The organism is Bradyrhizobium sp. USDA 4502, from assembly GCF_054063355.1.
In genome coordinates this window covers 5897389-6011971 of record NZ_JBSSGF010000001.1, presented here as the reverse complement: position 1 = coordinate 6011971, position 114583 = coordinate 5897389, and the positions used below count along the sequence as shown (strand labels likewise).

The 114583-nt window shown below is 64.0% G+C and carries 101 protein-coding genes and 1 pseudogene (2 of these 102 running past the window's edge); 53 read left to right on the top strand and 49 right to left on the bottom strand.

Annotated features, from left to right (window positions below):
• The 5 genes from ACVW1B_RS28000 to ACVW1B_RS27980 form a co-directional block, all read left to right on the top strand.
• Positions 1 to 618 carry the end of an O-antigen ligase family protein gene (locus ACVW1B_RS28000; RefSeq protein WP_253606961.1) on the top strand. The gene continues 759 nt to the left of window position 1, outside the view, so 618 of the gene's 1377 nt are visible here — the last part of the coding sequence; the start codon falls outside the window, past its left edge; its stop codon occupies positions 616 to 618.
• A 143-nt stretch (positions 619 to 761) separates the two neighbouring features.
• The gene (locus tag ACVW1B_RS27995; RefSeq protein WP_253606962.1) at positions 762 to 2627 is read left to right on the top strand and encodes a hypothetical protein; all 1866 of its coding nucleotides are present in this window, start codon (positions 762 to 764) and stop codon (positions 2625 to 2627) included.
• A gap of 247 nt (positions 2628 to 2874) precedes the next feature.
• A complete protein-coding gene (locus ACVW1B_RS27990) occupies positions 2875 to 3858 on the top strand; it encodes a GNAT family N-acetyltransferase (protein WP_225158756.1) in 984 nt (327 codons plus the stop codon).
• A gap of 120 nt (positions 3859 to 3978) precedes the next feature.
• Complete coding sequence (locus ACVW1B_RS27985; RefSeq protein ID WP_253606963.1) at positions 3979 to 5049, top strand: NAD-dependent epimerase/dehydratase family protein; 1071 nt, start codon at positions 3979 to 3981, stop codon at positions 5047 to 5049.
• 17 nt (positions 5050 to 5066) lie between these two features.
• Complete coding sequence (locus ACVW1B_RS27980) at positions 5067 to 6386, top strand: DUF4910 domain-containing protein (RefSeq protein ID WP_253606964.1); 1320 nt, start codon at positions 5067 to 5069, stop codon at positions 6384 to 6386.
• A 4-nt stretch (positions 6387 to 6390) separates the two neighbouring features.
• Here the strand turns inward: ACVW1B_RS27980 and rfbC are convergent, their stop codons facing one another.
• Positions 6391 to 6921 (bottom strand): dTDP-4-dehydrorhamnose 3,5-epimerase, encoded by a 531-nt coding sequence (gene rfbC / locus ACVW1B_RS27975; protein WP_092081503.1) that lies wholly within the window; start codon positions 6919 to 6921, stop codon positions 6391 to 6393.
• A 208-nt stretch (positions 6922 to 7129) separates the two neighbouring features.
• Here rfbC and ACVW1B_RS27970 point away from each other — a divergent pair, with 208 nt between their 5' ends.
• From ACVW1B_RS27970 to ACVW1B_RS27945, 6 genes are all read left to right on the top strand, one after another.
• A complete protein-coding gene (locus ACVW1B_RS27970) occupies positions 7130 to 8419 on the top strand; it encodes a class I SAM-dependent methyltransferase (RefSeq protein ID WP_253606965.1) in 1290 nt (429 codons plus the stop codon).
• Positions 8416 to 9210 (top strand): glucose-1-phosphate cytidylyltransferase, encoded by a 795-nt coding sequence (locus tag ACVW1B_RS27965; RefSeq protein WP_253606966.1) that lies wholly within the window; start codon positions 8416 to 8418, stop codon positions 9208 to 9210. Before ACVW1B_RS27970 ends, ACVW1B_RS27965 begins: the two co-directional genes overlap by 4 nt.
• A gap of 5 nt (positions 9211 to 9215) precedes the next feature.
• Positions 9216 to 9869, top strand: a complete 654-nt coding sequence (locus ACVW1B_RS27960) for a PIG-L deacetylase family protein (protein ID WP_253606967.1) — start codon at positions 9216 to 9218, stop codon at positions 9867 to 9869.
• Positions 9870 to 9938: 69 nt separating this feature from the next.
• On the top strand, positions 9939 to 10991 hold the full coding sequence (locus tag ACVW1B_RS27955) for a hypothetical protein (protein ID WP_253606968.1): 1053 nt from the start codon (positions 9939 to 9941) through the stop codon (positions 10989 to 10991).
• Between the two features lie 13 nt (positions 10992 to 11004).
• Entirely contained in the window at positions 11005 to 12525 is a 1521-nt protein-coding gene (locus ACVW1B_RS27950; protein WP_253606969.1) for a lipopolysaccharide biosynthesis protein, read from the top strand.
• Positions 12526 to 12540: 15 nt separating this feature from the next.
• Positions 12541 to 13029, top strand: coding sequence for a hypothetical protein (locus ACVW1B_RS27945; protein ID WP_253606970.1), 489 nt, complete (start codon positions 12541 to 12543; stop codon positions 13027 to 13029).
• 17 nt (positions 13030 to 13046) lie between these two features.
• Here ACVW1B_RS27945 and ACVW1B_RS27940 read toward each other — a convergent pair whose 3' ends face one another.
• Positions 13047 to 14561 (bottom strand): hypothetical protein, encoded by a 1515-nt coding sequence (locus ACVW1B_RS27940; protein ID WP_253606971.1) that lies wholly within the window; start codon positions 14559 to 14561, stop codon positions 13047 to 13049.
• Between the two features lie 139 nt (positions 14562 to 14700).
• On the bottom strand, positions 14701 to 15834 hold the full coding sequence (locus ACVW1B_RS27935) for a glycosyltransferase family protein (protein WP_253606972.1): 1134 nt from the start codon (positions 15832 to 15834) through the stop codon (positions 14701 to 14703).
• 593 nt (positions 15835 to 16427) lie between these two features.
• On the opposite strand from ACVW1B_RS27935, the gene wecB reads away from it, so the two are divergent.
• From wecB to ACVW1B_RS27910, 5 genes are all read left to right on the top strand, one after another.
• On the top strand, positions 16428 to 17645 hold the full coding sequence (wecB, locus tag ACVW1B_RS27930) for a non-hydrolyzing UDP-N-acetylglucosamine 2-epimerase (protein ID WP_253606973.1): 1218 nt from the start codon (positions 16428 to 16430) through the stop codon (positions 17643 to 17645).
• A gap of 12 nt (positions 17646 to 17657) precedes the next feature.
• On the top strand, positions 17658 to 19865 hold the full coding sequence (locus tag ACVW1B_RS27925; RefSeq protein ID WP_253606974.1) for a GumC family protein: 2208 nt from the start codon (positions 17658 to 17660) through the stop codon (positions 19863 to 19865).
• A 4-nt stretch (positions 19866 to 19869) separates the two neighbouring features.
• Positions 19870 to 20859 (top strand): glycosyltransferase family 2 protein, encoded by a 990-nt coding sequence (locus ACVW1B_RS27920; RefSeq protein ID WP_253606975.1) that lies wholly within the window; start codon positions 19870 to 19872, stop codon positions 20857 to 20859.
• Between the two features lie 4 nt (positions 20860 to 20863).
• Complete coding sequence (locus tag ACVW1B_RS27915; protein WP_253606976.1) at positions 20864 to 21844, top strand: WecB/TagA/CpsF family glycosyltransferase; 981 nt, start codon at positions 20864 to 20866, stop codon at positions 21842 to 21844.
• Positions 21845 to 21928: 84 nt separating this feature from the next.
• On the top strand, positions 21929 to 22369 hold the full coding sequence (locus ACVW1B_RS27910) for a hypothetical protein (protein ID WP_253606977.1): 441 nt from the start codon (positions 21929 to 21931) through the stop codon (positions 22367 to 22369).
• 230 nt (positions 22370 to 22599) lie between these two features.
• Here the strand turns inward: ACVW1B_RS27910 and ACVW1B_RS27905 are convergent, their stop codons facing one another.
• Positions 22600 to 24165, bottom strand: coding sequence for a winged helix-turn-helix domain-containing tetratricopeptide repeat protein (locus ACVW1B_RS27905; RefSeq protein WP_253606978.1), 1566 nt, complete (start codon positions 24163 to 24165; stop codon positions 22600 to 22602).
• A 238-nt stretch (positions 24166 to 24403) separates the two neighbouring features.
• Between ACVW1B_RS27905 and ACVW1B_RS27900 the strand changes: the two genes are divergently transcribed.
• Positions 24404 to 25996, top strand: a complete 1593-nt coding sequence (locus ACVW1B_RS27900) for a gamma-glutamyltransferase family protein (protein ID WP_253606979.1) — start codon at positions 24404 to 24406, stop codon at positions 25994 to 25996.
• A 52-nt stretch (positions 25997 to 26048) separates the two neighbouring features.
• Here the strand turns inward: ACVW1B_RS27900 and ACVW1B_RS27895 are convergent, their stop codons facing one another.
• From ACVW1B_RS27895 to ACVW1B_RS27885, 3 genes are all read right to left on the bottom strand, one after another.
• Positions 26049 to 26825: a TetR family transcriptional regulator gene (locus tag ACVW1B_RS27895; RefSeq protein WP_253606980.1), complete on the bottom strand. Its 777-nt coding sequence runs from the start codon at positions 26823 to 26825 to the stop codon at positions 26049 to 26051.
• Positions 26826 to 26951: 126 nt separating this feature from the next.
• Positions 26952 to 28157: an amidohydrolase family protein gene (locus ACVW1B_RS27890; RefSeq protein WP_253606981.1), complete on the bottom strand. Its 1206-nt coding sequence runs from the start codon at positions 28155 to 28157 to the stop codon at positions 26952 to 26954.
• 55 nt (positions 28158 to 28212) lie between these two features.
• A complete protein-coding gene (locus tag ACVW1B_RS27885) occupies positions 28213 to 29340 on the bottom strand; it encodes a polysaccharide deacetylase family protein (protein WP_168855413.1) in 1128 nt (375 codons plus the stop codon).
• A gap of 19 nt (positions 29341 to 29359) precedes the next feature.
• Between ACVW1B_RS27885 and ACVW1B_RS27880 the strand changes: the two genes are divergently transcribed.
• From ACVW1B_RS27880 to ACVW1B_RS27840, 9 genes are all read left to right on the top strand, one after another.
• Positions 29360 to 30568, top strand: a complete 1209-nt coding sequence (locus ACVW1B_RS27880; RefSeq protein ID WP_456792903.1) for an ABC transporter substrate-binding protein — start codon at positions 29360 to 29362, stop codon at positions 30566 to 30568.
• Between the two features lie 40 nt (positions 30569 to 30608).
• Positions 30609 to 31484 (top strand): branched-chain amino acid ABC transporter permease, encoded by an 876-nt coding sequence (locus tag ACVW1B_RS27875; protein WP_076826929.1) that lies wholly within the window; start codon positions 30609 to 30611, stop codon positions 31482 to 31484.
• Positions 31481 to 34015 carry a branched-chain amino acid ABC transporter ATP-binding protein/permease gene (locus ACVW1B_RS27870; RefSeq protein WP_253606982.1) on the top strand — a complete coding sequence of 845 codons (2535 nt, stop codon included), beginning with the start codon at positions 31481 to 31483 and terminating at the stop codon, positions 34013 to 34015. The genes ACVW1B_RS27875 and ACVW1B_RS27870 overlap by 4 nt, the downstream gene beginning before the upstream one ends.
• A gap of 73 nt (positions 34016 to 34088) precedes the next feature.
• Positions 34089 to 35048 carry a DUF2877 domain-containing protein gene (locus ACVW1B_RS27865; RefSeq protein WP_253606983.1) on the top strand — a complete coding sequence of 320 codons (960 nt, stop codon included), beginning with the start codon at positions 34089 to 34091 and terminating at the stop codon, positions 35046 to 35048.
• A 104-nt stretch (positions 35049 to 35152) separates the two neighbouring features.
• A complete protein-coding gene (locus ACVW1B_RS27860) occupies positions 35153 to 35344 on the top strand; it encodes a hypothetical protein (RefSeq protein ID WP_028333377.1) in 192 nt (63 codons plus the stop codon).
• Positions 35345 to 35354: 10 nt separating this feature from the next.
• Entirely contained in the window at positions 35355 to 35576 is a 222-nt protein-coding gene (locus ACVW1B_RS27855) for a hypothetical protein (protein WP_456822527.1), read from the top strand.
• Positions 35533 to 36606: a DUF1116 domain-containing protein gene (locus ACVW1B_RS27850; RefSeq protein ID WP_456822526.1), complete on the top strand. Its 1074-nt coding sequence runs from the start codon at positions 35533 to 35535 to the stop codon at positions 36604 to 36606. The genes ACVW1B_RS27855 and ACVW1B_RS27850 overlap by 44 nt, the downstream gene beginning before the upstream one ends.
• On the top strand, positions 36603 to 38144 hold the full coding sequence (gene fdrA, locus ACVW1B_RS27845; RefSeq protein WP_456822525.1) for an acyl-CoA synthetase FdrA: 1542 nt from the start codon (positions 36603 to 36605) through the stop codon (positions 38142 to 38144). The genes ACVW1B_RS27850 and fdrA overlap by 4 nt, the downstream gene beginning before the upstream one ends.
• Positions 38128 to 39087: a carbamate kinase gene (locus ACVW1B_RS27840; RefSeq protein ID WP_456822524.1), complete on the top strand. Its 960-nt coding sequence runs from the start codon at positions 38128 to 38130 to the stop codon at positions 39085 to 39087. Before fdrA ends, ACVW1B_RS27840 begins: the two co-directional genes overlap by 17 nt.
• Before the next feature lie 127 nt (positions 39088 to 39214).
• Here the strand turns inward: ACVW1B_RS27840 and ACVW1B_RS27835 are convergent, their stop codons facing one another.
• The 7 genes from ACVW1B_RS27835 to ACVW1B_RS27805 form a co-directional block, all read right to left on the bottom strand.
• Positions 39215 to 40147: a sugar-binding protein gene (locus ACVW1B_RS27835; protein WP_456822523.1), complete on the bottom strand. Its 933-nt coding sequence runs from the start codon at positions 40145 to 40147 to the stop codon at positions 39215 to 39217.
• A 96-nt stretch (positions 40148 to 40243) separates the two neighbouring features.
• Positions 40244 to 41326 carry an ABC transporter permease gene (locus ACVW1B_RS27830; protein WP_456822522.1) on the bottom strand — a complete coding sequence of 361 codons (1083 nt, stop codon included), beginning with the start codon at positions 41324 to 41326 and terminating at the stop codon, positions 40244 to 40246.
• Complete coding sequence (locus ACVW1B_RS27825; RefSeq protein WP_092081449.1) at positions 41326 to 42090, bottom strand: ATP-binding cassette domain-containing protein; 765 nt, start codon at positions 42088 to 42090, stop codon at positions 41326 to 41328. The genes ACVW1B_RS27830 and ACVW1B_RS27825 overlap by 1 nt, the downstream gene beginning before the upstream one ends.
• 35 nt (positions 42091 to 42125) lie before the next feature.
• On the bottom strand, positions 42126 to 43478 hold the full coding sequence (locus ACVW1B_RS27820) for a carbohydrate porin (protein WP_310881569.1): 1353 nt from the start codon (positions 43476 to 43478) through the stop codon (positions 42126 to 42128).
• 306 nt (positions 43479 to 43784) lie between these two features.
• A complete protein-coding gene (locus tag ACVW1B_RS27815; RefSeq protein WP_456822521.1) occupies positions 43785 to 44846 on the bottom strand; it encodes an ABC transporter permease in 1062 nt (353 codons plus the stop codon).
• On the bottom strand, positions 44843 to 46369 hold the full coding sequence (locus ACVW1B_RS27810) for a sugar ABC transporter ATP-binding protein (protein ID WP_456822520.1): 1527 nt from the start codon (positions 46367 to 46369) through the stop codon (positions 44843 to 44845). The genes ACVW1B_RS27815 and ACVW1B_RS27810 overlap by 4 nt, the downstream gene beginning before the upstream one ends.
• A 64-nt stretch (positions 46370 to 46433) precedes the next feature.
• Complete coding sequence (locus tag ACVW1B_RS27805; protein ID WP_225158724.1) at positions 46434 to 47399, bottom strand: sugar-binding protein; 966 nt, start codon at positions 47397 to 47399, stop codon at positions 46434 to 46436.
• A gap of 241 nt (positions 47400 to 47640) precedes the next feature.
• On the opposite strand from ACVW1B_RS27805, the gene ACVW1B_RS27800 reads away from it, so the two are divergent.
• Both ACVW1B_RS27800 and ACVW1B_RS27795 read left to right on the top strand, forming a co-directional pair.
• Positions 47641 to 48906, top strand: a complete 1266-nt coding sequence (locus ACVW1B_RS27800; protein ID WP_168855345.1) for an ROK family protein — start codon at positions 47641 to 47643, stop codon at positions 48904 to 48906.
• A gap of 80 nt (positions 48907 to 48986) precedes the next feature.
• Positions 48987 to 49745, top strand: coding sequence for an SDR family NAD(P)-dependent oxidoreductase (locus tag ACVW1B_RS27795; RefSeq protein WP_057017428.1), 759 nt, complete (start codon positions 48987 to 48989; stop codon positions 49743 to 49745).
• On the opposite strand, the gene ACVW1B_RS27790 is transcribed toward ACVW1B_RS27795, so the two are convergent.
• From ACVW1B_RS27790 to ACVW1B_RS27780, 3 genes are all read right to left on the bottom strand, one after another.
• Complete coding sequence (locus ACVW1B_RS27790; protein ID WP_253606991.1) at positions 49742 to 50563, bottom strand: MetQ/NlpA family ABC transporter substrate-binding protein; 822 nt, start codon at positions 50561 to 50563, stop codon at positions 49742 to 49744. The genes ACVW1B_RS27795 and ACVW1B_RS27790 overlap by 4 nt on opposite strands.
• A gap of 71 nt (positions 50564 to 50634) precedes the next feature.
• The gene (locus ACVW1B_RS27785) at positions 50635 to 51975 is read right to left on the bottom strand and encodes an LLM class flavin-dependent oxidoreductase (RefSeq protein WP_253606992.1); all 1341 of its coding nucleotides are present in this window, start codon (positions 51973 to 51975) and stop codon (positions 50635 to 50637) included.
• Positions 51976 to 52002: 27 nt separating this feature from the next.
• Positions 52003 to 52680 carry a class I SAM-dependent methyltransferase gene (locus ACVW1B_RS27780; protein WP_253609888.1) on the bottom strand — a complete coding sequence of 226 codons (678 nt, stop codon included), beginning with the start codon at positions 52678 to 52680 and terminating at the stop codon, positions 52003 to 52005.
• Here ACVW1B_RS27780 and ACVW1B_RS27775 point away from each other — a divergent pair.
• The 6 genes from ACVW1B_RS27775 (at position 52564) to ACVW1B_RS27750 (ending at position 58485) form a co-directional block, all read left to right on the top strand.
• A complete protein-coding gene (locus ACVW1B_RS27775; RefSeq protein ID WP_253610083.1) occupies positions 52564 to 52911 on the top strand; it encodes a hypothetical protein in 348 nt (115 codons plus the stop codon). The two genes, ACVW1B_RS27780 and ACVW1B_RS27775, sit on opposite strands and share 117 nt — an antisense overlap.
• 304 nt (positions 52912 to 53215) lie before the next feature.
• Positions 53216 to 54652 (top strand): FAD-dependent oxidoreductase, encoded by a 1437-nt coding sequence (locus ACVW1B_RS27770; protein WP_253606993.1) that lies wholly within the window; start codon positions 53216 to 53218, stop codon positions 54650 to 54652.
• A gap of 97 nt (positions 54653 to 54749) precedes the next feature.
• Positions 54750 to 55679, top strand: a complete 930-nt coding sequence (locus ACVW1B_RS27765; protein ID WP_253606994.1) for a TauD/TfdA dioxygenase family protein — start codon at positions 54750 to 54752, stop codon at positions 55677 to 55679.
• A 25-nt stretch (positions 55680 to 55704) separates the two neighbouring features.
• Positions 55705 to 56760 carry an ABC transporter substrate-binding protein gene (locus tag ACVW1B_RS27760; RefSeq protein ID WP_253606995.1) on the top strand — a complete coding sequence of 352 codons (1056 nt, stop codon included), beginning with the start codon at positions 55705 to 55707 and terminating at the stop codon, positions 56758 to 56760.
• Positions 56757 to 57623, top strand: coding sequence for an ABC transporter ATP-binding protein (locus tag ACVW1B_RS27755; RefSeq protein ID WP_253606996.1), 867 nt, complete (start codon positions 56757 to 56759; stop codon positions 57621 to 57623). Before ACVW1B_RS27760 ends, ACVW1B_RS27755 begins: the two co-directional genes overlap by 4 nt.
• The gene (locus ACVW1B_RS27750) at positions 57616 to 58485 is read left to right on the top strand and encodes an ABC transporter permease (protein WP_253606997.1); all 870 of its coding nucleotides are present in this window, start codon (positions 57616 to 57618) and stop codon (positions 58483 to 58485) included. The genes ACVW1B_RS27755 and ACVW1B_RS27750 overlap by 8 nt, the downstream gene beginning before the upstream one ends.
• 12 nt (positions 58486 to 58497) lie before the next feature.
• Here the strand turns inward: ACVW1B_RS27750 and epsC are convergent, their stop codons facing one another.
• The 6 genes from epsC to ACVW1B_RS27720 all read right to left on the bottom strand — a co-directional run bounded on the left by epsC (position 58498) and on the right by ACVW1B_RS27720 (position 63946).
• The gene (gene epsC / locus ACVW1B_RS27745; RefSeq protein WP_253606998.1) at positions 58498 to 59451 is read right to left on the bottom strand and encodes a serine O-acetyltransferase EpsC; all 954 of its coding nucleotides are present in this window, start codon (positions 59449 to 59451) and stop codon (positions 58498 to 58500) included.
• Positions 59452 to 59470: 19 nt separating this feature from the next.
• On the bottom strand, positions 59471 to 60043 hold the full coding sequence (locus ACVW1B_RS27740; protein ID WP_057017437.1) for a flavin reductase family protein: 573 nt from the start codon (positions 60041 to 60043) through the stop codon (positions 59471 to 59473).
• Between the two features lie 138 nt (positions 60044 to 60181).
• On the bottom strand, positions 60182 to 61411 hold the full coding sequence (locus tag ACVW1B_RS27735) for an acyl-CoA dehydrogenase family protein (RefSeq protein WP_310881578.1): 1230 nt from the start codon (positions 61409 to 61411) through the stop codon (positions 60182 to 60184).
• Between the two features lie 42 nt (positions 61412 to 61453).
• A complete protein-coding gene (locus ACVW1B_RS27730) occupies positions 61454 to 62458 on the bottom strand; it encodes an NrtA/SsuA/CpmA family ABC transporter substrate-binding protein (protein ID WP_456822519.1) in 1005 nt (334 codons plus the stop codon).
• Positions 62459 to 62468: 10 nt separating this feature from the next.
• On the bottom strand, positions 62469 to 63194 hold the full coding sequence (locus ACVW1B_RS27725) for an ABC transporter ATP-binding protein (RefSeq protein WP_253607000.1): 726 nt from the start codon (positions 63192 to 63194) through the stop codon (positions 62469 to 62471).
• On the bottom strand, positions 63191 to 63946 hold the full coding sequence (locus ACVW1B_RS27720) for an ABC transporter permease subunit (RefSeq protein WP_085970476.1): 756 nt from the start codon (positions 63944 to 63946) through the stop codon (positions 63191 to 63193). The genes ACVW1B_RS27725 and ACVW1B_RS27720 overlap by 4 nt, the downstream gene beginning before the upstream one ends.
• 419 nt (positions 63947 to 64365) lie before the next feature.
• Here ACVW1B_RS27720 and ACVW1B_RS27715 point away from each other — a divergent pair, with 419 nt between their 5' ends.
• Entirely contained in the window at positions 64366 to 65457 is a 1092-nt protein-coding gene (locus ACVW1B_RS27715; protein WP_253607002.1) for an LLM class flavin-dependent oxidoreductase, read from the top strand.
• Positions 65458 to 65462: 5 nt separating this feature from the next.
• Here the strand turns inward: ACVW1B_RS27715 and ACVW1B_RS27710 are convergent, their stop codons facing one another.
• Positions 65463 to 66803 carry an LLM class flavin-dependent oxidoreductase gene (locus ACVW1B_RS27710; protein ID WP_456822518.1) on the bottom strand — a complete coding sequence of 447 codons (1341 nt, stop codon included), beginning with the start codon at positions 66801 to 66803 and terminating at the stop codon, positions 65463 to 65465.
• A 313-nt stretch (positions 66804 to 67116) separates the two neighbouring features.
• On the opposite strand from ACVW1B_RS27710, the gene ACVW1B_RS27705 reads away from it, so the two are divergent.
• Genes ACVW1B_RS27705 through ACVW1B_RS27690 form a run of 4 tightly spaced genes read left to right on the top strand, consistent with a single transcriptional unit; the run spans position 67117 to position 70892 of the window.
• Positions 67117 to 68745: an FAD-dependent oxidoreductase gene (locus ACVW1B_RS27705; RefSeq protein ID WP_253607003.1), complete on the top strand. Its 1629-nt coding sequence runs from the start codon at positions 67117 to 67119 to the stop codon at positions 68743 to 68745.
• Positions 68742 to 69062 (top strand): 4Fe-4S dicluster domain-containing protein, encoded by a 321-nt coding sequence (locus tag ACVW1B_RS27700; protein WP_253607004.1) that lies wholly within the window; start codon positions 68742 to 68744, stop codon positions 69060 to 69062. The genes ACVW1B_RS27705 and ACVW1B_RS27700 overlap by 4 nt, the downstream gene beginning before the upstream one ends.
• A gap of 50 nt (positions 69063 to 69112) precedes the next feature.
• Positions 69113 to 70237, top strand: coding sequence for a methionine ABC transporter ATP-binding protein (locus tag ACVW1B_RS27695; RefSeq protein WP_456822517.1), 1125 nt, complete (start codon positions 69113 to 69115; stop codon positions 70235 to 70237).
• On the top strand, positions 70227 to 70892 hold the full coding sequence (locus ACVW1B_RS27690) for a methionine ABC transporter permease (RefSeq protein WP_253607006.1): 666 nt from the start codon (positions 70227 to 70229) through the stop codon (positions 70890 to 70892). Before ACVW1B_RS27695 ends, ACVW1B_RS27690 begins: the two co-directional genes overlap by 11 nt.
• Positions 70893 to 70905: 13 nt before the next feature.
• On the opposite strand, the gene ACVW1B_RS27685 is transcribed toward ACVW1B_RS27690, so the two are convergent.
• The gene (locus ACVW1B_RS27685) at positions 70906 to 71913 is read right to left on the bottom strand and encodes an aliphatic sulfonate ABC transporter substrate-binding protein (protein WP_253607007.1); all 1008 of its coding nucleotides are present in this window, start codon (positions 71911 to 71913) and stop codon (positions 70906 to 70908) included.
• A gap of 314 nt (positions 71914 to 72227) precedes the next feature.
• Between ACVW1B_RS27685 and ACVW1B_RS27680 the strand changes: the two genes are divergently transcribed.
• Both ACVW1B_RS27680 and ACVW1B_RS27675 read left to right on the top strand, forming a co-directional pair.
• The gene (locus ACVW1B_RS27680; RefSeq protein ID WP_057017483.1) at positions 72228 to 73022 is read left to right on the top strand and encodes a MetQ/NlpA family ABC transporter substrate-binding protein; all 795 of its coding nucleotides are present in this window, start codon (positions 72228 to 72230) and stop codon (positions 73020 to 73022) included.
• 28 nt (positions 73023 to 73050) lie between these two features.
• Positions 73051 to 73827 (top strand): MetQ/NlpA family ABC transporter substrate-binding protein, encoded by a 777-nt coding sequence (locus ACVW1B_RS27675; RefSeq protein ID WP_310881583.1) that lies wholly within the window; start codon positions 73051 to 73053, stop codon positions 73825 to 73827.
• A 41-nt stretch (positions 73828 to 73868) separates the two neighbouring features.
• Here the strand turns inward: ACVW1B_RS27675 and ACVW1B_RS27670 are convergent, their stop codons facing one another.
• Positions 73869 to 75269, bottom strand: a complete 1401-nt coding sequence (locus tag ACVW1B_RS27670) for an LLM class flavin-dependent oxidoreductase (protein ID WP_456822516.1) — start codon at positions 75267 to 75269, stop codon at positions 73869 to 73871.
• Between the two features lie 417 nt (positions 75270 to 75686).
• Between ACVW1B_RS27670 and ACVW1B_RS27665 the strand changes: the two genes are divergently transcribed.
• From ACVW1B_RS27665 to ACVW1B_RS27655, 3 genes are all read left to right on the top strand, one after another.
• Positions 75687 to 77012 (top strand): O-acetylhomoserine aminocarboxypropyltransferase/cysteine synthase family protein, encoded by a 1326-nt coding sequence (locus ACVW1B_RS27665; protein ID WP_253607009.1) that lies wholly within the window; start codon positions 75687 to 75689, stop codon positions 77010 to 77012.
• Positions 77013 to 77045: 33 nt separating this feature from the next.
• Entirely contained in the window at positions 77046 to 77843 is a 798-nt protein-coding gene (locus tag ACVW1B_RS27660; protein WP_253589216.1) for a MetQ/NlpA family ABC transporter substrate-binding protein, read from the top strand.
• Positions 77844 to 78588: 745 nt separating this feature from the next.
• Positions 78589 to 79248: a TetR/AcrR family transcriptional regulator gene (locus ACVW1B_RS27655; RefSeq protein WP_225158698.1), complete on the top strand. Its 660-nt coding sequence runs from the start codon at positions 78589 to 78591 to the stop codon at positions 79246 to 79248.
• A gap of 9 nt (positions 79249 to 79257) precedes the next feature.
• Here the strand turns inward: ACVW1B_RS27655 and paaZ are convergent, their stop codons facing one another.
• Complete coding sequence (gene paaZ, locus ACVW1B_RS27650) at positions 79258 to 81285, bottom strand: phenylacetic acid degradation bifunctional protein PaaZ (protein WP_456823072.1); 2028 nt, start codon at positions 81283 to 81285, stop codon at positions 79258 to 79260.
• Positions 81286 to 81401: 116 nt separating this feature from the next.
• Entirely contained in the window at positions 81402 to 81593 is a 192-nt protein-coding gene (locus ACVW1B_RS27645; RefSeq protein WP_253607011.1) for a hypothetical protein, read from the bottom strand.
• Between the two features lie 236 nt (positions 81594 to 81829).
• Here ACVW1B_RS27645 and ACVW1B_RS27640 point away from each other — a divergent pair, with 236 nt between their 5' ends.
• Both ACVW1B_RS27640 and ACVW1B_RS27635 read left to right on the top strand, forming a co-directional pair.
• Positions 81830 to 82606, top strand: a complete 777-nt coding sequence (locus ACVW1B_RS27640; protein WP_253607012.1) for an AraC-like ligand-binding domain-containing protein — start codon at positions 81830 to 81832, stop codon at positions 82604 to 82606.
• Positions 82513 to 83812 (top strand): annotated as a pseudogene (locus tag ACVW1B_RS27635) (branched-chain amino acid ABC transporter substrate-binding protein). Before ACVW1B_RS27640 ends, ACVW1B_RS27635 begins: the two are co-directional and overlap by 94 nt.
• Before the next feature lie 154 nt (positions 83813 to 83966).
• Here ACVW1B_RS27635 and ACVW1B_RS27630 read toward each other — a convergent pair.
• Both ACVW1B_RS27630 and ACVW1B_RS27625 read right to left on the bottom strand, forming a co-directional pair.
• Entirely contained in the window at positions 83967 to 84434 is a 468-nt protein-coding gene (locus tag ACVW1B_RS27630) for a GFA family protein (RefSeq protein WP_456822515.1), read from the bottom strand.
• Positions 84421 to 84999, bottom strand: coding sequence for a TetR/AcrR family transcriptional regulator (locus tag ACVW1B_RS27625; RefSeq protein WP_456822514.1), 579 nt, complete (start codon positions 84997 to 84999; stop codon positions 84421 to 84423). Before ACVW1B_RS27625 ends, ACVW1B_RS27630 begins: the two co-directional genes overlap by 14 nt.
• An 80-nt stretch (positions 85000 to 85079) precedes the next feature.
• Between ACVW1B_RS27625 and ACVW1B_RS27620 the strand changes: the two genes are divergently transcribed.
• A complete protein-coding gene (locus tag ACVW1B_RS27620) occupies positions 85080 to 85394 on the top strand; it encodes a monooxygenase (protein ID WP_456822513.1) in 315 nt (104 codons plus the stop codon).
• Between the two features lie 27 nt (positions 85395 to 85421).
• On the opposite strand, the gene ACVW1B_RS27615 is transcribed toward ACVW1B_RS27620, so the two are convergent.
• The gene (locus tag ACVW1B_RS27615; protein ID WP_456822512.1) at positions 85422 to 86552 is read right to left on the bottom strand and encodes a hypothetical protein; all 1131 of its coding nucleotides are present in this window, start codon (positions 86550 to 86552) and stop codon (positions 85422 to 85424) included.
• A gap of 351 nt (positions 86553 to 86903) precedes the next feature.
• Here ACVW1B_RS27615 and ACVW1B_RS27610 point away from each other — a divergent pair, with 351 nt between their 5' ends.
• The 3 genes from ACVW1B_RS27610 to ACVW1B_RS27600 all read left to right on the top strand — a co-directional run bounded on the left by ACVW1B_RS27610 (position 86904) and on the right by ACVW1B_RS27600 (position 91262).
• The gene (locus ACVW1B_RS27610; RefSeq protein WP_456822511.1) at positions 86904 to 87950 is read left to right on the top strand and encodes an aldo/keto reductase; all 1047 of its coding nucleotides are present in this window, start codon (positions 86904 to 86906) and stop codon (positions 87948 to 87950) included.
• On the top strand, positions 87947 to 88801 hold the full coding sequence (locus ACVW1B_RS27605; RefSeq protein ID WP_456822510.1) for an amidohydrolase family protein: 855 nt from the start codon (positions 87947 to 87949) through the stop codon (positions 88799 to 88801). The genes ACVW1B_RS27610 and ACVW1B_RS27605 overlap by 4 nt, the downstream gene beginning before the upstream one ends.
• 121 nt (positions 88802 to 88922) lie before the next feature.
• Positions 88923 to 91262 carry a Tex family protein gene (locus ACVW1B_RS27600; RefSeq protein ID WP_456822509.1) on the top strand — a complete coding sequence of 780 codons (2340 nt, stop codon included), beginning with the start codon at positions 88923 to 88925 and terminating at the stop codon, positions 91260 to 91262.
• Between the two features lie 213 nt (positions 91263 to 91475).
• On the opposite strand, the gene ACVW1B_RS27595 is transcribed toward ACVW1B_RS27600, so the two are convergent.
• On the bottom strand, positions 91476 to 92939 hold the full coding sequence (locus ACVW1B_RS27595) for a catalase (RefSeq protein WP_456822508.1): 1464 nt from the start codon (positions 92937 to 92939) through the stop codon (positions 91476 to 91478).
• Between the two features lie 434 nt (positions 92940 to 93373).
• On the opposite strand from ACVW1B_RS27595, the gene ACVW1B_RS27590 reads away from it, so the two are divergent.
• From ACVW1B_RS27590 to ACVW1B_RS27580, 3 genes are all read left to right on the top strand, one after another.
• Positions 93374 to 93886, top strand: coding sequence for a hypothetical protein (locus tag ACVW1B_RS27590; protein ID WP_283068511.1), 513 nt, complete (start codon positions 93374 to 93376; stop codon positions 93884 to 93886).
• Between the two features lie 150 nt (positions 93887 to 94036).
• On the top strand, positions 94037 to 94729 hold the full coding sequence (locus tag ACVW1B_RS27585) for a response regulator transcription factor (RefSeq protein ID WP_028333329.1): 693 nt from the start codon (positions 94037 to 94039) through the stop codon (positions 94727 to 94729).
• Positions 94716 to 96089 (top strand): sensor histidine kinase, encoded by a 1374-nt coding sequence (locus ACVW1B_RS27580; protein WP_456822507.1) that lies wholly within the window; start codon positions 94716 to 94718, stop codon positions 96087 to 96089. Before ACVW1B_RS27585 ends, ACVW1B_RS27580 begins: the two co-directional genes overlap by 14 nt.
• Before the next feature lie 49 nt (positions 96090 to 96138).
• Here the strand turns inward: ACVW1B_RS27580 and ACVW1B_RS27575 are convergent, their stop codons facing one another.
• The 17 genes from ACVW1B_RS27575 to ACVW1B_RS27495 form a co-directional block, all read right to left on the bottom strand.
• The gene (locus ACVW1B_RS27575; protein WP_456822506.1) at positions 96139 to 97170 is read right to left on the bottom strand and encodes an IS30 family transposase; all 1032 of its coding nucleotides are present in this window, start codon (positions 97168 to 97170) and stop codon (positions 96139 to 96141) included.
• 166 nt (positions 97171 to 97336) lie between these two features.
• Positions 97337 to 97963 carry an FMN-dependent NADH-azoreductase gene (locus ACVW1B_RS27570; RefSeq protein WP_456822505.1) on the bottom strand — a complete coding sequence of 209 codons (627 nt, stop codon included), beginning with the start codon at positions 97961 to 97963 and terminating at the stop codon, positions 97337 to 97339.
• A 9-nt stretch (positions 97964 to 97972) separates the two neighbouring features.
• Complete coding sequence (locus tag ACVW1B_RS27565; RefSeq protein WP_456822504.1) at positions 97973 to 99544, bottom strand: isochorismatase family protein; 1572 nt, start codon at positions 99542 to 99544, stop codon at positions 97973 to 97975.
• A 12-nt stretch (positions 99545 to 99556) separates the two neighbouring features.
• Positions 99557 to 100405 (bottom strand): MBL fold metallo-hydrolase, encoded by an 849-nt coding sequence (locus ACVW1B_RS27560; RefSeq protein ID WP_026193286.1) that lies wholly within the window; start codon positions 100403 to 100405, stop codon positions 99557 to 99559.
• 51 nt (positions 100406 to 100456) lie between these two features.
• Complete coding sequence (locus ACVW1B_RS27555) at positions 100457 to 101347, bottom strand: amidohydrolase family protein (RefSeq protein ID WP_456822503.1); 891 nt, start codon at positions 101345 to 101347, stop codon at positions 100457 to 100459.
• Positions 101344 to 102462 carry a vWA domain-containing protein gene (locus tag ACVW1B_RS27550; RefSeq protein ID WP_456822502.1) on the bottom strand — a complete coding sequence of 373 codons (1119 nt, stop codon included), beginning with the start codon at positions 102460 to 102462 and terminating at the stop codon, positions 101344 to 101346. The genes ACVW1B_RS27555 and ACVW1B_RS27550 overlap by 4 nt, the downstream gene beginning before the upstream one ends.
• Positions 102459 to 103340 (bottom strand): AAA family ATPase, encoded by an 882-nt coding sequence (locus ACVW1B_RS27545; protein WP_456822501.1) that lies wholly within the window; start codon positions 103338 to 103340, stop codon positions 102459 to 102461. The genes ACVW1B_RS27550 and ACVW1B_RS27545 overlap by 4 nt, the downstream gene beginning before the upstream one ends.
• A 9-nt stretch (positions 103341 to 103349) precedes the next feature.
• Positions 103350 to 104372, bottom strand: coding sequence for a xanthine dehydrogenase family protein molybdopterin-binding subunit (locus ACVW1B_RS27540; RefSeq protein ID WP_028333322.1), 1023 nt, complete (start codon positions 104370 to 104372; stop codon positions 103350 to 103352).
• A 2-nt stretch (positions 104373 to 104374) separates the two neighbouring features.
• Positions 104375 to 105967, bottom strand: coding sequence for a xanthine dehydrogenase family protein molybdopterin-binding subunit (locus ACVW1B_RS27535; protein WP_456822500.1), 1593 nt, complete (start codon positions 105965 to 105967; stop codon positions 104375 to 104377).
• Positions 105968 to 105979: 12 nt separating this feature from the next.
• On the bottom strand, positions 105980 to 106459 hold the full coding sequence (locus ACVW1B_RS27530; RefSeq protein WP_141343042.1) for a (2Fe-2S)-binding protein: 480 nt from the start codon (positions 106457 to 106459) through the stop codon (positions 105980 to 105982).
• Positions 106460 to 106465: 6 nt separating this feature from the next.
• The gene (locus ACVW1B_RS27525; protein ID WP_253607026.1) at positions 106466 to 107284 is read right to left on the bottom strand and encodes an FAD binding domain-containing protein; all 819 of its coding nucleotides are present in this window, start codon (positions 107282 to 107284) and stop codon (positions 106466 to 106468) included.
• A gap of 15 nt (positions 107285 to 107299) precedes the next feature.
• The gene (locus ACVW1B_RS27520) at positions 107300 to 107743 is read right to left on the bottom strand and encodes an SRPBCC family protein (RefSeq protein WP_253607027.1); all 444 of its coding nucleotides are present in this window, start codon (positions 107741 to 107743) and stop codon (positions 107300 to 107302) included.
• Positions 107744 to 107746: 3 nt separating this feature from the next.
• Positions 107747 to 108184 carry an SRPBCC family protein gene (locus ACVW1B_RS27515; RefSeq protein WP_016847814.1) on the bottom strand — a complete coding sequence of 146 codons (438 nt, stop codon included), beginning with the start codon at positions 108182 to 108184 and terminating at the stop codon, positions 107747 to 107749.
• 9 nt (positions 108185 to 108193) lie between these two features.
• Positions 108194 to 111088 (bottom strand): flotillin family protein, encoded by a 2895-nt coding sequence (locus ACVW1B_RS27510; RefSeq protein ID WP_253607029.1) that lies wholly within the window; start codon positions 111086 to 111088, stop codon positions 108194 to 108196.
• Positions 111089 to 111112: 24 nt separating this feature from the next.
• Positions 111113 to 111946 carry a phosphoenolpyruvate hydrolase family protein gene (locus tag ACVW1B_RS27505; protein ID WP_253607030.1) on the bottom strand — a complete coding sequence of 278 codons (834 nt, stop codon included), beginning with the start codon at positions 111944 to 111946 and terminating at the stop codon, positions 111113 to 111115.
• Between the two features lie 3 nt (positions 111947 to 111949).
• Positions 111950 to 114160, bottom strand: a complete 2211-nt coding sequence (locus tag ACVW1B_RS27500; RefSeq protein ID WP_253607031.1) for an ABC transporter permease — start codon at positions 114158 to 114160, stop codon at positions 111950 to 111952.
• Positions 114153 to 114583, bottom strand: the 3' portion of a protein-coding gene (locus ACVW1B_RS27495; protein ID WP_253607032.1) for an ABC transporter ATP-binding protein. The gene runs 352 nt beyond the window's last position; the window shows 431 of its 783 coding nt (coding positions 353-783); its start codon lies beyond the right edge, outside the window; it ends in the stop codon at positions 114153 to 114155. Before ACVW1B_RS27495 ends, ACVW1B_RS27500 begins: the two co-directional genes overlap by 8 nt.

Genomic DNA, 114583 nt, shown 5'->3' with positions numbered 1-114583 from the left:
GTGATTGTCGTATCGATACCGATTTGCTGGATGGTCTTTTCGTTCGTTACCGGCTTCAGCATGAATCGCGTGTCGTACATGCTGTACGGCGATTCGACTTTCACGGGCCGTACCATCATTTGGGATTTTGCAAATATGCAAATCGCAAAGAAGCCGCTGCTGGGCTGGGGTTATCAGTCGTTCTGGCTGGTTGGACCCGACGCGCCGAGCATCGTGGAAGCGCCGGGCTGGGTCAAGGAGATGCCCAACGCCCACAATGGGTATGAAGACACGTTGCTCGAACTTGGCTATGCGGGATTTTTCCTGCTTGTCGCGTTCATCCTTGCGACGATACACGGCATTGGTCGCCTGGCGCGTTTTGATCTTTCGCGGGCACGGATCCTGCTGTCGATCGTTCTCTACGTTGCCATCACAAACGGTCTCGAGAGCACATGGATGCGCGGCTTCGAAATGCTGTGGGTCGTGTTCGTCATAGCCGCGGTTGAAGCTGCCAGATATTGGGGGCAGGCGTATCCCGCGGCCAGCTTGCGAATAGCCAGGCGTCCAGCAATGCGGCGCATCCACGGACCGCGGCTCAGGCCGCCGTCCACTCCCATCAACGTCGTGAGGTCACGCTAGCAGGCGCGAAGCCAGCGGGTTCTGCGCCGCAAGTCAGAGGATGTATGTTCAACCGGAAAGTCATCGCGACGCGGCGCAACCCTGGTCACGAGACGCTGCGAGCGGCCCCGCGGCGGCGGCCTTGGCGATGTTTGGCTGCAACGATGATCTTCGTTGCATGCTCAAGCCATTCGTCCGCATTTGCTCTCGACTCGATGGAGATACTGCCCTCAGATCGCGCGACCACCTGGCAACCCGGCCTGACGGCCGAGGGTGGTATACCCTCTCGAAAAACCATCTGCGCGACGCTGTCGCCTCGTGGCGGCACACTCGATGACGCTGCGGTAATCCAGGGCGCAATCAACGCATGTCCGGTAGGGCAGGTCGTGCAACTGTCCGCGGGACGGTTTCTGATCAATGGCGGCAATTTCCTGCTGCTCAACAAGGCAATTACCCTGCGCGGCTCCGGTCCGGGCCGGACGATGCTCGAAAAGCAAGATGGCGCGAAACCTTTCAACGACGCGGTCGGTGCCCGGCCATCTCCGCTGGTCGTGGTGGGACCGTCGCTTTTCTCCAGCACGAGCGATACGGTCAATGCCGTGCGGTCGGCGAACCTTCGGAATGATGCAATAAAGGGCGAAAGAACGGTCGAGGTCGACGACGCTGCGGGCTTTGTGCCTGGACAGATCGTGCTGCTCGACGAGGCGTCGGCCGCTGATTGGCGTGTCGACCCGCAGGGGCGAGGGGAGATCTGGGCGTCGGAAGATTTCAGGGTTGTCTGGCAAAAGCACAAGCCCGCAATTCAGTTTGTCGATGACTTTGCACCCGATGGGTTTCCGTCGACGCCGCAAAGCGCCGGATCGTGGTTCGGGAGACCTGATCGGCCCGTCGCCGAGATCAAGGAGATCAGCGCCGTCTCCGGTTCCAGGATCACCTTCACGACTCCAATTCACATCAGCTATCGGAAAGCAAACGCAGCTCAACTGTCGCGATTCGCGCAGCCGCATGTGAAGCACGCGGGCGTCGAAGATCTGGCGCTCAAGGGAGGCGACGCGGGCAATCTTCGCTTCAATTGGGCTGCTTCTTCGTGGGCGAAGAACGTCGACAATTCGGTTTGGCACGGCGAAGGCTTTGCAATTCACAGCTCCTTCCGCGTCGAACTGCGCGAGTTCTACGTGCACGACGCGGCCTGGGCTCAACCCGGCGGAGGCGGATATGCGATTAGCCTTTCCGCCGGATCGTCGGAAGTTCTGATCGAGAATGGAATTGCCGTGAGGGCCAACAAGCTGGTGGTGGCGCGTTCCGCCGGGGCGGGCTCCGTGGTCGGCTATAATTACATGGACATGGGCTACATCAATACGAATGGAGCCTGGATCGAGACCGGGCTCAACGCCAGCCACATGGTGGGCGCCCATCACGTCTTGTTCGAGGGCAACTACGCTCAGAACGCCGACAGCGACGACACTCACGGCAACAGCATCTATCACACGTTTTTCCGCAACTATCTGCGCGGCGTCCGGGCAGCGTTCGACAATCAGGCTGGCGGGACGATCGATGATGTGTCGCAGCCCCGCAATGGGCCGCGTCGCGCCGCCGGTCTGATGGCGTATTCCTACTGGATGTCTTTCATAGGAAACGTGCTCGGGGTTCCCGGTCAGATGGACGGCTGGTCGTATGAAACCCGTTTTACCGACGCAAAGCCCGGCGTCTGGATGCTCGGCTGGGACGCCGTGAAGCCATATCCGACGGACGCAAAGGTTGCGACGTCCACGATTCGATATGGCAATTTTGATTACCTCACCAACAAAACGCACTGGGATTCCGGAAGCGAGGATCGCGCCTTGCCTGCTTCCATGTACCTCACAAGCCGCCCCCCGTTCTTCGACGCCGGGCGCGGATACGAGTGGCCTTGGGTGGACCCGGTCGGAGAGACGAAGCTTCATGTGCTTCCGGCCAAAGCACGCTATGACGCCGGCACGCCGTTCGTGCAGCCGAATTTGGATGGATCGGCACGCAAAAGTTCGCAGTGAGCACACGCCTCGTGGGCAATGATTAAATATATTTTGAACAGGCGCGGTATTGCGTCAATGCGTCACCTGACCGACGCCGAGCTCAGAGGCTAACTAGGCGAGCGCCCCGATTTAAATGCTGCAGACGTCGTTAACTACAATAGAAGCTAAGGCCTTCTGATCCGCGCGGACCTTGGGCATTTCTGCACGTTTTGGTTTAATCAGATTGCCGATTCGCTATCCGGTTAGTCTCCGGAAGAGGAATTTGATGCGCAAATCGGTCTTTCACGAGGATTGGTGGCTGGATGCGCTGGCTCCCGGTGGCTGGCGCGAAGTCACTTGTTCGCGTGGCGGGCGCGTCGTGGGTTCTCTCCGGTTCGTCACGCGTACTGAAGGCGGGATGAACATATGTGAGATGCCTCAAATCACGCGCTTTCTCGGGCCGACGGTCACGCTGCAGTCCGGCAAGACGGAAGCGCGCATGCGGTTGGCGCATGCGGTCATCACTGACCTGCTCAAACAGGTCGCGGATTTCGATCACGTCGAGATGACGCTCGATACCGGGTTTAGCGATGTGGCCGCGTTCCTCGCGTGCGGCTACGAGGTGCGCGCGCATCCGACTTTCATGCTGAAATGCACGATCCCCCGAGACGAGCTCTGGTCGGGATTGCGCGACAAGACAAAGAACGTGATACGACGCGCGCGGGAACGGCTCGCCATTCGCGAAGTCACGTCCCCAAAATACTTCGTGAAGTATTACCAGGCCAACCTGGAGGGCGCGAAATCGTATTTCGACCTCTCTCGATTGGAAGCTGTCTATGCCGCCGCGAGCGAGCGACAGCAATGCAAGATCCTCGCGGCGGTGGACTCGAACAACAACGTCCACGCCCAGGTCTTCTTCGTCTGGGACCACAAGTTCGTGCACTATTTCCTGTCATCGCGGGACAGGAGCATTGCGCATCCAGGCGCAGTAAGTCTGCTCCTCTGGAGTGGCATCGAGCTGGCGCACGAGCGGGGCCTTCATTTCGATTTCGATGGCGGAATCGAAAACGAGGCGCGATACAAATTCGTTGTGGCGTTCGGCGGAGAACTGGCCAATCGCTTCGACGTCAGCCGCTCCACCACACGTTACCGGCTTCACCGGCAACTACGCAGAGTTCCCCAAGCGCTGCTGCGGCGTCTCTCGCCTGGCGCCGCTACCGGCGACGTCAACGATCATGGGGTACGGCTCAACCATTTTCCGTCGTCCTGAGCGGATCGTTCCCGCAATTTCAGGCGCGCCATTAACTAAGGTTTTACAAACACGTGCATCAGCGGGCGATTTTGAAATAAGTAGGCGAGATAGAAACAGAATAAATTTGGAGGCGTTTAGATGCGCGTTCTCGTGAGCGGACATCTCGGCTACATCGGAACAGTGCTCACCCCGATGCTACGGCGTGCCGGGCACGAAGTCGTGGGCCTCGACAGCGATCTGTACTCTCGCTGCACATTTGCAGAAGGCGGGTCGATCGTGGATGTGCCGGCCCTTTGCAAGGACACGCGAGACATCGAACTTGCGGACCTGAAGGCTTTTGATGCGGTCCTGCATCTTGCCGCGCTGTCGAACGATCCGCTCGGCAATCTGAGACCCGGCCTTACCGACCAGATCAATCATGTAGCCAGCGTGCGCCTCGCGCAACTGGCCAAGCAAGCCGGTGTGCGACGGTTCGTGTTCGCGTCCTCCTGCAGCAACTACGGCAAGGCGGGCGAGGGCATGATCGACGAAACCGGAGCGCTCAACCCGGTGACTGCCTATGGCGAATCCAAGGTGCAGTCGGAGCGCGATATTGCCGGCCTCGCCGGTGACGGATTTTGCCCGGTCTACCTGCGACCCGCAACGGCTTACGGCGTATCTCCCCGGCTCCGATTCGATGTCGTGCTGAACAATCTCGTTGCCTGGGCGGTGACAACGCGGAAGATCCTCTTGAAGTCGGACGGCACGCCCTGGCGGCCCATCGTTCACATCGAGGACATCTCCCGCGCCTTTATCGCGGCGATGGAGGCTCCCGAGGCGGCGGTGTTCAATGAAGCTTTCAACGTCGGCCAGACGGCGCACAACTACCAGATCCGCGATCTCGCGAAGATCGTCGCCGATGTTGTCCCCGGTTGTCAGATCGAATTTGCCGATGGCGCCGGTCCCGACACGCGGTCCTATCGCGTGAGCTTCGAAAAGATTCGAACCAGGCTGCCGGAGTTCAAGCCGCAATGGGATGCGAAGATGGGCGCGGAGCAGCTCTATAAGGCCTACCGGGTCTCGGGCATCACGCTCGAAGAGTTCGAAGGTCCCCGGTATCAGCGCATCAGCCACGTCAACAAGTTGCTGGCGGACGGCGTGCTCGATGCGGATCTCCGCCATGTAAAGTCGAGGCAGAGCGTCGGGCAATCGGCTCTCGCCGCGAACTAATACACGCGCCGATCGATTTGACACACCAGGAGGACGGCGTGTCGGCGGCAGACGATGTCACAAGTTCAGGCGCAAAGATCTTTGCGCTTGCCCAAAAGATCTACCCGATCTGCCGCAGCATTACCGGTAACGGTGTGCGGCAGACCCTTCGGGAGATCGGTGCGCACATCTCCCTTGATGTCCACGAGGTGCCGACCGGTACACCCGTTCTCGACTGGGTCGTGCCGCGCGAGTGGAACATCCGGGACGCGTACATCAAGGACCCGCGGGGCCGGAAGGTCGTGGATTTCAGCGAATCGAACCTGCACGTCATGAGCTACAGCGTGCCGGTGCGCCGCACCATGTCGCTGGACGAGCTTAAGTCCCACATCTTCACATTACCCGATCAGCCGGACCTGGTCCCCTACCGAACGTCTTACTACCAGGAAAACTGGGCTTTCTGCATGGCCCACCGACAGCTGGAGCAACTGCGGGACGATAGCTACGAGGTCGTGATCGACTCGACCCTCGCCGACGGGCATTTGAGCTATGGTGAGTATTTTCACCGGGGAGAGTCAGACGACGAGGTGCTTCTGTCGGCGCATGTTTGCCATCCCTCGCTTGCCAATGACAATTGTTCCGGTCTGGCCCTGCTTGCGGAGCTCGCAAGCCGCATCTCCCAGATGCGAACGCGATACAGCTATCGGTTTCTCTTTGCGCCGGGAACGATTGGCGCGATCACCTGGCTCGCCCGCAATGAGCATCGTGTGTCTCATATCAAGCACGGCCTCGTGGTATCAATGGTCGGAGACGGCGCCGGTCCGACATACAAGAAGAGCAGGCAGGGCGATGCCGAGATCGACCGTGCAATGATACACACGCTGCAGCATTCCAAACTGACGCCGACGATTTTGGAGTTTTCGCCCTACGGCTATGATGAGCGGCAATACTGCTCGCCCGGGTTCAACCTGCCGGTGGGATTGTTTCAGCGCAGCCGTTTCGGTGCCATCCCTCAGTATCATACCTCGGCCGACGACCTGAGCTTCATTCGGCCGGAGCACCTCGGGGAATCCTTCCGCATCATTTCCGAAGTCATCGACCTGCTCGAAGGCAACCGCAGCTACTACAACACGTCGCCGAAAGGCGAACCGCAGCTGGGTAGACGCGGACTCTATGGTGCGATCGGCGGCGACAAGGACGCCGCTGCAGCCAACATGGCGATGCTGTGGATTCTAAATCTGTCCGACGGACATCATTCTCTGCTTGATATCGCCAGGCGTGCCGACCTGCCATTCCCGGTCATTCTGAAGACAGCAAAAGTGCTCGAGCGCCACGGACTTCTCGCGCCTGTGCGGTAAGCGCTCAGGTACCGTGAAGCGGCCAGTTCAAGTCTTTATCGGAGATCGTGCTGACGGCCAGAGGCCAGCTGATGCCGAACATCGGGTCGTCGTATCGGACGCCGTTAGCAGCCGAAGGCTCGTAGAACTCCGAAATCAGGTAATTGACCTGAACGTTGTCGCTCAAGGTTTGAAAGCCGTGTGCGAACCCCTTGGGGATGTAGAGCTGCGAACCGTTCTCCGCTGAAAGCTCGAAGCCGCGCCATTGACGAAAGGTCGGCGAGCTCGCACGCAGATCGATGATGACGTCCCAAATCGATCCGTTCAAGCAGCGCACGAGCTTAACCTCGCCGTGCGGCTCATTCTGAAAGTGCATTCCGCGCAATGTTGCCTTGCGCGAGGAGCTCGAGATGCTGTGCTGGGGAAATCTGGTCACGAGCCCGTGTGCACGAAACTCGTCTTCGCAAAACGTGCGCGCGAAAAAGCCGCGCTCATCGTGTGCAGGCTCGACTTTGACGAGCCACGCTCCGTCAAGTCCTGTTGCTTCAAAGCGCATGGGACGTATCCACTCCCGGCCGAGAGGCCAATTGTCGACGACCAGTTCTATACAATTTTACTAAAATTTTCAGCAACTGCGTGGTTTACCTTGTTGTTCGATATCGCTTCATATTGTTCGCTTTCATACGATAAAATTCAATCTAACGAGCCCGATTTAAGCGCCGGCAATCTCATACTCGGCAATCCTATATTCATGGTACGGCCCAATGAACGCTCACTCGAGATTCAAATCAATTCGGTCGAAATCCTCTCACGGTAACTGCCGTCTGTGCGGCGCGACGTTGAAATCGACGTTTGTCGACCTGGGGATGTCGCCTCTCTGCGAAAGTTTTCTCACAGCCGACCAGACCGACGCCATGGAGCCGTACTACCCGCTGCACACCGTGGTTTGCGGGTCCTGCTTCCTGGTGCAACTCCAGGAATACGTCAAACCGGAGCATATCTTCACCGAGTATGCCTACTTCTCGTCTTACTCGACGTCGTGGGTGGAACATGCGCGGCGCTACTGTGAGATGATCAAGGCCAGGCTGAGCCTTGGTGCCGAGAGCCGCGTCTACGAGATCGCGAGCAACGACGGCTACCTGTTGCAGCACTTCCTGCCGCTCGGGGTGCCGGTCACGGGAATCGAGCCGGCGGCCAACGTGGCCGAAGTTGCTAGGCAGAAGAACGTCCCGACAATGGTCGAGTTCTTCGGCCTGGAGCTGGCGCAGAAGCTGGTGTCAGATGGCAAGCGCGCCGATCTGATTATCGGCAACAACGTGCTGGCACAGGTTCCCGATCTAAACGATTTCACCGCCGGAATGGCGTGCCTGCTCGCGCCGCAAGGCGTGATTACGCTCGAATTCCCGCATCTTGAGCGGCTCATCGACGAAAATCAGTTCGATACCATCTACCACGAGCATTTCTCCTATTTCTCGTTGGTAACGATCGACCGTCTCGCGCGGCGGCATGATCTGAAGGTTTTCGATGTCGAGCAGATCCCAACGCATGGCGGCTCGCTTCGCGTCTATCTCTGCCGCGCCGACGCGATCCACGCCGTCTCGACCGCGGTGACCGCACTGCTGGCCCATGAGCGTCGGATCGGCCTGGAAGACATAGGTCAGTACGAGCAATTTACATCGCGTGTTCATCGCACCAAGCGCGAATTGCTGTCGTTCTTCATTGAGAGCAAGAACAAGGGGGCGCGGATCTGCGGCTATGGCGCTCCCGGCAAGGGCAACACGCTGCTTAACTACTGCGGCATCGGAACCGACTTTCTCGACTTCACCGTGGACCGCAACCCCTACAAGCACGGCCGCTATACGCCGGGAATGCACATTCCGATCCTCCCAGTCGAAGCCATTGACGAGGCTCGTCCCGACTACCTGTTCATCCTTCCCTGGAATTTGAAGAGGGAAATCGTCGCGCAAATGCGGCATGTCGCGGACTGGGGCTGCAAGTTCATCGTTCCGATTCCTAACGTCGAAATCATTGATCCGCGTGAGGTTGCGCCATGAAGGTTGTCCTTTTTTGCGGCGGTCTCGGTACGCGGATCCGCGAGTATTCGGAGAGTATACCAAAGCCGATGGTCCCGATCGGCCATCAGCCGATCCTCTGGCATGTGATGCAGTACTACAGCCAGTACAATCACAATGATTTCATCTTGTGCCTTGGCTACAAGGCGAACGTGATCAAGGATTACTTCCTGAATTATCGCGCGACTGCGAACAGCGACTGCGTGATTTCAGAGTACGGCAAAAAGGTCGAGCTGATCGGCGAACATCAGCCGGACTGGCGGGTTTCGCTGGTGGATACGGGGACATGGCGCAACATCGGGCAGCGCTTGCTGGCCGTCCGCCATCTCGTCAAGGACGAGGAGATGTTTCTTGCAAACTACAGCGACGGGCTGACCGACGCGCCGCTGCCTGACATGATCCAGAAGTTCAAGGAAAGCGGAAAGATCGGTTGCTTCGTGGCGATCCATCCACCGATCAGCTTCCACCTTGCCGAGTTTGATGCCCAGGGGTCGGTGCAGCGGATTCGCTCGAGCCAGGAGTCCGAGATCTGGATCAACGGCGGCTACTTCATCTTCCGCAACGAAATCTTCGACTACATCAAGGAGGGAGAAGAACTCGTCCAGGAACCGTTCAACCGTTTGATCGAGGGCGGTCACCTCATGGCCTATCGCTATGAGGGTTTTTGGCGCGCCATGGATACCCTGCGCGATAGACAAGTGTTGGAGGACATGGTGGAGCGCGGCGACACGCCGTGGCGGCTGAATCACTCGTCGGTAGCCAGCGCGGCGTAACCGGAATGAGAGCATTGCAGCTTGCCAGGCCCGGAGACCATCTGTCGATCTTGTGCCTTGGCGCCCATTCGGATGATATTGAAATCGGCGCGGGAGCGACGCTGCTGGAGCTGATCGAGCGCGGTATCAAGCTGGACGTGCATTGGTGCGTTCTAAGCGGTGGCGCCATACGGGAGGCTGAGGCGAGAGCGTCGGCGGCCGACTTCTTGCGCGAGGCTGCGTCCGCGAAGGTCGAGGTGCTGTCGTTTTCCGACGGATTTTTCCCGGAAAGGGGAGAAGCCATCAAGGAATGGTTTGAATCGCTGAAGCGGCGGGTCGAGCCCGACGTCATTCTGACGCATCGCAGGGATGATGCTCATCAGGACCATCGCCAGGTCTGCCGCCTGACCTGGAACACGTTTCGTGATCATCAGATTCTGGAATATGAGATCCCGAAGTGGGATGGCGACTTCGGTCAACCCAACGTTTACATGCCGGTGTCGGCGGCGGCGCTCGATCGTAAGATTGAACTCCTGCTCAAGCATTTCGGAACGCAGCGATCCAAGCAGTGGTTCGATGCAGACACCTTTCGTGGCCTCGCACGGATTCGGGGCATGGAGTGCAGGGCTACGGAACGCTTCGCCGAGGCATTTTTCGGGCGAAAGTTGACACTGATCTGACGATGGTTGCGCGGACGTCACGCAGCCGGTGCAAGTTCTGATTGCAGGATTTATCTCAAGGCGCACGATATGAGCACGTTATTCTCAAGTATCTTTCGCGCTGGTGACCTGGTGGAGGTCAGAAGCAAGGAGGAGATCCTCGCGACGTTGGATGCCAACGGCCGCTTGGAGGAAATGCCCTTCATGCCCGAGATGCTGAAGCATTGCGGCAAGACGCTTCGCGTCGGCAAGCGAGCTCACAAGACCTGCGATCCCGCGCTAGGTATCGGCGGTCGCAAGATGCTGAACACGGTGCATCTCGAGAACATTCGCTGCAATGGCGCGGCTCATGACGGCTGCGAGGCGGCCTGTCTGATATTCTGGAAGGACGCCTGGTTGAAGCCGGCGGGCGAGAAAGGGCCGTCGCCAAATGGCGCGGGCAAGCCTTTCGGGTCTGGCGGCTGCAGCGAGGAAACGCTGTGGAGCACGATCAAGCATCCGCCGAAGGTGGGCGAAACCGAGCCGACCTACGTTTGCCAGAACACACAGGTAAAATTCGCCACGCAACCCCTGAAGTGGTGGGATCCGCGTCAGTATGTCGAGGACTACACTTCGGGTAACGTTCGGCTGCAGGATCTCGTCGCCGGATTGACGTTCTCGGTCTGGCGTACGGTCACCGAAGCGGGGCTGGGCATCGGCACCGCGATGCGCTGGATCTACGACACGTTCCAGCGCATGAGAGGTGGCGTGCCTTATCCGATCAGGCCCTTCGGTGTGCCAGAGGGTAGCAAGGCCCCGCAGTCCCGGCTTGATCTGCAGGTGGGCGACGTCGTGCGAGTCAAGCCGTACAAGGACATCCTCGAGACGCTGGACTGCAATTACCGCAACCGCGGCCTGTATTTTGATCCGGAGATGGTACCGTTCACGGAACGCGAGTACGAGGTCGAGAGGCGTCAAAAGCAGATCATCGACGAAGCTTCGTGCAAGATGGTCCGTTTCAAGACGGACGCGATCATCCTGAAGGATGTCGTGTGTGAGGCGCGCTATGCGATCTGCCGCCGCTTCTGCCCGCGCGCCATCTATCCCTATTGGCGAGAAATCTGGCTTGAGCGGGTACCTCAAAGCCAGAATCCGGCGAATTGAGCGGGAACGACGCGTGCATCGGAACGAACGCACCGATCAGTATTTTGCGGACAACAAGCCATATTCTGGCCTTGGCCGCAGGTCGCTGCACAGCGGCGTGGCGTTCATCGCTGCGCGCGGACTGAATATCTTCGTTCAGTTGGCCTCCACGATCGTACTGGCGCGACTGCTCGGACCGCATGATTTCGGGTTGGTGGCCATGATGCTGGCCCTGATCGGCTTTGCTCCCCTTTTCGTCGATCTCGGGATGAGCGAGGCCTCCGCCCAGCGGAGCAGCATCTCACGCGCCGAGGTCAGCACGTTGTTCTGGCTGAATGTTCTGATCGGCGTCGTGCTGGCTGTCGTGCTGGCTGCGTCCGGTCGGTGGATAGCGCGTGCCTTCGCCGAGCCATCGCTCGCGGGCATGGCGGTGGCATTGTCGGTGACCTTCCTGATGATGGCTTTGTCGACGCAGCACTATGCGTTGATGCGTCGGGCAATGCAGTTTCGCCGCATCGCGATGATCGACATATCGGCGAACATCATCGGAAGCGCGGCAGCCGTCGGAATGGCGCTTTCGGGCTGGGGCTACTGGGCGCTGATCGCCAAGCCGATCATAACGTCGGCTTTGACCGTCGTGGGAGCCTGGACCGCCTGTCGATGGATACCGGGCAGGCCCAGACTTACGCCAATGGTCAAGGAACTGCTGAGGTTCGGGCTGGGAGTGACCGGCTTCACCATGACGGATTACTTCGCTCGTTCGGCGGACAGAATCGCGATGGGCTATTTCCTCGGTGCAGGGCCGCTTGGCTATTTTCAGAACGCCTTCACGATCTACAACAACCTGCTGTCGATTCTCAGTGAGCCGCTGCACAACATCGCGGTGTCGGGACTGAGCAAGCTCCAGCACAGTGCGGCTGAACTGAAGCGCTCCTGGGAAGGCGCGTTGTCACTGCTTTGCTACTTTTCGGGGCCCGCCTTCGCCGCCCTGGCCGTGAGCGCTCATGACATCGTGATCGTGCTTCTCGGAGAGAAATGGTCTCCCGCGGGCCCCCTGCTCTGTATCCTCGCCATTCGCGGCATTGCCGACTGCATCGAGCGAACTCTCGGTTGGGTCCATGTCGCGGTCGGGCGTCCCGATCGGTGGATGCGATGGGGCATCTTCAGTGCAATCTGCCAATTGGTTGCGCTTGCAGCTGGACTGCCGTTCGGCGTGATCGGAGTGACGATCGCCTACACGGTCACCATGTTCGTGCTGTTCGTTCCTGCGCTCGTCTACGCCGGCAAGCCGGTCGGGATCAGCATCGGGGACGTCCTGCGCGCGACAGCGCCGCAGACCATTGCTGCGCTGGTCGCCGTAGCGGTCGCCTTCTCGATACAGGAGGCATTCCTGCAGGAATTGCCGCGGTTGCTACGAATCCCGGTCGCGAGCGTGATCTGTGTGACGGCCTACCTGACCGTCGTGGTCGGGGTCTTCAGGATCACACGGCCGTTGCAACTCGCGTGGTCCTTGCTACGCGACTTCGGCATTGTACGACTGCAAGTCAACTCCTGATCCTGGATTACGCCCATGACCTCCGTTGAGCGCTTCCTGATTAACTTGGACACGTGGCCCGCCGGGGCATTCCTGAGGATCGGCCTCGGCCTTTGCATTCTGCCGGTGTTCCGACTGCTGTCCGGCGGCGACGATCGTATCGTCGTCGCGTTGACGATGTTTCTCGCCCTGCTGCTCGCGCTTCGCCTTGTGCCGGCCGTGTGCCGGCGTGTTCTTCCGTTTTCGCGCGAAGCGAAAGATCTGTGGTTCAAGCGTCGCAATCTTGGCAAGAGGTACGATTCCTACCAGTGGCAAAAGCTGTTCTGGATGGGGCTGGGCATGCTGCCCTACGCACTGATCTCTGGTGGATTGGGGCGCGGGGAAATCGTGCTGCTTGTGATCTGTACGATCGGCGGCGGAGCAGGGCTGCTGCTTTGGCGTAGGACCGGTCAGCTCAGCGTCGGTCCCGCCACTGCGAAAGCGACGAAGTTACCGCCGGCCGCGGTCGCGTCGACGCCGCCCTAGGACCGGGCCGCCCTACATTACGGGAGCCTGCGGCACTCGGTAAACCTGTCGCCGTCCGGCGTTTCCGCCTTCTCGAGGCAATGAGCCTTATCGGTAGCCTTGCCGGCTACGACAAAGTCGTAGGCCTGGTTTTTGAAGACCAGCACGTAACGGCCGGGTGAGAGGACGAGATCGGGGTTCACTGGCTGCAGCTCGACCATCTCGCGGCTTTCAGGGACCGGCGCTACGGTCAGGTCGACGGAAACGGACCGGATCGCCCAGGCATCGTTGGCCGTAGCGACTGCCGGTGACGACGGTGTTCGTGCCACCTGGGCGAGAATGCGCAATTGTGCGTTGTCGGGCGCGCTTGTCATAAGCTCGCGCTGATACGCGACAAACGAAAGCGGGCCGTGCGGCACCACAACCGTGCCCGGCTTCGTGGTCAATACCGACACGGCGATCCGGCTGTCGGGAAGGCGGATGTTCATCGGCTCGAGCCGGATCATCCGCCCGTTGCTTGACGCAAAAATCCCATATGTCGTCGGCAGTGAACGTGCGGGTGGTGCGGGCGCGGCTGCATCGATCGGAGCACGATGTACGAACGTGGCAACTGCCGGTTTCAACTTGCGTCTGCTTTGCGGCGGCGACTGAACGGGCGTCGCGTTCGAATGGCTGGCAACCTGGGATGCTGTGCTGAACAGGGATGCAACATTGCCCCGCATGAGCATTCCGGTCCCAATCGCCAGCAGAACCGTTGTCGGAGCAAGGAACCAGACAAAGTTGCGCACCTTCCATTCGCTGGTGACGGAACGTCGGTCCCGCGGCGAGCTCTGAAGTTCTTCCGCGATCAGCTTGTCGATCAGTATGATCCGCTGTTCCTGCACCGCGACGCTCGCCTCGGCAGTGCTGGTGTGCACGGGCGGTTGCACTGCTGGACGGATTGACGCCGGCGGTACCGAGTTCGGACCTGGGTCCGCGGCCGGACTGAATCCCTCTCCTTCATCTGCTTCAGGCGTGTACGAGGCAACGGCCGAGCCGGCATGCGAGTCCGGTGGCGCTGGCTGCGTGTCGTTGTCGGATTCCTCCGCTGAAGCATCGTTTGGATCGGCCGCAGAGGAGACGGACCCGTCGTCTGGTCCGGCATCAGGCGGAGCCACATTTGTCCAGCGGCCGATGTTCTCCGCGGCCTCATTCAGGCGCAGACTGACCTCATCCTGCGGGAGCACGATCGGCTGCAGGTGTTCCAAGTCGGGGACCGGGTGGGCTTCATTCGTCGGCCCACCGCCTGGCAAGCTCGGATTGTCGCCGAGGATCGTCGGTTGCTTGTCGGTCGGACTGTCTGGCGGCGGCTCGGCGGGATTTCGTTCCGGATTTACGGGCTCGCGCAGGCGGGCTTCGACGAATTGCGTCCAGGCGCCACGCCGTCGCAGAGGTGCAGCAAGCCTGTCTGCCTGACGTGGCAAGGGCGGCGCATTGAGGATGGCCGCCTGAGCCGAGGGGAGCTGACTGGACCGTTTCATGCCTGGATACGCAGCTTGACGTTTGTCCGCCATTGCGGACGTTCGCGACACCCTGGCGATCATATGAAAAGGATCGCCTACCTGCCGGGATGTAGCAGCCGCCGCTTAACAGGCCGTTAACCATAAACCGGCGGAAACGCCGCATTGCTCCGCACTGCGCGAGGTGACGATTTCAGGCGGCCGCTGGCAGCTCAAAGGATCCGGCGATCTGGCGCAGACGGTTGGCTCGTGCGCGCATCTGATCGGTATGAGCAATACCGAGGATGTCGAATACCGTCTGTATGCGGTAGAGCCAATCGTGCCTCAGCGCGGCTTCCCGGACGTTTGCGTTCTGAACCGCTCGCAGTCGCGCCGGGTCTGCGTCCAACGCTTCGAGGATCTGGCAAATGTCGGGCGAATCGAAGGGTACATGAATGACGGCGTCGGGCCAGTCGAACTGCCGTGCAAACTCTTCGGTGCGCGGCGCTTCTCCAACCATCACCGCCCCGGCTGCAGCGCCTTCATAGTAGCGAGCGGAAATCTCATCACGGCCGGCCGTGAATTCCGGGTTGTTGACGTGACTGCGATTGGCAATGAAATAGCGGCTGCGCTGCAGGATATTCGCAATCATGATGCGGTGTTCTTCCGGATTGTCGACCCGGAACGTCCTTTCTTTTCGGTTCGAACCGCTCGCCGCCACAGTGTCGTAGTAGTAGAAGAAGCGCTCTCTCTCGGCGCCGGCCAGCAACGCGGCGTGGGTCGTCGCCGAACGACGCCCGATGTTGCACACGGCGATCGATCGCTGCTGCTCGGGCCTCGGCGCGAACCGCTCCACGTCGACCGCCAGCGGCAGATAGCTGCACGGTCGACCTGCTATTCGCGCAATCTGCGGTGCGCAGTGATGCAGGCCGACGAATATATGATCAAATCCGGATAGGAGCTCGACCAGATACTCCGGGATGTCGTCTGCCCAGACTTCAGTGATGAAGCATGCGGCCTTGCGACACCGTTTGCGCCAGTCGGGAATCGCGGCGAGCGAGTGAAGTTGATACGCATTGCTGAAGATCGGGAAGAACAGTTCGTAATCACGTTGCAGCCGCAGTTGCGGCGGGGAGGGTGCCAGCACACCTGCCAGTTTGGTCGATCCTGATGCAAGGCGCGTCCACTTGTAGACCCGTCGCGAGAACTCCAGCGCAGCGCGATTTTGAACATCGAACCGATCGGCGCGCGTCATCGCCGCCAAATTGTCTTCGAACTCATAGCTGAGGCAAAATGCAACAAGATCGGAAATCCGACGCTGCGAGAGGAGTAAAACCTTGCCTTCCACGAGGCGCTGCCTCCGACCTATCAAATGCCGGAAAGTGCCGGCCACACGACTTCCGGAATCTCTCGACCAGGAGCGAGTTGCGCGTTGATCGTCGTCACGATGCGCGCAATGGCGCCAATCAACGCTAGTCCAGATACGCTATTTAATCTTGTTTTGTACAAGTTTTCCCGAAATTGGATAATGCGAGCCTGTGGAGTTCATTGCACGCGCATTGGCATTCCCGCCGTGCCGTTGCGAATGCAAGCACGAGGATGCATCGGCGAAGATTTGCGAATGGTACAGCGAATCCGCGTTAACCTGGAGAAGTTAAATCTGGAACTCGCTGGCAGTAGCGAAGAACGTCAGCGGACAATGACTGAGTGCGCGTTAACCCGAAAAGGTTAAATCTGGAACCGCCTGACAACAGCCGGCTTCGATGATGCGCAACGCGCTCTGCGGCAACTCCGAGAATTAGCTATAAATTTCATTTAACATGTGCCGAGCCAACGTTGGCGATGAACGCGTCGGGAAAATCCGGTAGCGTGCCGCATCATTTCGAAACGACAAAAATATTCAACACGGCAAATCATTGAACACAGGCGGCGTCGGGGTTCATGCGTATTCTTAGCGTATTTGGTACTCGTCCAGAGGCGATCAAAATGGCACCGCTTGTGCTTGCGCTGGGCGAAGCAGAAGGAATTGATACGCGCGTCTGCGTGACGGGCCAGCATCGTCAGATGCTCGATGATGTGATGTCGGCCTTCTCGTTGAAGGCTGACTACGACCTGAACATCATGCGACCGAACCAGTCGTTGAGTGAAGTGTTCAGCGCGGTCATGACCGGAATCGATCCGGTCATCGCCGATTACAATCCGGACTACGTTCTTGTACAGGGCGACACTGCAACCAGTACGGCGGCTGCACTTGCCGCGTTCTTCCGGTCGGTCAGTGTCGGGCATGTCGAGGCGGGATTGCGAACCGGCAATCTCATGAGTCCATGGCCGGAGGAAGCCAATCGGCGGGTCACTGCTGTCGTTACGACGAGGCATTATGCACCGACGTTGCGTGCGCGTTCTGCCCTGCTGAAGGAGGGGTATCCGCCAGACGCTGTCATTGTCACCGGCAATACCGTGATCGACGGACTGCTTCGTATGGCTTCAAATATCTCTCAACCGGGCGAGCTTCGTCGGTCGCTTGAAGCGAAATACTCATGGCTCGATACGTCGAAGCGACTTGTGCTCGTGACCGGACATCGGCGCGAGAGCTTTGGATCCGGGTTCCGGCAAATCTGCGAGGCATTGAAGACGATCAGTCGGCGGGACGATATTCAGATCGTGTATCCCGTCCATTTGAATCCGAACGTGCGCGGGCCGGTGTTCGACCATCTGCGCGATGCGTCGAACATCTTCCTGATCGAACCCCTGAACTATCCCGAGTTCGTCTACCTCATGACGCGCTCGTATCTCATCCTCACCGATTCCGGTGGAATTCAGGAGGAGGCACCGGCGCTTCGGAAGCCCGTGCTCGTCATGCGAGATACCAGCGAGCGGATGGAGGCCGTTGACGCCGGCGTAGCTCGCCTGGTCACCACCGACCCGGCTCGCATCGTTGCAGGCGTCGAGCGCCTGCTTGATGTACCAGCGGAGCACGAAGCCATGGCTCTCGGTGCAAATCCATTCGGTGACGGGCGAGCCAGCAAACTCATCGTGCGGGATCTTCTGAACGTCCGTCGGCCGCAACGTCCAACTGATCACATCACGAGCGTCAATGGTTTTCCGAATGCCGAGATGCATTCGCGGCCGACGCCACCGCTCTCCCAACCGGCGCACTGATCAAACGAAGCCATGGACACCAGAACCAATCAATTGGCTATTCAGGAATATGGCCAGCCGCTTGCGGAAGACTACGGTCCGCCTGCGGCGGGCCGTCCCGCTTTCGGCTTGTGGGACATCATCGACGTTCTGCGCCGCGAATGGCGGTTGCCCGTTATCGGACTGTTGATTGGGCTGGCGGTTGCCGTGGCTTCCGTTGTGGTCATGAAGGCGCCCTACAAGAGCAGTGCGCGCATCCTCATCGATCGAAGTCTGAATCGTTATCTGCAGACGAACAAGATCGTAGATCAGCCGACGATGGATGAAGTGGAGGTCGGCAGTCAGCTCTACGTACTGTCATCAGACAGGGTCCTGCTTCCGGTTATTCGCTCGCTGGGTCTGGCCAGTGATGGCGAGTTTGCCGGGCGATCTGCACTTGGCAGCGCCACAGACGGGAACTCCAGCACGGCGGAAGCCACTGCAGCCGCTGAACGAGCGGCGCTCGAATCTCTGCTGAAGCGGGTGACTGTTGCACGTGAGGATGTCGCGAACGTTATCAACGTAACGGTCGAGTCGCAGAGCGCGGAGAAGGCCGCGAAGATCGCCAACGGAATCGTGGATAGCTATCTCGCGTCCCTGCAGGACGCAAAGCTGAAATCAACGCAGAAGGTGAGCAAGTGGCTGCAGGAGCGGCTGATCGAGCTGAAGAAGCAGGTGGCCGATGCTGACAAGGCGCTGCAGGACTTCAAGACGGCAAACAATCTCAGCAGCACTGGCGCTCAGGATACCGAGCTCCTGGCAAGTCTGAATACCCAGCTGATGAATGCCAAGTTCGCGGCAGTCGAAGCAAAGGAGCGTCTCGACCGGATCAAGCGGACAGAGGCAAACGGGATTCCGTCGGCCGTGTCGACGGACGCGCTATTCAACGACAAGCGAGCGGCGGTCATCAACTTCGCGCTCAACAACAGCGAACTTGCACGTCTCCGCACGCAAAAGCGCGATCTTGCGTCTCGGCTTGCGGAGATGGAAGCTCGCGTCGGTCGCAAGCACGCGGCTGTCGTCAAGCTTCGTGCGCAGCTCAACAGCGTTGACGCCGCCATTCGGTCCGACGAGGGGCGCATTACCGATTCCTACGCCAGCGAATACGAAGTCGCTAGGGCACGACAGACTGAACTCGAAGACACCGCCGCGAAGCTTTCCGCGGAAACCGGAAGCCAGCTGCGCGAACTCGAGAGCGCCGCAGAGGCGCTGCGCAATCTCTATAGCGGATTTCTGCAAAAGCATAAGGAGATCGAGGCGGCGCAGGCGGAGACGCTTCCGGCCCAAAGTGCGCAGATCATCACGAGAGCAGTGCCGCCGCTGACAAAGAGTTCCAAGAAAACCCTCGTCGTGGCGGCAGGCAGCATTTTTCTCGGTCTGTTTCTCGGCATAGGCTCTGCCTTCGGACGTGAATGGATGGCGGATGTGTTCCGTACGCCCAAGGCCGTCGAGCAGGTGACCGAGACGCGGTGCATCGGACTGCCCTTCGTCTATGCTGGTCAATTGCCAATCGAGGAGCATGTCCTTGCTGCCCCCTTCTCGCGCTTCGCGGAAGGTCTTCGCAATGTGAAGGCGATGCTCGATCGTTCGTCCGCCTCGACCGGGGGCAAAGTCATCGGCGTCGTGTCGGCGGTTTCGAAAGAGGGAAAGACTGTCGTTGCCGCCAATCTTGCCGCGCTCATATTGTCGTCCTCTGGATCGCGCACGCTGTTGATCGATGCCGACCTTCATCTCCGGAACCTCACGACTGCACTGTCCCCCGATGCGAAGGTAGGGCTTTTCGAAGCGCTGGAAGATCCTTCCCGTCTTGGCGAGTTTATTTGCAAGCGACCGCATTCGGGGCTGGATGTCCTGCCGAATGCCTGCGCGCTTCGGATTCCCAACGCTGCTGAACTCCTGGGCTCGCGGGAAATGGAAAACCTGCTCGCCGTGGCACGGAAGTCCTATGACTACATTGTGGTAGAGGTGGCGCCGATCATGTCGGTCGTCGATGCAAGGCTGATCGAGCGCTTCATCGACGAGTTCGTCTTCGTTGTGGAATGCGGTCAGACCAAGCGTACGAGCGTGCTCGAAGCGTTGTCGGTAACGCAGCTCATCCGTGAGCGCGTGTCGACCATTGTGCTCAACCAGATCGATCCCGTCGAGCTTAGAACCATCGAGGCAAGAAATGGCGTCAGGTCCGAAGGATATTACCGGGAGTAGACCTGTGGACGAGCTTGACAGTCGCGCTTCAGGTGTTCCGCACAGCGCCACGCCGCGCAGGTATGTGTTGATTTCGCCCTGCCGCGATGAGGGAGCCTATCTCCGCCGCACGCTGGACAGCGTGGCTGCACAGTCGGTGCCGCCAGCGCTGTGGATCGTCGTTGACGATGGATCCACCGACGATACGCCACGGATTCTGGAAGAGTATGTGGCGCGGTTGCCTTATCTGCGCGTCGTGCGCCGCCAGGACCGAGGCCATCGGCGGGTAGGGCCCGGCGTGATTGAGGCGTTTTATGATGGTCTCGATCAAGTGTCGCTCGGCGACTTCGGCTATTTGTGCAAGCTTGATATGGATCTCGACCTGCCGCCTCGCTACTTCGAACTGCTGATGCAGCGAATGGAGGATAATCCACGTATCGGGACGACCTCAGGCAAACCCTGGTTCGTCCATCCCCAAACTGGCGATCTCGTGCCCGAGGTCTGCGGCGACGAAATGTCGGTTGGAATGACGAAATTCTATCGGGTTGAGTGCTTCGGGCAGATCGGGGGATTCGTGCGACAAGTCATGTGGGATGGCATCGATTGCCACCGCGCCAGAATGCTGGGCTGGATCGCGGAGAGCGTCGATTCAGAGCCAATTCGATTCGTCCACCTTCGTCCGCAAGGGGCCAGCCAGAAGAGCATCTGGGCAGGCAGAATTCGTGCTGGCTTCGGTCAGTATTTCATGGGCACTTCGCCGTTTTACTATCTGGCGGTGGCGGCTTCCCGTCTTCGCGCGCACCCAATGTTCATCGGAAGCATCGCGATGCTTTGGGGTTATTTCAGCAGCTGGGCAAAGGGGTTGCCGCGCTATAACGACCCCGAGTTCAGACGTTTTCTTCGTACGTATCAGCACGCGTGCCTGAGACTGGGTAAACGAGCTGCCACGGCTCGCCTGGACGCCGAGCAAGTGGCTCGGTGGCAAGCCAGCCGGCAATCGCCGCAGGGGAGTTGAGCAGATGAAGCAACACGCGAGCCTATTGGGCGTCGAATTTGATGCGGTTACGCTCGATCAGGCGGCGCAGCGCTGTGTCGATATCTGTCGCCGCTCGAACAGTTCTCACGTCGTGATGACGATCAATGCGTCGCATCTCTGCATGATGCGGCGAGACGTGGAGTTGGCGCACGCATGTTCCGCGGCCGATATGACGGTGGCGGACGGTATGCCGGTGGTTTGGGCAATACGAGCGTCAGGTCAACACATGCCGGAACGCGTGGCCGGCATCGATCTGATGGAAGGACTTTTAAGGGGGGCCGCGTCCAACGGACTTTGTGTCTATTTTCTAGGGGCGCACCAGCAAGTCGTCGAAAAGCTCGTGTGCGTCTGCGAGGCGCGCTTTCCGCAGCTGAAGATCGCTGGTTTTCGGAACGGCTACTTCGGTCCGGACGAGCACGAAATTATCGTCGATGAGATACGAGCCAGCGGCGCCCACATTCTCTTTATCGGCTTGCCGTCCCCGTTCAAGGAGGTATGGAGCGAACGCTATCGGGATCGGCTGCAAGTTCCCGTCATCCTGGGGGTCGGCGGCAGCTTCGACGTCTTGGCCGGCTTTATCAGGCGCGCTCCTCGGCTATTCCAATCGCTCGGTCTCGAGTGGTTCTGGCGCCTGATGATGGAGCCGCGCAAATTATGGCGGCGATATCTTTCCACCAACAGCGAGTTCATCTGGCTGGCGCTCCGCGAAGTGGTGGCGCGCAGGGCTTACGCCGCCCGTCCGGGAAGAGCGATCGCCGGATCGGCAAGCGTGGTGCGGAGAGACGACCGAAAAGTGGGTACGGAACGCAGGGTAGCTGATCGGCGAATTCTTGTCAGGCGAAGGAGCAACGTGCGGGATTCGCAGCTTCCGATGCCCGATCGCCGGCGCGGCATAGAGCGACGTATCTCAGAGCGTCGGGCACGGTCGGCTAATGCCCTCAAGGGTATCGAGGTGAGCGCCTGATGTATCGGCTGACCAACCAGGATCACTGACCCAAGCAGGCAGCTCAGCGATTAGCCTCATGGCGCAAGCGCGGGAAGCATCAAAGTGATTAAACCGCCAAGCAGTACCGATTCCTTCGGGTACGATAACGCAGACCAACCCATCGTCGTTAAGCTAAAGCCTGATGTGTACGTATTTGGGTATGAGTTCTGCCACGTTCTGCAAACGCTGATCAAACACGGCTGCGTGCCCGCCGAGCTTATCTATGAAGACGGAGGGGCGCTCATCCTTATTTTTGATCCCAATGAGAAGAAAGCGGAACTATGGTCAGGATGGTGGAGGTGCGACAAACCCGACATTTACTCCATCATTGAACCAGAGCATCGCGGGCTCGTGAATCAAATATTCGAAACCGCAGACGCCTTCATGGAGTTTTCCAATGCTCGATCTCCTCAGATTGAGCTGATCCCAGGCCAGATCCAAAAGATTCAAAGATCGGAGGCTGCGGTTTTCCGCGGGGACGCCCTTCGTCCTCGACCTCTATAAAGAGCTGCTTCCGCACAGCGCGCATTGGAGGCGTTTTTCTGAGTGTTGGGAATGGCGGCAGCGCTCCCCCGCTACCACGGGCTACGAATTTCGCCACGCCAAGCGTCGATCCTCCACCATTGCACAATCCGGACAGCAGCGGCGGCTCAGAAATTTGAGGTTGAAGCAAGCCGAGGCGGAGCACCGCTGTCGGTCAATTTCGAACAGCCTGTTGTGATCCTCGTTACGGCTCAGCCCGATAGGCCGGCTTTGCGCAAGCCGTCGAGGAAGTGCTCGCGTTCGGCAGAAATTCTGTACCTTTCGGCCCGTGCTCGAACGAGATCGAGGGTGTTCGCTGGCGGCGTTGCGCCGTTCGCGCTCATTTCTCGACAACGTTCCGTGACGAACGCTTCGGCTTCGGATCGCGCTTCGCTGAGCCGACCCATCTGCGCATAACAGGCGGCAAGCAGACTGTGCGACCAGCGGTCGGGGGATCGTGCCTCCATCAGCGTCTTGACTGCTTCATCGTACTGGCGCCCCGAATAGAGCGCGAGCGCGTGGTACCAGTGGTACAGATTGGGCGGGAAGGGATTCAGTCGTTTGGCCGCACCGATCCATGTGAGGGCCTCTCGCCACCGTCCCCAGTAGACCAGAATGTTCGCGAAAACGGCGGCGACGTCGGCGTCGTTTGGATTGAGCGCGAGAGCCCGGCTGAAATGGATTTCGGCCTTGGCGTCCTCGCGACGCAGGAACAGCAATTGCGCGAAGACGCCATGGGCCCAGGCGTCGCCGCCGTCGATGTCGAGCGCGGTCTCGATCTCGCTCAACGCGTCGTCGAGCTTCGCCGTGCCGGGCGATTCGAGAAACACGTCGCAGACGATCGTCCAGGCTATGTTGACGTGAGCGCGGGCATATTGCGGATCGAGCGCGACGGCGTCCCGGAAAAACTGCCTGGCTTCCGCCATGCCCTTCACCGTCAATTGACGCCACCGCTCGTTGCCCAGCAGAACCAGGTCATAGGCGGTGATGCTCGGGGTCGGCTTGCGTCTGGCGATCTCGCGGCCGGCGTCCTCGAGCCGGCCCGGAAGGGCTGCGACGATTGCGCGGACGATCTCGTCCTGCAGGGCGAAGACGTCCTCGAGTTCGCGGTCGTAGCGCTCGGTCCAGAGATTGTAACCGCTGGCGCCATCGAGAAGCTGGACGGTCACCCGCATCCGGCTGCCGATCTTGCGCACGCTTCCTTCGGCCACGTACCTGACGCCGAGTTCGCGGCCGACCTGCTTGATCTCGGGCGTCTTGCCCTTGTAGGCGAAGCTGGAGTGGCGGGCGACAACGAACAGCGAGCGGAAGCGCGACAGTTCGGCGATGATGTCTGCCGTGATTCCGTCGGAAAAATATTCCTGCGCGGCATCGCCGCTAAGATTCGAGAACGGCAGCACCGCAAGCGACGGCCCATCCGGCACCGTCGGTGCCGGCGAGGTGGGCAGGCCGGCGCCGGATTCGGCAGCGACCAGTGGCCCGACGTAACGGTAGCCGCGGCGCGGCAGGGTCTCGATCCAGGTCGCACCGCCCTCGACGTCGGCAAATACCCGCCGCAGAGCAGCGATCTGCACCGTCAGGTTGCTCTCCTCGATCGCAAGCCCCGGCCACGCCGCCTGCATCAATGTGTCCTTGGAAACCGGCGTTCCGGCCTGCTCGACAAGCAGGCGAAGCAGCGTCACCGCGCGCCGCCCGAGCGCGACCGGTTCGGACTCTCGAAACAACATCACGGCTTCCGCGTCGAGGCGGTAGGGGCCGAATTCGTGGATCGTCGCCATGGTTCGGGAGACTACATTTTTTGCATCTTTTTCGGAACAGATTCAGGGCCTCCGGGAATTCGGCGACCCGCCCCGCTGCCGCTGACGCGCAGCTTTGCGCGACCGATTTCCGCTTTCGCCTTGATCCACCTCGCGCGGCACCTCCGCCAGCCGTTCGCGCCGCCGCGGCGAGGCGACGGTCGCTTGACAATGTAAGTAAGAATATTATTACAAGCTGCTGCTTTCGGAGAACGCGTTGATGCTGCAGACCAAGCGAAGCTATAGCGGAATGGTGACCGCGCCGCATCACCTTGCGGCGCAGGCCGGGCTCGCCGTCCTCTCCGAAGGCGGCAATGCGGTCGAGGCGATGATTGCGTCCGCCGCCACGATCGCGGTGGTCTATCCCCATATGAACGGCCTCGGCGGCGACAGCTTCTGGCTGGTCGGCCGGGCGGGCTCTGCACCTGTCGGAATCCAGGCGTGCGGACGGTCGGCGAAGGCCGCCAGCCGCGCCTGGTATCGCGAGCATGGCTGCAGCACCATCCCAAGCCGCGGACCGCTCGCGGCACTCACCGCCGCCGGGACCGTCGATGGCTGGCAGAAGGCCTATGAGCTCAGCCGCGATCGCCATGGGGGGCGCATGCCGCTGGCGCGGCTGCTCGAACCTGCGATCGGCTATGCCGCCGATGGCGTCGCCGTGACCCAGACCCTGCACGACAACACCACGAAGAAGCGCGCTGAACTGCAGGATGTGCCTGGCTTTGCCGAGGTCTATCTGCCGCAGGGCAATCCGCTTGCAGTCGGCGCACGGTTGCGGCAGCCGCGCGTCGCGGCCACGTTGCGGCAGCTGGCGCAAGCCGGCCTTTCCGATTTCTATCGCGGCGACCTGGCGCGTTCGATGGCCGCTGATCTCGAACGGCTCGGCAGCCCGCTCCACCTATCCGATCTGGAGCAGCATCAAGCCGCGCTGGTGACACCGCTGTCGGTCGATGTGGCCGGGCACAAGGTGTTCAATATGCCGCCGCCGACGCAGGGCCTGGCCTCGCTGTTGATTCTTGCGCTCTATGCCCGGCGCATGGCGAAGGAGGCGGACGGGGTCGATCATCTGCACCGGCTGGTCGAGAGCACGAAGGCGTCGTTCCGCATCCGCAATCGCTACGTGACCGATCCCGACTACATGGCGCGGTCGGCGGCCGAGTTTCTCACCGACGAGTCCATTGCGGCGCTCGAAAAGACCGTCGCCGTCGATCATGCAGCGCGCTGGCCTGACCCGCCGGCCCAGGGCGATACGGTCTGGCTCGCTGCGACCGACCGGAACGGCCTTAGCGTCAGCTTCATTCAGAGCATCTATTGGGAGTTCGGCTCGGGCATCATCCTGCCCCAAAGCGGGGTCACCTGGCAGAACCGTGGGACGAGCTTCGGTCTCGCCGAGGCCGACATCAACCGCCTGGAACCTGGGCGGCTGCCGTTCCACACCATTCAGCCCGCAATGGCTGAACTCAGCGATGGCCGGCTGTTGTCCTACGGCACGATGGGCGGCGAAGGGCAGCCGCAAACCCAGGCGGCGATCTTCACACGCTACGCATTGCACGGTCAGGACCTTCAGTCGACAGTGACCGCGCCGCGCTGGCTGCTCGGTCGCACATGGGGCGAGGAGAACAACAATCTCAAGATCGAATCGCGTTTCGATCCTGCCGTCATCGACGCGCTGCGGGCGCTCGGCCACGACATCCAGATGGTCGGGGCGTTCGAGGAATTCATGGGCCACGCCGGCGCAATCGTCTGGCACCCGGATGGACTGCTCGAGGGTGCCAGCGATCCCCGCAGCGACGGCGTTGTCGCCGCCCGGTGAAGCGAGCACCTAGCGCTCACCCGCAGGCTGTTCGGAATTTGCCGCGCGTGAGCTAGCGTGCGGCGCCCGCCGGTGTTCTGGCTGCGGACGGTTTCCGTTTTCCCTCGCTTGCGGCCGCCGTCGCCGTCAACCAGGTCATGATCACGTCAAGCGCGTGATGGCGACGCTTCTCCAGCCAGTCGGGCTCTCCCAGATCCTTGTCGAACATCGCCGACAGCGTGTAGCGGTTGGAGACATGAAAATAGCTCATGGCCGTGATCGTGACGTAGAGCTGAACCGGATCGACGTCGCTGCGGAACAGCCCGACCGCAAGGCCCCGGCGAAGGATATTTTCGATGCTCGCGACCAAGGGCAGCGTGAGGTCGGCGATCTTGCGCGATTTGCGCAGGTTACGCCCACGCTGCAGGTTCTCATTGTTGATCAGGGCAATATAGTTCTGGTGCGCTCCGAAAAAGGTGAACGTGAAGTTGATCAGCTCGCGCATGGCCGCGACCGGATCGAGGTCGTCGAGCTTGAGTTGCTGTTCGGCCGCGCGGATCTCGGTGTAGACGTGTTCGAGCACGGCGAGATAAAGGCCGTTCTTGTCGCCGAAATAGGCGTACAGCAACCGCATGTTGGCTTTGGCGCGCTTCGCGATGGCTTCAACCCGAGCTCCGCCAATGCCGTTGCGGCAGAATTCGAACGTCGCCGCCTGCAGGATCGCTTCCTTGGTCAACGCGGAATCGCGTGCCCGTCTGCCGCGTGTGGCGCTGCGGGCCGGGTTGGTCGATGCTGTCGTTTCAGTCACGGGACAAGCTTTTCTCAGGTTGTACGAGCCCAGCGCGGACAATATGCCCCCGCCCATCATGTTCAACGGGATGCGGGGCCCTGCCGTGCAGGCTCGCGGGATTGAGATCGCTATTGCGGTGGCTCGTCAAGGGGTAACCTTCCCGATGTTCCGGTCTCCACATCCACATCAACGCGCCGACGTCACGACCGTGCCGCCATGCGCGACGAGGCGCCCATTCTTGTAGACGTCGCGCGGCCTGGGCCGGGCCACCACGGCCTCTTGCACGTGCTGGGCGTCGATCACGACGAAGTCCGCCGCCGCGCCCTCGGCCACCCCATAGTCCGGGAGGCCGAGTGCCTGCGCGGCGTTGGTGGTCACCATGTTGAAGGCCGCCGCCAGGTCGGCATCGGTGCTGAAGCCGGAGCGGTAGCCGACGATCATGGCGCGCTCCAGGAGGTCGCCGTCGCCGTAGGGCCACCAGGAATCGCGGATGTTGTCATTGCCAGCGAACACATTGACGCCGGCATCGCGCAGCAGCAACACCGGCGGAAACGCATGCGCTCCGGGCGCGTTGGTCAAAATCGCGACCCCGGCCTCGGCGAGCAGCTGCGCGGTGCGCTGAACGACGTCACGCGGCACCTCGCCGAGCGCATAGGCATGGCTGATCGTGACCTTGCCGCCGAGCCCGAGGGCCTTCGTCCGGCGTGCAATGTTCTCGATCTCGAAGATACCGAGCAAGCCGCCGTCATGCAGGTGAATGTCGATGCCGACCCCGCGCCGGTCGGCAATGCCGAAGATGACGTCGAGATGCCCGTCGATGTCTGCATCGTAACCCGCCGGATCGAGGCCGCCGACCAGGTCCGCGCCGGCGCGAACCGCCTCGTCGAGCAATCCGGCCACGCCCGGCGACGTCACGATGCCGCTTTGCGGAAAGGCGACGATCTGGACCGACACCTTGTCGCGGTGCGCGTCACGCGCCGCCATGACCTGCTCGAGATTGCGCAACCCGACCTGAAGGTCGATATCGACGTGGCTGCGCATCCGGGTCGTGCCGTGCGCGACGCAGAGGTCGATCAGCGCGGCCGCCCGCACCGCAATCGGCCTCGCGCCGGCAAGCGCCTCCTTCTCGAACTTGACGCGCTCGCGCACGCTGAAACCGGCGGTGCAGGGGCGGTGGGACTTCCAATCGTCGCCGACGAAGCCCTTGTCGAGGTGGATATGACCATCGACCAGCCCCGGCAACACCAGGCGTCCGGCCAGATCAAGGGTTTCGCCGGCCGCGACCGGCGATTGCGACGCGATCGAGGTGATGCGGCCATCGCGCACGGCGATATCGACGGTGCGCCCATCGACCAATCGGGCGTTTCGAAACAGCGTGTCGGCAGTGCTCACTGGTCGTCTCCGGTTCGTCGCAACGGCGAAGCGATCGGGGCCCGATTTGTTTTCATCATGTTGGGACGATGCCATCGGGCAGCGCGCGCGAGAATGCGGCTATACCTCCGGCGGTGGTGATCCAGATCTCGTCACGCCGCGCCAGGATTGTCTGCAGGGCGCGCCGCAGCGGACGCAGGCGGTGCGGCTGGCCGACCAGATAGGGGTGCAACGCAATTCCCATGACGAGCGATTGCCTTTTCGACTGTGCCAGCATCTCCTCGAACGTCTCGGTGATCATGGCGGCGAACTGCTCGCCGGAGTCCTTGCGACCGACGATCGAAGGGATATCGTTCAACTCCTGCGGATAAGGCACTGAAAGGATGCGGCCGCCGTTCCGCGTCGAGAACCACACCGGCTGATCGTCCATGCACCAGTCGAGCAGGTACTCGTAGCCTGCTTCGGCCAGCAGATCGGGCGTGACCTGTGATTGCGAAATCCAGGGCCCCAGCCAGCCGCGCGGCGGCCGCCCTTCGGCTCGCGCGATGACATCGGTCGCTTCCGCGATCAATTGCCGCTCCTCGTCGGGCGCAAGCACACCCTGGCGCTCGGAATTGGTGCGGCCGTGACCGACAATTTCGTCGCCGCGGGCGCGAAATGCCTCCATGACTTCAGGGCAGTAGTGATAGATGCTGCTGTTTGCGAGCACCGACAGCGGCAGCTTCAGCTCGTCGAACAGCTCGATCAGGCGCCACACGCCGACACGGTTGCCATAGTCGCGCCAGGCATAGTTGAGGACGTCCGGATGCGGACCGCCGGGGCAGAGCTCGGCACCGAGCCCGTCGCCGAATGCGAAATGCTCGAGGTTGAGACCGACGTAGACGGCAAGCCGCCGCCCTTGCGGCCAATTGAAATCCGGGCGTTGCCCGATCGCGCTGTAGCGATAGCGTCCGTGAGCGGCGAGGACCGGTCCGACAGAATCCGAGCGCAGCACGGCTTCCCTGCGCGACAGGCGGTCGCCATCTTCCGCGATCGAGATCAACACGTCGCCGGCCTCGACATTCCTTGGGTCCATCGGAATTTTCCCCGCGCGGTTGATCGCTCGCTTGACATCGGAATATTTTTGAAGAAAGTTTTTACTTCCGTCAAGTCCGCGCATAAGCGGCAGCGGAGGAACTGGCGGCTTCGATGCCGAGGCCGCCATCAGCGGAGGAACACCGAACATGAACTTCAGGAGCATAGTCTCGTCCGGACCTGCGCGTCGTTGGCCGGCTTGGCGCGCCGCAGCGACGATCCTGCTGGCCGCGTTGCCGTTCGCGTCCGGCGCGCGCGCGGCCGAACCGATCAAGATCGGCCTGGTGACCGCCCTGTCGGGACAGTCGGCGCGCGCCGGCGAGGCGCTCACCCGCGGAGCGACGATCGCCATCGAGGAAATCAATGCAAAGGGCGGCGTGCTTGGACGTCCGCTCGAGCTCGTCCGCCGCGACGACGAGAGCAATCCGGCCAAAGGGCTGATCGCCGCACGCGAGCTGATTCAGCGCGAGAAGGTCGCGGTCCTGGTCGGCGGCCTCGACACGCCGGTCGAGCTTGCCATCGTGCCGTTCGTCAACAACGTCAAGGTGCCGTTCGTGGTGCCGTGGGCCGCCGGGACCAACATCACGCGGAACGGCGCGCCGTCCAACTACGTGTTCCGCGTCTCGGCCATGGACGATGAGGTCGACAAGGCGATCGTCCAGTTTTCGCGCAAGACCTACAATGCGAAGAAGCCCGGGCTCATCCTGGTCAACAATCCCTGGGGCGAGTCGAACGAGCATGGCCTGAAGGCGGCATTGAAGGCCGCAGGAATCGAGCCTGCCGGCGTCGAGAAGTTCGAAGGCAACGACGTCGATGTCGTTTCCCAACTGTCGCGCCTGAAGCAGGCAGGCGCCGATACGCTCTACCTGGTCGGCAATGTCGGACCGTCCTCCCAGGTGGTGAAATCGCTCGACCGCATGGGCTGGGCGCCGCCGATCGTCTCGCATTGGGGGCCGGCCGGCGGCCGCTTCACCGAGCTCGCCGGGCCGAGCGCGGAGAACGTGATCTTCGTCCAGACCTACAGCTTCTTCGGCAACCTGTCGCCGGTCGGCAAGCGGGTGATGTCGGCCCTGCAGGCGAAGTATTCGGACATCAAGGGGCCTGCGGACGTGACGCCGGCGGTTGGCGTCGCCAACGCCTACGACTCCATCCTGGTCATTGCGCGAGCGATCGAAAAGGCCGGTGACACCGAACCGACCGCCGTCCGTGACGGCTTCTACGCCATCGATCGCGTGGATGGCTTGATCAAGACTTACGAGAAGCCGTTCGCGCAGGACAAGCACGATGCGCTGACGGCGGGCGACTACATCTGGGCGCGGTTCGAGGACAACCACATCATGCCGTTCGCGCGGAACTGACCGCGCGAGATCGTCCGACAAACAAGCAGGGTAGTCATCGATGTCATTTCTTCCCGCGGTGATAACAGGACTGGCGCTCGGGAGCATGTACGGGCTGCTTGCGCTTGGCTTCCACGTCACCTATGCCGTCTCCGGCACGGTCAATTTCTCCCAGGGCAGCTCGATGACCCTGGGAGCCGTTGCCGGCTACTTCTTCCTCGTGCTGTGGGGCTGGCCGGCCGCGGCCGGCATTCCCGCCGTTCTGCTCGTCTGCGCGGTCTACGGCCTGCTGATTGAGCGCTTTGCCGTTCGGCCGTTCGTGCAGCGTGGCTCCGACAACTGGCTGATGGCGACCGTTGCGGTCGGCATCATCGTCGACAACGTGATGATGTTCGTCTTCGGCAAGGAGCCGCGCAGCTTTCCGTCCGTCCTGGCGGCCAAGCCGATCCAGATCGTCGAGGGCGCGGGGGTCTATCCGTTGCAGCTCCTGATTCCCGTGGTCGGATTGCTGCTGGCGCTGGCACTTCATCTACTCAGTCGCCGAACGCGTCACGGCGTCGCCATGCTCGCGGTGGTCCAGAACCCGAACGCAGCGCGGCTGATGGGCATCAACGTCAGCGGCGCCATCGCGGCAAGCTACGCGGTCTCGGCGATGCTGGCCGGGGTTGCGGCGCTGCTGATCGCGCCCCTGTTCAACGTGTCCTCCGAAATGGGCACGCTGTTCGGCATCAAGGCCTTCGCTGCGGCGATCATCGGCGGCCTCGGCAGCGCCTGGGGCGTGATGCTGGCCGGGCTCTGTCTCGGCCTGATCGAGGTGTTCGCGACCAACTATCTGGGATCGGTCTACACCCAGATCATCACGTTCGCCTCGGTGATCGCGATTCTTGTCGTCCTCCCCCACGGGCTGCTCGGCCGAGCCGGAGTGAAAAAGGTATGACCTCTCGCGTCTCCATTCTCGCCGCCGTCGCGGCACTCGCGGCCGCCATCCTCTATGCCGCCGTTGCCGATAGCTACGGCGTGTTCCTGGTCGCGACCATCTCGCTGACGGCGATCGCCTGCATCGGCCTTAACGTGCTGCTCGGTCTCGCAGGGCAGATCTCGCTCGGCCACATCGGTTTCATGGCGATCGGGGCCTATACGACCGTGCTCCTGATGGAGAAGGCAGGGTGGCCCTATCTTGCGGCGACGGCTGCAGCGATTGCTCTTGTCAGCGTCGTCGGTGGCCTGCTCGCCATGCCGGCCTTGCGTGTGCGAGGTCCATATCTCGCGATGGTGACAATCGCCTTCGGCTTCATCGTCGAGCACGGCACGATCGAGTGGCGCGACCTCACGGGCGGCGGCAACGGCCTGATCCTGACCGCGCCGCCGCAGGTGTTCGGCTTTCCGCTGTCGGAGCGGCATTTGGCGATCGCGGGCATCGTGCTGGTGTTCGCCGGCCTCATCCTGTTCGAGTGCTTGAAGCGCAGCGGCTGGGGCTACGCCATGCGTGCCGCCCGCGACACCGAGGTTGCGACGCGCTCGATCGGCATTGATCTCGTGCGGGTCCGCACCGTGGCGTTCATCATCTCGGCCGCAGCGATGGCACTGGCGGGGGCGTTATTTGCGCCCCTCCAGGGCTATATCAGTCCGAGTTCGTTTCCCTTTCTGCAATCGATCCTGCTGCTGTTCGGCGTCATGGTCGGCGGCGCCGGCTCGGCGCTGGGGCCGGTGATCGGGGCGGCGCTCGTCGTGCTGCTACCGGAAATGCTGTCCGATCTCGCGGAGTATCGTCTGCTTGCCTTTGGCGTGCTGCTCTTCGCCGTGCTGCGGGTCGCGCCCTCGGGCATCATGGGGCTGATCGAGCAATTCGCGGCAAGGTTCCTGCCGACGGGATCGAAGGCCGATACGGGCGCGGTGGGCGTCGAACCGGTCGCCGACCTCGGCATCGGGACCAGCAGCGTGTCGCGTCTTGACGTCGCAAACCTCTCGATCTCGTTCGGCGGTGTCCGCGCCGTGCAGGACGTCTCGTTTACCGCCGAACCCGGCACAGTGACCAGCGTCATCGGCCCCAATGGTGCGGGGAAAACCAGCGCGCTGAATCTGCTTTGCGGCTTCTACCGCCCGAAATCCGGCACCGTGAAGCTTGGCGACCGCGACGTCACCGGCTTGCCGTCGCACCAGCTTGCGCGTGTCGGAGTGGCGCGAACGTTCCAGACGACGCAGCTCTTCGGTTCGCTCTCGATCATCGAGAACGTCCTGCTGGCGGCGACGGCCGGCAAGCTCGGTAACATCGTGTCCGCGCTGCACAATGACGCGCAGGAGCGCCTTGCGCGGTCGCTGTTGCGCTTTGCGGGTGTCGACGGCGATTTGAGCAGACGCGCGGACGCGCTGCCCCATGGCGAGAAGCGATTGGTCGAGATCGCGAGGGCGCTCGCCTTGCGTCCGAAGGTCCTGTTGCTCGACGAGCCGGCCGCGGGTCTTTCGAAGGGCGACAAGCAGCGGCTGACGGTTCTGCTCCGTCGCATCGCGGAGACCGGGATCGCGGTCATCATCGTCGAGCACGACATGCCGATGATCATGTCGCTAAGCGACCTCATCGTCGTTCTCGATGGCGGCAAGCGCATCGCGATCGGCGATGCGGCGGCGATCCGCAACGATCCGCTGGTCCGCAAGGCCTATCTCGGCGATGCGCCGTCGGGTGAGCGGCGCCGCGCGACGCGCCCGGCGAAACAAGGCACGGCGCTCGAAGTCCGCACGCTCGATGCCTTCTATGGCCTGTCGCGGGCGCTCGGTGGGATCGACCTTGCCGTCGCGCCCGGCGAGGCCATCGCCGTACTCGGCGCCAATGGAGCGGGCAAAACCACCCTGATGCGCTCGATTGCCGGTCTCGAACCACCGCGGTCGGTCGGCGAGATCCGGCTGTCCGGCGCCCGCGTCGACAAGATGCCGGCGCATATCCGCGCCAGGGCCGGCATCGTGCTGGTACCCGAAGGACGGCAGGTGTTTCCCGAGCTGACGGTGCGGCAGAACTTGCAGCTCGGCGCTTTCGCACGCAAGGGTCTCGAACTCGACGCGGAGATCGACGCGATGTTTGCCCGCTTTCCGCGCCTGAAGGAGCGTATCAACCATCGCGCGGGCCTTTTGTCGGGCGGCGAGCAGCAGATGCTCGCAGTCGCGCGTGGGCTCCTGACCGCGCCCAAGGTCTTCATGCTTGACGAGCCGTCGCTTGGACTGGCGCCGCTTGTCGTCGACGAGTTGTTCGCCTCGTTCGAGCAGCTTCGCGTCGAGGGGATGACCCTGATCGTGGTCGACCAGATGGCCGGGCAAGCCCTTGCGCTTGCCGACAGGGCCTATCTGCTTGAGACCGGCACCATCCTGAAGAGCGGTGCGGCCGAAATCATCGCGGAGGATCCCTCGCTTGAAGCCGCCTATCTCGGCGGAGAGGCCCACGGGAGTAGCGTGCCGCGAACCGCCGTGCTCACGTCCTGACGCCATGGTTGCGCAGCAGGAGATCGGTGTGATGCGGCCAGGCAATACGTTTCGCGACCTACCCGGCGCGCCCGTGTCTGAACGATTCGACGGCGGTGCCGTAATCGAGGTCGGCGTGCTTGCGCGCCGCGCGCTGCGCAGCGGACGGCGCGGCCGTATTGCGGCGGTGTTCGAGCGCAGCTTTTATGCGGTGCTCGACGATTGCTGGATCTGCATCGGTGTCAAAGACCTCGGCTCCGGCCCGCTGCATCTTCGGTGCACCGGGATCGAGCCGCGGCTGCTCGTTCCCGGACAAGAGGTTGCGATCGTCGACACGATGCTGCTCGTCGACGGTATGCGGTTTGCCGGTTTCGAGACGGCCTCCGTATGGGCGCCGCCGCCTTCGCCGGAATGGACGCTCGACAGTTTGCGGGTAGGGCTTGCGATGGTCGATCAGGTCTGGCGTCGCTTGCCGGTCGAGCAGGGGCTGGCCGCCTCGGGTGGCGCGGAGCCGCCCACAAGGCCGTCGCGGGTGCTCGCTGCCGCGGCGCCGGCGCTCGCCGCGCTCAAGCAATTGATCGAGGCCGGGCTTCGCGGAGAGCGATGCGTACCGCGTGACTACCCGGAGATCGTCGAATTGATCGGACTTGGTCCCGGGCTCACGCCATCCGGCGACGACTTGATCGGCGGCGCGCTGGTCGCGCTCGCCAACCTCGGCCGTCTCGCGACGCGCGACGCGCTGTGGAAGACCTGTCGCGCGCATCTCGGCCGGACCAATCAGATCAGTGCCGCCCACCTGCACAGTGCCGTGCTCGGCTTCGCGGCGGCGGCGCTCCATGAAGCCATCGACGCGACGATTGGCGGACGGGTCGATCGTATCAAGTCCGCGGTCGCGGCGCTGTCGCGGATCGGGCAAAGCTCTGGACTGGATGCGTTTGCAGGTGCGCTGATGGTGTTGCGCGCGATCGAGTGCCGGCTGCTCAACGACAGCGCGCTGCATCATGCCGGCCTCACCGGCAACGGCCCGCCGACGCGATCAATCGCAGGGGCCTAAACGATCATGCGACACAACGGGAATTCGGACGACAGGTCGCGCGTGTTTGACAAAGTAAAAATTTTCTTACTAAGATCGATGCATCGGATCTCGGGAGGCCGCAAGTGGTGACCAAGCAGGAAGGGACGCCGAGCGGGCGTTTGTTGATGAGCAAGCCGAGCGTGGTGAACGTCGGGCTGGCAGGCTTTGTGAAGGACTTGCGGGACTGCGATATCGAGGTCGTGCAGGTCGACTGGACGCCGCCCGCCGACGGCGATCCCAAAATGGCGGCACTGCTCGCCAAGCTCGGTACGTGAGAGCGCGGCCATGAAGCTGATCGAAGACGCCAACAAGCAGGCGCTGGCCCGCATCCTCGAGGGTGAGCCCAGGCTGATCGATATCGTTCCGGCACGCGACGTGCTGGAAGGGTTGAAGGAACGCATGATCCTTCATGCCGGGCCGCCGATCACCTGGGACCGAATGTGCGGGTCCGATGCGTGGCGCGGTGGCAGGCGCCATCGTGTTCGAAGGCTGGGCTCCGGATCTTGAAGCCGCCTTCGAACTCGCGGCCGGCGGCGGCGTCGCCTTCCACCCCAACCATCATTTCGGCGCGGTCGGTCCGATGACCGGCATGACCACGGTCTCCATGCCGGTGTTCGTCGTCGAGAACGTCAAATATGGCAACCGCGCCTACTGCGCCATCAACGAGGGCCTTGGCAAGGTTATGCGCTTCGGCGGCAATGACGATAGCGTGCTGGCCCGCCTCGGCTGGCTGCGTGATGTATTCGGGCCGGTGCTGGCCAGGGCGATCCGCGCGCATGGCGGGATCGACCTGAAGGCGATCATCGCGCGCGGACTCTCGATGGGCGATGAAATGCACCAGCGCAACCTGGCCTGCTCCAGCGTGTTCCTGCGCGAGATCGGGTCGGCGCTGGCGCGCACCTCGACGGACAACGAGGTTCTCGCAAGCTGCATTGGCTTCATCGCGCAGAACGATCAGTTCTTTCTCAACATCGCGATGGCGATGGGCAAAGCGCTGACCGATCCCGCCAGCGGGATTCGCGGTTCGACGGTGGTGACCGCGATGTGCCGCAACGGAACCGACTTCGGGGTCCGTGTCAGCGGATTGGGCGATCGCTGGTTCACGGCGCCGGTGGAAATGCCGGAAGGGCTCTATTTCCCGGGCTATTCGCGCACGGATGCCAATCCCGACATGGGCGACTCCGCGATCGTCGAGACGGTCGGGCTTGGTGGCTTCGCGATGGCAGCAGCTCCGGCAGTTGCCGGATTCATCGGCGCCGGGGCGCCGTCGTCGGCGGGCAATTTCACGCGGGCAATGAGCGAAATCACTGTCGGGCAGAATCCGGAATGGACGATCCCCGCGCTCGACTTTGCCGGCGTGCCGACCGGCATCGACGTTCGCCTGGTGGTGGAGACCGGCCTTGCACCGGTCATCAACACCGGCATCGCGCATCGCGAGCCCGGCATCGGCCAGGTCGGCGCCGGCGTGGTGCGGGCGCCGATGGCCTGCTTCCGGCAGGTCGTTCTCGCCATTGCGGAAGATCTGGGGGTGTCATGAGCGCGTTTGTCCTGAACGAAATTCGCAAGGGCTTCTATCTCGACTCGGTGGCGTTGATGCGGTTGTCGCGCGAGATCGCGTCGGCGGCGGGCGTCATCGAAGCCGCGCTGATGATGGGCACGCCGTCCAACCAGGCGATCTTGCGCAACGCCGGATTGCTTGATGGTGAGGTGATCGCGCAGGGCAATGATCTGATCCTCGCGATCAAGGCCGAGAGCGAAGCGGCGGCACGCGTCGCGCTTGCCGAAGCGCAAAAGGCGCTCGATCGCCCCAAGACGAGCAGCACGGGCGAAGCGGCGTGGCGGCCGCGCAGCATTGCCGCGGCCGTCAAGGCCGCACCCGCCGCCAACCTCGCCCTGATCTCCGTTCCCGGCGAGTTCGCCGCGGCAGAAGCGCGCAAGGCGCTGAACCGCGGACTTCATGTCCTGATGTTCAGCGACAATGTCTCGATTGCGGATGAATTGTCGCTGAAGCAGCAGGCGCGCGAAGCGGGCCTCTTGATGATGGGACCGGACTGCGGCACGGCGATCATCGGCGGCGCGCCGCTCGCCTTCGCCAACCGGCTGAAGCGTGGGAGGATCGGGATCATCGGCGCATCGGGGACCGGTACGCAGGAGGTGTCGTGCCTGCTGTCCGAGGCGGGCGAAGGAATTTCCCACGCCATCGGCGTCGGCGGACGGGATTTGAAGAAGGAGATTGGCGGCATCACGACATTGATGGCGATCGACGCCCTCGATGCCGATCCCGAGACCGATCGCGTCGTGCTCATCTCCAAGCCGCCGCATCCGGACGTCGCCAGGGCCGTGCTTGGCCGGATCGGCCGGAGCTCGAAGCCCTACACAGTGTGCTTCATCGGCGCCGCCGCGGCGGACCTGCCGCCAAATGCACGCCTTGCGACTACATTGAGGGAAGCGGCCGAAAAAGTCCTGGGCAACGGCCGGAGCATTGGCGGCAAGTTCGACGCTGCCGCCGTGGCTGCGCGTTTGCCGCAGCGACGCAAGGCGGCGCAGCGGATCGAAGGGCTGTTCGCCGGCGGCACGCTCTGCGCCGAGGCGCAGGTGATCCTTGCCGCGGGCGGTCGCAAGGTGGCATCAAACGCCGCTATTCCCGGCGTCCCGCATTTCGGTGAGCCGGAGGCGCAGGGGAGGGACCGCATCGTCGACCTCGGGGCCGACGAATATACCCAGGGCCGGCCGCATCCGATGATCGATCCCTCGGTGCGCGACGATGCGTTGCGGGCGGCGCTGGCCGATCCCGCGGTCGCCGTCATCCTGCTCGATCTCGTGATCGGATACGGCGCACATGACAATCCGGCAGCGCATCTTGCGGCTGTCGTGGCGGGCCGCGCGGATGACGCGCCGGTCCTGGTTGCGTCGGTGACGGGGACCGAGCTCGATCGCCAGTTGCGTTCGGCGCAGATCAGGCTGCTCGAGGACGCCGGCATCGTGGTCGCGCCGTCGAATGCCCAGGCCTGCGACCTTGCTCTCGCTTTTTCCGTCAACGACGTCAGGATGCCGCGCTATGCGAACACTCAATGAGGTCCCGCGCCGTCTCGTGATCGCGATCGGCGGCAATGCCGTCCACCCCGAAGACATCAGCGGCACATCGGACGAGCAGAAAGCCGTCGCCCAGCATACTGCCGAGGCGCTGCTGCCGCTCGCCGAACTCGACAACGAACTGGTGATCACCCACGGCAACGGGCCGGTGGTGGGCAAGATCATGATGCGCCAGATGCTGACGATGAGCCGGATCCCGCCGATGTCGATGGACATCTGCGTCGCGCACAGCCAAGGTGGCATCGGCTATCTTCTGATGCAGGCGATTGAGAACGTCTTGCGCGCGCATGGCAACGGCCGGCACGTCGCCAGCCTGCTGACCCAGGTCGAGGTCGACGCCAACGATCTCGCCTTCGCCAATCCGACCAAGTTCGTCGGACCGTTTTTCACCGAGCAGGAAGCCCAGCGCATCAGCGCCGAGTTGAACTGGAAAATGCGCGAGGACTCCGGGCGTGGCTGGCGCCATGTCGTGCCGTCTCCGAAACCCAAACATGTCTGCGACATTTCGCTGGTCGACGCGCTGGTCAAGCGCGGCACCATCGTCATCGCAGGCGGCGGCGGCGGTATGCCCGTGATCCGCGACGAACGGGGCGTGCGCACCGGCGTGCCGGCAGTGATCGACAAGGACCTGACCTCGGCCCATATCGCCAACGTGCTTGGCATCGAGGAACTGCTGATCCTGACCGCGGTGCCCCGCGTCGCGATCAATTTCGGCAAGCCCAACAAGAGGGAGCTGGATCAGGTCAGCCTGGCGGAGATCAAGGCCTATCATCGCGAGGGCCATTTTCCGCCGGGAAGCATGGGGCCCAAGGTCGATGCCGCCATCCGCTTTCTCGAAGGTGGTGGCAAGCGCGCGATCATCAGCCATCTCAATTGCGCAATGGGCGCGCTGACCGGCGAGACCGGGACCCACATTGTTCCCTAGCGCTCGTCAGATGCGATGGCGGCGCCATTGATGATGGCCGCCGGGATCTGCCCGGCGGGATACCGATGTCGGTCGGCCGCGAGCACAGGTCCGGATCCATGCCGTTCCGCTCGGGCTGCCTGCGCGCCTATTTCAGCATCGCCGCGACGTTGTCCCTTGTCACAACGTCGAGACCGGTGTGGATGATCGGCGGCGCCTTCTGGCCTTTCTTGATGGCAAGCAGCGTGTCCATCGCTTTCTCGCCCATTTCGAACGGGCGCTGGCCGATCAGCGCATTGGCGTAACCCTCATTCAAAAGCTCAAGCTGCATCTTGAGGGTGTCGGCCACGACGAGCGTGAACTTGCCGGCGTCCATGTCCTTCTTGCTCTTGCTGGCGAACGCCTTGAAGCCTTCGGGCGCGAACATCGGCCAGCCACCGACCGGGATGATGGCTGCAAGGTCGGGAGCAGCGGTGCGCAGATCGGTCATCTGCTGAACGCCGAGCGCGGGATCGTCGTTGCAGAAGGTCGGCGAGCCCCCGACCTCGGTCCACTTCGAGCCCTTGAGTGCCTCACGCACGCCGTCGACCCGCTCGGCCAGGTTCTCCGCACCCGGCCCGCCGGAGATCATCGCGTATCTGCCGCCATCAGGCCGCAGCTTCAGCAATTGCTTGCCGAGCGCGAGGCCGAACTCCTTGTTGTCGGTGCCGATATAGGCAATCCGCTTCGAGCCCGGCGCGTCCGAGTCGAAGGTGATGACGGGAATGCCGGCTGCACTTGCCGCCTCGATCGACTTGGTCATCGCGGCAACGTCCGCAACCGAGATGGCCAGGCCATCCACCTTTTGAGTGACGAAATCCTGGATGATCTGCGCTTGCGTCGCCGGCTCGTGCTCGACAGGACCCTTGTAGATGCATTCGATGTTGCCGAGCTCCTTGGCGCGTTTCTGGCAGCCGTCGCGCGCGAAATCGAAGAACGGGTTGTTCATGGCCTTGGGCACGATCACGAATCTGTAGCCCTGGGCCAGGCCAGGCGTTGCCATCATGGCGAGGACCGCAGCGGCCAGAAGTGCCTTTCTCATTGTTTCCCTCCACATTTCTTATCGTGCCTATCCGTTCAAATCTGCGGCTCCAGGAGGCGGATAGGCGGACATCCATGATCCTCCAGGACGAACTCTTCAGGCCATGCGCGAGCGGAGACGATCGACCAGCACCGCGGCGATGATGATCACGCCCACCAGGGTCTGCTGCCAGTACGAGTTGACCTGCGCGAGCACGAGGCCGTTGCGGATCACCTCGAGCAGCACGCAGCCGACAATGGCCCCGAGCGGGCCGCCGGCGCCGCCCGCGAGATTGGCGCCACCGATGACAGCGGCCGCAATCACGTTGAGCTCATGGGATGTGGCCATGTTCGCCGGCGCCGATCCCAGCCAGCCCGAGACGATGATGCCCTGCAGACCCGCCGCGAGCGCACAGATCACGTAGATCTCGATCTTCACCCGGACGACCGAGATGCCGGTCAGCGCGGCCGCCTTCTCGTTGCCGCCGACGGCAAAGACGTGGCGGCCGAAACCAGTGTGATGCAGCACGACCGCCATCGCCAGCGCGAGAACCACGAGATAGATGAACGGCGCCGGCATGCCGAACACAACGCCGGATGTCAGCGTGTAGAAATATTCGGCGTCGGGGCCGCCGGGAAAACTGCCGCGGCCGTTGGAGACGACGTAGCCGAGGCCGCGCACGATCGAGAGCATGCCGAGCGTCGTGACGAACGGCGACAGTCCAAGCACCGCGATGCAGAAGCCATTGACGAGGCCGACAATCAGCGCGACGCCGAGCCCCGCCAGAACCGAGACGAGCAGAATCAAGCCGGGCATATTGGCAATCACGGTCTTGCCGTCAGGGGCTAAATGCACGAACCACTCCGCGCCGGGCATGCCCGGTGTCGAGACGTGCGTCATCACTATTGAGGTGGTCATCGCTGAAAAGCACATCACGGAGCCGACCGAGAGATCGATGCCGCCCGTGATGATGACGAAGGTCATGCCGAGCGTGGCGATGGCGATGAAGGAAAAGTTCTTCGCCACATTCTGTATGTTGCCTGCGGTCAGGAAATAGGGGCTGGCGAAGTTCATCAGCACGAACAGCGCCGCCAGCGCCAGCAGGACGTAGCCGGTCTGCGAGGCGAACAGGCCGCTGCGCCACCATCTGGCCTTGCCGACATTGGTGAAGGTGAGGGGAGATTCCAGGGGCGTGGCCATCACGCAGCCTCCTTCGCTCCCGTGATGAGGGAGGTGACTTCCTCGGGGCTGGTGTCGCCGATCGCCTTGTCGGCGCGCTTCTCGCCGCGCCGCATGACGACGACGCGGTCGCAGACAGCGAACACGTCGGGCATGCGGTGCGAGATCAGCATGACCGCGACGCCCTGTTCCTTCAGGCGATGGATCAGGCCGAGGACCTGCTCGACCTGGCGAACCGAAATCGCGGCGGTCGGCTCGTCCATCATCACCAGCCTGGCGTTGGAGAGCCGCGTCCGCGCGATCGCGACCGCCTGGCGCTGGCCGCCCGACATCTGCTTGACGAGATCGTGCGGGCGGGTCTCCGAGCGCAGCTCGCCGAACAGCTGCAGCGCGCGCGCTGCCATCGCCTTGTGGTCGAGCAAGGCGAATGGACCAAGCTTGCGCTTGAGCTCGCGGCCGAGGAAGACATTGGCCGCCGCAGTGAGATTGTCGGCGAGTGCGAGGTCCTGGTAGACCACTTCTATGCCGACCGCACGGGCATCGATCGGACGGGCGAAATGAACCGCCTTGCCGTCAAAGCGGATCTCGCCGTGACTTGGCGGAAAGTTGCCGGCAATGATCTTGACGAGCGTCGACTTGCCGGCGCCGTTGTCGCCCATCAGGCCGACCACCTCGCCGGGCGACACGCGGAGGTCGACGCCATGCAACGCGCGAATGGCGCCGAACTCCTTGCCGATGCCCTTCAACTCCAGGACTGCTAGCCCGGCGTCGTGAGGGGTTACCATGGCTGGCTTTGCTCAAGCATGCTGGCCACCTCCGCTCAGAAGTGCACCAGCGTGCGCAGACCGAGAATCCAGGCGTTGTCGGTCTTCACGCCGGCGGCATTGTACCCGCGCCCGCCAGGATGCATCACATACTGGGCGTCGAACTTCAGGTTCATCCAGCCCGTCGCCTGCCACCCGTACCAGGCTTCGATCGGAACTTCGTTTCCTCCGGCGTTGGGCGTGAGCGCAGCGGTATTCACATGGGTCGTACCGACCGCAAAGCCGACTTCGTCCTCCGGGCGCGAGGCGAACGTTCCGGTGTGCCTGAAGCCGAATGCAATCTGGTAATCCTGGTACGACGTGCGGTGGTCGGCGACGGTCGTATTGAGGAAGGTGTACCAGCCCTGTGCCTTGGGACCTTCAACCGTCAGCCGCTGCAGGATCGATTCATAGACGCCATAACGACCGCGCGAATCTCCGAGATTCTGGTCCGAGACGCCGCCGGTGCCCGGAGAGATCGCAATGATCCCCGGCAGGCCGCCATCAATTGTCGATGCGCTGTCATACCAGCCGCCAAATCTCCAGGTCCCGTTCAACGGACCGCTCGGTGCCCAGACCACCTCGACCGGCACCAGAACGCCCGAGGCGGGGCTAGAGCCGGGGACACCCGGCAGGAAGTAAGTCGCGGAGTCCGACGTCGTCAGGTAGTTCGGGTTGGCGTCGTAGACGCCGACCGAGAGCTGCCATTCCTTGGCGAAGTTGTAGTGCACCACACCGGCCCATTGGCTCACCGGCCAATTGTAGATGTAGCCACCCTGGATGTTGCCGGGCTGGCCGCCGCAGAAGGTCAGGTTGATGAACTCGCAGAGACCAAAGAAGAAGTCGGAGCCGACCGGAAGACGGCCGCCCTTGAGCTCAAGGCGATCATCGAACAGCTTCTGCGAGTAGTAGAGTTCGGTCAGGCGAAGAATGCTGCCGCGGCCGAACACTTCGTTGGTCAGCTGCAGCGCCGGAATTCCCGCCTCGTCATTCAGGTTGCGGCCGAAGCGGTCGACCAGCGTGAGGCCAACCGTGCCGCCATGGATGCCGGCAAGTTTTGCCATGTCGAACTTGGCCTGAAAGAAAAGCTGTCCGGCTTGGGTCGCGGTGTTCCTGTTGCCGCCCGACAAATTGCCGACGGCTTCGTCGCCCAGCGTCAGGGCCAGCGAGATCCCTCGCTCCTTTAGTTGCGTCCTGCCGAGATCGCCGAACAGATATGGTCTTGTCCAGAAATCATCGGTCTCGGTGTAAGGCACCGGCGGAGCCTTCGTCATGAGATCGGCCGCATGCGCGCCGCCGCCGCTGAACAGAGATAACAACGCCATCCCCACGCCGCACGCCCGCGCGGTGTTTACAGACCTAACTGACATTTTCTGCACTCCCAGCGTCCCCGGCTTTGTCTATTTTTTGTGCCACGTTCTCGCCCAAAGCCCTTCAGCGGGGAACGCGATAGTTTCAGTTCATCGCTCTATCAATCAGAGATAGAATGCGCACGCAAAGCCCTTCGAGACGGTCGCGAGGGTCTGCCTGCGGCTCACTGGGCCAGGCTTGCTGCGCCAAATTGGATACGAGCGCCGCGAGCTTGATCGATCTTGCGCCTCGAACTCCTTCCCCTCGTTCCTCTACTCAAGCCGCCGCGACCATATTCCCGGTCCGGGTTCTTCCTTTTCGAGTTGTCATGCCTGATCGCCCGTCGTCGTCGGCAACGCAGCCGCGCTATGCGGAGCTGCGCCCTGCAGAATTGTGCTTTCCTTCGATCTTGGCGCAGTGCGGGCGAGGCCTGCCAGCGCGGCCTTGCGCCGTCGACGGGCCTGCAATTGCTGATCCGCCAGCACACCGATCAGGATCACGGTCCCCATCACCGCGAAGTTCAGCGAATTGGGAATGCCGAGGATGTTCACAAGGTTCTGCAGCACCTGCAGCAACGCCGTCCCGAGCACGATGCCCAGAATGGAGCCCTCGCCGCCGCGCAGGCTACAGCCGCCGAGGACGGCCGCCGCGATCGCATAGAGTTCGTAGAAGTTGCCGAAGGAACTCGGAGAAACCGAGTTGGTGTAGAACACAAACATCACGGTCGAGACGCCGGCGAGCCCGCCGCTGATGACATAGGCGGTGGCGATCACGAGATTGGTGTTGATGCCGGAGAAGCGCGCCGCTTCCTCGTTCTTGCCCACGGCATAAAGCCAGCGCCCGTAGACCGAGCGGTGCAGCAGCACGCCGAGGATCAGCGCAAGGATGATCAGGAAGATGAAGGTGTTCGGGATGCCCGCAATATTACCGGAGGCGATGTTGCTCAGCGTGCTCGCCTCGTCACCGTAGCCGAAGCCGCGTGTCGAATCGCTGGTGTAATAGCGCGCGGCGCCGCGATAGATCAGCAGGCCGCACAGCGTTACGATGAAGGGCTGCATTTTCAGCCGCGTGATCAGGAAGCCCTGGATGCCGCCCAGCGCAAGCCCGCCCATCAGGACCAGCAGCAGCGCGAACGGCCAGGGCACCTGATAGGTCGTCAGCAGGTCGATGAAGATGACGCCGAGCAGCGCGAACATCGAGCCGAGCGAAAGATCGATTCCGCTGGTGATGATGACGAGGCCTTCACCCAGCGCGAACACGCCGAACAGGCCGATCAGATTGGCCATGTTCAGCAGATTCACGAACGACAGGAAGGCCGGATTGATCGCGCCGGTGATGGCGGAGATCACCGCCAGCAGCAAGAATAGGCCGAGTTCCTTCTTCATCATGGCGCAGCGGCCTCCATGGTTTCGAGCGCCTGGCCGACCGCCAGCCTCAACACGTTGTATTCGCTGAACTGGTCGCGCTCGATCACGCCGCTGACACTGCCTTCATGCATCACCGCCACCCGGTCGGAGACGCCGATCACTTCCTCCATGTCCGAGGAGATCATCACGATCGCGACGCCCTGGTCGGCGAGGCTGCGCATCAGCGCGTAGATCTCGCTCTTGGCGCCGACATCGATGCCGCGGGTCGGCTCGTCGAAGAACATCACGCGCGGCTGCATGGAGAGCCACTTGCCCAGCACCACCTTCTGCTGGTTGCCGCCGGAGAGCGTCACGGCTTCGATGTCGATGCTCGGCGCCTTGATGGACAGCCGCCTGGCCTGGTCTTTGGCGATTCTGGGCTCGGCCGCGCCGTCGACCAGCCACATCCGCGCATGATCCAGCAGGCTCGGGAGCGTCATGTTCTCTCGGATCGGCAGTTCCAGCACCAGACCGGATTTCTTGCGATCCTCCGGCACCAGGTAGATCCCTTGCCTGATCGCGTCACGCGGCGAGGCGACGCCGACCGGGGCGTTGTCGATCCGGATCTCGCCGCCCAGCAGCGGGTCAACGCCGAACACCGCGCGGGCAAGCGAGGTGCGGCCGGCGCCGACGAGCCCGGCGAGGCCGAGGATCTCGCCGCGCCGCACGGACAGATTGATCTGCCGGTCAGGAAAGGCAGTGGTCACGACGCCGGCGATATCGCAGCCGCCGGGCTGCGGCGTGCAGGACGGCGGTGTATATAGCGCCTTCAGGTCGCGGCCGATCATCAGCCTAATCATGGCGGCGTGGCTGAGTTCGTCGCGTGCCAATTCCCCCACCGTGCGCCCGTCGCGCAGCACCACGACGCGATCGGCGCAGCTCATGATCTCGCCGAGCCGGTGAGAGATGTAGATCACCGAGATGCCGTGCGTCTTCAGGTCGGCAATCACCTCGAGCAGCCGCTCGGTCTCCGAAATCGTCAGGCTGGAGGTCGGCTCGTCCATGATGATGACGCGGGCGTCGATCGAGAGCGCCTTGGCGATCTCCACCATCTGGCGCTCCGCGATCGACAAATTCTCGACCAGCGTGCCTGGCGTGAAATCGGCGCCCAGCCGTTCCAGCAGCGGCATCACGCGGGCGTGCATCTGCGCATTGTCCACCAGCTTCAGCGGGCCGCCGGCCAGCTTCTCGCGTCCGATGAAGACATTGGCCGCGACGTCGAGGTTCTCGAACAGGTTCAGCTCCTGGTGCACGAAGGCGATGCCGCATCGCGTCGCCTCGGTCACCGTCATCCGGGCGTGCTCGGTGCCGCCGATGCGGATCACGCCGGCGCTCGGCGCGATCACGCCGGCCAGCACGCGCATCAGCGTCGATTTGCCGGCGCCGTTCTCGCCGATCAGGCCCAGCACCTCGCCGCGATTGACGCGCAGATTGACGTCGTCGAGCGCCTTGACGCCGGGATAGGTCTTGCTGATTCCGCTGAGTTCCAGCAGCGTTTCCGCCATTCGGCATGTCCTCCTGCACAACGCCCGGCGGCCTGTGGCGGCCGGGCGTTGAAGCCGACTGAAGTTACTTCTTGAGTAGTTCCTTCAGATGTGCGGCGAACTCCGCGACGTTGGTCTTGCTGATCACCTTGGTCGGCACGATCAACTTGCTGTCCTTCGGAATCCAGGACTTGTCACCGTTCAGCGTCTTGATGATGTTGGTGGCGGAGAGATAGCCGAACTCGTAGGGCTGCTGCACGACCGTGGATTCGATCGTGCCGTCGGAAATGCCGCGCAGCGTCCGCTGATCCTCGTCGAAGCCGACGATCTTCACCTTGCCGGCCTTGCCCGCGGCCTTCACCGCGTCATAGATCAGCGGCGTCTCGTAGCTCCACAGGCCGGACAGCAGCGCGATGTCGGGATATTTGACGAGCACGTTCTCCATGTTCGCCTTGGCCTTGGCGAAGTCCACCTGGTCGGTGAACACGTCGACCAGTTCGACCTTGGTGCCGGCGATCGCTTCCTTGATGCCCTGCACCCGCTCGCGGGCGTTGTCGGCGTCCATCGTTCCGACGAACAGTGCGATCTTGCCGCCGTTCGGCAGCGCCTTCTTGATCTCCTCGCCGGCTTGTCGCCCCGCCGCGACGTTGTCGGTGCCGATATAGGCGAGGCGATTGCTCTGCGGCGCGTCGCTGTCCGTGGTGATCAGCACGGTCTTGGCCGCAACCTTGTTGAGTTCTTCGGTTGCATGCGGTGCATCGTCGACCGAGATCGAGATACCGGCGACGCCGCGCACCAGCAGATCGTCCAGTTCGCGCCGCTGGCCGGCCGCCGTCCCTTCATTGGTGACGATCAATTCGATATTGTAGTCCGGGTGCTCCTTCTGCGCCTTCTCAAGCCCACGGCCCGCGATGGTCCAGAAGTCGGCCGCGACATTGGTCACCAGCGCGATGGTCTTTTTCTGCTGTGCCTGTGCTACCCCCGTCGCCATGGCGAGCGCGGCAGCGCCCGCCATGAGCGGCACGATCAATTTTCTGGTTGAGACATTCATATGCACCTCCCTGTCGACACCCCCGGTGAGGGGATTTCACGCCCGGCGCTTTTCACGCCTTATTTTATTCACGTAACTAATAAATTAGCGCGACAAAATGTCCAGTCAAGGAAGTTCATGATCACGCCTTCAGCCAATAGTAGTATGGGAGTGATATTTTTCAGTCGCTATCCGCGCTTTTTGACCCACAAACGAGCAGCCTGCGTTGAATAATTTCATCAAGCGAATTAAAAAGCGCAATATGAACGAACAGCCCGAGCCGTTGAGACGTGCTTCGAGCCTGGCCCGCGGATCGAACCCCGGCCGTCTCGTCGAGGTACTGCGACGCCAGGGGCCGTTGCCGCGGGTCGAGCTCGCACGCAGCACGGGCCTGAGCTTCCCCGCCATTTCGGCCATCACGTCGAAGCTGATGGCGGAGGACCTGCTGTGCGAAGCCGAGACAGATGCGGCGACGCTGTGGCCCGACGACGCCGACGAAGAGGACGCGGATGGCGGCCGTCGCCGCGGCCGGCCGGCAGTCCTGCTGACGCTGAATCCCGAATTTGGCCGCATCATCGCGGTCTCGCTGCGCATGAATCTGGTCGAGACACTGATCGCCGATTTCAGCGGCTCCGCCCTGGCGCAATCGCGACTTGAACTCGCGACGCGCGCGCTCGATGCAAGCGCACTATGCGAGCTCGTGATCGCACAGATCGACGCCATGCTTGAGGCGACCGCCACGCCGCGACATCGCTTGCTCGGAATCGGAATAGCGCTGCAGGGCATCGTCGACGGCGATACCGGCCGGCATCTGTGGAGCCCGGCGCTGTCGATCACCGACGTCGATCTTGCCAAGCCGATCCACCAGGCGTTCGCTGTCGAAGTCGTGATGGCGAACGACGCGGTCGCGGTCGCGCTGTCCCTCGCTGCCGCCGAACCGGCACTGGCGCAGGGCCTCACGGCCACGATCATGGTGGGCCACGGCGTCGGCATGGGCATCATTGTCGACGGTGAAGCGCGCTGGGGTGCCGGCGCGGGCAGTGAGATCGGTCATGTCAAATTGGCGCTGAACGGCCCGCAATGCCGCTGCGGTCAGCGCGGCTGCATCGAGGCCCATCTTGCCGACTATGCGCTTTACCGCGATGCCCGCACCTTTCTCGACCTGCCGCCGGCGGCGTCGCAGCAACCGTCCGAGGCGCAGATGGCTCTGTTGCGCGATCGGGCGCGGAGCGGCGATTCCCGTCTCGAGCACTTGTTCCAGCAGGCGGGTCACGCGCTTGCCGAAGCGGTCGCCACGACGATATCGGTGCTGCGCCCGCATCATGTCATCCTCGCAGGTCCCGGCCTGCAGGCATTCGACATGATGCGCAGTGCCTATGAGGAGAGGCTCGACCAGGCGGTGCTGCCGTGGCTGCTCAAGTCCACGGCAATATATGTGCGTCCAAGCGAGTCGGCGACCATCGTCGACGGCATGGTGCGGCGGACGCTGCGGGTCGTGGACCGCAGCCTCATGGAGACAACCGAGTGAACCTCGGAATCTGTGGCCCTTTTGCCTGAGCCGCAGCAACGCAACCGACGCCTTCAGGCGCCAATATCGAGAGGATGCCAATGCAGGGCGCCATCTATCCAAGTCTCAAGGACCGGACCGTACTGGTCACCGGCGGCGGTTCCGGCATCGGCGAGGCGATCGTCCGCCGGTTCATCGGCCAGGGCGCGCGGGTCGGATTCATCGATATCGATCTGACGTCGTCGGAGCAGCTGCTGTCCGATCTCGGGGCACAAGCCCGCGTGCACTTCGAACATGCCGATCTGCGCGACATCGGCGCGCTGCGGCGCGCGGTCGCCGGCATCCGCGAGGCGCTCGGGCCGGTCACCATCCTGGTCAACAATGCGGCCCGCGACGACCGTCACGCGATTGAGGACGTCACACCGGAATTCTGGGACGAGCGGATCGCCGTCAACCTGAAGCACCAGTTTTTCAGCGCCCAGGCGGTCGCGCCGGACATGAAGCAGGCAGGGGGCGGTTCGATCGTCAACATCGGCTCGGTGAGCTGGGTGATCGGCCAGGGCAACATGCCTTGCTACACAACGGCCAAATCAGCCGTTCAGGGCCTCACCCGTGCGCTGGCCCGCGATCTCGGGCCGCACAACATACGGGTCAATTCCATCCTGCCCGGTTGGATCATGACCCAGCGGCAGCAGGATCTGTGGTTGACGTCTGAAGGCGTGGCCGAGCTGATGCAGCGCCAATGCCTCAAGCGCAAACTCGTGCCTGATGATATCGCCCGCGTCGTGCTGTTCTTTGCCGCCGATGACAGCGGTGCCTGCACCAACCAGAGCCATATCGTGGATGGTGGCTGGGTCTAGCGCTTCAAGTAATCCGGCAAGGTAAACCCGTCATAGAAGCGGTCGGACAGGATCGCGGTCTTGAATGTCTGTGACTTGTAGCCGGCGACGATGTCCTGCGCCCACGGCGAGCCCGCATTGGCCTGCTTCACCGCGACCACATTGATATAGGGCGTCGTCATCTTCTCCAGGGCGAATGCATTGGTCAGCTTCAAGCCGCTGTAGATCGCGAAGTTGCCCTGGATGGCGGCGAAATCAACGTCATCGAGCGCGCGCGGCGCCTGTGCCGCTTCCAGCGGCACGATCTTGATGCCGCCGGGGTTCTTGATCACGTCGAGTTCGCTGACATCGACCGGCTTGGAGTCGCGAATCTCGACGAGGCCGAGATCGCGCAGGATCCAGAGCGCACGCTGCAGATTGACGGGATCGTTGGGCACGGCCACGGTCGAACCGGGCTTGATCGGCGAGCCGACCGGGTGCTTCTTCGAGTAAAGCCCCATCGGGGGCGTCGGGACGTGGACGATGCCGACGAGGTCGGTTTGCTGCCGCTCGTTGTACGAGTTCAGGAAGATCGTGTGCTGCATGACGTTGGCGTCGATCTCGCCCTTGAACACTGCATTATTGGCTTCCAGCCCGGTCGAAAACTCGACATAGCGGATACGGTAGCCCTTCTTCTCGAGTTCCGGCGCGACGCCAACCTTGAATTCGTCGATGTAGGGGCCCGGCACGAAGCCGACTTTCAGATCGGATTTGGCTGATGTCTCCGCGTGCAGGGCGGCGCCGGTCAGAGCACCGAGAATGAGCAGGGTCGAAAGCAACAGGACGCGCGCAGTGGTCATTGAATTCTCAAATCCTCAGGCTGTGGGCAAATAGCGATCCGGCCGACGCGGGGTCGGCGGTTTCGATCACGTCAGGCGATCGCCTTGATCGATCCGGAAAATAGGCTTTGCGGCCGGCTCAGTCCGTAATGGTCACGCAGCGTCGTGCCGCTGTACTCGTCGCGGAACAGGCCGCGCTTGCGCAGGATCGGCACGACCTGCTCGGCGAAGATATCGAACCCGCCGGGTAGCCAGGGCGGCATCACGTTGAAGCCGTCGGCCGCGCCATTCTCGAACCAGGTCTGGATGTTGTCGGCGATCTTCTCCGGCGGGCCCGCGATCACCCAGTGGCCGCGCGCCCCGGCGAGACGCTGCACGAGCTGGCGGATGGTCGGCTGCTCGCGATCGACGATCTCGACCACGAGCTTGAAACGGCTGGCGACCCCGCGGGCGCTGCCGGTGTCGATCAGGTGCCGCGGAAAGGGACCGTCGAGGTCGAAGCCGGAGAGGTTGAGCCCGATCATCTGGCGAAGTTGGGTCAACGAGTATTCCGGCTGGATCAGCTCGTTGAACTCGTCCTGCAACAGGTCGGCTTCGGCCTGCGTGCTGGCGATGAACGGACTGATGCCCGGCAGGATCCTGACCTGATCGGGGCTGCGGTCGAACGCGCGTGCCTGCCGCTTGATGTCCGCATAAAACTCCTGGGCGCTCGCCAGCGTCTGATGCGCGGTGAAGATCGCTTCGGCATAGCGCGCGGCAAAGGCGCGTCCGTCATCAGACGAACCCGCCTGGACATAGACCGGCCGTCCCTGCGGTGTCCGCGAGATGTTGAGCGGACCGCGCACCCGGAAGTGCTTTCCGACGTGATCGATCGGATGGATCTTTCCCGTATCGGCGAAAATGCCGGATGCGGGGTCGTTCACCACGGCGTCGTCTTCCCAGCTGTCCCACAGCCGCGTGATGACATCGATATATTCCCGCGCCCGCTCGTAGCGCTCGTGGTGAGGTGGATGCTCGGGCAAGCCAAAGTTCTGCGCCGCCTGTGCCGTGCTGGTCGTGACGATGTTCCAGCCGGCCCGGCCGCCGCTGAGGTGATCGAGTGAGGCGAACAGGCGGGCCAGATTGTAGGGCTCGGTATAGGTCGTCGACGCGGTCGCGATCAGGCCGATCCGTTTCGTGGCGGCGGCGATCGCGGCCAGCCAGGTGATCGGCTCGAACCGGAAGCGTTGTGCGTAGCGAACATTGTCGGCGAGCGCGGGGCCGTCGGCGAAGAAGATCGCGTCGAATTTCTGCGCCTCGGCACGCTGCGCCAGCTCCTGGTAATAGCTGACGTCAAGGATGCGATCCGCCGCAGACCCCTGGTAGCGCCACGCCGCCTCGTGATGGCCGCCGGGATAAATAAAGAGGTTAAGGGAAAGCTGTCGTTTGCTCATCTCGGATCTCGTGAGTTTTGCTGATTATTATTGGTGGGACGGCGCCTTGTGCGCAAACGCGAAGCGCAGGTAGCGCTCCAGCTTCAAACCTTCGGGCGTGCGCTGTTCTTCGACAAGGCGCGCGAAGGTGCGGCGCACCAGTTCGCGCTCGTGAGAGGTGAACGCTTCGAGGAAATTTCCGAATGCGCTCGCTTCCGACCACTGCAGCAGCGATGCCGCATCGTCGTGGATATCGATCAGCGCGCGCAGCTCGCTGCGGTAGCCGGCGAAGCCGTGTGCCGCGAACAGCGATTTGAGCTCCTCGTCGGTCGATCCGAGCACCGGGTTCGAGTCCTGGCGATCGCCGGCAAGACCCGCCTCGATGATGGCGCGACGAAGCAGCAGGCGCGACTGGTGCGGCCTGGACGGATCCTGCACATTCAACCCGAGGCGGCCGCCGGGCTTGAGTACGCGCCGGATCTCCCGCAGCGCGCGATCCTTGTCGGAGATCCAATGGAAGACGCTATTGAGATAGATCGCGTCGAACTGCGCGTCGTCGAAGCGCGACAGTTCTTCGGCGCGCCCGGTGGCGAACTGGAGGTTATCCCCTTGCCGAAGGCGCGCAATTTCGATGCGGCCGGCAAGTGGATCGATACCGATCACGCGGCCGTCCGGACCGACCAGTCCGGCGACGAATTCCGCAAGTCGGCCGGTTCCCGTCCCGATGTCGAGCACGTGCTCGCCGGTCTTGATGGCGAGCGGCCCGATCAGGAACTTGCCGTGGCGAAATTGAACGAGTCCCGCTTCATCATAGGAGCGGGCGAGCTCCGGGGTATCGTGTTCAAGGCTGATGTTGCCAGCAGTTCGCGGCATTTCGAGAGATCCATCGTTGCTCGCCGCGCGTCGACGTCAGGCGCGTGCGCTGCGTCAGACTCTATGTCGGCGGCGGTGAAATGAATTTGCGTTGTTGCACGGCAAGCGAGCATGAACGTGACGAGTTCGTCGTTCACCGGAGATGACTGCGATCGCGCCGATCCCGGCGACGTATGATTTGGGAAGTTCTCCCGATCGATCGCGCCGATCCCGCACGTCGCAATGCACATGAGATGATCGGTCAGGCGGCGATCATCGCAAATATTTCAATGCCCGCGTTGTCCACGACGCGAACATTGCCTGCTATCAAAAACAAAGCTGGTTTCGTTTCATTGACTGAATGTCGATCGCTTTTACGATTTGTAACGTCAAAGCGAGGTGGTCATTCATGCCGCAATCCGATCCCGACAGCGTCGCCCGCGAGGCCCTCCGGCTGATCGGGGCCGACCCACAGAACTGGGTGCCTGATCGCGACGGAATCGATCACAACGTCGTCGTGGTCGGCGGTGGCCAGTCCGGCGCGGCCTTCGCGTTTGCGTTTCGGCGCGCCGGGATCGGCAAGGTCTCGGTGATCGATGCCGCCGCCGACGCCAGCAAGGCCGGCGTGTGGCTGACGAGCGCGCGAATGCACAAGCTTCGCACCCCGAAGACGCTTCCAGGTCCGGAGCTCGGTCTGCCCGGTCTCGGTTTCCAAGCATGGTATGAAACGCGCCATGGCGCGGCGGCCTTCGACGCGCTCGATCGGATTCCGCGGCTCGACTGGGCGGCCTATCTCGACTGGTATCGCCGCGTGACAGGCGCCGGCATTCGTTACGGTACGCGGCTGCTCCGCATCGAGCCTGCAGCCGATCATTTGCGGTTACATCTGGAGCGGAGCGGGGTCACGACCATCGAGACCACGCGCAAGCTGGTGCTCGCAACCGGCTTTGCGGGTAGCGGGGGCGCTTATGTCCCCGACGCGCTGCGTGTCCTGCCGAAACGATTCCGTGCGCATACATCGGAGAAGATCGATTTCAGGACGCTGCGAGGTCTTTCCGTTGCGGTGATCGGGAGTGCTGCGTCGGCCTTCGATGCGGCGGCCGCAGCCCTTGAGGCCGGAGCGCGTGATGTTCATCTGTTTGCACGCCGGGAAACCTTGGCCGCGTTGCCGGTCATTCGGATCCGCGGCTACCCGGGAGCCTATGACAACTATGGCAGCTTGCCCGACGCGGTGCGCTGGCATCAAGCGATTCGGTTCAGGCAGGCTGGGTCGACCCCGCCGCCGGATGCGATCTCGCGCGCGGTAGCCTTCCCCAATTTTCATCTGCACCTGGGCGCACCCTGGACCTCGGCGCAATTGAAGGGGGTGCGGCCGGTCGCCATCACTCCGCAGGGCGAGTTCGCGTTCGATTTCGCGATTGCGGGAACTGGCTATTCCGTCGATCTGGGCGCGCAGTCAGAGCTCGGCGATTTCGCCGACGAAATCCTTCTGTGGCGAGATCGCTTCGTGCCGCCTGACGACGAAAAGGACGATCGCCTGGCGGCCTATCCTTATCTCGGGTCCGGGCACGAGTATCTGGAGAAAGTTCCGGGCCGCGCGCCGTATCTGAAGGACATTCACGTCTTCAACCCGGCAGCATTTGTCAGCTTCGGCCTGCCGATCGGCGACGTTCCAAGCTTCAAGCGCGACATTCCGGGGATCACGGCCAGGGTCAGCCGCGATCTGTTCCTGGCCGACCTTGCATCTCACGAGGCGCGCATCAACGGAGAGATCGCGGAGGATTTCACCGCCGAGCTCTATGCACCGGCTGTCTGGCGACCGCCGCAGCCCGTCGCGGCGGAATAGCGAGGATCACGACCACATCATTGATCTCCGCCGTCGTTTCCGCGACCGGCGCATGGCGGAGCCTTGTCCAGGGGATCGCGGCGACGAGACCAACATCATGAGCAAGACGACCACCATCGACAACGTCATTCCGCGCGCCGACATCGTCAAGCGTGCCGCCCGGCTTGGTGCCGAGATCAAGAATGTGAAGCTGTCGGGTGACCTTCCCGACGCGGTCATCCGTGCTGTCAACCAGGTGCTGCTCGAGCACAAGGTGATCTTCTTCCGCGACCAGGAGCACCTCGACGACGCCGAGCAGGAGCGCTTCGCGGTCAGGCTCGGCAAACTGGTGCCGCATCCGACCGTCGGCCCGAGCAAGGGTACGTCGTCGATCCTCGAGCTGGACTCGGGGCGTGGTGGCGGCCGCGCGGACCAATGGCATACCGACGTCACGTTCGTCGATGCCTATCCGAAGATCTCGGTGCTGCGCGGTGTGGTGATCCCGCCCTATGGCGGTGACACCGTCTGGTCCAACACGGCGGCCGCCTATCTCGATCTGCCTCCGCCGTTGCGCAAGCTCGCCGACGAGCTCTGGGCGGTTCACAGCAATGCCTATGGTTACGCGGTGAAGTCTCGCGCCACCGACGCCGACAGAAAGCATTTCGACGAGGTATTCACCGGGACGATCTATGAGACCGAGCATCCGGTCGTGCGCGTCCATCCCGAAACGGGCGAGCACACGCTGGTGCTCGGCAATTTCGTCCAGCGCTTTGTCGGCCTGCCGAAATATGACGGCCAGAAGCTGTTCGATCTGTTCCAGTCCCACATCACGGCTCCGGAGAATACCGTGCGCTGGAGCTGGCGGGCCGGAGACGTCGCGATCTGGGACAATCGCGCGACCCAGCACTACGCCGTCAATGACTACGGCGATCAGCATCGTGTGGTGCGCCGCGCCACCATCGACGGCGAGGTTCCGGTCAGCGTCGACGGCCGCCACAGCGTGACGCGGATCAAATCGCCGAAGCCGCAAGCGGCGAAGGCAGCCTGAGCATGTCGCCTATTGGAGCAACACAATGAATGCCATCATTCGAATTCTGCGCGCGCGGCGAGCCGCTGCGCGCCGGGCGGCGCGATTGCTGCTGGCCGGCGTCTTTGCGTTGGGCCTGATCGCTTCGGCCTTCGCCGAGCCACCGCTCGAGAAGACCGAGATCCGTTATCAAGGCTGGGCCGGGCAGGTGACGTTCACCGAGCTCGCCGAGGACCTCGGCTACCTCGCGCCGCTCAAGCTCAAATGGGTCGGCAACACCATCAGCGGACCGCAGGACATCCAGACCGTCGTCACCGGCGACATCGACGTCGGCGGCGCTTTCTATGGCGCGATTATCAAGCTGATCGCGGCCAAGGCACCGATCAAGGCGGTGGTCGGCTACTACGGCTCCGACGCGAACACCTATTACGGCTACTATGTGAAGGATGACAGTCCGATCAAGACGGCCCGTGACCTGATCGGCAAGAAGGTCGCGGTCAATACGCTTGGCGCCCATCTGGAGTTCGTGCTGCGTGAGTATCTGGCGCGGAACGGTCTTAGCGCCGGCGAGACCAAGCAGGTGACATTGGTGGCGGTCCCACCCGTTACCGGCGAGCAGGCGCTGCGGCAAGGGCAGGTCGAGGTGAGCGCGCTCAGCGGCGTGTTGCGCGACAAGGCGCTGGAGCGTGGCGGGATCCGTTCGCTCTTCAACGATACCGATCTGTTCGGACAGTTCACCGGCGGTGCCTATGTGCTGCGGGAGAAGTTCATCAAGGACAATCCGAACACCGCCCGCAAGCTGGTTGAGGGGATCTCGCGCGCGATCCAGTGGGCGCAGACGGCGCCGCCCGATGAAGTGCGGGCTCGCTTCAACCGGATCATCGCGGAGCGCAAGCGCAACGAGGACGCCTCCTCGATCAAGTACTGGAAGAGCACCGGCGTCGCGTCCAAGGGCGGCGTGATCTCGGATGCTGAGCTGCAGGTCTGGGTCGACTGGCTGGTCAAGGATGGCCTGCTCAAGCCGGGCCAGATCAAGGCCTCGGACACCTACACCAACGAGTTCAACTATTTCCGTCCCGGAAAGACGGCGGAGGCGCGATGACGTCGGTCAAGATCAGCTTTGACAAGGTCCGCAAGGAGTTCGTCACCCGAGGCGAGGGAGGCCGGCCGGCGGGCCATTTCACCGCGCTCGAGGACATCACGTTCGACGTCCGCGCCGGCGAATTCCTTGCCCTGGTCGGTCCAAGCGGTTGCGGCAAGTCGACATTGCTCGATCTGCTCGGCGGGCTCGCAACGCCGACCAGCGGCCGCATCCTGCTCGATGGCCGGCCGATCATCGGTCCCGGACGCGACCGCGGTGTCGTGTTCCAGCAATATGCGCTGTTTCCATGGCGCACCGCCGTGCAGAACGTCGAGTTCGGGCTCGACATTGCCGGCCTCAAGCCGAAGCAGCGCGGAGAGATCGCGCGGCACTTCCTCGACTTGGTCGGGCTGTCCGGCTTTGCCGACCGTTACCCGCACGAGCTTTCCGGCGGCATGAAGCAGCGTGTCGCGATTGCGCGGAGCCTGGCCTACGATCCGGAAGTGCTGCTGATGGACGAGCCGTTCGCCGCGCTCGATGCCCAGACGCGCGAAACGCTGCAGGGCGAGCTGCTGCGGATCTGGCGTGCCACTGGCAAGACCATCATCTTCATTACCCATGGCATCGACGAGGCGATCGTGCTCGGCCAGCGCGTGGCGGTCATGACGTCGCGTCCGGGGCGGATCAAGGAGATTGTCGATATCCCCGCGGCCTTGCGCAGCGAAGCCGAGGACGTGCGCTCGCTGCCGGAATTCGGCCGCGTGCGCCATGAGATCTGGAGCCTGCTCCGCGAGGAGGTGCAGAAGGCGCAGCAGGGGCAATCGGCGGGCAGGGTCAGCGCAGGCCGTGTCGAGCGTGAAGTAAAGGAAGTCGCTCATGTCTAGCCTGGAGATGCTGACATTGCTGGAGCTCGCGCATGAACGGCGAGACGAGCAAGCGGCGGCGGCGCGGTCACCGCTGGTGAGCGCGGCCCGCGCCGCGACCCGCGGTCTGGCAGCTTTCGGGCGCCGCTCCCTGCTGCTGATCGCCCTTCTGGCGATCTGGGAGGCCGCGCCCAGGCTCGGCTTGATCGACGCGGTGTTTCTGCCGCCATTCTCTGGTGTCATCGCCGCAGGCTGGCAGCTCGCGCAAACCGGCGAGCTCTATGACGACGCCTCCGCGAGCCTGCTCCGCGCCCTGAGCGGGTTTCTGGTGTCGGTCGTGTTGTTCGTCCCGCTCGGGCTGGCCGTCGGCTGGTACACAAGGCTCGGCGATCTGCTCAACCAGTTCATCGAGATTTGCCGCAATACCGCGCCGCTCGCGCTCCTGCCGGTGTTCATCCTGCTGCTTGGCATCGGCGAGCTCTCGAAGGTCACGATGGTAGTCTATAGCTGCGCCTGGCCGCTCCTGCTCAACACCATCGCCGCGGTGAAGCAGGTCGATCCGCTCTTGATCAAGTCGGCGCGGACCATGGGCGCGACCCCACAGCAACTGTTCCGCAAGGTGATCCTTCCGGCGGCGCTTCCGACGATCTTTGTCGGCATTCGCCTCGCCAGTGCGTCAGCCATGCTGGTGCTGGTCGCATCCGAGATGGTCGGCGCCAAGGCCGGTCTCGGCTATCTCATCATCAACAGCCAGTACAGCTTCCTGATCCCGCAGATGTATTTCGGCATAATCGGGATCACCGTGATCGGGTTGGCATTCAATGCGGTCCTGGAGGCGTTGGAACGGCGCTTGATGCGATGGAAGGCACAGGTTGCGGCGTGATGAGATCGTGGTTCAGGCGCCGCTCGGGCTGTTTCGTGCGGTGGCCTGCGTCACAATGCTGTTCGGCGGCACGTCCTTGGTCAGCCAGACGTTGCCGCCGATGGTCGAGCCGCGGCCAATCGTGATCCGGCCGAGTATGGTTGCGCCGGCGTAGATCACGACGTCATCCTCGACGATCGGATGGCGGGCGTCGCCCTTGATCACATGGCCCTCGTCGTCGGTCGGGAAATGCCGCGCGCCGAGCGTGACCGCCTGATAGATCCGGACGTTGTTGCCGATGATGGCGGTTTCGCCGATCACGACGCCGGTTCCGTGATCGATGAAGAAGCCGGAGCCGATCCGGGCGCCGGGATGGATATCGATGCCGGTCCTTGTGTGGGCGATCTCCGACATCAGGCGAGCCACCAGCCGCGCGCCGATCTGGTAGAGCAGATGTGCAAGACGATGGTGGATGATGGCGGTCATCCCCGGATAGCCGATCAGGATCTCGGGAAAATTCCGCGCCGCCGGGTCTCCAACGAATGCCGCCCGCAGATCGTTGATCAGAAGTCCGCGGACCGGCGGCAGATGGGTGGCGAATGCGCGTGTCAGCTCGATCGCCTCCTCATGCACAAAGCCCGGCTCCAGCTCGTCGCCGACGAACAGCGCGCCGCGATGGATCTGCGCGCTGAGCGAATCCAATGCTGTGCTCAGCGTGTTGCCGACGAAATAGTCGATGTTCTCGCCGTCGAGGTCCGATTGGCCGTAGTGGCGCGGAAACAGCGCCTCGGTGAGGCCGTCGAGGATCGCCTCCAGCGCGTCCCGCGAGGGCGCGCGGCGTGCCTCGCCGTCGCGCCGGATGCTATGGGTCTCCTCGCGGGAGGTGCGCAGCTCGGCCACGATCCGGTCGAGCTGCCAGCGGCCCGGTGGTCTGCTGACCGGGCTGGCCGTTGACGGAGGCGATGCTGGCGGCAATTCGCGTTTCATGCTGCACCCTTTCTCTGCCCTAACGGACATGCGCCAGAGGAATGCTGACTTCGGCCAATAGGTCGAGATCGGCCTCGTGATCGATCTGGACATACTGTCCATTCCAGTAGGTGAGGCCGGACAGCCGATGCGACAATTCCATGCTGGCGAGGCGGCCCACGATGATGCCATGGGAATGCCGCTCGATGATCTCCTCGACCTGGCATTCGATCATCGCAAGCGAACGCTGCAGCAACGGCACGCCCGAGGCTCCATGGGTCCAGTCGGTGCCCTCGAAGCGTTCCCTGCCTTTCAGCCGGCCATTGCTGAAGCGCTCGGCCAGGGCCTGCTGGTCGGAGCCGAGGATGTTGACGCCGAACAGCCGATGGCGGGCGATCGGTGCGAAGGACGATGCCTGCCGGTTGATGCTGACCAGCAGCCGGGGTGGGCTGGCGCTGAGCGACGTCAGCGAGGTCACCGTCATGCCGGTGATGTCCTCACCCTGTCCTGCGGTGATGATGCAAACGCCGCCCGGGAGGCGGCGCATGACAAGGCGAAATTGACGCTCGATCTCGTGGTCGGCATCCACAAGATGAATATCCGGCTTGCTCATCGGGATTCTCCCTTGCATTGCCTCGCCGGATTGGACCTCGCCAGAGCGTTTTCGAGCGAAGTGGATACCGGTTCGCGTGAAGAAAACGCATCAAAACAACAATCCAGAGCTCCGTTCCGATTCGATCGGAGTGGGGCTCTAGAAGAAGCCCTTGGCGGGTAGCGGCGTGCCGCTGATCTCGTATTGTCCGATCGAGCGCGCCTTGAAGGTGTTTGGATTGTGCGACGCCAGGGTGCGCGCGTTGCGCCAGTGGCGGTCGAAATTGGTCGCCTTCTTGGTGGCCGATGCGCCGCCGACATCGAACAGCAGGCTGCCGCTCCGGATCGCGAATTCGTCCGCAACGATCTTGGCCTTGGCCGACAGCAGCGCGGCCTTGTGCGCGGCATCGACGGCGCTTTCGTCACCTGCATCGAAGGCGTCGGTGGCGGCATCGAGCGCCTCCCCGGCCGCAAGCACCACGGTCTCGGCGGCGAATGCGCTGCTGGCGATCTGACCGACGGTCTGTTGCAGCAGCGGGTCGTCCGCCGGGACCTCACTCGGCGCGTAATAGAACGTCCGCTTGCGGGTCCGCACCAGGGCGCTGGCGTCGCGCAGCACGGCGCGCGCGATGCCGGCATTGATCGCGGTCAGGAACAGCTGGGCAAATGTGTTGGAGTAGGGAATGCCGTAGCCGGTATCCGGTGCATCGAACACGACCTCCTGGCGCTTGACGCGCACGTTGCGGAAGTGGGTGGTGCCGGTCGCCGTCAGCCGCTGCCCGAGACCGTCCCAGTCGTCGATCAGCTCAATGCCCTCGCGGTTCACCGGAATCAGCACGGCTGCATTGGTGGCGGATGTGTCGGCGGTGCGAACGAGGACGTAGTCCGAATACAGTGTGCCGGTGCTATAGTATTTCGTGCCGTTGAGCAGGTAGTCGTCGCCGTCGGCAGTGAGTGTCGTGTTCGGCGTGAGATTGCCGACCTTCGGCGTGTCGAGCTCGGTCGCCGCGAGCCCGATGATCGCGCCGTCGGCAACTGCCTTCTGCCACTGCCTGTGCTGATCGTCCTTCGGCCGGCGCACCAGGCGTTCGACGACGCTGAAATGGTTGCGCAGGATATGCGCGACATTGGCGTCGGCCTCGCCGAGACCGATGACGATCTCGAACAATGCGCGAATCGACAGGCCGGCGCCGCCGGCTTCGATCGGAAGCCGCAACGCGCCGAGGCGGGCCTTGCGAATGAGATCGACTTGCGCGAACGGCAGGACGCGCTCGCGTTCGCGGTCGGCGGCGCCTTCCGCGATGCGGCCGAGCAGCGCGTCGATATCGGGTGCGCGGCTGTGAAGGCGGTCGGAAGGCTCCAGCGAGGTGGCGGACAGAGGCTTGTTCATTGGTATCACCCAAATGGCGTTGATTGATATGACGGCTACTGATCAGAGCTGGGCCAGGTGGTCGGTGACTTTGATCGGCTCCGGGAGCACCTTGCGCGCGACCAGCCAGTCGGCGGCCCTTTGCAGCTCGGCGAGGAAGTTTTCGTCGTTGGCGGCGAAGTAGCGATACTGCCGGTTCAGCGCGATGAACTGGTCGCGGACCTGGTCGCTGTACTTGCCGGCCTTCTGCGCGATGTATTCGGCATCCTTGCTGTTCGCGGAGATCCACTTGCCTTCAGCGCGGAAGGCATCGTTGACGGCCCGGACCAGCGCAGGATTGTCGGTCGCAAATTTTCGGGTGGTCAGGTAGGACGTGTAGTCGATCTGGAACTCGAGATCGCGACCTTCCAGGAAGATGTCGTGCGCCTTGTATTCGAGCCGCGCGATATCGACGCCCGGGCTCCACATCGACCAGGCGTCGACCTTCCCGGAGGCCAGCGCCGGCGCTGCGTCCGGCGGGTTGAGATAGACGAACGTCACCTTGGAGCGGTCGACCTTGTGCTTCTCGAGCGCGGCAACCAGCAGGAATTCGCCGAGACCCGAACGGTTCACCGCCACCGACTTGCCGACGAGATCCTCGACCTTGTTTATGCCAGAGTCATCCCGCGCGATGATCGCAGTGGTGCGCGGCTCGTAGACCACGAATTGGGTGAACACCAGCGGCGAGCCGGCGATGATCGCGGCGAGTGCCGGCGTCGTGCTGCCGCCGAAGCTGAAATCGGCGCTGCCGCCGGTCACAGCCTGCAGCGTCGGCGCATGATTGGGGAACGGCCCGAGCCACTCGACCTTGATGCCGTCCCTGGCCAGCAGCTTCTCGAACTCGCCGCGCTCCTTGACAATCAAATTGAGGCCGCTCAAACCCCAGGTCAGACGCACCGTGTCGGTGACGCGGCCGGTCGCCGCATGCGCCGGCTCGGACAGGTCAAAGCCGGCAAGCGCGCCGATGCCGAAGGCGGCGCCGCCAAGGAAGCTGCGACGGGTGGGGTTGGTGAACCGGGGGATAGACATTGAGTGGTCCTCAGGCAGGAATGGGGTGAGAGGTGTCGACGCCGAGCTCGGCCAGCAGGTCGGTGCGGGCGATCGGCGCTGCGCCGTTACGTTTCATGGGATGCTCGAACGCGATCCGGCCCTCGCGCATCACCAGGATGCGGTCGGCGAGCGCGATCGCCTCGTCGACGTCGTGGGTGACCAGGAGCACGCCGGGCCGATGGACGGCGACCAGCTCGCGCACCAGATCGTGCATGCGAATGCGAGTCAGCGCATCGAGCGCTGCGAACGGCTCGTCGAGCAAGAGCAACTCGGGCTCCTGCACCAGCGCGCGCGCCAGCGCCACGCGCTGCGCCTGTCCGCCCGAGAGGTTGCGCGGCCAGTCATCGAGACGGCCGCCGAGTCCGACCTCGGTGAGCGCGGTGGCGGCGCGCTGACGGGCGTCGCTCGCATTGAGGCCGAGCGAGACGTTGCGCCACAGACTGTCCCACGGCAGCAGCCGGTGCTCCTGGAAAACGACGGCCGGCCGCCGTGGTGCCGTGATGCGCCCGCCGTCGATCGCATCAAGGCCGGCCAGCGCCCGCAGCAGCGTGGTCTTGCCGCAGCCGCTTTCGCCGAGCAGGACGACGAACTCGCCGCGCTCGATGCGCAGGTTGAGGTTCTCGATCACCACGCGGCTGCCATAGGCGCGATGCAGTCCCGTCACCAGGACGGCCGGCGCAATCGCGGCCGGTGAGGGCACGGCGTGCAGCGTCATCGCGCGCCCCCATAGTTCGGATGCCAGGCTAATAGCCGTCGCTCCAGGGCGCGCGCGATGCCGTCGGCGGCGACGCCGATCAGCGCATAGATCACGATCGTCAGCACGATCACGTCGGTGCGCAGGAACTCGCGCGCATCCATGGCGAGAAAGCCGATGCCGGACTGGGCGCCGATGGTCTCCGCGACCACCAGTGCCAGCCACGCGGTCGCCAGCGCATAGCGCACACCGGTCAGGATCGAGGGCAGGGCGCCGGGCAGGATGACGCGCCGGATCAGCTCGAGTGTCCCGAGGCCCTGGACGCGGCCGAGCTCGAGCAGCTTCGGGTCGACCTGCCGGATACCCAGCGTGGTGTTGATGTAGATCGGGAAGGCGACGCCGAGCGCGACCAGGAAGACCTTCTGGGCTTCGCCGACGCCGAGCCAGACGATCACCAGCGGCAGCGCGGCGAGAAACGGGATCGCGCGGATCATCTGGATGCTGCGGTCGATCGCGGCCTCCGCGATCCGCGAGAAGCCCACGAGGATACCGAGCGCGAATCCGACGCTGCCGCCGATCGCAAAACCGGCCGTTGCGCGCAGCAGGCTGACGCCGAGATCGTTCAGCAGGCTTCCGGACGTCGCCAGCTTGAATGCCGTGCGGACGACCTTGCTCGGTGCCGGCAGCACCTGCGGCGAGAGCCAGCCGGCCTGCGCCAGCAATTCCCAGACGATCAGAAGCACGACCGGGGCGAGCCACGACAGCAGCAGCATGCCGCGCCGGCCGATCTCTACTCGTGGCTTCCGGGACGGCGATGCCGTTTGAACGCTGCGCGGCGTTGAATCAAACGCGATCGATGACGCAGCCTGTTCGAGGTTGCTCAAGTCTGTTCTGTCCTCGTCTAACATTGCGCGCGAGCATCATTGATCGCGCGCGGCATGGTTCGCCGTTCTCTCGATGAACGGCGCGTCGCCGCACGAAAGAAGGCGTTGTTTATCTCGCGCAAACTGTCCCACGAATTTTCTCGAACAGAAATAGAGCCGTATTCCAATTGTCGCTGCGTCCGGAGTTTTCTGGTTTATCGGCGCGCGCGGCGCGGCAAGGAAAATCTTTTGATGCGCCGCTGCTTGATCTGTCGCCGTGCTTCTTTGAAAACACGCCGACGTAACGTCAGGGAAATCGGAGAGACGGCATGTCGACACGACCGCTTCGCTTTGGCATCTGGGCGCTGGTCCATGGTTCGCGCGCGGCCTATCAGGATCCGGAGGAGCCGTATGACGCATCGTGGGAGCGCAATCGCGACCTCGTGCTTGCCGCCGAGGCACTGGGCTACGATTCCACGCTGATCGCGCAGCACACCATCAATCCGCATCGGGAGGATTTCGATCAGCTCGAGGCCTGGAGCGCGGCGGCGGCCGTTGCGGCATTGACCAGCCGGATCGAGATCATCGCGGCCATCAAGCCCTATCTCTATCATCCGGTGGTTCTCGCCAAGCTCGCGCTCGGGATCGAGAACATCAGCCGCGGACGCTTCGCGATCAACCTGGTCAATGCCTGGAACCGGCCCGAACTCGACAAGGCCGGCATCGGCTTTGCCGAGCACGATGCCCGTTACGCCTATGGCCGCGAGTGGATCACGATTGTCTCGCGCCTGATGCAGGGCGAGCGGTTGACCTACAAGGGCGAGCATTTCGACGTCCGCGATTATCTGTTGCGGCCGACGAGCCTCTACCGACCGCGACCATTGATCTATGTCGGCGGCGAATCCGAGCCGGCGCGCGCTTTGGTCGCCGACCACGGCGACGTCTGGTTCATCAATGGTCAGCCGCTCGAGGATGTCGCGGGCCTCATTGCCGACGTGGCGGCGCGGCCGCGGACGTCGGCGCCGCTTCGCTTCGGGCTGTCCGCCTTCGTCATCGCGCGCCAGACGCAGGCCGAGGCCCAGGCCGCCTATGAGCGGCTGCTTGAGCTGTCGCGGAAGGACGCCTCGATGAAGGTGATCCAGCGACAGAACACCGACCCGAAGGTCGTGATGATGCAGACCATGCAGAAGTCGGAGCGGATCGGCAGCAACGGCGGCACCGCTGCCGGGCTGGTTGGCAGCTATGATGACGTGGCCGCCCGAATCGGGGCGTTCCATGCCGCAGGCATCGAGTTGTTCATGCTGCAGTTCCAGCCTTTCGAGGCCGAGATGGAGCGCTTTGCGAAGGAGATCATCCCGCGCGTCCGCGCAGCGTCATCTGCTGCGAATGACACCCCACCACTGCTGGCGAGCTCGCGGTAACTGCGTCACGCGGTTGCGGCGGCTTCCGTCTGACGCGCAAAGCGGCTGATCGGCCGAGGCAGGCCAAAATGCTCACGCAAGGTGGTGCCGGCGTAATCGGTTCGGAACAGACCGCGGCGCTGCAGGATCGGCACCACGTTGTCGACGAAGACCTCGAGCCCGGTCGGCAGCACGTCCGGCATCAGATTGAATCCGTCGGCCGCGCCGGCCTTGAACCAGGCCTCGATGTCGTTGGCGATCTGCTCGGGCGTGCCGACGATGATGCGGTGTCCGACCCCGCCGCCGAGCGCGCGCAACAACTGCCGGACGGTGAGGTTACCGCGGCGCGCAAGGTTCACCGTGCCCTGGAACATGGTGTGGTTGGCGTTGGCCGGCAGCGGCAGCGGATCGGGTAGCGGCTTGTCGAGCTCAAGGATCGCAGGATCGACCTGCAATGTGCCCGCGAGACGCGCCAGGCTGTACTCGATCGGAACCAGCTCCCACAGCTCATCCTGCCGCCGTCTCGCCTCGGCTTCGGTGCTGCCGATCACTGTGGCAAGGCCCGGCAGGATGACGATGGAGTCGCCGGCGCGGCCGTAGGTCGCGGCGCGGGCGCGCAGATCGCGCGCATAGGCGACGCCTTCCTCGATCGTCTGCGCCAGCGTGAACACAGCTTCGGCCTGCGCGGCAGCGAGATCACGTCCGTCGTGCGAGCCACCGGCCTGCACGGTCACCGGGCGGCCCTGCGGCGAACGCGGCACGTTAAGCGGACCGGCCACGGCGTAATGGGCGCCGCGATGCGCGATCGGATGAACCTTCGACGTATCGACAAATCGCGCCGAGGACTTGTCGCCGACAAAGGCGTCGTCCTCCCAACTGTCCCACAGCGCATGGACGACCTCGGCGAACTCCTTGGCGCGCTCGTAGCGGGCCTTGTGCTCCAGCACGTTGCTGAGGCCGAAATTGCGGCTGGCCGACGCGTCGGCAGTGGTCACCGCATTCCAGCCGGCGCGGCCGCCGCTCGCGAGATCCAGGGTCGCGAAGCGGCGCGCGATGTTATACGGCTCGTTGTAGGTGGTCGAGGCGGTCGCGATCAACCCGATATGGCTGGTCGCCGCGGCCACCGATGCCAGCACGATCGTCGGTTCCATCGACATGAAGGAGCGGTAGTCGATGCGGTCGGTGATCGCCGGTGTGTCGGCAAGGAAGATCGCATCGAGCTTGCCGCGCTCGGCGATCTCAGCCACGCGCACATAATGGCCGACGTCGAAGCAGGCGCGAGGATCGCTTTCGGGCAGCCGCCACGCCGACGCATAGACGCCGGAGTGCAGCAGATTGACATTGAGATGAAGCTGACGATCGGACATGGCGACCCCGCATTGAGGTGAGACGACTCACGAAGTATCGCCTGTCAGGCCACATGAAAACGAACGGCCGGCGCGTGCATGCAAAAAGAAATATCCGTCTCCGCTGCGCGATCTGCGAACAAATCTGGTGTCGATCTTCTGCGATGAGCGGAACATCCCCTCCGCCGCCGCATGAATATTCTGCCACGTGCCGCGGCAGGGGAAGCTTCGTCCAAGTCTGCGCAAATATCTGAAATTGCCAGGGCAGCCTGCGCGCGTAACGATGCTGTTGCGGCGCGTTGCAAGCAATCGGTGCCACCCGGAGAACTGAACGATGACAGTCCACGAGCGACGCGCCGAACAGCGAACCGCGCCAGGCGGTTCGGTCGAATTCGACGCCGACGTGCTGGTGATCGGCGGCGGACCGGCAGGCACGTGGGCCGCGGTGAGCGCAGCCGAGTGCGGCGCACGCGTCGTGCTCGCCGACAAGGGATTTTGCGGCACGTCGGGTGCCACCGCGGCTGCCGGCACCGGCGTCTGGTATGTCGATCCCAATCCGGCGCTGCGCAAGGCCGCGATGGCCAATCGCGAAAAGATGGGCGGGCACCTGCAGGATCGCCGCTGGATGGCGCGCGTGCTCGACCAGACCTACGAGGACAGCAATCGTCTGGCCGCCTGGGGTTACCCTTACCCGGTCGACGACAGCGGCACATCGCAGCGCAACTCGCTGCAGGGGCCGGAATACATGCGCCTGATGCGCAAGCGCACCAAGCAGGCCGGCGTCACCATTCTCGATCACAGTCCGGCGCTTGAGCTGCTGGTGGATGACGACGGCTCGGTTGCGGGAGCCAGCGGCGTGCGCCGCCAGAAGCACGATCGCTGGATCGTGCGCGCCAAGGCTGTCGTCATGGCGACCGGCGGCTGCGCGTTCCTGAGCAAGACGCTGGGATCGAATGTGCTGACCGGAGACGGCTATCTGATGGCCGCGGAGGTCGGGGCCGAGTTCAGCAGCATGGAATTCTCGAATCCCTATGCGATCTCGCCGGCGTTCGGCTCCGTGACCAAGACGCTGTTTTATGGCTGGGCGACCTTCAGCTACGAGGACGGCAGCGTCGTTCCCGGTGCGGCATCCAAGGGCGGGCGATCGGCGATTGCGCGCGCGCTGCTTCAGGGACCGGTCTATGCGCGCCTCGACAAGGCCGACGACGAGGTGCAGCGTCACATGCGCGCATCGCAGCCGAATTTCTTCCTGCCGTTCGATCGCACCGGCATCGATCCCTTCAGGGAGCGTTTCCCCGTCACCTTGCGGCTCGAAGGCACCGTGCGCGGCACCGGCGGCCTTCGCATTGTCGACGATAGCTGCGCCACCAGCGTGCCGGGACTCTATGCCGCCGGTGATGCAGCGACGCGCGAATTGATCTGCGGCGGCTTCACCGGCGGCGGCAGCCACAATGCCGCCTGGGCGATGTCATCGGGGACCTGGGCCGGATGGGGCGCTGCCGGCTATGCAAGGCAGCTGGGCCCGGCACGTCAACGACGACTGGCGTCCGCCGGTACCGTCGCGTTCCGAAGCAAGGCGGGTCGCGCGTTTGAGCCCGCCACGCTGACAAAGGCGGTCCAGGACGAGGTCTATCCGTTTGAGCTGAACTACTTCCGGCATGCCTCGCGTCTCGAAGGCGCCCTCGAGCGGCTGGATGCGGCGTGGGTCAATGCATCATCGGCCGATGCGGCGAGCAAGGACGATCTGCTGCGCGCCCGCGAGAGCGCGGCCATGCTGGCGACGTCGCGCTGGATGTACCGCAGCGCGCTGGCGCGGAACGAAAGCCGCGGCATGCATCGCCGCGACGACTATCCCGATCAAGACGACCGCCAACGCCATTACGTGACGAGCGGCGGTTTGGACGAGGTCTGGACCACGGTGCGGCCGCATGCCGAGGCCAGCTATGCAGAGGCCGCGGAATGATCGAGGTGATCGACGCCGAGCGCTGCACGTGCTGCGACATCTGCGTGAATGTCTGCCCCACCAATGTCTTCGACAAGACGGAGGGGATTCCGGTGATCGCCCGTCAGGGCGATTGCCAGACCTGTTTCCTCTGCGAACTGTATTGTCCCGAGGACGCGCTTTACGTGTCGCCTTATGCGGAGGAGCCTCGCCCGACCGACGTGGTCGCGTTGCGGCAGACTGCCGCGTTGGGCAGCTACCGCCGCGCGGTCGGCTGGACCGACGAGACGCGCGATCTCCGCGGCATCGACCGCAGCTATCTGCTCTTTGGTCATTGAGCCCGGGCTGTGCCCGGCGACCGAAGCGATTTCCCAATTGGACCGACTGAATGAATGTACATCAATCCCTGACGACGGCGCAGCCTGTTGCGCCGCTGCCGTCGATTCCGCTCGCTTCCAACGCGAGCGAAGCCATGATCCGCTTCGAGGCGGTCTCGAAGGTCTATCCGGCCTATCGCGGCAAGCCGAGCGTGCATGCCTTGCAGGCGATCGACTTCGCGATCCCGCGCGGCTCGATCACCGGCGTGATCGGCCGCTCCGGCGCCGGCAAATCGAGCCTCGTCCGCCTCATCAACGGGCTTGAGAAGCCGTCGAGCGGCCGCGTCGTCGTCGATAACAGCGAGATCTCGGCGCTTGCCGGTCGCGAGCTGCGCCTGGCGCAGCGCTCGATCGGCATGATCTTCCAGCACTTCAACCTGCTGTCGTCGCGGACGGCGGCGGACAATATCGCCTTGCCGCTCGAGATCGCCGGCTGGTCCAGGGCCGACATCGCCGTCCGTGTAGCCGAGCTGCTCGAGCTCGTCGGCATTGCCGACAAATACGATCGTTATCCCTCGGAATTGTCCGGCGGCCAGAAGCAGCGCATCGGCATCGCCCGCGCGCTGGCGACTCGGCCGAATGTGCTGCTGTCCGACGAGGCGACGTCGGCGCTCGATCCGCAGACCACGCGCGCGATTCTGGACCTGCTGGCCAACATCAATCGTGAACTCGGGGTCACGATCGTGTTGATCACCCACGAGATGTCGGTGGTCCGCCAACTCGCCAAGGAAGTCGCGGTGATCGACGGCGGCCAGGTCGTCGAACGCGGCCATGTCGCGGAAATCTTCACGCATCCGCAGCATCCGGTCACGCAGGCGTTCCTTTCCGAGGTGATCGGGGACTGTGTTCCGGTCTCGCTGGCGAGCCGCCTTTCGCCACAGCCGGTTGCCGGCGGGCAGACGGTCCTTCGCGTGCAGGTGCGCGGTACTGAAGCCGGCGACACCGTGGTGGCGCGGCTTTCGCGCGAACTGTCCCATGACGTGGCGCTGCTATCGGCCCGCATCGATGAGATCGGCGGCCAGCACGTGGGCTCGCTAATCCTTGGCATTCCCGGCGGTGAAGCCACGGCCAGGCAGGCCCTGGCCTATCTTTCTCAGCATGACATTCTGGTGGAGCGTCTCGGCTATGTCGCGTGAACTCATCAACCTGATCGTTCAGGCCACGGGCGAGAGCCTTTTCATGGTCTCGGTGGCTGCGCTGGTTGCGACCGCGCTGGGCCTTCCGCTTGGCGTCTTCCTGGCGACCAGCCGGAAAGGGGAGCTGTTCGCCGCGCCGCCAGCCAATGGCGTGCTCGGCGTCATCGTCAATGCGGCCCGCTCGACGCCGTTCATCATCCTGGTGGTTGCGATGATTCCTTTCACGCGGCTGATTGCCGGCACCTCGATCGGATCGGGCGCGGCAATCGTGCCGCTCACCATCGCGGCAACGCCGTTCATTGCCCGTCTGGTCGAGGCGGCGATCCGCGAGGTCGATGCCGGTCTGATCGAGACGGCGTCCTCGTTCGGTGCAAGCCCGCTGCAGATCGTGTTCAAGGTCCTGATCCCGGAGGCTTTGCCGGGCCTGGTGCTGGCCCTGACGCTCGCGGTGGTCAGCCTGCTCGGCTACTCCGCAATGGTCGGGGCCGTCGGAGGCGGCGGCCTCGGCGACCTCGGCATTCGCTATGGCTATCAGCGCTTCATGCCCGAAATGATGCTGGCGGTCGTCGTCGTTTTGATCGCGCTGGTTCAGACCGTGCAGACCGCCGGCGACTATCTGGCGCGCCGCGTCAACCGCCGCCTGCGTCATCGCTAAAGGTGCGGTGGCGTCACGATCCCTTCGGTGCCCAGATCCTGACGTCGCCGGTATCGACCTTGCGTGGCAGCAGACCTTCCGCCGTGAAGGTATCGGCGATCTTCTGCTGCTCGGAAAGGCCGGCCGCGGTGACCACGCCGACCTTGTAGGAGCGATGGCTGTTGGCCTCCTCCACCGTGGCGGCGTCGATGCCCCACAGGCCGGCGAGCAGCGCCGCGGCCTCGTTCGGATTGGCTTTGATCCAGGTGCCGGTTTCCACCAACCTGGCAAAGATGACATTCAGTGCATCGGCCCGCTTTTCGGCGAACGCGGCCGAGGCAAGATAGTAACGCTTGTAGTTGGCGAGCCCGCCGCTGCCGTCGGTCAGGATGCGCGTGCTGGACTGGCGTTGCGCGCTGCTGAGGAACGGATCCCAGGCGACCCAGGCGTCGACATTGCCGCTGACGAATGCCGCGCGGCCATCGGCCGGCGTCAGATAGGCCGGTGTGATGTCCTTGAAGGACAGTCCGGCCTTGGCAAGTACCGCCAGCAGCAGGAAGTGGCTGCCCGCGCCCTTGGTGACCGCGACCTTCTTGCCCTTGAGATCGGCCGGCGCTTTGATCGCGGAATCCTTCGGCACCAGGATCGCCTGCGCCGATGGAGAAGCGGCTTCCTCGGCGACGTAAGCGAGCTTGGCGCCGGCGGCCTGGGCGAAGATCGGCACGGTGTCGGCGACGTCGGCTCCGAAATCGATGCTGCCGACATTGATGGCCTCGAGCAGCGGCAGGCCGCTTGTGAACTCGTGCCACGACACGGTGATGCCGAGCGGCGCCAACGCCTTCTCCAGCGCGCCGTTGGTCTTCAGGATAGCGGTCAGCGTCGACGATTTCTGGTAGCCGATCCGGATTTCCTCGGCGGCCGCAGGCCGAACCAGCGAGGTCATCGCAAGCAGCCCGATGGCGGCGACAGCAAGACGGCGCGACATCGCAGTCGCCGATGATGCGGCCTGCGCTGGCGGGATGAGGCGGGCAAAGATGGGCATGGCAAGTTGTCCTTAGCCGGTTCGATCTGTTGCCATTTGTGTGCAATCGGTGCGCCGGAGGCAATCGCGGAGAAGTCGTCCGAACGAGTGCAATTTTCTCTGCAAGCGAAGTCCGCGAGAAAAGCATTTTTTTCTGCGCGTTGCAGCTGGCATCAGCAGATAAGTCGCTCGCTGCGCCAAGATGCCCGGCCGGCTCCATTCTCTTTTCATCGCGGCCACAGCAGCGGCGACTCGTCATCGGGAAAAATTTGGATTCTCATTTCATTGATTTCGTCCCTGGCGCGAGCGATGAACTTGATAGCGAGTTCAGTTCCATGGAGACAAAGATGTTGCTTCGATCCATTTTCGCTCTTGCAGGCGCTGTTGCGATCTGGTCGACGGCCGCCGCGGCAGAAACGATCAAGATCGGCGTGACGCCCGGGCCGCATGCACAAATCCTCGAGGCCGTGAAACCGATCGCGGCGAAGAGCGGGCTCGAGCTTCAGCTTATCGAGTTCTCCGACTATGTCGTTCCGAACGCGGCGCTCGACGCCGGCGACATCCAGGCCAACTCGTTTCAGAACCAGCCTTATCTGGACAACCAGAAAGCCGATCGCGGCTACAAGATCGAGCAGGTGGGACTGACGGTCAATTTTCCGATCGGCGTCTATTCGCGCAAGCACAAGAACTGGGCCGACGTTCCTGACGGAGCCAAGGTCTCAATTCCCAATGATCCGACCAATGGCGGCCGGGCGCTGCTTCTGCTGCGCGACAAGGGCGCAATCAAGCTGAAGAGCGACGTCGGTTTCAAGCCGACCGTTATCGACATCGCCGACAATCCCAAAAACCTGAAATTCGTCGAGGTCGACGCAGCCCAGGCGCCCCGGGCGCTCGACGATGTCGATGCGGCGGTCATCAACACCAACTATGCGACACAGGCCGGTCTCGATCCGGTCAAGGATCCGATCCTGCGCGAGGATCCGAAAGGGCCATACGTCAATCTGATCGCGGTTCGCTCCGCCGACAAGGACAAGCCGTGGGTCAAGATCCTGGTCGACAGCTACCACACGCCCGAGATCAAGGAATTCGTCCAGACCAAGTTCAAGGGCGCGGTGCTGCCCGGCTGGTAGTTGCCGCCCCAATTGCTGAAGGATGATGATGCGTATTCTGATGACGGCGGTTGCCGCGGTAACGCTCCTGGTCGGCACCGCGAGGGCCGAGACGGTCCGCGTTGGCGTCACGGCCGGACCACACGCCGAGATCCTCGAAGTCGTCAAGAAAGTGGCTGCGGGCCATGGGTTCGACATCAAGGTGGTCGAATTCACGGACTACGTGATCCCGAACCAGGTGCTCGCGCTCGGGGATCTCGCGGCCAATTCGTTCCAGCACGAGCCTTATTTGAAGAACCAGATATCGAAGACCGGCTGGAAGATCGTCAAGGTCGCCAACACGATTGCGTCGCCGCAGGGTGTCTACTCGTTGAAATACAAGAAGCTGGCCGATCTTCCGGATGGCGGGCGGGTGGCGATCGCCAACGATCCTTCTAATGGCGCGCGCGGCCTGATGATCCTTGCGCTGCACGGCGTGATCAAGCTCAAGGACCCCAACAACGTCGCGTCGACCATTGCCGACGTCACTGACAATCCGAAGCATCTGCGCTTCGTCGAGCTTGATGCCGCGCAGTTGCCGCGTTCCCTGCAAGATGTCGATCTGGTCTCGATCAACAACAATTATGCGGTTCAGGCCGGGCTCAATCCCGCCACCGATGCAATTGCCCGCGAGGCGGCCGATGGCCCGTGGGTCAACATCGTTGCCGTGCGCGAGGCGGACAAGGACAAGCCCTGGGTCAAGCAGCTGATCGATGCCTACCATTCCGAGGAGGTCAAGGCATTCCTCGAGAAACGCTTCAAGGGCACCTACATCGCAACCTGGTGACGGGCGTTGACCGCCCATCGCCGGGAGGTTTCCAGGCCGATCTATTCGGCGGCTTCGGTGCGCGCTGCCGTCGAGGCGCGGCGGAAGCCGGCGCCGGGATGCGTGGCGTCAAGATAGGGTCCGCGTCCGGGGAACAGCTTCTCGCGGAGCGTGCCTTCGCGATAGGCTGTCTTGTAGACTCCGCGTGACTGCAATTCCGGCACGACGAGGTCGACGAATGACGTCAGTGATTCCGGCGCGACGAGGCGGAACAGGTTGAAGCCGTCGACGTCGGTTTCGTCGGCCCAGGCGATCAGCTCATCGGCCACGTCCTGGGGTGAGCCGACCACGAATGGCGAGCGTGCGCCGATCCGGCTCAGCGTCGCGAGATCACCGACCTTGACCGGCCGCTCGCTCCGCAACGTGAAATTCTCGACCATCGACTGGATCGCGTTGCTCTCGACATATTGTACCGCCTGATCGGGACGATAGTTCGAGAAGTCGATGCCGGTCCAGCCCGAGAGCAGAGCCAGCTGGCCGGCTTGATCGACATACCCTGCGTACTCCTCGAGCAGATCGTTGGCCTCCGCGCGCGTCGGGGCAACGATCACGGTCGCGCCGGCGAACAGGCGGATATCATAGAGATCTCGTCCGAACGCCTTGGCCGCTTCCCTGATCTCGCGTACGGCACGAGCCAGAATGGGCCTGGTCTGGCCGTTGAGGAAGATCGCCTCCGCGTGCCTCGCCGCGAAGGCGCGGCCGCGCTTCGAGGTTCCCGCCTGATACAGCAACGGTGTGCGTTGTGGCGAGGGTTCGGCGAGGTGGATGCCGTCGACCTGGTAATGAAGTCCCTGGTGCCGCACATTGTGGATCCTTGTCGGATCCGTGAACACGCGCGCTGTCCGGTCACGGCGAACCGCGCCGTCCTCCCAGCTGCCTTCCCATAGCTTATAGCTCGCAATGAGAAACTCCTCGGCCGCCTCGTAGCGTTCATCATGCGCGCGGTTGGCCTCAAGGCCCATTCCGCGGGCGCCGCTGTCGAGATAGCCGGTGACGATGTTCCAGCCGATCCGCCCGCGAGTGAGATGATCGAGCGTCGAGAAGCGGCGGGCGAACTGGTAGGGATGCTCGTAGGTGAGGTTGGATGTGATGCCGCAGCCGAGATGCTTCGTTGCGTAAGCCATGGCGGAGACGAGCAGGGTCGGCTCGGCGTTCGGCAATTGAACGGCGTGACGCAGCGCAGTGTCAGGACTGCTGCCGTAGACGTCATAGATACCAAAGACGTCGGCGAGGAAGATGCCGTCGAGCAGGCCGCGTTCGGCGGTTCTGGCGTAGTCGACCCAATAGTCGAGCGAGTTGTAGTTAAGTGAAGTGTCGCGCGGATGCGACCAGAGACCGGCCCAGTTGTGGCTCGGCGCCATCATGTTGAACGCGTTGAAGCGAAGTTCCTTTGGTCTGGTCACTGCGCAATTCCGCTAATTGAGGACTGAGAGGTGATTTATCACGTCAGCTGCGCGGCTTTATTTTCTATATGGAAAGACAGGATCAAAATCGTGCTTTGTCTTCGATCCGGCGCAGCAGAGATTCGTTTGTTCGACGTCGTCGTGCTGTTCGAAATGACGGTATGCACGACATTGCGTACTGATTTGCAGGCGCGATCGGCAGATGACTCATCAGCTCCACTGAGCCGTTCAAACCGGCGGAGCAGTGAAACAAATGTTACGCGACAGGCGCCGCGGCTGAAAAATTAGCGACGCCATCAGACGCGCCGCCAGCACGCTCATCGCTATTTTCTCCGATGTCTCGACAGTCGCGGACGCTGCTGCGCATCATTCCTTGCCTTTTGATGCTGGGTCCGCGGATTTCAGGAGAATTTCGAGATGCCGATCGAAACCAAGAATGTCGAGACGCTCGCCTTGCATGGCGGATCGTACCGGTCCGACCCGGCGACCGGCGCCGTCGCCGTTCCGATCTACCAAACGACGTCCTTTCAATTCGAGAATACCGATCACGCATCGCGGCTGTTCGCCCTGGAGGCGATCGGACAGATCTACACCAGGATCAAGAATCCGACGGCTGACGCGTTCGAGGAGCGCCTGGCCGCGCTGGAAGGCGGCGTTGGCGCGCTGGCCGTGGCGTCGGGCCAGTCGGCGACGGCTTACGCGATCTTCAACATCGCGCAAGCCGGCGACAATATCGTCTCATCGACCGATCTGTACGGCGGCACCTGGACGCTGCTGTCGCAGACGCTGAAGCAGTTCGGCATCGAGGTTCGCTTCGTCGATCCGGCCGATCCGGAAAACTTCCGCCGGGCGACCGATGCGAAGACCCGGGCCTATTTCGCCGAGACGCTGCCGAACCCCAAGCTCAACGTCTTCCCGATCAGGGAAGTCGCGGATATCGGCCGTTCGCTCGGCGTGCCGCTGATTCTCGACAACACCGCCGTCCCGCTCATTGCGCGCCCGTTCGAGCACGGCGCAGCGATCGTCGTCTATTCCGCGACAAAGTATATCGGCGGCCACGGCACGTCGATTGGCGGAGCGATCATCGATGGCGGCAATTTCGACTGGGCGGCGCACGCCGAGCGCTTTCCGCTGCTGACGCAGCCGGACGATGCCTATCACGGGGCGATCTGGACCGAGGCAGCCAAGCCGCTCGGTCCGATCGCCTACATCCTGCGCGCACGCGTGAAGCTGCTGCGCGATCTCGGTGCCGCGGTCGCTCCCCAGAACGCATTTCAGTTCATCCAGGGACTCGAGACCTTGCCCCTGCGGCTGCGTCAGCACAACGAGAACGCGATCAAGGTCGCGAATTTCCTGGCACGACATCCCGCCGTTTCGCACGTAATCTTCCCCGGACTGCAGAGCGGGGAGGACCGGCGCCGCGCCGATCTCTATCTGAAGGGCGGCTATGGCGGGCTGGTCGGCTTCGAGCTGAAGGGGGGCGTCGAGACCGGCCGTCGTTTCATCGATGCGCTGAAACTGTTCTATCACGTCGCCAATATCGGCGATGCGCGCTCGCTGGCGATCCATCCGGCATCGACCACCCATCAGCAACTGAGCGGCGCAGAGCAGCTCGCGGCAGGCGTGACGCCCGGCTACATCAGGCTTTCGGTCGGCATCGAACATCCCGACGACATCCTCGCCGACCTCACCCAGGCATTGACTGATGCTGAGGCGGGAAGCAGCGGCCGCAAGGCGGCCTGATCGATCCCTGAAGACGGAGTTGAAACCGAGACCATGAAGACATTGTTGCGCCTGGCGCAGGCGGCTGGCGTGCTGCTTGCCATGACTGCGGCCGCCGTTGCGGACGAACCTCTCAAGATCGCGACCAGCGCCGGCCCGGTCGGTCAGCTGGCTGGCTTTGCCGCCAAGCTCGCCAAGGACAAGGGACAGGACGTCAAGATCGTCGAGCTGTCGGACTGGGTCGCGTTGAACGAGGTGGTGAACAGCGGCGACGTCGACGCCAACCTGTTCCAGCACGCCACCTATCTCGCGATCCAGAACAAGCAGCGCGGCTTCGACCTGGTCCAGGTCGACAAGGTCGGCGTGATCGCGCCCGTCGGGCTGTTCTCGAAGAAGATCAAGTCGCTCGAGGAGATCAAGTCCGGCGACAGCGTTGCGATCCCGAACGAGCCGCTCAACGGCGCGCGTGGCTTGATCCTGCTCGAACGCGCCGGACTGATCAAGCTGGCGCCGGGCAAGGGTTTTTCGGTCAATCGGTTTGATATCATCGAAAATCCCAAGAACCTGAAGATCGTCGAGCTCGATCCGGCGCAGACCTACCGGTCGCTCGATGACGTCACGCTTGCGCTCGTCAACATCACCTATCTGATACCGGCCGGCGGTGATCCAAAATCGGCGCTGGTGATCGACCGCACGGTCGATGACGGTCTCGTGCTGCGCTTTACCGCGCGGCCGGACAAGAAGGACGATCCGCGCCTGAAGGCCTTCATCCAGGTCTTCAATTCACCCGAGGTCAAGCACTTCATCGAGGAGAAGCTGCCGGCGTTCATTCCGGCCGGCTTCGGCAGCTAGAGCTTTCCCGAGCGAAGTGGACGCCGGTTCGCGGCAGGAAAGCGCGTCAAAAACTAGAATCTAGAGCCCCGTTCCGATTCCATCGGAACGGGGCTCTAGACGCGCGCGAAGGATGCGACCGCCGTTCCTCGTCGGCGCGAACCGGTAGAGCGGGCGCTGTCATGCTATCGCTCTGTGTGTGATCCTGCCGCACGACATGTGCGGCGTGGGCAGACTGACGTCGGCGTGGCGATGGATCACATCTGCTGCGGTCTCGACTGGGCATGCGTCGCGCCAACGAGCGATCAGCCGTGAGGACCAAACAGAAAGAGTTCGTACATGTCCTTGCCGTCGGGGTTGGCGGCGCGGGCCAGCCGCCGCTGCCATCTCTTCAGCCGACGGGCCGCGCGACGAAGGACGTGGAGCCAAGAGGATGTCCGCACCCAGAGCCTCCTTCGCATTCCGAGCCGTTCAATGAACGATAACACGCTCCTGTTCGGGACGCGCGCGAAACTCGGCGGCGCCGCGAACTTTGCAATCAGACGCGCATGGCGAGGCGTTTTGCAGCAGAGAGATGCTCTCGCGATGCGGCGCCAGGAAAATTCATTCCGGGCAATGTTGCCCGATCGCCGGGCTTATGGAATTGTCCGACCGGATGGTCAATAAATAGCGGTTCGGAGGCGGGGCTGTGGTCCCGGAACCTTGCGACTATTGACTAACATCTTTGGACGATGGCCGAACGGCCGCCTGGTGAAACGGACAAGACATGGCCCGATCGCGCGCCAAGGACTATGACGACAAGCGCCTCTCGATGCTGCATCGTTCGGCCGAGCTGTTTGCCGCATCGGGATATGTCGGCACGTCGATGAACACCATCGCCGATGCCTGCGGGGTTTCGAAGGCGCTGCTCTATCACTATTATCCCGACAAGGAAGCGATCCTGTTCGATATCCTGTCGTCGCACCTCGCGAAGCTGGTGGCGGCGGTCCGCAAGGCGAGCGCACAGGCCGGCGATCCGGTCGCGCGCTTCAGGACGATCGTTGCGACCCTGCTCGAGCTCTACCGGCATGCCGACGCCGAACATCAGGTCCAGATCTCAAGTCTCAAGCTGTTGCCGAAGGACAAGCAACAGCCGCTGCTCGCAAGCGAGCGGATCCTGGTTGGGATCATGTCGGACGCACTCGCCGCCGCCGTGCCGGCGGCGAAGCACAAGCGCCTGCTCAAGCCGCTGACGATGAGCGTCTTCGGCATGCTGAACTGGCATTACATGTGGTTTCGCGAGGGCGGGCCGATGACCCGCGCCGAATATGCCGGTTTCGTCGCGCAACTCGTGCTGGCCGGCGCCGACGATGCCGCGGCCGCCGCCACCCGGCCGCGCGGCAGGGCGAAATCGGCCGGCCGCAGCCGGCAGGCCGAGTTGCTCTGACGCGGGCCGTTAAGCCCGCATCGCATTCATCGTCAGCAGCTCGTAGGTCGCCGCGGTTTCGCCGGTGCCGGTCGTGATCTCGACGTCCCAGCGTACCTCGCCATATTGCTTGTTGCGCGGCATCTTCTCCTTCGCGGTCAGCCGCACCTGGATCTGTTCGCCGGGCTGGACGGGTTTGACGAAGCGCAGCGAGTCGAGGCCGTAATTCGCCAGCACCGGCCCGTAGTCGGGATCGACGAACAGGCCGGCCGCAAACGACAGCAGCAGATAGCCATGCGCGACGCGGCCTGGGAAGAACGGATGCCCCTTGGTCGCTTCCTCGTCCATATGGGCGTAGAAGGTGTCGCCCGTGAAATGCGCGAAGTGCTCGATGTCGTCGAGCGTGATCTGCCGCGACTTCGAGACCAGCGTGCGGCCGATCTCGAGATCGTCATAGTGATAGCGGAACGGATGCAGGTCGCCTTCGAGCATCGGGCTGCCCTTGAACCAGCGGCCGGTGACGCCGCTCAGCATCGCCGGCGATCCCTGCAATGCGGTGCGCTGCATGTAGTGCTGGAGGCTGCGGACGCCGCCCAGTTCCTCGCCGCCGCCGGCCCGGCCGGGGCCGCCGTGAACCATCTGCGGCATCGGCGAACCGTGTCCGGTGTGCTCGCTCGCGCAGTCGCGGTCGATGATCGCGACGCGGCCGTGAAAACTGCCGATGCCAAATGCCAGTTCGGTCGCAGCCGGGATGTCGTGCGTGTAGATGGATGCGACGAGGCTGCCGCCGCCGCGATTGGTCAGCGCGATCGCCTGCTCCAGATCGTCGTAACCCATCACGGTGCTGACAGGCCCGAACGCCTCGATCTCGTGGACTGCGGATGCGGCGAGCGGCTTGGCGCAATGCAGCAGCAGCGGCGGAACGAAGGCGCCGCGCTTCGCGTCGGCATCGAGCAGCCCGAAGTTGCCGGGATCGCCGGCCACCAGTTCGGCTTCGGCGCGAAGCTTCGCGACATGGGCAAGCACATCGCTGCGCTGGCCGAGCCCGACCAGCGGCCCCATCCTGACCTTGTCGTTTTCGGGATTGCCGATCGTGACCTTGGCCAGACGGTCGCGCAGCGCCGTGATCACGGCATCGAGCTGCGCCGACGGCACCAGCGCGCGACGGATCGCGGTGCATTTCTGGCCGGCCTTGACCGTCATCTCCTTCGCCACTTCCTTGACGAAGAGGTCGAACTCCGGACTTCCCGGCACTGCGTCCGGAGCGAGGATTGCGGCGTTCAGCGAATCCCGTTCGGCGATGAACCTGACCGCTTCGCGCGCGATGACCGGATGCCGCTGCAGTTTTTGCGACGTGTCGGCCGAGCCTGTGAAGGACACCACGTCCTGGCAGGTCAGATGGTCGAACAAGTCGCCGGTCGATCCGACGATGAATTGCAGCACGCCTTCGGGCAGCACGCCGGATTCGGTGATGATCCGGACCAGTTCGTGGGCGACATAGGAGGTGACCGTCGCGGGCTTGGTCACGACGGGCACGCCGGCCAGCAGCGCGGGCGCCAGCTTCTCCAGCATGCCCCAGCACGGAAAGTTGAATGCGTTGATGTGCACGGCGACGCCGTGCAGCGGCGTCACGATATGCTGACCGGCGAATGCGCCACCCTTGGAGAGCCCTTCGACATTGCCGTCGAGCAGGACTTTGCTGTTCGGAAGTTCGCGGCGTCCCTTGCCGGCAAAGGCGAACAACGTGCCGATGCCGCCGTCGACGTCGATGACAGCGTCGGTGCGGGTTGCGCCCGCATGGAACGATAGTTTGTAGAGCCGGTCCTTGTGCTGGGTCAGATAGTCGGCCAGCGCCTTCAGTAGGCCCGCGCGCTGATGGAACGTCAGCTTTCTGAGATGTTTGCCGCCGATCGCGCGGCCATAGGCGAGGATCTCGCGCATGTCGAGATCGCTCCTGGTGGTGACCGCCACCACATCGCCGGTGACGGCACTGTGAATCTCGGCTGCCGGTTCGCCCGGGCCGGACCATTTTCCGCGCACGAAGCTGTCGAGCTTCATGACGTTGCCCGCCGTCCGTGCACCACTGGATTGAGGCTGTGTCATCGCAATTGGACCTTCTGACTTGTGATCAATGATGCGTCTCGCCTTGACGGCGGAATGTTCAATCCGAACGTTCAAGCTTTGGCTCGTCCGACAAAGCGCGTCGCGCGCTTTTCGAGAAAGGCGTTGAGCGTCACGACGCGATATTCGGCGCGGATATCGGTCAACACCAAATCGCTGACCATGATGACCTCCCGTTGCGGCTTCTGGTGGCCGAAGGTTGCGTGACGTGCGCTTGGATTACTATTGACCGTCCGGTCAGTCAATTATAATCCGCGTAACGGCTTGGGATGACGACACCGGGCAATATCGAGCGAGCACGATTTCGGTCTCGGTTGCGATTTCAGATCCGGCAATAGCGTCAGGATGATCCGGCGAGCATCGCCTGTCTGCAGCAAAAGTGCCGACGCGTAAGCACGGTCCCGTGCACTCGAGCGGTGTCATGCTGCCACAAATCGGCCCCATATCACCGGCGACCTCCCGCCGCCATGAGGATTGGCCGATGACGATGCAGTCGCCGGATATCGCCGGGTTTCGGTTCTCGGCCGCGGATTTCGGCGAGCGCGACCGCTTGCCGATCTTTCGCGAGCAGATCGGGCGGATGATCGTGAAGCTCGATCCGGAGCCACTGAGCGTCGGCGCGTTCCATGCCGAAGCCAATGTGCGCGAGCTGCCTGGGCTCGGGATCGGATCCTGGGCGTGCAGCAACCTCAAGATCGCACGGTCGCGCGAGCTGCTCGACGGCAATGACGACCTTGTGCTGACGATCATCACGAGCGGCAACGCCCGCGCGTCGCAGCGCGGCCGCGACATCGAGCTGGGCCCGGGGCAGGCCGTGCTGGAGTCGAGCGCGGAGGTCGGCAACATAGTGGTCCCGGTCTCGCCGAGCCGTTTCGTCGGTCTCAGGCTGCCGCGCAAGGCGCTGGCACTGCTGGTCCGCGATCCCGAGGACATGCTGAACCGGCCGTTGCCCGCGAACACCGAGGCGATGCGTCTGCCGGCGCTCTACATCAGGGAGCTTGACGACAGCTACCAGCTCGCGACGCCCGAGCTGCGCGGCGCCGTCGTCCGGCATCTGGTCGATCTCGGGCGACGTCGCAAACAGCGCTCTCCGCCAGCCTGTGTGCTGTCGCGCACACAACATCGCCGCCCAATCACGTCCGCTGCGGGCGATTTCAGACGTCAATGCACGACAACGTGTTTCACATTGTTGCCCGATGTCGCATATGTCCAATCCCCTGTCGCCTCAGTCCGAGCCTGCCAATCGTCTCGCGCTTAAAAGGCAGCCCCCCGGTGATCGTTGCAATCGGCGGATTCGTCGACTGCGATGCATTGAGGCGACTTGAGACCATCGAGGAGAATGTGATGAAGTTTGCACTTCGAGGATATTTTCTTGCGCTCGGCGCGAGCCTGGCCTTGTCCGGCGCCGCCATGGCACAGGATATCAGTGTTGCCGTGGTCGGGCCGATGACCGGCTCCGAGGCGAGCTTTGGCCAGCAGTTCAAGAACGGTGCTGATCTCGCGATTGCCGACATCAATGCGGCGGGTGGCGTGCTTGGCAAGAAGCTGAAGCTGGAGGTCGGCGACGATGCCTGCGATCCGAAGCAGGCGGTGTCGGTTGCCGAGAAGATGGCAGGCGCGAGGATTCCGTTCGTCGTTGGGCATTTCTGCTCATCGACCTCGATCCCTGCGTCGGACGCCTATGCAGAGGGCAATGTGCTGCAGATCACGCCGGGCTCGACCAATCCGCAATTCACCGAGCGCGGGTTGTGGAACACGTTCCGTGTCTGCGGCCGGGATGACCAGCAGGGCACGGTTGCGGCCGCCTACATTATCAAGAACTACAAGACCAAGAACGTCGCGATCATCCACGACAAGACGACCTACGGCAAAGGCCTTGCCGACGAAACGAAGAACGCCATCAACGCCGCGGGCGTGAAGGAAAAGCTCTATGAGGCCTATACCAAGGGCGACAAGGATTTTGCTGCCCTGGTATCCCGCTTCAAGAAGGAGTCGATCGATTTCGTCTATGTCGGCGGCTATTATGCCGAGGCAGCGTTGATCCTGCGCCAGATGCGCGAGCAGGGCGTCAATGCGGTGCTGATGGGCGGCGACGCCCTGGTCGACAAGCAGTTCGCCGCGATCGCAGGTCCGCTCGCCGAAGGCTCGCTGTTCACCTTCTCGCCCGAACCCGCGCAAGAAGGCGACCGCGGCCGCGACCTTGAAGAAGTTCAAGGACAAGGGCATCGATCCCGACGGCTACACGCTCTACAGCTATGCCGCGTTCCAGATCTGGAGCCAGGCCGCAGCCCGTGCCCAGACCACGGACGCCAAGAAGGTCGCGGCGGCCATCAAGGCCGGAAGCTGGGATACCGTGCTCGGCAAGATCAGCTACACGCCGAAGGGTGACATCACCCTGATCGACTACGTCGTGTACCGCCGCGACAAGGACGGCAACTACGCCGAACTGCCGGCCGGTCAATGATCGCCAGAGCGTTTTCGAGCGAAGCGGATACCGGTTCGCGTGAAGAAAACGCGTCAAAGCAAAATCAAGAGCCTCTGTTCCGATGCAATCGGAACGGAGGCAACCCTGGCCAGGCTGAATCGTTTCCCGCTGCGCCCGTGACCGGCGCATCCGGTCACACGTTCCGGGCAAAGCGTACAGCGCCGGGGATCGGCGTGAGCCATGCGACGGCGCGATCGGTATAGATCTCGGCTTGCGGCTGCAATCCCTCCATGCTGTCGAGCGTACCGGCTTTCACCACGACCTTGCCGGGCATCAATGCGGTCTTCGCCAGCAGCGGGGACCCGCAGTGCCCGCAGAAATGACGATGGACCGGATGGCCGCTGTCGCCCTTGTCGACGAACACCACCGTCTCGCCCGACTGCTGGTAGTCGGCTTCGCGGATCACGAGGTTGAATGAAAACAGGCTGCCGCTTTGCCGCTGGCAATGTGTGCAATGACATATCGCGATGCTCCGCGGTTCGCTCTTGAGCGTGTAACGCACCGCGCCGCACAGGCAGCCGCCGTTCCGTTCCTGCATGCTGGTTTCTCCCATTCGATGACGCCGTCGCCGCGACAAGGACGCCGCCTCAGGCGTCGCCAATCACGGCATCGATGAATGTGGTGGCCGACTCCCTCAACTGCTTGCGGCTGTATCCGGCGCGCTCCATCACGGCGAGCCCGCGCGTGAACGTCACGATGACGCGCGCCAGCCGGTTCGCGTCGGCCGTGCTGCGCCTGTTCGGCGCCGCGCTGATGGCCTTGCCGACCAGCTGCTCGAGCCGGGTGAGCACGTCCTGCACGCGCTGACGCACATCCGCGCTCGAAACGGACGCGTCCAGCGCGGTGCGCGTCGTCAGGCAGCCCCGCTGCGGCGTGCCGTTCGTCATGTTGACGATGATCATGTCAAAGAAGTCCCTCAGTCTCGCCGAGGTATCGCCCTGCGCCAGCGCGCTGCCGGCCGCGTCCAGGAATTGCGCGGCATACTGATCGAAGGCGCGCAGGAAGATCGCTTCCTTGTCGCCATAGGCGTTGTAGAGGCTGCCGCGCTGGACGCCGGTCGCGGCCGCGAGGTCCTGCATGGTCGCATCGTGCAGGCCCTTGCGCCAGAACACGTCTAGCGCGGTTGCGATCATCTCGTCCTCGTCGAACTGACGCACGCCCACCATTCGATCCACTCCATCGGGTCATTGTTGACACAATCGTCAATATTGACAATGATGTCAAGAATGAACCCGAGGAGATCCGGATGATTACCGCTGTCACGACGTTCAAGCTGCCGAAGCCGATCACGCGCGAGGAAGCCCGCAGCATCTTCCTGAGCACCGCGCCGATCTATCGCGGCATTCAGGGGCTGTTCCGAAAGACCTATTTGCTGTCCGAGGACGGGATGACGGCCGGCGGTATCTATTTCTGGAACTCGAGGGTGGAGGCGGAAGCGCTGTACACCGATGCGTGGCGCGCCCGCGCACGGGAGAAATATGGCGCCGATCCGATCGTGACCTATTTCGAGAGTCCTGTGGTGGTCGACAACCTTGCCCAGCAGATTGTTGCCGACGATTAGCAACGAAGCGGCGGTGGCGGATGCGCATCACAGCGCATTGAGCGCCTTGCGCGACGGAGCGAGCGGCAGCCATTCCGGAATCTGCCGCCTGGCGAGCCAGTACGGACGCCAGATCGCGGGCCAGGTCGGGCGGTCGAGAGGCGCGGTGCCCCATCTGCGTTGCTCGACCTCCATCCGCAACAGGCCGTGGCTATGCAGCCATTGGCGCGCTGCCCACCAGACCTCGCGCGGCATCTCGGCGTTCCGGATACCGGTGAGCTCGGCGATACCTGGCAACGGACCCTCAAAACGCGCCGCAACTCTCAGGGTGGCGACACGTTGCCCGCTCCGCCTGACGCTCCACAGCCGCGAGCGATTGTGGGCGAGGTTGGGACCGTAGGTGCGCAGGCAATTCTGCATCGCTTCCGCCTCCTCCGAAATATCCGTGGTCGAGTTCAGCGGGATGAAGTCGTAACCGTCAACGCGGCCCGGCCGCAGCCACATATCCGCGATCTTCTCCGAGCCGAGGCTGACATGCAGCGCGATCATCGTGCGCCACGCATCGGCGGCCGCGAGCGCCGAGCCGATCTGCATGCTCGGCGTCCACCTCCGGTCGATCAGCGTATGTCCCAGCGTCGCCGGCTGCGTGGAGAACCACGCCCACAGGCCGACGAGCCGCAATCGCGCAGGATCGGTGCGCGGCGGCGCCCGGACCAGCTCGCGCGCGATCCAGACCGCCGCCGGTCCATGTGCGAGCTCGGCAACCGCCGCGACGGATCTCAGCCAGATCGGCGCGAGCTTCGGTGATGGCGGCAGGTGGTTCGCGATCTGTCGGCGAAACAGCTCGTCATCGGGCAGTCCCTTGATCGGAGCGGTGAATGCCTCCGGCGGCAATCTTCGCAGCCACAGCGGAATGCCCGCCGCGGCCGCGGCGTCCGCGAGCGAGCGGCCGTCGATGACGCATGCGCGTGCGCGCGCCGAAGCGATCCCGGCTCGCGGGACCGCCAGCGCGAATAGCAGCGCAGGGAAGCTCGCGGCAAGGTCCGCAAGACGCGTGTGCCGCATGGCCAGCGCGCGGACCCTTGCCTGAACGTGCGGATGATACCTCCGCAGCTGATGTTCGAGCAGCACGGGGCGTGTGGCCTCGCGGCGAGAGGCCACCAGAAGCGTCGAGGTCATGACAAAAGTTCCGCAAGCGCGGAGTCGAAGGCCCGCGGCAGATTCGATTGCGTGTGGGTGTTGCGATTTCACCCGGGATCCGATCCCGGGACGCGCGTCAAATATCGCGCGGCGAACCCGGGAAGCGCACAGACCTGAACATCGTCGCCTCCTGCGTTGAAGTTGCGGAGCAGTCCCATAGCCTATTTCCCGCCGATAGGCAACGTGAAGCTGTGCATTGCATTTTAGCGATGTGGTGCGTGCGCGATGAGAGACCACACCGCGGCGTCGGCCGCCAAGGTCTCTTCACGATCTCGGTCAACGACGCTAGTCTGATGAGGGGCTAACAAGAAACGCAGGCGGGAGGCCATAATGACCCAACAACAATCCTCCGATCTAGGCTCCCCGGCACTGCCACGCCGCAGGCTCGGCCGCACCGGGCTCGATGTCTCCATTCTCGGCTTCGGCACAGCACCGCTCGGCGACCTGTTCGCACGGCTCGACGACACTGCTGCGATCGCAGCAGCGGAGCGGGCGTTTGCGCTGGGCGTCAACCTGCTGGATTCCTCGCCGCTCTACGGCCATGGCCTCGCCGAACACCGCAGCGGCACCGCGCTGCGCCGCGTGGCGCGCGACGACGTCGTCGTCTGCACCAAGGTCGGGCGCTGGATGGACCCGTTCCACGGCCGCGGCGACGGCTCCAATTTCGCCGGCGGCGCGCCGCATCGCGCGGTGTTCGACTATTCCTATGACGGCACCATGCGCTCGGTGGAGCAGTCGCTGCTGCGGCTCGGCACCGATCGCATCGACCTGCTGCTGATCCACGACGTCGACGTCTGGACCCACGGAGCTGACGCGATCGAGGCGCGGTTTCGCGAGGCGATGGAGGGCGCGTATGTCGCGCTCGACAAGTTGCGTTCCGAGCGCGTGGTCAAGGGCATCGGGATCGGCGTCAACGAGGCCGAGATGTGCGTGCGCTTCGCCAAGGCCGGAACGTTCGACACTATGCTGCTTGCCGGCCGCTACTCGCTGCTCGAGCAACCCGCACTCGCCGAATTCCTGCCGCTGGCGCAAGCAAAGGGCATCGGCATGATGCTCGGTGGCGTCTTCAACTCCGGCATCCTGGCGACCGGCGCGGTTGCCGGCGCCAAGTACAATTACAAGGATGCGCCGCCGGACGTGATGCGGAAGGTGGCGGCGATTGATCGCGTCTGCCGCGCCCACAACGTAGCGCTGCCGACCGCGGCGCTGCATTTCGCGCTCGGCCATCCGGCGGTGGCAAGCCTCGTGCTCGGCGCGCAGACGCCGCAGGAGGTCGAGCGCAACGTCGCCGCGTTGTCGTCGCCCGTGCCTGCCGCGCTGTGGCGCGACCTGAAGAATGAGGGGCTGCTCGACCAGCATGCGCCGGTGCCGGCATGATGCGGATCGACGCCCATCACCATGTCTGGACCCTGGCGCGCGCGGATTACGGCTGGCTGACGCCCGAGCGCGGGCCGATCTACCGCGACTTCGGCCTGGCCGATCTCGCGCCGCATCTCGCCGCGGCTGGGATTGAAGGCACCATCCTGGTGCAGGCCGCACCGACTGAAGCGGAGACCGTATTCCTACTCGATATCGCCAAAGGGACCGAGCAGGTGCGCGGCGTGGTCGGCTGGGTCGACTTCGACGCCGCCGATGCCGCGGCGCGGATCGACGCGTTTGCCGGGCGCGAGCTCCTGGTCGGTCTGCGGCCGATGGTGCAGGACATCGCCGATGACGACTGGCTGCTGCGCCCCGAACTGGCGGCGCCGCTCGAGGCCATGGCGCGGCATGACCTGGTCTTCGACGCGCTGGTGCTGCCGCGCCATTTGCCGCGGCTCATTCAGGTGGTCGATCGCCATCCGGACCTGCAATTCGTGCTCGACCATTTCGGCAAGCCGCACCTTGCGACCGGCGACATCGCAGCCTGGAAGGACGACATCGCAAGCCTCGCCACACGATCCAACGTCGTCTGCAAACTCTCGGGCCTTGCGACCGAGGCGGCACCGAACTGGCAGGTTGCCGATCTCAGCGAGGCCGTGGATCATGCACTGGCATGTTTCGGGCAGCAGCGGATGCTGTGGGGCAGCGACTGGCCCGTCGTCAATCTCGCCGGCGGCTATGCGCACTGGTTCGCGGCGGCGGAGACCTTGCTGGCTGATTTGTCAAGTGACGCTAGGGTCGCGATTTTCGGCGGCAATGCGGCGCGCATCTATTTGTCAAGCCGCGGACGGCCAACATCCCGGAAATAGATTGCGGCCCGCGCCCAATTTGATCCACAGCGCGCCTTGATGAATCAATCCGGGATGGTTCATAAGCGGCCTCCGCGCCATCGGTGATCCGGCGGCGCAACGGAATTTCAGAGAGACGGGCGTGGCAAAGATTCATCATCAGATTGCGCAGGAGCTGGGGGTTCGCGACGAACAGGTCGAGGTGGCGGTGACGCTGCTCGACGGCGGCGCTACGGTGCCGTTCATCGCGCGATACCGCAAGGAGCTCACCGGCGCGCTTGATGACGCCCAGCTGCGCACGCTGGAAGAACGGCTGACGTATTTGCGCGAGCTCGAGGAGCGCCGCACCGCGGTGCTCAATTCGATCCGCGAGCAGGGCAAGCTCGACGCCGCGCTCGAGGCCCAGATCATGGCCGCCGACAGCAAGGGCCGGCTCGAGGACATCTATCTGCCGTACAAGCCGAAGCGTCGCACCAAGGCCGAGATCGCCAAGGAGGCCGGCCTCGAGCCACTCGCCGATCAGCTCCTGACGCAGCCCGAGAGCGATCCGAACGAGGCCGCGACGCCCTTCGTCAATGCCGAGAAGCAGGTCGCCGACGTCGCCGCGGCGCTCGACGGCGCGCGCGCGATCCTGGTCGAGCGCTTCGCCGAAGATGCCGACCTGATCGGCGCGCTGCGCGAGGAGATGTGGTCGAACGGCATCATGGCCTCAACCGTCCGCACCGGGAAGAAGACCGAAGGCGAGAAGTTCAAGGACTATTTCGATTTCTCCGAGCCGCTGCCGAAGTTGCCGTCGCATCGCATCCTGGCGCTGTTCCGCGGCGAGAAGGAAGAGATCCTCGACCTCGCCATCAAGCCGGAGGCGCAGGAGCCGGTCGTAGGCCAGCCCGGCCTCTACGAGCTCAAGATCATGAACCGCTTTGCGATCTCCAACCAGGGCCGCAAGGGCGACAAATGGCTGACCGAGACGGTGCGCTGGGCCTGGCGCACCAAAATCCAGATCCACCTCAACATCGATTTGCGGCTGCGGCTGTGGACGGCGGCCGAGACCGAGGCGGTGCGCGTGTTCGCCTCGAATCTGCGCGACCTCTTGCTCGCGGCGCCGGCCGGCGCGCGCGCCACCATGGGGCTCGATCCCGGGTATCGCACCGGCGTCAAGGTCGCGGTGATCGATGCGACCGGCAAGGTGGTGGCGCATACGGCGATTTTCCCGCACGAGCCGCAGCGGCGCTGGGATGAGGCGCTCGCCATTCTCGGCAAGCTCGCGATCGAGCATGGGGTCGAGCTGATTGCGATCGGCAACGGCACCGCCTCGCGCGAGACCGACAAGCTCGCCGCCGAGCTCGTGAAGCGGCTGCCCGAGCGCAAGATGACCAAGATCGTGGTCTCCGAAGCCGGCGCATCGGTCTACTCGGCCTCGGCCTTCGCCTCGAACGAATTGCCCGACCTCGACGTCACCATTCGCGGCGCGGTCTCGATCGCGCGGCGCCTGCAGGATCCCTTGGCCGAGCTGGTCAAGATCGATCCGAAGGCGATTGGCGTCGGCCAATACCAGCACGATCTCGGCGAGGCCAAGCTCGCCCGCTCGCTCGATGCCGTGGTGGAAGACTGCGTGAACGCGGTCGGCGTCGATGCCAATACCGCCTCGGTGCCGCTGCTCGCGCGGGTGTCGGGCATCGGCCAGGGACTGGCGCAAAGTATCGTGCAGCACCGCGATGCCAACGGCCCGTTCAAGTCGCGCAAGGCGCTGAAGGAGGTGCCGCGGCTCGGCCCGAAGGCGTTCGAGCAGTGCGCCGGCTTCCTGCGTATCAGCAATGGCGAGGATCCGCTCGATTCATCCGGCGTGCATCCGGAAGCCTATCCGGTAGTGCGCCGCATCCTCGAGGCGACCAAGAGCGACATCAAGGCGCTGATCGGCAATGCCGACGTGGTGCGGGGTCTCAAGCCGCAATCCTTCGTCGACGATACATTCGGATTGCCGACCGTCACCGACATTCTGCGCGAGCTGGAAAAGCCCGGCCGCGATCCGCGTCCGGCGTTCAAGGCGGCGGTGTTCAAGGAAGGCGTCGAGGAGGTCAAGGACCTAAAGAAGGGCATGATCCTCGAGGGCACCGTGACCAACGTCGCCGCGTTCGGCGCGTTCGTCGATATCGGCGTGCACCAGGATGGGCTGGTGCACATCTCGGCGATGTCACGGAATTTCATCAAGGACCCGCGCGAGGTCGTGAAGCCCGGCGACATCGTCAAGGTCAAGGTGCTGGACGTCGAGGTCGCGCGCAAGCGCATCGCGCTGACGCTGCGGCTTGACGACGAGATCGGGCCGAAGAAGGACAATGCGGCGCCGTCGCGCGATTTCTCCCGCGGCTCCGGCAAGATGACGTCGTCGGCTCCGCGCCGGCCGCAGGAGCAGTCCGGCGGCGGCGCGCTCGCCGACGCGCTGCGCCGCGCGGCCGAGAAGAACGGACGCGGCAAGCCGACCTGAGCCGCGGAGGAGGGCGGCGAGCCGAGTTCGCCGCCCTGTTCGAAATCGGCCACCTGACGCCTCTGGCTGAGTTGCCTAAGCTGTCCCCGTCATCCTGAGGTGCGAGCTCTTGCGAGCCTCGAAGGATGCACGGCCCCATCTCTGGCCGATTCATCCTTCGAGGCCCGCTCCGCGGGCACCTCAGGATGACGGGGCCGAAGGGGGCCGTCCCGGCTACAACTCTCCGGCAGCAAACCTCGCTAGCGCATCCGCGACGCCCTTGCCGTAAACCGCGTCGGCCTTGCTGCAATTCGCGACGTGCCGTTCCTGGATGTGCTTCGATGCATTGCCGACCTGACGGGCGGTGTTGTCGAACAGGGCCTGCTTTTGCGCGGCATTCATCTTGCGGAACAGGTCGCCCGGCTGCTGCCAGTGGTCGTCATCCACGCGATGATCCCAATGCGCAGCCGCGCCTGACAATTCGAATGGCGGCTCGTTCAGCTGCGGCTGGTCGGTCCACTCACCATGGCTGTTCGGCCAGTAGGTCAGCGTGGCGCCCAGATTGCCGTCGGTGCGCATCGCGCCATCGCGATGATAGCTGTGGAACGGGCATTTCGGCGCGTTGACCGGAATCTGGTGGTGGTTGACGCCGAGCCGGTAGCGCTGCGCGTCGCCATAGGAGAACAGGCGGGCCTGCAGCATCTTGTCCGGCGAATAGCCGATGCCTGGCACGACATTCGCCGGCGTGAACGCCGCCTGCTCGACTTCGGCGAAGAAGTTCTCCGGATTGCGGTTGAGCTCGAAATGCCCGACCTCGATCAGCGGATAATCCGCCTTGGGCCACACCTTGGTCAGATCGAACGGATTAAACGGGAATGCCTTGGCCTGTGCATCCGTCATCACTTGGATAAACAGCGTCCAGCGCGGGAAGTCGCCGCGCTCGATGCTCTGGAACAGGTCGCGCTGGTGGCTCTCGCGGTCCTTGCCGACCAGCGCCTCGGCCTCGGCATCGGTCAGGTTCTGAACGCCCTGCCGGGTGCGGAAATGGAATTTCACCCAGACGCGCTCATTGTCGGCATTGATCATGCTGTAGGTGTGGCTGCCGAAGCCGTGCTGGTGACGGAAGCTTTTCGGGATGCCGCGCTCGCTCATGACGATGGTGACCTGGTGCAGCGCTTCCGGCAGCAGCGTCCAGAAATCCCAGTTCATGTCGGGGTCGCGCACCCCCGTGCGCGGATGCCGCTTGATGGCGTGGTTGAGGTCGATGAAGCGCAAGGGGTCGCGGAAGAAGAACACCGGCGTGTTGTTGCCGACCACGTCCCAATTGCCTTCATCGGTGTAGAATTTCAGCGCGAAGCCGCGAATGTCGCGCTCGGCGTCCGCCGCGCCGCGCTCGCCGGCGACCGTCGAGAACCGCGCGAACATCGGCGTCTGCTTGCCGATCTCCGAGAAGATGCTGGCCTTGGTGTAGCGCGTGATGTCGTGGGTGACGGTGAAGGTGCCGCGCGCGCCGGCGCCCTTGGCATGCATCCGCCGCTCCGGGATCACCTCGCGGTGAAAATGCGCCAGCTTCTCGATCAGCCAGACATCCTGCAGCAATGCGGGTCCGCGCGGCCCTGCCGTCAGGATGTTCACATTATCGGCAACGGGGGCGCCGGAGGCGTGGGTCAGAAACGGTCTTTTGGTCTCGTCGCTCATCGAAAGCTCCTTGCTGAAGGTCAGCACTTCGCCGTCCCGGCGCCCGAGGGGACGCCAGGCGAAAGGCGAATTGCATCGCGGATGGATGACGGCCGGCGAGGAAGGGAGAGCCCGGTGATCGACAAATTGTGAAGCGGGTCTGCGATCCCTCGACGCCGTCGTTGTTCTCCGACAGCTGCAGGATTAAGAACCGCGGCCGATCGATTCAACGAGCGCTATCCGCCGATTCCAGCCAAATGTCCGTCGATCCCGGCCAACGCCATCGTGGCCGCCGGTCCGGGCAACTGCCGCTCGGCATGCCGGCACGCGAATTCTAAATCCGGTGTCAGAATCTGGCGCATTTGTCAGTTGAAGTCGGGCATCGGCTTGCGTCTTCTGATCATGCTCGCGTGCGGCGATACGAGTTCGCCGCGGTCCCAATCAGGGAGGGTTTCATGAAGAACAGGCTTCTCACGTGTCTCACGGCAGCGACGCTCGCTGTCAGCGTTGCGCTTGCACCCGCTGCCCTCGCCAGAGGCGGCGGTGGTGGTGGCGGACATGGCGGAGGTGGCTTCGGTGGCGGCCACGGTGGTGCCATGGGTGCCATGGGTGGTGGCATGCACGGTGGCGGCTTTGGCGGCGGCATGCATGGCGGTGGTTTCGGCGGCGGAATGCGTGGCGGTGGCGCGGCGTTCGCCGCCATGGGCGGCGGCGGGCATTTCGCGGGCGGGCACGTTGGTGGTCCCCGCTTCGTCGGTGCACCGGCAATCGGCCCGCGGTTTGCCGGCGCCGGATTCCGCGGTTCGCGCTTCTTCCATCATGGCGGCTTCTTCCGCCACCACCGCTTCCATCGCTTCGCATTCTTCGGCGCGCCCTATCTCTACGCCGGCTATGACTACGGCTGCTACCGCAGGGTATGGACGGCTTACGGTCTGCAATGGGTCAATGTGTGCGGGGACTATTGGTGATAGCCCAACCAACCGCACCGTTGTCGCGGTCGTCGCCAGACGTTCCATCCTGCCCCGGAATGGGATAGTCTGGCGGCGATCGTCGCGGGGCGGCCGCTCGGAGAGTTTGAGAACTCGGAGAGTTCGACACACCTCGGAGAGTTCAGGAATATGACCGGTGCTCACCGCCGCATTCTCGTCGTCGAGGACGATCCGGAAACCGCGGATCAGCTCGTCGAGGAGCTCACCACCAGCGGTTATGATGTGGATCTGGCGGCGAACGGCCGCGAGGCGCTGAGCCAGGGTGCGGCGCGCGACTATGCCGTGATCACCATCGATCGCATGCTGCCCGACATCGACGGCATCACGGTGATGCGTCAGATGCGCGACGGCGGCATCGCAGTGCCGTTCCTGATCATCAGCGCGCTCGGCGAAATCGACGACCGGGTGCGTGGCTTGCGCGCCGGCGGCGACGACTATCTTGTCAAGCCGTTCTCCTTTGTCGAACTGCTAGCGCGGCTGGAGGCGCTTGGCCGCCGCAGCGAGACCGTTGCAAAGGAGACCATCCTGCGGGTCGGCGATCTCGCGATCGATCTGATTTCGCGGACGGCGAGCCGCCGCGGCCGCAGGATTCCGCTGCTGCCGAAGGAATTCCAGCTGCTCGAATACCTGGCGCGCAACGAGGGCCGCGTGGTGTCGCGCGCCATGCTGCTGCGGCATGTGTGGGACCTGCACTTCGATCCCTCGACCAACATCATCGACGTCTATGTCGGACGTTTGCGCCGCAAGGTCGACGACCAGCAAGCCTATCCGCTGATCCACACGATCCGCGGCATCGGGTACTGCCTCCGTGCTCCTGGCTAAGACCCTCAAGTCGTCGACGTTCCGCCTGGCGTTGATCGCCATCGGTGTCTTCGGCCTGATCGTCTCCGCGATCTTCGCCTATGTCTACTGGTCGACGTTGTCCTATGTGCGCGACAGATCCGACCGCGCGATCATGACCGAGCAGGCGAGCCTCGATGATGCCTATGCGCGGTCCGGCCGCGATGGACTGACCGCGTTGATCGCGCAACGCGTCGCGGACAAGGGCTTTGCCGATCATGTGTATTTGTTGGTCGGTCCCGGATCGACCGTGCTGGCGGGAAATCTCAGACAGTGGCCGGCGGGCGCTGCCGAGAAGGGATGGGCTGAATTTCGTGCCTCCCTGCCACAGCTTTCCTCGGGCCCCTCCCTGCTGCGAGGCGTGACGGAAACCCTGTCAAACGGCGATCGGCTGCTGGTCGGCCATGACATCAGCGATCTCGACGGCTTCATGGCGCAGATCAGGGCCGCCGGCATTGCCGTCGTCGTGCTGATCATCGGGCTTGCGGCTGCTGCCAGCATCGGCGTCACGCGGCGAACCGTCGGCCGGATCGAGTCGATCAATGCGACCAGTCGCGCTATCATGCTCTCCGGCCTCGACCAGCGCATCCCGCTTCGCGGCAGCCATGACGAATGGGATCGCGTCGCCGAGAATCTCAATCTGATGCTGGACCGGATCCAGACCCTGATGGGGGACGTCAAGCAGGTCAGCGAAAATATCGCCCACGACCTGCGCACGCCGCTGACCCGGATGCGCGGCCGGCTCGAGAAGGCCTATCACGCCCCGCGGAGCGGCGAGGGGGATGCTGCGCTGATCGGCGACACCATCGCCGATCTCGACGCGGTGCTCGGGATGTTCGCGTCGATCACGCGGATTTCCGAGATCGAGACGCGAGCCCGCAAGGGTGCGTTTCGCACCGTCAATCTCGTCGAGATCGCCGCCGAGGTGGTCGAGCTCTACGATGCCGCGGCTGAGGAGGTTACCACCCGGCTCGACCTTGCCGGCGATCGGGCGGTGCTGGTCACCGGCGACCGTGACCTGCTGTTCGATGCGATTGCCAATCTCGTCGACAATGCCATCAAGCATGGCCGCCCAGGTGGGCGGGTGACGGTGACCTGCGACAACGATGAGCGAGGCGCGGTGATTTCGATCGCCGATGACGGCCCCGGCATACCCGCCGAGCAGCACGACCGCGTCTTCAAGCGGTTCTACCGGCTCGAGCAGAGCCGCTACACGCCGGGCAACGGCCTCGGCCTCAGCCTGGTCGCGGCGGTCGCGAGCCTGCACGGCGCACGGATCGAAATGCGCGACAATGCGCCGGGATTGTTGTGCAGGCTGGTCTTTCCCGCCGCGGAAACGTAGGGATGGCCGAGGGCGCCTGTGGTTCTACCCCTGGGTGCCGATGCACGGCTCACACCTCAGTCAACACACGTCGTCGTCCTGGCGAAAGCCAGGAGGTGGATTCACATTCGAAGTGCAACACTTGAGCAAAGGACTCGGCAGGCGTGCGGTAGTCAAGGCATTTGCGCGGGGTGTTGTTGTAGACGGCGATGAACTGGCGGAACCTGGCGGTCGAGAGGGTTACGAGATCCGTCTTGCGGGGAATAAAGCGGCGCATCCTGCCGATGGCGTTCTCGATGCCACCCTTCTGCCAGGGGGCATGGGGATCGCAGAAGAAGGTCGCGATCGAGAGGCGGTGCAGCGCCAGGTGACCGGCGAACTCGGTGCCGTTGTCGAAGGTAACGCTCTGGCGCAGCTCTTGTGGAAGGGGCGCGAAGAAGCCCACGAGATGGCGGGCGACACCGCGCGCGACCTTGCTGGCAAGGCGGATGCCGAGCAGCAGCCGCGAGGTGCGCTCGTGCACGGTCAGCACGGCCTGACCGTATTTCGAGAACATCATCAGGTCGGCCTCCCAGTGTCCGGGCACGCTGCGGTCGGCCGCTTCGAGCGGCCGATTTGCCAAGGATACACGGCCTTCGATGAAGCTTGCGGGGCTGCCGCCCCGCTTGCCGCGGCAGCCGCGCTTGCTCTTGGCGCGCGGCAGATAGCGCCGCCAGTTGAAGTCCGTGGTGCGCCTGAGTTGGCCATAGATGAAGCGGTAGATGGTCTCGTGGGAGATCACCTTGCGCCCGTGCTCGCGGGCCAGCCGGCCAGCGACCTGCTCGGGCGACCAGCCGCGGCGAAGGCGTTGCAACACCGCGCGGCGCAGGCCGGGCTCCCGTTCGAGGCGTCCGCCCGTCCAGCGCCGCGCTCGCATCTGGTGCTGGGCATAGCTCGGCTTGTAGCCGACCTGGCTCCCCCGATTGCGCCTCAGTTCCCGCGAGATCGTTGATGGCGAGCGATCCAGAGCTGCCGCGATTTGCCGGACCGAGCTGCCATTGGCCGATAGGCAGGCAATCTCGCATCGGTCGTCCAGAGAGAGCTGCTTGTAAGTCCGCCCCATGGCAACACCTCCTCAAGGAAGTGTTGCACTTCGTTTGTGAACTCAGGGGACCCATCACCCCGAATGACAATTGTGATGCTGCGCTGGGGCCACGATCTCGTTTACATTCAGATTCGGTGGTTATGGGTCCTGGCTTTCGCCAGGACGACGATGTGGTGAGAGCAGGTCAAAACCTCGCTGCCATCTCCACCAGCCGCCGGTGCGCCGCCTCGCGGGCGGCGCGGATCGGTTCGGTGGGCCCGGTGGTCGGGCCGATCGGCACGAAACGCACGTCGCTGATGCCGATGAAGCGCAGCGCCTCGCGCAGATAGGGCGTTGCCATGTCGATGCGGCCGCGGTTCATGCCGGTGACGAAGTCGCTGCCGCTTGCCAGGATCACGACCGTCGGGCGGTCGTTGAACAGCGGCAGATAGCCCTGCGCCGGATCGAAGCGGAAGGCCAGCCCGGGCTGGATGATGACGTCGAGCCATTGCTTAAGCTTGTAGGGAATGCCGAAATTCCACATCGGCGTCGAGATCAGCACGCGATCGGCCAGCGACAGCCGCAGCGCGAGGCGCTCGGCGATTGCGAAGGCGTCGTGCTGCGAACTGGTGAAGCTCTTGCCGCCGATCCGGGCGTATTTGGCCTCGAGCAAATAACCCTCGAATTCCGGCAGCGGTTCGCGCCAGAGGTTCATCGAGTCGATCTCCCAGTCCGGCCGCGCCTGACGGAAGCGATCGAGAAAGGCACGCGCGCCGGCCGCCGATTCCGAATCGGGGCGCGGTGAGCAGTTAAGGTGCAGCAGCTTCGGCACCGCGCCTCCCTAGCCGAGTGCCTTGATCACGGTGTCGGCGTTGGTCACGACGGAGACGTTCTGGAGCGCGAAATTGATCGCGGCGTTGTGCCAGTCGGCATTCATGGTCGAGCAGCAATCCTCCGGCACGATCATGAAATAGCCTTTGTCGGCGCCGGTGCGCGCGGTGTGCTCGACCGACATGTTGGTCCAGGCTCCGGTATTGATAATCATGTCGCGGCCGGTTGCCTTCAGGATGGTCTCGAGCCGCGTGCCTTCCCAGGCGCTCATCCGCATCTTCTCGACCACGAAGTCGCCCGGGCGCGGCTCGAGTCCCGAGACTGGTGCCGCGCCCCAGCTGCCGCGCACCATCGCCTTGCTGTCGACCAACCCCTCGAACAGCGGCGCATTGAGCGTGACGCCGGGCGCGCCCGGCTCGACGACGAACCAGACATGGATGATGACGACGCCGCGCGCTCGCGCAGCCTCGGCCACGCGGCGCACATTCTCGACGACATGCTGCTGGCGGGCGTGTGCGGGCGCACCGGACTCGGCGAACGCGCCGCCGTCCATGATGACGTCGTTCTGCATGTCCTGGATGATCATCGCGCAGCGTTGCGGATCGAGCTGCATCTCACCGGCGGCGAGATTCGGCGCAGGCGTGGACGAAGCGGCACCCGCGCCGCCGCGCTTGCCGCTCATATAGGGTTCGTGGCGGGGGCCGACCTTGGTCGGGATCGCATAGACCGAATGGGTGGCGGTCAGATAGAGCGTGCGGAAGTCGGCGCCGCCCCAGGCGAGGTTGGCGACGAGCTCGGGCAGGCGCACCTTGCCGAGCAGGTCGCCGGCGGGCGAATAGACCCAGACGCCGCCGGGCGCGGTGACCCAGACATTGCCGCGCTGGTCGCACTTCATGCCGTCGGGCAGGCCGGGCTCGAGTTCGGAGCGGATGCCGGAGGCGAACACGCGCGGATTACCGAGCGAGCCGTCTGCCGTGATGTCGAAGGCGCAGATCAGCGCCTGCACGGTGTCGTTGACATAGAGGATGCGCTCGTCGGGCGAGAAGCACAGCCCGTTCGGTTGCTCGAACAGATAGCGGTCGACCAGCAGTTTCGGCGCGCCGCCGCCGGGCGGCACGCGATAGACGCCCTGGAAGCCGAGCTGGCGCGGCCGTTCGACGCCATAGACCGGCATCCGGCCGTACCAGGGATCGGAGAAATAGATCGCACCGGAGGAATGCACACAGACATCGTTCGGACTGTTGAGCTCCTGGTTCTCGTAATGCGAAGCCAGCACCTCGCGCCGCCCGTCGGGCCGCTCGCGGATCAGCGAAGACGTCGCGTGCTCGCAGACGATCAGATTGAGGTCCGCGTCATAGGTCATGCCGTTGCATTTGTTCGATGGCCGCCTGACCTCGACGACGCCGCGCCGCGCATCCCAGCGCCGGCGCACATCGCCCGGCATGTCGGAGAACAGCAGGAAATGATCGGCCGGATGCCAGATCGGTCCCTCCGTGAAATCGAAGCCGGTCCCGACCTGGCCGACCGGCGCGTAGGGATCGATCAGGTCTTCGAACTCGCCGCGCAGCGTGACATGCGTCATCGCCTCGATCCTCTACGCCGGGAACCAGTTGCGCTGCGGCAGGCTCTGCACGACAGGCCCGGGTACCTGGTCATGCAGGCGGCCGACCACCATGCCGCCCTCGATCTTGGCCGGGCGATCGTGCACCGGCAGCAGATAGCGCGAGCTCGAGAGCAGCTTCTTGATCGCGGCCTTCTCGGCGCGCTTGCTGGTGCCGTGGTTGCCGGTGGTGCGCGGCTCGGCGTCGTGGATCTCGTTAAAGGGATTCACGATCTGGTCGTTGAAATCGTAGATCACATCGCCGCAGATCGTCGCGATGCCGTCGGCGGTGTGGACATGGATGTTCATCGAGCCTTCGGTGTGGGCGTTGGCGGCGTCGCAATAGACGCCCGGCATCAGCTCGACCGGGCCGGTGATTTCGAGGTCGAGAAAGCGCAGCGCGCTCTTGGTGTGCAGGCGGTCGATCAGGTGCTTGATGTCCGGCGCCGGATACTGAGGGTGCATCAGGCCGGAGACGGAGTATTCCAGCTCCTTGCGGTTCAGCACGACGGTCGTGTTCATCGGGAACAGATCGTCCTTGCCGGCATGGTCGATGTGCAGGTGGGTGTGACAGACGAAGCGGACGTCGCCCATCCGCACGCCGTGGCGGGCGAGCTGGTTCTCGATCATGTTCTCGTGGAACTGGAGCCCGCGCATGCCGAGCGTCTCCATGATCTGGTTGGAGCGATAGCCGGTGTCGACCAGCACGGGGTAGGGGCCGCCGAGGATCAGGAAGCCGAGCGTCAGCACGCGGCGAGTGCGGCCGCAATTGTGCCCGAGCACGAGGAAGCTCGATTCCAGCTCGATATCGCCATAGTCCAGAATCTTGATCTCTAGCGGCATCTGTCTCCCTCCCAATTCGTGTTCGTTGTTATGTTCGACCCCGCGGTGCGGCTATGGCTGTAGCCGATAGACCCGCGCCGCCGTCGTGCTGAAGATCGCATCGCGCTGTTCGGGGCTCAGCCGCCCGGCGGCCGCTTTGAAAGCGGCGATGAGTTCGCGGTAGCTGGTCCACAGCTTCTCGATCGGAAAGTTCGAGCCGAACAGGCAGCGGTCGGCGCCGAAGATCGCGACGGTATCGGTCACCACGCCGGCGATATGCGCGGCATCGTTGCGATGGATGAAGGTGCCGAGCCCGGACAATTTCGACACCACGTTCGGGCATCGCGCGAGCCGCGTCATCCCGGTGCGCCAGGCGGCGCGGCCCTGCGGCGACAGATCCTCCAGCATGCCGGCATGCTGCAGGATGAAGGTCACGTCAGGGCAGGCCTCCGCAAGGCCGGCCGCATCGGCCATCTGCGACGCGAACACCTGCAGGTCAAAACTCCAGCCATAGTCGGCGAGGTGGCCGACATTGCGCCGGATCACGGGGTCGGTGCAGAGATCGGCACGGGCGGCGAAGCGATAGAGCGGATTCTCGTGCCAGTGCAGCTGCATGCGCACGCCGCGCACCAGCGGATAGTGCTTCAACCGATCGAGTTGCGGCCGGACGTCGGCGACGGAAAAATCGGCATAGGCGACGAGGGCGTGCGGCCAGCCGTGCTGGCCCGCGGTCTGCTGCACCCAGGCCGCCTCGTCCTCGAACTGGCCGTTCGGCCAGTTGGTCTGGACATAGACCGAGCGGGTGACGCCGGTGCCCTTGAGGTCGTCCAGATACTCCTCGATCGGATAGTCACGGCGGATCGGCTCGTAGGGGCCGAAGATGCGCGGCTGCATCGGGCCGGACAGCCAGGCGAGATCGGCCTGCCGCCAGATGTGATGATGTCCGTCGACAACGCCAGTCACGCGGCTCTCCTTGTTCCAAGCGACAGCAGATGCGCGACGACAGCCGCGCTGGATCCGCCGTCCACGAGATCGTCGACAAAGCGCTGGATCGCGATCAGCGCCTCGGTTTGCGGCGTGAAGTCGGGCGAGGTTGCGAGCGGCGTCAGCCAGCTGAGGCGCCAGGCCCGCCGCGACAGTTTTGCCACGGCATCGCGCAGCGCAGCCGGATCGCCGCGTTCCAGGCCGTCGGAGACGATCACGACCGCGGCGCCGCGGGCATATCCGCCGAACCGGGGCACGGCGAGGAACGCCTGCAGCGCATCGCCGATCCTCGTGCCGCCGTCCCAGTCGCTGACCAGGAAGGACGCCGCGTTCAGCGCCTGCTCGCGCCGCTTCAACCGCAGCGCCGGCGTGACGCGGGTCAGTCTTGTGCCGAAGGTGAAGACCTCGACATTGCCCGCCGCCTGCACCAGCACATGCGCGAGCTTCATGTTCTCCTCGGTGCGCGCCTTCATCGAGCCGGAGACGTCGATCAGGAACAGGATCCTGCGCGGGCGCTGGCGGCGGCGCATCCGCCCGAGCCGCAGCACCTCGCCGTCATTGCGCACGCTGTCGCGCAGCGTGCGGCGCAGATCGGCGAACGGGCCGCTCCGTGCGCGACGGCGCCGGTGGCCGCGCCGTCGGGGAAGTCGCCTTGCCGCCTCGCGCGACAGTTTTCGCAGCGGATCGCTGGTCACGGCCTGTGCAAAGCGGCGCTCGACCAATGCCTCGGCGCGCGCCGCGGTGAGGCCGGACTCATTGGCCTCGTCGGCAAGCGGCGGCTCGTCCTCGCCGCGGCCTTCCTCCTGCAGGCGAACGGTCTCTTCGTCCTCACCCTCGGCCTGCTCGATCGCCTCGGCGCCGCGGAAGTGGATGTCGAACAGCCGGTCATACGTCGCCCGGCACTGGGGCGGCGGCGCCAATGTCGCGAGCCCGGCCAGGCGGATGTGCTCCAGGCTGCGCGGACCGAGCAGCTCGATTGCCGCGAGGAAGCTCGTCGTCTGCTCCGGCGCAACCGAAAAGCCGTTGGCGCGCAGCAGCGCGACGAACGAAACAAATATCCGCGCGGCGCGCGGCAGCTGCAGGTCGTCGTTCACGCGGCCGCCTCCGCGATGATCGCATCGAGCCGCGGTGAAATGAAATGCAGATCCTCCTCGTCCTTCAGCGCGACGCCGATCGAGCGCTTGAACGCGTCCGGCCAGCGCGCGCCGCCCTTGTTGAGCAGGGTCGCGGCCTCCGCCCAGTCGACCGCCTCGGCGATCCCGGGCGCCTTGCTCAGCGGCTCGCGGCGTAGCCGGCCGACGGCGGCGACCACCGCGCGGGCGGTGGCCTCGGCGACGCTGGAGGCGCGCATCATCACGATGCGTGCCTCGCGCTCGGCATTCGGATAATCGATCCAGTGGTAGACGCAGCGCCGCCGCAGCGCCTCGTGCAGATCGCGCGTCCGGTTTGAGGTCAGCACCACGACGGGATGCTCGGCAGCGCGCACCGTGCCGCGCTCGGGGATCGAGATCTGGAAGTCGGAGAGGAATTCGAGCAGGAAGGCCTCGAACTCCTGATCGGCGCGGTCGATTTCGTCGATCAGCAGCACCGTCGCGTCGGGCGCGCGCAGCGCGGCCAGCATCGGACGCTCGATCAGGAAGGCGTCGCCGTAGATGTCGATGCTCTCCTCGCCGGCCTGCCGGATCGCCAGCATCTGGCGCGGGTAGTTCCACTCGTAGAGGGCCGCGGCGGCGTCGATGCCTTCGTAGCATTGCAGGCGGATCAGCCTGCGGCCGAGCACGGCGGCGATCGCTTTTGCAGCTTCGGTCTTGCCGACACCCGGCGCGCCCTCGAGTAACAGCGGCTTGCCCAGCGCAAGCGAGAGATAGGAGGCGGTCGCGATGCCGTCGTCGGCGAGGTAATAGGCCGCGCGCAGCGCCTTTTCCAGCGCCTCTGGGCTGTCGATGCCGACGATTTTGCTGCGGACCGGCATGGAGAAACCTCAGCGCCGTGGCTGCGGCCGCGCGCCGCCCTGCGCCTTGATCGCGCGGAGCACCTTCTCCGGCGTGATCGGCAGATCGTCGATCCGCACCCCAACCGCGTTGAAGATCGCATTGGCGACCGCGGGAAGCACCGGATTGGCGCACATCTCGCCCGGTCCCTTGGCGCCGAACGGACCGTCGGGCGCCGGGCGTTCCAGCACCGCGATGTCGTGCGGGCAGATGTCGCCCGGACCCGGCATCAGATATTCGACGAAGTCGCGCGGACCGTGCACCGGCTCCGGATAATAAGGCTCCGGCGTCTCGTAGAGCGCGTGGCTGACGCCCATCCAGGCGCCGCCGACCAGCTGCTGCTCGACCAGCCGTGGATTGAGCGCGCGGCCGAGTTCATAGGCGGAGTCCATCCGGACCATGTCGACCTCGCCGGTCTCGTCGTCGACCTCGACCTCGGCAACCAGGCAGGCATGCGCGTAGCATGTCGCCGGCGACATCTCGCCGGTCTCGGGGTCGACGTCGGACAGCGGCACCAGGAAGATACCGCGGCCGGAGATCGTCTTGCCCTGCTTGAACTGCGCGGCGATGGCGACGTCCTTGGTGGAGATCGAGCGATGCGGCGCGCCCTTGACGTGGATGTTGCCGCGGCCGTCGGTCTCGAGATCGGCGGCATTCACTTCGAGCTCTTCGGCCGCCGCCTCCATCATCACACCGCGCGCCTCGCGCGCCGCCGCCATCACGGCGTTGCCGACGCGATGCGTGCCGCGCGAGGCGAACGAGCCCATGCAGTGCGGGCCGGTGTCGGAATCCGCGGTGTCGACATAGACGTCCTCGACCGGCACGCCGAGCGTCTCGGCGCAGATCTGCCGCGTCACCGACTTCATGCCCTGGCCGAGGTCGATCGAGGACAGCGCCACGGTGAACTTGCCGCTCGGGTTGGAATGCACCAGCGCCTGGCTGGGATCGCCGCCGAGGTTCATGCCGATGGGATAGTTGACCGACGCGATGCCGCGTCCGCGATGCCGGGTCATGGTCAGCGCCTCCTGGTACCGAAGACGGAAGAGAAGCGGGTGGCGCCGTGCGACGGCGCGCCCGGCCGCGGCGGCGGAGACGACGGTGGCGGCGAAGAGGGCGGCGGTGGCGGCGGCTCGCGGGTCGCGGCCGGCGCGCGGTCATACGTCGTGCGCTGCTGGGATGGTGAGGCCGGCGGTGCATGCGGCTCGCGCGGGGTCGGCGTCACGGCGGCTCGCGCGCCGCCACCATCCTTGCGCGACGACATCCGCTTGAAGTCTTCGCGGAGCGGCCACTTGGCCTTCTCCGCTGCGACCTGCACGCATTCGATCAGCGCGGTGTTCTTGGCCTCGCGGCGGTGCGCCTTCATGTCGCCGTCGCGATACGCATTGAGGATCCGGAACTCCATCGGGTCCATGCCGACGAGATGGGCGAGCTTGTCCATCTGGCATTCGATGGCGAAATCCATCGCGGTGACGCCAAAGCCGCGCATCGCGGTCGCGGGCGTCCGGTTGGTGAAGACGCAGTAGACGTCGCCATGAACGTTCGGGATCGTGTAGGGGCCGGGCAGATGGGCGGCGCATTTCACCGCCGCATAGCTCGACAGCCGCGTATAGGCGCCACTGTCGAAATAGGCGCGCACCTTGCGGGCGACAACGCGGCCGTCGCGCATCACGCCATCCTTGATGTAGATCCGCTCGGCGCCACGCGGCGGCCCGTATTGCATCTCCTCCTCGCGCCCGAACACGTAGCGCACCGGGCGACCGGTCAGCATCGCGCCGAGGATGCAGAGCGGTTCGGTCAGCGTATCGACCTTGCCGCCGAAGCCGCCGCCGACCGTGCCGCCGATGAAATGGAAGGTGTTGGACGGCACGTCGAGGATCTTCGCGCAGGTGTCGACCGAGAAGAACAGCGCCTGCGTCGAGGTGTAGACGATGTAGCGGCCGTTGGTGTCGGGAGCTGCGATCGAGCCGTTGGTTTCGGTCGGCGCGTGCTCGATCGGCGACATCTGGTAGCGCTGTTCCAGCACATGGTCGGCCGTCGCGAGCGCGCGGTCGGCGTCGCCGAAGCGCAGCTGCTGGTGATCATAGGTCTCGTGATAGGTGAAGGTGTTCTTGGGATAGACCTCGTTGACCACGGGCGCGCCCGCCTTCAGCGCGTCCTCGACATCGAACACCGCCGGCAGCGGCTCATAGTCGATCTTGACCTTTGCGATGGCCTCATAGGCCTCGCGCGGGCTGTCGGCGACGATCGCGACGATGGGTTCGCCCTTGTAGCGCACCTTGTCGACCGCGAGCGAGGGCTCGTCGTCCTTGCCGAAATTGATCAGGCTGAGCAGCGTGTTCAGGTTGCGCGGCACGTCGGAGGCGCGGATCACGCGCCGGACCCCCTGCGACCGCTCGGCCTCCGAGGTGTCGATGCGGCGGAGTCTTGCGTGGGGATGCGCGCTGCGCACCACCTTCAGATGCAGCATGCCCTGCAGCTTGTGGTCATCGAAATAGGACGAGGTGCCGGTGACATGGCCGAGCATATCCTGGCGCTGCGTGCCTTTGCCGATCTCCTTCAGATTGTCGTCGCGCTCGTCGGCGAAGATGTCCTTGCGCAATTCCAGCATGGCACTATTCCCTTACGCACGCGCCCGGCCGCCGGAAGCGGCTGATAGCACGGCGTTGATGATCGGCTCGTAGCCGGTGCAGCGGCAGATGTTGCCGGAGATCGCCTCGACCACTTCGGCGCGGCTCGGCTGCGGATTGCGGTCGAGCAGCGCCTTCGCGGCCATCAGCATGCCCGGCGTGCAGTAGCCGCACTGCGCGGCGAAATTGTCGGCGAACGCGCGCTGCAGCGGGTGCAGATTGGGGCCGTCCTTGACGCCGTCGAGCGTCTCGACCGAGCGGCCGGCGACCGTTTCGGCGAGCGTCAGGCAGGAGAGATGCAGCTCGCCGTCGATCAGCACGCTGCAGGTGCCGCAGCCGCCCTGGCCGCAGCCGAACTTCGGCGTCATGTCGCCGATCAGTTCGCGGAGCGCGACCAGAAGGTTGGTGCCGCCGTCGACGAAGATCGCGACGTCACGGCCGTTATGCTGGAATTGAAGGGCAGTCTTGGCCATCACGATTTATTCCTGACCGGACAACAGACGACGTAGATGCACGCCGACGATCTCGCGGCGATACCAGGCGCTGGCGAGCGCATTGTCGCCGGGTGACGTTCCCTCAACGGCTGCCGCAGCAGCTGCGCTGATGGTGGAGGCGTCGAGCGCGCGGCCTTCGAGCGCGCGCTCGACGGCACGGGCGCGGATCGGCGTCGGCGCCATCGAGCCAAGCGCGACGCGGGCGCCGACGATGCGGCTGCCGTTAACGGGCAGGTGCGCCGCGAGCGTGATCACCGCGCCGCCGTTGGGCTTGATCCGCGCGATCTTGCGGTAGCGGAGGGCCTCAGTGCTGCCGGGTCTGGCAAAGGAGATCGCCAGCACCAGCGATCCGGCCTGCCGGTCGCGCGATTGCAGGAACTCCTCGATCGGGATCTCGCGCCCTCCGAGGCCGCCCTGGACGGACACGGTGGCATCAAGCGCGAGCATCGCGACCGTGAAGTCGCCATACGGCACTGGCGCGAACAGATTGCCGCCGACGGTACCCATGTTGCGCACCGCCGGCCCGCCGATCGAGCGCGCCGGGGCGTGCAGGAAGGCGAGGTCGCGTTCGGCCAGGATGCGGGCGAAGGTGACGCCGGCGCCGAGCGTGATGCGCGAGCCGGTGGCATCGATCCGTGTCATAGCATGGTCGCTGGCGCGCACGATGGTCGAGATCGAGATGTCGCCCTCGTTCAGCGCCCGCATCACCAGCGTGCCGCCGCCGAGATAGCGGGCGCTGCGATCCGAGGACAGCGCCGCCGCGGCGTCATGGGTGCTGGTGAAGGTCTTCACCGTAATTGGCATGATGGTGCTCTCCGCTTACGCGGCCTCCTTCAGATGCCGGCGGATGGCGTCGAAGCCGGCCTGGTAGATGTCTTCCGAAACCATCTGCGTGATGCGCTCGCTGTCTTCGGTCCGCGTCGTGAAGCGCGACTCCCAGTGCCAGAAAGTGCGGTCACCATCGGTGACCGGCAGCAGGCGGACATGCGCCATGTAATTGAACATCGGGATCGGCGTATCGAGCAGGCAGTAGCTGAACGATTGCTCAAGATCGGACAGCGCCAGCAATTGCTCGCGCAGCTCGGCGCCGTCCTTCAGCTTGAAGCGCCTGACGCAGCCGATCTTGTCGGACGGCTGTGCGCGCTCGATGCCGCTGGTTGCGACCGCTGGATGCCAGCGGTCATGGCCGTTGAAATCGCGCAGCACGGCCCACACCGCATCGGTCGGTGCATCCAGGATCGTGCTCTTGACGATATGCGGCACGGCCTATCCCCCGAACGCCCGTTTCAGCGCGTCGAAGCCACCCTGGAACACGCCGCCGCCGATGTTGTTGACGAGCTCCGCCTCGCGTTCCGGCGCGCAGTCGAATTCGGCGGTCCATTCCAGGAAGGTCTGGTCGCCGTCGGTGACCGGCGTGAGCCGCAAGGTCGCGACGTAGTTCTCGACGCCCATCGGCGATTCCAGGATCGAATAGGTGCAGAACATGTCGTAGTCGGACAGGCCGAGCAGCTTCTCGCGGATGCGATCGCCGTTGCGCAGCCGGAAATCCCTGACGCAGCCGATCTTGTCGGAGGGCTCGCCGCCCTCGATCCGGCTTTCGGCGATCGCGGGATGCCAGTTCGGCAGCCCGTTGAAATCGCGGACGCGGGCCCAGACCCGGTCGTTGCGGGCGTTGACGACGGTGGAGACGTAAACCCGTGCCATGGCGTCAGCTCAGTCCTTCTTGCGCGGCGTGCGCTCAGGGCGCGCCGGCTCGCCGCCGCCCTCGGGCGCCGCCGGCTTGGCCTCGCCGCCGCTCTTGCGCGCGGAGTCCTTGATGCCTTGCATGTCGCGGGCTTCGCGGATCAGGCCGGGCATCTTGGCGAGGCTGCCGCCCTCGACGCCGATATCCGAGAGGATCGAGTCGATCAGCGGCGCCTGCACGCGGTAGCGCAGCGCCGAGTCGATCACCTCGTCGGTGGCGCTGCGGCCGGTGCCGTTGCCATGGCCATTGCCGTTGAGGCCGTCGACCTGGAGGATGCGGATGCCCTCGATCTTCTCCATCGGCTTGACGCTCTCGCGGACGATGCCCTCGATGCGGTCGAGCAGCTTGCGGCGGAACAGCGAGTAGCGCGCCTGATCGGTCAGCACGTTCTCGGCCTCGTTAAGCAGACGCTGCGCCTCGGCCTCGACCGTGGCACGGACCCGTTCGGCCCCGGCTGCGATCCTGGTTTCCTCGGCCTGCTTTTCGGCGAGCAGCACCTCGACGGTCTTGCGCCGCTTTGCGATCTCGCTTTCGCGCGCGGTGACGACGCGTTCGGCCGCTTCGGTGGCGTGGATCCGGGCGTCCTCGGCCGCGGCGCGCGCCGCGGATTCTTCCAGTGATTTCTGATGCAGTGCGATGGCCTTTTCCATCAGCGCGGTCTCGACATCCTTCTCGCGGTTGACCTCGAGCTTGCGCAGCTCGCGCTCGCGGCCGATGCGGGCCTCGTCGAGGCCACGGTCGGAGGCGATGCGGGCGCGCTCGACCTCCTCGCGGGCGCCGATCTCGGCCTCCTGCAGCGACTGGTTGCGGGCGACCTCGAGCTGCTCGATCGCACGGCGCCGCTCGATCCGAGCCGCCTCCAGCGCCTGCTCGCGCGAGACGTCGGTGGTGTCGATGTCCTTGCGTGCCACAATTTCGGCCTGCCGGACCTGCCGGTCGGCATCAATCCGCTCGGAGCGCTTGGCGGCGAGCGCGATCACGCGCTCCTCGTCGGCGAGCTCGATCGCCTTCTTCTGGTCGATGTTGAGCACCTCGCGGGTCCTGGAGGAGGCGATCCGCTCGCTCTCCAGCGTCAGCTCGACATCGATGCGCTGCCGCTCGATGGCGTCGCGGCGCTTCAACTCAGCGGCCTCGATCGCCTCGGTGCGCGCGATCTCGAGCCCGCGGGTTTCGCGCTCGGCGCGGATGCGCTGCGCGGCGACCGACTTCTCCTGCGAGATCCGCGCCGCCTCGATCGCCTCGCGGGAGGCGATATCGGCTTCCTCGATCGCGCGGGTGCGGGCGATCTCAAGCGCCCGGACGTGCTCTTCCTGGGCGATCCGCGACGCTTCGGTGGCTTCGCGGGCACTGATCCCGGCGATCTCGACCGCCTGGTTGCGCTCGATCTCGAGCTTGCGCGTGGTGTGGTCGGCGGCGATGCGCTCGGCGGCCAGCATCTTCTCGCGCGCGATGCGGGCGGCCTCGACCGCCTTCTGCGCCTCAATCTCGGCTTCCTGGATGGTGCGGACCTGCTGGATTTCCAGCGCGCGGGTGCGCTCGTCCGAGGAGATGCGCTCGACATTGACCGTCATGGTCTGGGCGATGCGCGCCTTCTCGGTGGCCTCGCGCGCGGCGATCTCGGCCTCGTCGACCGCGCGGGTGCGCTCGATCTCGCGGCGCCGGGTCTCCTCCTCATTGGCGATGCGGGCATCGGTGACGACGCGGTCCTGCTGGATCCGGGCCTTCTCGATCGCCTCGCGAGCGGCGATCTCGGCTTCCTCGACCGTGCGCATCCGCTCGATCTCGCGCTGGCGCACCTCGCGCTCGGAGGCGATGCGGGTGGTGTCGACCGAGCGCTGGTTGGCGATCCGGACCTTCTCGATCTCCTCGCGCGCCAGCAGCTCCTTCTCTTCGACCGCCCGCGTCCGCTCGATCTCCTTGTGCCGGGTCTCGCGCTCCGAGGCGATGCGTGCTTCGGTGATCGCCTGCTCGTTGGCGATGCGCGCTTTCTCGATGGCTTCGCGCGCCGCAATCTGGGCCTGCTCCGACTCGGTCTCACGCAGCGCGCGCTCGCGGGCGACTTCGGTGCGCTGCAGGGCGCGGCGCATCTCGATGTCGCGTTCCTGCTCGAGGCGGGCGGTCTCGCTTTCGCGCTCGATCTCCAGCGCCTGCCGCTCGGCCTCGAGATTGCGGGAGCGGATCTTGATCATCGAGTCCTGCTCGATGTCGTTGCGCAGCTTGCGCTTGGCCTCGATGTCCTCCATCAGGCGGGTCAAGCCTTCGGCGTCGAAGCGGTTCGAGGGATTGAAATATTCGAGGTCGGTCTGATCGAGATCGGTGATCGCGACCGACTCCAGTTCGAGGCCATTCTGCGCCAGTGCTTCGGCGGCATTGGCCTTGACGCGCGCCACATAGTCGCCGCGCTGCTCGTGCATCTGCTCCATCGTCATCTCGGAGGCGACTGAGCGGATCGCGGAGATGAATTTGCCGGAGAGCAGGGTGTGGAGCTGCTCGGGCTCCATGGTGCGGCGGCCGAGCGTGGCGGCAGCGATCGAGACCGCTTCGCGGGTCGGCTGAACCCGGACGTAGAAATCGGCCTCGATGTCGACGCGCATGCGGTCGCGGGTGATCACCGCGTCCTGCCTGGAGCGCACGATCCCCATCGGCAGCACGTTCATGTTGACCGGCGTGTAGTCGTGGATGAAGGGCAGCACGAAGGCGCCGCCATTGATCACCACGCGCTCGCCGAGGAAACCGGTGCGGACGAAGGAGACCTCCTTCGACGAGCGGTGATACAGCCAGTTCACGACATAGACGATGATGACGATCGCGACGATTGCGACGATGAGCCAGAGGATCAATTCACCGACCAGCATCCCCGACATCTCTTCCTCCCTTGGTCACGGCGGCTAGCGCGCGCCGATCGCCTTGAATTTGCGAACCTGATCCGTCAGCGCCCGCTCGACCGGCAGGCGCTCCATCGAGGAGGCGCCGTAGAAGCCGTGGCAGTTGCGGGTCTGCTTCATGATGAAATCGGCATCGGCGGGGTCCGCGATCGGACCGCCATGCGCGAGCACGATGATGTTCGAATTGACGCTGAGCGCGGCCTCGGCCCAGGCCTCGATGCGGGCAGGGCAGTCGGCGAGCTTCGGCGCGGTCTGCGCGCCGATCGTGCCGCCGGTGGTCAGGCCCATATGGCAGACGATGATGTCGGCGCCGGCGATCGCCATCGCGGCGGCCTCCTGCTCGCTGAACACATAGGGCGTGGTCAGCATGTTCTTCTCATGCGCCTTCGCGATCATGTCGATCTCGAGCGCATACGACATTCCGGTCTCTTCGAGATTGGCGCGGAAGGTGCCGTCGATCAGGCCGACGGTCGGGAAGTTCTGCACGCCGGCAAAGCCGAGGGCCTTGAGCTGGTCGAGGAACACATCCATGTCGCGGAACGGATCGGTGCCGTTGACGCCGGCGAGCACCGGCGTCCTGGTCACGACCGGCAGCACCTCGCCGGCCATCTCGACGACGATGGCGTTGGCATCGCCATAGGGCATCAGTCCGGCGAGCGAGCCGCGGCCGGCCATGCGGTAGCGGCCGGAGTTGTAGATCACGATCAGGTCGACGCCGCCGGCCTCCTCGCATTTCGCCGACAGTCCGGTGCCGGCGCCGCCGCCGACGATCGGCTCGCCGCGTGCGATCATGGCGTGAAACTTCTTCAACAGCGCCGTGCGTTCAAACCTGGCCATGGGTCACCTCGCCACTCTCCGCCGACCACCGGCGCGTCCAAGCAAGGGGCGGAACGCGCTGACGATGGCGGCGGTGAACTCGGGATCGTTGATGTTGCGTTTGATGCGGATGATCTGCCGATTGCCGGTCTGGCGCACGGTGCGCTCCAGCGCGCGGAACAGCGCCGCATCGGCCTCCGGGTCCCAGAACGGCTGGCCGGCTGCATCGAGCGCGGAGACGCCGCCCTCGGCCAGGAAGAAGCGCACCGGCCCGTCCATCTGGTTGAGCCGTTCGCCGATCCAGCGGCCCATGCGCTCGTTCTCTTCCGGCGTGGTCCGCATCAACGTGACCTGCGGATTGTGGATATGGAATTTGCGCTGCCGATAGCGCTCCGGGATCGTGTCGGGTGCGCCGAAGTTCACCATGTCGAGCGCGCCGACCGAGCCGACATAGGGCACGCGGCTGCGGATGATGGCGCCGAAGCGATCCTCGGTCGCCGGGAACACGCCGCCCATCAGGAGGTCGCAGACCTCGGTCGTGGTGAGGTCGATCACGCCGGCGAGTTGGCCGGACTCGACCAGCTTCTCCATCGAGCGGCCGCCGACGCCGGTGGCGTGGAAGACGAGGCACTCGAAATCCTCGCGCAGGTCGGCTGCGATCTTCTGCACGGCCGGCGTGGTGACGCCGAACATGGTGATGCCGATCGCCGGAAGGCTCGCGCCTGCATCGCGCTGCTTGCCGGCCTGCTCATCGAGCCGCGCCTTGACCATGCCGACCAGCGCATGAGCGCCGTTGCCGAGCACCGTGCGCGAAATCGAGTTGAGACCCTGCACGTCGGCCACCGAATACATCATGGTGATGTCGGCGGGACCGACATAGGGACCGACGTCGCCGGACGCGACCGAGGAGATGATCAGCTTCGGCACCCCGACCGGCAGCGCGCGCATGCCGGGCGCGACCAGCGACGCGCCGCCGGAGCCGCCGGCGGAGATGATCCCGGCGATATTGCCCTGGCGACGCAGCCATCGCTCGAACGCCTCCGCCATCGCCGTCACCGAGGCGCCGCGATCGGCGCCGAACACGCCCGAACCGGCGCGGCCGTGGTTGAGTGCGATCTCCTGCGCGGTGACGTCGCAGCTCGCCGCCTTGCCGCTGGTCGAGACATCGACCAGTCGGGTGCGCAGGCCGCTGCCGGCGATGATATCGCGGATGAAGCGCAGTTCCGCGCCCTTGGTGTCCAGCGTGCCGACGACCAGCACGACGGGTGGCCCCGACGTTCTGGACGTCGCCGGTTCGCGCCGCGAGCGACTTGTTTCCTCGAGCCGCGTGACCCCGGCGGACTGCGTCCGCGCGGCGGCCTCGATGCGGGCGATCGGCACCGGCTGCGACCAGCGGGTCGGCAGCACGGGATTGGAGACGTAGATGCGGGTCGGCCCCTTGCGTTCCGGCTGCGGGGCACCGACCGCTTCGGCCTTCGCCGGTGCTGGCTCGGCGTCGGTCTCGTCGGCGCCATGGGTGCCGACGCCGAGCAACCGCTGCTGCAGCTCGCGGTCGGTTGCAAGGCGGGCGGAATCGATGATCCGGTTGATCCGGCCATTGACCATGATGGCGACGTTGCGCGACACCGCCGTCGCCACACCGATGTTCTGCTCGATGACCAGCACGGAGATGTCCCCCTCATCGCCGAGCCGCAGCAGCATGTCCTCGACCTGGGCGACGATCACGGGCGCGAGACCTTCGGTCGGCTCGTCCATGATCAGCAGATGCGGATTGGTCAGCAGCGCGCGCGCGATCGCGAGCATCTGCTGCTCGCCGCCGGACAGCTGGTTGCCGCCATTGCTCTTGCGCTCGGCAAGGCGCGGGAAGGTGTCGTAGATTCGCTCGATGGTCCAGGCGCCGCGCCGCAGGCCGCCGGCAAGCGCGAGGTGTTCGTCGACGGTCAGCGAGCGCCACAGGCGGCGGCCCTGCGGCACATAGCCGACGCCGAGCCGGGCGATCCGCGCCGGATTGAGCCGCGTGACCTCCTCGCCGCGGATCCGGATCGAGCCGCCGCTGGCGCGCACGAGGCCCATGATGGCCTTGCACAGCGTGGTCTTGCCCATGCCGTTGCGGCCGACCACCGAGAACACGCCGGACTCGAGCGTGAGATCGACGCCCTGCAGCGCATGCGAATGGCCGTAATAGACGTCGAGGCCCTTCACCTCGAGCGCGGGCACTGCTCGGCGGTCATTCATGGCCGCCTCCGAGATAGAGCTCCTGCACCTCGGGATCGGATTCGATCTCGCGCGGCAGGCCTTCCTTGAAGATGCGGCCGTTGTGCATCATCGTCACGCTCTCGACCACGCGCAGCGCGACGTCCATGTCGTGCTCGATGATGATGTAGCCGATATGCGCCGGCAGCGAGGTCAGGATCTCGATCAGCTCGCGCCGCTCGGTAGGCGACAGCCCCGCTGCCGGCTCGTCGAACAGGATGAAGCGCGGCGCGCCGGCCAGCGCCAGCGCGATCTCGAGCTGCCGCTGCTGGCCATGTGCGAGTTCGGCGACGCGCTGGTCCTTCACGCCGCTGAGGTGAACCGCCTGTACCAGCGTTTCGGTCGCGTGCATCAGCGCATCGTTCTGCCCCGGGCGCAGGAACGAGAACCGGTCGCGCGAGACGC

What these genes read in the sequence shown, in the direction of transcription:
- ACVW1B_RS27995 (WP_253606962.1), top strand. Translation starts at nt 762, where the DNA reads ATGATCTTCGTTGCATGCTCAAGCCATTCGTCCGCATTTGCTCTCGAC.
- ACVW1B_RS27990 (WP_225158756.1), top strand. Translation starts at nt 2,875, where the DNA reads ATGCGCAAATCGGTCTTTCACGAGGATTGGTGGCTGGATGCGCTGGCT.
- ACVW1B_RS27985 (WP_253606963.1), top strand. Translation starts at nt 3,979, where the DNA reads ATGCGCGTTCTCGTGAGCGGACATCTCGGCTACATCGGAACAGTGCTC.
- rfbC (WP_092081503.1), bottom strand. Translation starts at nt 6,921, where the DNA reads ATGCGCTTTGAAGCAACAGGACTTGACGGAGCGTGGCTCGTCAAAGTC.
- ACVW1B_RS27970 (WP_253606965.1), top strand. Translation starts at nt 7,130, where the DNA reads ATGAACGCTCACTCGAGATTCAAATCAATTCGGTCGAAATCCTCTCAC.
- ACVW1B_RS27965 (WP_253606966.1), top strand. Translation starts at nt 8,416, where the DNA reads ATGAAGGTTGTCCTTTTTTGCGGCGGTCTCGGTACGCGGATCCGCGAG.
- ACVW1B_RS27960 (WP_253606967.1), top strand. Translation starts at nt 9,216, where the DNA reads ATGAGAGCATTGCAGCTTGCCAGGCCCGGAGACCATCTGTCGATCTTG.
- ACVW1B_RS27955 (WP_253606968.1), top strand. Translation starts at nt 9,939, where the DNA reads ATGAGCACGTTATTCTCAAGTATCTTTCGCGCTGGTGACCTGGTGGAG.
- ACVW1B_RS27945 (WP_253606970.1), top strand. Translation starts at nt 12,541, where the DNA reads ATGACCTCCGTTGAGCGCTTCCTGATTAACTTGGACACGTGGCCCGCC.
- ACVW1B_RS27940 (WP_253606971.1), bottom strand. Translation starts at nt 14,561, where the DNA reads ATGGCGGACAAACGTCAAGCTGCGTATCCAGGCATGAAACGGTCCAGT.
- wecB (WP_253606973.1), top strand. Translation starts at nt 16,428, where the DNA reads ATGCGTATTCTTAGCGTATTTGGTACTCGTCCAGAGGCGATCAAAATG.
- ACVW1B_RS27925 (WP_253606974.1), top strand. Translation starts at nt 17,658, where the DNA reads ATGGACACCAGAACCAATCAATTGGCTATTCAGGAATATGGCCAGCCG.
- ACVW1B_RS27915 (WP_253606976.1), top strand. Translation starts at nt 20,864, where the DNA reads ATGAAGCAACACGCGAGCCTATTGGGCGTCGAATTTGATGCGGTTACG.
- ACVW1B_RS27905 (WP_253606978.1), bottom strand. Translation starts at nt 24,165, where the DNA reads ATGGCGACGATCCACGAATTCGGCCCCTACCGCCTCGACGCGGAAGCC.
- ACVW1B_RS27900 (WP_253606979.1), top strand. Translation starts at nt 24,404, where the DNA reads ATGCTGCAGACCAAGCGAAGCTATAGCGGAATGGTGACCGCGCCGCAT.
- ACVW1B_RS27885 (WP_168855413.1), bottom strand. Translation starts at nt 29,340, where the DNA reads ATGGCGGCCTCGGCATCGAAGCCGCCAGTTCCTCCGCTGCCGCTTATG.
- ACVW1B_RS27880 (WP_456792903.1), top strand. Translation starts at nt 29,360, where the DNA reads ATGAACTTCAGGAGCATAGTCTCGTCCGGACCTGCGCGTCGTTGGCCG.
- ACVW1B_RS27875 (WP_076826929.1), top strand. Translation starts at nt 30,609, where the DNA reads ATGTCATTTCTTCCCGCGGTGATAACAGGACTGGCGCTCGGGAGCATG.
- ACVW1B_RS27870 (WP_253606982.1), top strand. Translation starts at nt 31,481, where the DNA reads ATGACCTCTCGCGTCTCCATTCTCGCCGCCGTCGCGGCACTCGCGGCC.
- ACVW1B_RS27855 (WP_456822527.1), top strand. Translation starts at nt 35,355, where the DNA reads ATGAAGCTGATCGAAGACGCCAACAAGCAGGCGCTGGCCCGCATCCTC.
- fdrA (WP_456822525.1), top strand. Translation starts at nt 36,603, where the DNA reads ATGAGCGCGTTTGTCCTGAACGAAATTCGCAAGGGCTTCTATCTCGAC.
- ACVW1B_RS27840 (WP_456822524.1), top strand. Translation starts at nt 38,128, where the DNA reads ATGCGAACACTCAATGAGGTCCCGCGCCGTCTCGTGATCGCGATCGGC.
- ACVW1B_RS27835 (WP_456822523.1), bottom strand. Translation starts at nt 40,147, where the DNA reads ATGAGAAAGGCACTTCTGGCCGCTGCGGTCCTCGCCATGATGGCAACG.
- ACVW1B_RS27830 (WP_456822522.1), bottom strand. Translation starts at nt 41,326, where the DNA reads ATGGCCACGCCCCTGGAATCTCCCCTCACCTTCACCAATGTCGGCAAG.
- ACVW1B_RS27825 (WP_092081449.1), bottom strand. Translation starts at nt 42,090, where the DNA reads ATGGTAACCCCTCACGACGCCGGGCTAGCAGTCCTGGAGTTGAAGGGC.
- ACVW1B_RS27820 (WP_310881569.1), bottom strand. Translation starts at nt 43,478, where the DNA reads ATGTCAGTTAGGTCTGTAAACACCGCGCGGGCGTGCGGCGTGGGGATG.
- ACVW1B_RS27815 (WP_456822521.1), bottom strand. Translation starts at nt 44,846, where the DNA reads ATGATGAAGAAGGAACTCGGCCTATTCTTGCTGCTGGCGGTGATCTCC.
- ACVW1B_RS27810 (WP_456822520.1), bottom strand. Translation starts at nt 46,369, where the DNA reads ATGGCGGAAACGCTGCTGGAACTCAGCGGAATCAGCAAGACCTATCCC.
- ACVW1B_RS27805 (WP_225158724.1), bottom strand. Translation starts at nt 47,399, where the DNA reads ATGAATGTCTCAACCAGAAAATTGATCGTGCCGCTCATGGCGGGCGCT.
- ACVW1B_RS27800 (WP_168855345.1), top strand. Translation starts at nt 47,641, where the DNA reads ATGAACGAACAGCCCGAGCCGTTGAGACGTGCTTCGAGCCTGGCCCGC.
- ACVW1B_RS27795 (WP_057017428.1), top strand. Translation starts at nt 48,987, where the DNA reads ATGCAGGGCGCCATCTATCCAAGTCTCAAGGACCGGACCGTACTGGTC.
- ACVW1B_RS27790 (WP_253606991.1), bottom strand. Translation starts at nt 50,563, where the DNA reads ATGACCACTGCGCGCGTCCTGTTGCTTTCGACCCTGCTCATTCTCGGT.
- ACVW1B_RS27785 (WP_253606992.1), bottom strand. Translation starts at nt 51,975, where the DNA reads ATGAGCAAACGACAGCTTTCCCTTAACCTCTTTATTTATCCCGGCGGC.
- ACVW1B_RS27770 (WP_253606993.1), top strand. Translation starts at nt 53,216, where the DNA reads ATGCCGCAATCCGATCCCGACAGCGTCGCCCGCGAGGCCCTCCGGCTG.
- ACVW1B_RS27765 (WP_253606994.1), top strand. Translation starts at nt 54,750, where the DNA reads ATGAGCAAGACGACCACCATCGACAACGTCATTCCGCGCGCCGACATC.
- ACVW1B_RS27760 (WP_253606995.1), top strand. Translation starts at nt 55,705, where the DNA reads ATGAATGCCATCATTCGAATTCTGCGCGCGCGGCGAGCCGCTGCGCGC.
- ACVW1B_RS27755 (WP_253606996.1), top strand. Translation starts at nt 56,757, where the DNA reads ATGACGTCGGTCAAGATCAGCTTTGACAAGGTCCGCAAGGAGTTCGTC.
- ACVW1B_RS27750 (WP_253606997.1), top strand. Translation starts at nt 57,616, where the DNA reads ATGTCTAGCCTGGAGATGCTGACATTGCTGGAGCTCGCGCATGAACGG.
- epsC (WP_253606998.1), bottom strand. Translation starts at nt 59,451, where the DNA reads ATGAAACGCGAATTGCCGCCAGCATCGCCTCCGTCAACGGCCAGCCCG.
- ACVW1B_RS27740 (WP_057017437.1), bottom strand. Translation starts at nt 60,043, where the DNA reads ATGAGCAAGCCGGATATTCATCTTGTGGATGCCGACCACGAGATCGAG.
- ACVW1B_RS27735 (WP_310881578.1), bottom strand. Translation starts at nt 61,411, where the DNA reads ATGAACAAGCCTCTGTCCGCCACCTCGCTGGAGCCTTCCGACCGCCTT.
- ACVW1B_RS27730 (WP_456822519.1), bottom strand. Translation starts at nt 62,458, where the DNA reads ATGTCTATCCCCCGGTTCACCAACCCCACCCGTCGCAGCTTCCTTGGC.
- ACVW1B_RS27725 (WP_253607000.1), bottom strand. Translation starts at nt 63,194, where the DNA reads ATGACGCTGCACGCCGTGCCCTCACCGGCCGCGATTGCGCCGGCCGTC.
- ACVW1B_RS27720 (WP_085970476.1), bottom strand. Translation starts at nt 63,946, where the DNA reads ATGCTGCTGCTGTCGTGGCTCGCCCCGGTCGTGCTTCTGATCGTCTGG.
- ACVW1B_RS27715 (WP_253607002.1), top strand. Translation starts at nt 64,366, where the DNA reads ATGTCGACACGACCGCTTCGCTTTGGCATCTGGGCGCTGGTCCATGGT.
- ACVW1B_RS27710 (WP_456822518.1), bottom strand. Translation starts at nt 66,803, where the DNA reads ATGTCCGATCGTCAGCTTCATCTCAATGTCAATCTGCTGCACTCCGGC.
- ACVW1B_RS27705 (WP_253607003.1), top strand. Translation starts at nt 67,117, where the DNA reads ATGACAGTCCACGAGCGACGCGCCGAACAGCGAACCGCGCCAGGCGGT.
- ACVW1B_RS27700 (WP_253607004.1), top strand. Translation starts at nt 68,742, where the DNA reads ATGATCGAGGTGATCGACGCCGAGCGCTGCACGTGCTGCGACATCTGC.
- ACVW1B_RS27695 (WP_456822517.1), top strand. Translation starts at nt 69,113, where the DNA reads ATGAATGTACATCAATCCCTGACGACGGCGCAGCCTGTTGCGCCGCTG.
- ACVW1B_RS27690 (WP_253607006.1), top strand. Translation starts at nt 70,227, where the DNA reads ATGTCGCGTGAACTCATCAACCTGATCGTTCAGGCCACGGGCGAGAGC.
- ACVW1B_RS27685 (WP_253607007.1), bottom strand. Translation starts at nt 71,913, where the DNA reads ATGCCCATCTTTGCCCGCCTCATCCCGCCAGCGCAGGCCGCATCATCG.
- ACVW1B_RS27680 (WP_057017483.1), top strand. Translation starts at nt 72,228, where the DNA reads ATGGAGACAAAGATGTTGCTTCGATCCATTTTCGCTCTTGCAGGCGCT.
- ACVW1B_RS27675 (WP_310881583.1), top strand. Translation starts at nt 73,051, where the DNA reads ATGCGTATTCTGATGACGGCGGTTGCCGCGGTAACGCTCCTGGTCGGC.
- ACVW1B_RS27665 (WP_253607009.1), top strand. Translation starts at nt 75,687, where the DNA reads ATGCCGATCGAAACCAAGAATGTCGAGACGCTCGCCTTGCATGGCGGA.
- ACVW1B_RS27660 (WP_253589216.1), top strand. Translation starts at nt 77,046, where the DNA reads ATGAAGACATTGTTGCGCCTGGCGCAGGCGGCTGGCGTGCTGCTTGCC.
- ACVW1B_RS27655 (WP_225158698.1), top strand. Translation starts at nt 78,589, where the DNA reads ATGGCCCGATCGCGCGCCAAGGACTATGACGACAAGCGCCTCTCGATG.
- paaZ (WP_456823072.1), bottom strand. Translation starts at nt 81,285, where the DNA reads ATGAAGCTCGACAGCTTCGTGCGCGGAAAATGGTCCGGCCCGGGCGAA.
- ACVW1B_RS27640 (WP_253607012.1), top strand. Translation starts at nt 81,830, where the DNA reads ATGACGATGCAGTCGCCGGATATCGCCGGGTTTCGGTTCTCGGCCGCG.
- ACVW1B_RS27625 (WP_456822514.1), bottom strand. Translation starts at nt 84,999, where the DNA reads ATGGTGGGCGTGCGTCAGTTCGACGAGGACGAGATGATCGCAACCGCG.
- ACVW1B_RS27620 (WP_456822513.1), top strand. Translation starts at nt 85,080, where the DNA reads ATGATTACCGCTGTCACGACGTTCAAGCTGCCGAAGCCGATCACGCGC.
- ACVW1B_RS27615 (WP_456822512.1), bottom strand. Translation starts at nt 86,552, where the DNA reads ATGACCTCGACGCTTCTGGTGGCCTCTCGCCGCGAGGCCACACGCCCC.
- ACVW1B_RS27610 (WP_456822511.1), top strand. Translation starts at nt 86,904, where the DNA reads ATGACCCAACAACAATCCTCCGATCTAGGCTCCCCGGCACTGCCACGC.
- ACVW1B_RS27605 (WP_456822510.1), top strand. Translation starts at nt 87,947, where the DNA reads ATGATGCGGATCGACGCCCATCACCATGTCTGGACCCTGGCGCGCGCG.
- ACVW1B_RS27595 (WP_456822508.1), bottom strand. Translation starts at nt 92,939, where the DNA reads ATGAGCGACGAGACCAAAAGACCGTTTCTGACCCACGCCTCCGGCGCC.
- ACVW1B_RS27590 (WP_283068511.1), top strand. Translation starts at nt 93,374, where the DNA reads ATGAAGAACAGGCTTCTCACGTGTCTCACGGCAGCGACGCTCGCTGTC.
- ACVW1B_RS27585 (WP_028333329.1), top strand. Translation starts at nt 94,037, where the DNA reads ATGACCGGTGCTCACCGCCGCATTCTCGTCGTCGAGGACGATCCGGAA.
- ACVW1B_RS27575 (WP_456822506.1), bottom strand. Translation starts at nt 97,170, where the DNA reads ATGGGGCGGACTTACAAGCAGCTCTCTCTGGACGACCGATGCGAGATT.
- ACVW1B_RS27565 (WP_456822504.1), bottom strand. Translation starts at nt 99,544, where the DNA reads ATGACGCATGTCACGCTGCGCGGCGAGTTCGAAGACCTGATCGATCCC.
- ACVW1B_RS27560 (WP_026193286.1), bottom strand. Translation starts at nt 100,405, where the DNA reads ATGCCGCTAGAGATCAAGATTCTGGACTATGGCGATATCGAGCTGGAA.
- ACVW1B_RS27545 (WP_456822501.1), bottom strand. Translation starts at nt 103,340, where the DNA reads ATGCCGGTCCGCAGCAAAATCGTCGGCATCGACAGCCCAGAGGCGCTG.
- ACVW1B_RS27540 (WP_028333322.1), bottom strand. Translation starts at nt 104,372, where the DNA reads ATGACCCGGCATCGCGGACGCGGCATCGCGTCGGTCAACTATCCCATC.
- ACVW1B_RS27535 (WP_456822500.1), bottom strand. Translation starts at nt 105,967, where the DNA reads ATGCTGGAATTGCGCAAGGACATCTTCGCCGACGAGCGCGACGACAAT.
- ACVW1B_RS27530 (WP_141343042.1), bottom strand. Translation starts at nt 106,459, where the DNA reads ATGGCCAAGACTGCCCTTCAATTCCAGCATAACGGCCGTGACGTCGCG.
- ACVW1B_RS27525 (WP_253607026.1), bottom strand. Translation starts at nt 107,284, where the DNA reads ATGCCAATTACGGTGAAGACCTTCACCAGCACCCATGACGCCGCGGCG.
- ACVW1B_RS27515 (WP_016847814.1), bottom strand. Translation starts at nt 108,184, where the DNA reads ATGGCACGGGTTTACGTCTCCACCGTCGTCAACGCCCGCAACGACCGG.
- ACVW1B_RS27510 (WP_253607029.1), bottom strand. Translation starts at nt 111,088, where the DNA reads ATGTCGGGGATGCTGGTCGGTGAATTGATCCTCTGGCTCATCGTCGCA.
- ACVW1B_RS27505 (WP_253607030.1), bottom strand. Translation starts at nt 111,946, where the DNA reads ATGGCCAGGTTTGAACGCACGGCGCTGTTGAAGAAGTTTCACGCCATG.
- ACVW1B_RS27500 (WP_253607031.1), bottom strand. Translation starts at nt 114,160, where the DNA reads ATGAATGACCGCCGAGCAGTGCCCGCGCTCGAGGTGAAGGGCCTCGAC.